Here is a 114,118-nt window from a genome sequence, read left to right as displayed (position 1 = left end):
GAACGACATCGGCCCGCCGATGCCGGGGATGAAGCGGGTCATGTCCACCGCTTCGACCTCGTCCTCGGTGACGGCCTCGTCCCAGGTCATCCACTCCCGGATCTCCCAGCCGCCGCCCGCCCCGAAGCAGTCGTACACGCCCAGCCGCTGCGCCTCCCTGATCCCCCAGGGGGCCAGCCACTCGCCGCGGACCAGGTCCCGGTACTCCTCCTGCTTCTCCAGCAGCACGACGGACAGCCCGCCGGCGGCCAGCTTGCAGGCCGCCGAGGCGCCCGCGATGCCGCCTCCGGCAATGACGACGTCGGCGTAGTCGACGGTCATGCCTCCCACCTCTCCCAGTACGTACGTTCGTTCGCCCCGTGCCGATCCGCCGGCCGGAACTCGGTGCCGAGCGTGTAGGCGACCGGGATCAGGCACACCTGGGTGACCCCGGTCGGGATGCCGAGCAGCTCGCCCACCTGACGCTCATGGGGGACGTGCATGCAGGTGATCGTGCTGCCGAGGCCCCGGCTGCGCAGTGCCAGCTGGAACGACCAGATCGCCGGGAAGATGGAGCCGTAGAAGATGCTCGCCCGCATCGGGCCGTGCTGGACCAGGTGTCCCGGGTCCTCGGAGACCTTGTCGGCCATCCGCCGGTCCCAGGCCGTGTTGATGGCCTCGATGTCCGGCGGGCGGCCCAGGACGCAGGGCATGACCAGGACGGGCACCCGCCCGATGGTCTCGACCAGCGCCTCTGCCGAGTCGTAGTTCTTGCGGGCCTGCCGGTTGTTGCGCCGCCTGCCCGCGTTCGTCCACATGTCGTTGCGGTGGAACGTCCAGGAGGTCGTGATCATCTCGGCGATCCGCTCCTTGACCGCCGGGCCGGTGATCACCAGCCAGCGCCAGTTCTGGTGGTTGTTGGCGGTCGGGGCCTGGACGGCGACCTGGAGGGCTTCCCGCACGATCTCGCGGGGCACGGGCCGATCCAGGTCGAGCCGCCGCCTGACGGACCGGGTGGTGGTCAGCAGCCGGTCCGTCTCGGCCACGTCGAAGGGCGGTCCTTGCGCGGGCTCGCGCTCGGGCTCGATGAAGGGCGGTCCTTGCGCGGGCTCGCGCGCGGTGAAGGGCGGCGAGTCCGCGGGGCCGGTGAGGGGCAGCGTCGCGGTCATATCGCCCCCAGCAGCACGGCTCCGCGCACCGAGCCGGGCGCGGCGGTCAGCACCAGCGCCTGCCTGATCGAGTCGGCCAGATCCGGCTTGGTCACGTACGAGGACGGCTCGCCCGCGTGCGGCTCGACCAGCCCGGTGAGGGCGGGCGCGATCCCGTCGCGGATGGCCAGGGCGGCTAGGGCGATGTTCAACGCACCGGTGGCGGCCTGGCAGTCGCCGGTCAGCCCCGCCGACGCGGTGAGCACCGCACCGGGCAGCGCCGCCAGCACCACGGCCGACTCCTCGGCGTCCCCCGGAACCCCGGTACCCGCACCGACGACCAACTCGGGCCGGGCCTCGGGCAGTCGGGCGAGCGCCCGTACGACCAGGTCCCCACCGCTTGCATGTCCGGTCCCCAGGACCCGCGCGTACGGCCGGCCGTCCCGGCTCGCGCAGTGCTCGGCCGACTCCACCACGAAGGCCACCGCCGCGGACCCGGGAACCGTGCCCGAGTGCCGCCGGTCGTACGGCGACACCACGGCGTCACAAGCGGCCGTGGCGACCGTCTCATCGGCCGCGACCACCAGCACCACGTCCGCCTTGCCCGCCCGGATCATCTCCAGCGCGCAGTCGAGGGCGATCGAGGCCGACGCGCCGCCGTTGCAGATCGTGGTGGTGGGCCCGCGCAGGCCGAGCGTCTGGCAGACCGCGCCGCCGGTGGCGTTCAGCACGACGTTGGAGAAGCTCAGCACGGCCGGTTTGTTTGGGTTGGCGGCGATGCTCTCGTCGAACCCGCCGGTGCTCTCCGCCGACCCGGCGCCCGTGGCGAACACCAGCCCGACGTCGTCGAGCTCCTTCCTGGGCAACTGCAGCCCGGCGTCCTCCCAGGCCAGCCGGGACGCGGCGATCGCCATCCTGGACAGGTGGTTCATGTGCCGCCACAGCGAGCGCGGCGCGAACGTCCGCCCGTCGAGCGACGGCGGCCGCCCGGCGGCCTGGCGGCCGGTGACGATCGCCTCGGTCACCTCGCCGATGCCAGTGCCCAGCCCGGTGACGGGTCCCAGCCCGGTGATGACGGCCGCTCTGTCCGGCAGCTCGTCGTACGCCCGCGCGGGTCGCGGCGTCGTCAGCACGAGCGAGACGTTGTTGCCGCCGAAGGCGTAGTTGTTCGACACGACGGTCTCGATCGGCAGCTCCCGTGCCACGTTGGGCACGAAGTCCAGGTCACCCGGCTCGGCGTCGTCGTCGAAGCCGATGGTGGGCGGTGCGGTGCCGTTCCGCAGGGCCAGCACGCTCGCGACGGCCTCCACCGCGCCCGCGGCGCCCAGCGTGTGGCCGACGAACGACTTGATGCTGCTGGTGGGCACCTGCCCGGCCCGTTCGCCGAACACCACCCGCATGACCTTGGCCTCCATGGCGTCGTTGGCGGGAGTGCCGGTGCCGTGGCCGCTCACGTAACCCACGTCGCCGGAGGTCAGGCCGGCGTCCGCGAGCGCCCGCCGTACCGCGCTCGCCCCTCCCCGCCCCGTGGGGTCGGGTGCGGTGGCGTGGTAGGCGTCGGCCGACAGGCCGTAACCGGCGACCTCCGCCAGCGGCGTGGCGCCCCGCGCGAGCGCCCGGTCCAGTGGTTCGAGCAGCAGGAACGCCGCCCCCTCGCCGAGGTTGAGCCCGTCGGAGTGGCTGTACGGCCGGCACGGGCCGGTGCTGAGCGCCTTGAGCCCGGCGAAGCCCGCGTACGTGCCGAAGAGCAGCGGGTCCACACCACCGGCCAGGACGACGTCGGCCTCACCGGTGAGGATCTTGTCCTTGGCGAGGCCGACGGCGTTGCCGCCCGCCGCGCAGGCGGTGGACACCAGGATGCGCGGCCCGCGCATGCCGAGCCGGTCCGCGACCACGTCCTCGGTACGGTGCATGGGCTGGTAGCGGCCCGCGGCGTCGGGGGTGGCCTGGCACTTGCCGAGGATGATGCCGAACCGGTCAGGGTCTTCACTCGCCAGGCCCGCCTGCTCGATCGCCTGGCGGGCGGCGATCAGCGCGAGCCGGGCGGTACGGTCCAGGCCGGCGTCGGACTCCGGTAGCTGCCCGTCGATCCACTCGTCGGGCACCTGTCCGGCATGCCGCGCCTCGAACACCGCGAAGGACTCGTCCAGGACCGGCGTGAGACCTCCGGTGCCCGAGATGAGCCGCTGCCAGAACTCCGCCGGATCGCGGCCGATCGCGCAGATGATGCCCAGGCCGGTGACGACGACAGGCCGCAGCGCCATGCTTGTCTCCTTCTCAGAGGGCCGGCCGATCAGATGATCGGGATGCTCCAGCTCTTGGGCACGATGTACGGACTGGTCAGCGTGGTCACCTCGACGCCGCCCACGGTGAACTCCAGCCCGGCCGCGGCCAGCTCGGCGTCCACCCTGGCCAGCCCGAGCGTGGCGCCCAGACCGGCGCTGTGCACCGCGTGCACCACCTCGCCGATGTCCTCACCACCGGCCAGCACCCTGGCGCCGGCCTCGGGGACGGCGTCGCCGCCGGTGAACCCGACCGTGCGACGGCCCTGACCCGACTCGAACGCCGCCAGCACCGCCTCCCTGCCGACGAACTCGTCCTTGGTGACGTCGACCAGCCAGTTGGCACCGATCTCGATCACGCTCGCCCCGGCGGTGGCCTCGTGGCGCGGGATCGGCTGGCGTACCTCCAGCATGGCCAGCTCCAGGGCCTCCTGCCCGGCCGCTCCCGCGTGCTCCAGCGCCTGGCTCCACAGCTCGGCCGCGGCCTCGATGGGCACGATCATCTGGTAGCCGTACTCGCCGGTAAAGCCGGTCCGGGCGAAGATGATCTCAGTGCCGTTCCAGTCGGTCTCCACCACCGACTCGAACGGCAGCGAGGCCAGCTCGCCGTCGATCAGCCGCCCGACCACACCCCAGGCGTACGGGCCCTCCAGGGCCAGAACCGTGAGGTCGGCCGACCGGTCGGTGATCACGACGCCCTCGTCGTTGTGCTCCTCCAGGTGCTCCAGCAGGCGCGTACCGGCGCCGCAGGAGCTCTCCAGCAGGATCCCGTTCTCCCGGCCGAAGGCCAGCACCTGGTCGACGACCTGCCCGCTCTCGTCCAGGACCAGGCTCATCATGCAGCGCTCCGAGGTGAGGTACTCCACGTCGCGGGCGAGCAGCCGCTGCGCGAAGTCCACGGCCGCGGGGCCGGTGATCTCGATGAGGCGGTTCCCGCCCAGATCGAGTACGGCGGCGCGCTCCCTGAGCACCCGATACTCGTCGGACGACGCCGAGAAGCGCAGCGGGACCGAGCTGTCACCCACCTCGCCGTAAACGGTGCCCTCCGGATGCAGGTTCGCGAGGACGGTAGCCATGCTTCACACCTTTCGTACGGAACGTTGACCCGCCGGATCGGCGATCGTGAGGTTTCCTTCGGCGGCGATCTGGCCATCCACCCGCGCCGACACCCGGTATTCGGCGAACCCGGCGCCGCCCGCGGTCCGCTCGGCCGACAGGGTCAGCTGGTCACCGGGGACGACGGGGCGACGGAACCGCATCGACCTGACCCCGGCCAGGTAACTGATCTCGCTCGCGCCGGCCAGGGCGAAGACCACCCCGGCCAACTGGGCCAGCGCCTCGATGATCACGATGCCGGGCAGCACGGCCGCGGTCGGGAAGTGGCCCTGGAACCAGAGTTCGGTCCCGGCGACGTTCTTGGTCGCGGTGCCCTTGACCCCCGGCTCCACCTTGCTGACCCGGTCGAGCAGCAGCATCGGCCAGCGGTGCGGCAGCACCTGCCGGATCTGGTCGTGGTTCAGCCCGGTCGCCGTAGCCGCCGACGCAGCCGTGGCCGCCGTCTTGGGCGCCGTCTTGGGCGCTGTCACCGCGGTAGTCACCGCGGTAGTCGCCGCCGCTGTGGCCGCAGCCGTCGCCGAGGCGAGCTGGGTGGCGCCGATCGTCATGTCGTCGCCCGCAGGGCGGGGTTGACCTCGTCCGCCAGCCGCGACACCGAACCGAAGACGGCCATCTCGCTGTCGTACAGCGCCACGCCGAACTCGGCTTCGATGGCGACGTACAGCTCCAGGACGTCCAGGCTGTCGAGTTCGAGGCCGCGCCCGAAGAGCGGCTGGTCGTCGGTGATCCAGTCCGGCTCGATCTCCAGGTCGAGCCGGGACACGATCATCTTCTTGATCTGGGTGCACGTCTGCCGGCGCTCGGCGGCCTTCGCGCGGAGCTGGTCGAGGTTCATCCATCCTCCATGTGCCTCGTGACAGGGGCTTGCGGTCGGGGACTGGTACACGGTTCGTAACGGGGTCTGCTCACAGGGACCGGCTCGCAGAGGTCGGCTCACAGCGGTCGGCTCACAGCCGGGTCAGCTCACAGCGGGTCAGCTCGCAGCAGATCAGCTCGCAATAGGTCAGCCGAGGCCGCCGCCGTGGGCGACCACCACCGCACCGGACATGTACGACGCCTTGTCAGAGGCGAGGAAACTCACGATCGTCGCGATCTCCTCGGGCCGGCCCATGCGGCCCAGCCGGATCCGCGACTCGTAGTCCTTCCTGATCTTTGCGGGCACCTTGCGCGTCATATCCGTGGCGACGAACCCGGGCGCCACCACGTTGGCCCGGACCCCATGCGGAGCCGCCTCGTTCGACAGCGCCTGGGTGAAGGCGATGATCGCCCCCTTGGAGGCCACATAGTTCGTCTGGCCGGGAAAGCCGCCGTCCAGCCCGCTGGTCGAGGACACCGTCACGATGGCGCCCCGCCGCTGGTGCTGCATGATGCGGAGCGCTTCCCGGCAGGTCAGGAAGGTGCCGATGACGTTGGTGTCGATGGGTTCGCGGAACTGGTCCAGGCTCATGGCGACCAGAAAGCGGTCCAGGGTGATCCCGGCGCTGGTCACCAGCACGTCCAGGCGGCCGTGGTCGGCTCGTACGTCCTGGAACATCCGCCGTACCTCGGCCTCGTCCGTGACGTCGGCCCGCGCGGCCGTCGCGCTGCCGCCCTCCTTCCCGATCAGGGCGACGACCTCTTCGGCGTCCGCCTCCGAACGGGCGTAGTTGACCACGACGTGGGCACCCTCCCGGGCCAGGTCGAGCGCGACCGCCCGGCCGATGCCGCGCGACCCGCCCGTAACCAGGGCCACGGAGCCTTCGGCAAAGAGCATCATCGTCTCCAGGGGTTTGACAATGCGCATACCAAACAATCGGTACCTGCACCGATAAAGCTACTAAAGGCGGATATCACGCCTGTATCATCCAGTTATCTCTGCGTTGACGGCGATAAGTAGATATACGACGCTAATAGCATGCACGAGGTCGATGTTGAGGTTCTTATCGTCGGTGGCGGGCCGGTTGGCCTGTCGGCATCCATCGAGCTGTCCCGCCACGGAATATCCTCCCTTCTCATCGAGAAGCACCCAGGGACCGCGATTTTCCCGAAAGCACGCCTCATTTCCACCAGGACCATGGAAATCTTCCGGGCCTGGGGAATCGCCGAAGAGGTGGAGAGCGCGGGAATGCCACGCGAGGACGTGCTGGCCGTCGGCGTCGGCACCTCGCTGGCATCCGACGACTTCGTCCGGGCCGCGGCGGCGATCGACCGTGACGCGCCGCAGAGCCCCACGTACACGTATCTCTGCTCCCAGGACATCCTGGAAGTGATCCTCCGCCGGTTCGCCGAATCCCACCTGGAGTCCGACGTCCACTTCGGAACCACCATGACGGACTTCCACATCACCACCGCCGGCGTAACAGCGATCATCGAACCCACCACCCCCGACCCCACAACGAACCCCCCACCCGGACCAGCCACCGGACCTGCGCACGGACCTGGGGGCGAGACCGCAGCAGGATCTGACGACGGCTGTGTGGCCGCACCCACGACCGGGTCCGCGACTGGGTCCGCGACCACGGCCGCGACCGGATCCGGGGACGGCCGGCTGCTTGTGCGGGCGCGTTATCTGGTGGCGGCCGACGGGAGCCGCAGCGGGATCCGGGACCGGCTCGGGATCGAGGTCGTGGGGCCGCCGCCGCTGGGGCACATGGTCAGCGTCATGTTCGACGCCGACCTCGGTGGCCTGCCCGCCGACCGCCGGGTCGCGCTGTCGTTCCTGCGCAGTGCGCCGCCCTGCGCGGTGGAGGCGGTCGACAACAAGCGGCGGTGGATGATCCAGACCGGGTACGACCCGAGCACCGGCGGCAGCGCGGCCGACTTCACCGATGAGGCGTGCGTGGCCGCGGTACGGTCGGCCGTCGGCATCCCCGACCTGCCCGTCACCGTCGTCGGGGTCATGCCGTGGCTGCAGCAGGCGGTGGTGGCGACGGGGTTCCGCAGTGGCCCGGTCTTCCTGGCCGGCGACGCCGCGCACGCGACCACTCCGCAGGGCGGGTTCGGTATGAACTGCGGCATCCAGGACGCGCACAATCTCGCTTGGAAGCTGGCCGCCGTCCTCACCGGGACGGCCGGCGAGGAGCTGCTGACCACGTACGACGCCGAGCGCCGCCCGATCGCCGCCAGGACGGTGGACGAGAGCCTGACCAACGCCCTGATCACCTTCAACATGATGCAGGGACGCCTGTCGATGGGCCAGGCGATCGACCAGCAGGCCGGACGCCGCAGCTCCGAGGGCCTGATCCTGGGCTTCCACTACGAGTCGGCCGCAGTGGTGCCCGACGGCACCCCGGACCCGGCACCCGAGGACCCCTACCGGACGTACGTCCCCACGGCCCGCCCCGGCCACCGCGCCCCCCACATCTGGCTGACGTCCCAGAACGGCGGGAACGGCGAGACAGACCGACACGTCCATGCAAACCACGCGAACCAAGCAGACCACGTGGGCCATGAAGCAGACCGGACAGACCGGGCAGATCAAGCGGACCGAGCAGATCAAGCGGACCGGGCAGGGCAGACGGACCGGGTGTCGACGCTCGATCTGCTCGGCCCGGTGTTCACCCTCATGACCCCCACAGGCAGCGGCTGGGTTCAGCCCGCCAAGGAGGCGGCGCACCGGCTCGGCCTCACGCTGTCCATCGTCGAGATCTCCCGCGAGCCCGACGGCGGCGCCCCCCTCACCTCGCCGACCTGGGCGGACGAGTACGGCGTCGGCGACACCGGTGCCGTGCTCATCCGCCCCGACGGTCATGTCGGCTGGCGTTCACCGGGCGGGGCGGCGTCGCAGGCCGCGCTGGCCGGCGCGTTGGGCGCCATCCTGGCCAGGTCGTGATGGTAACGGGCCCGCGAACGCATCTGCGCGGCCCCGAGGCGTACGGACAGGGGGTTGCCTGACGACGTCGCGACCAGGTCGGTGACCGCCTGGGCCACGGTCGGGGTGTAGGGCGCGCCGACCAGCATGTCGGCGAGCTCCCGCGCCACCTCGGCCGGGAGCGGGCGGACGAACTCGCGGTGCGCCCCCTGCCTGGCCACCAGGTCGTCGAGCAGGTCGGCGCTGGTGATGATCACCCGGCAGTTCGCACCGCCGGGGAGCAGCGGGAGCACCTGGTCACTGTCCTTGACATCGTCCAGCACCACGAGCAGCCGCCGGCGCGCCGTACAGCTTCGGTAGAGCGCCAGCTTCTCAGCGGGGTCGAGTGGAATGTCCTGGGCGGGCACACCGAGCGCCCGCAGGAACCGATCAACAATCACCTCGGCGGACACGCCGCCCACGCCAGCGGACCCGCCGCTCATGCCAGCGGACACGCCGCCCATGTCGGCGTACAGCTGCCCGTCCGGGAACCAGTCGATCCTGGCGTGCGCCCAGCGCAGCGCCAGCGCCGACTTGCCGACCCCGCGCGGCCCGCTCAGGACCATCGTCCCCGGCACCGCCACCTCGGGCTCGGGCCGCAGCGCCGCGTCCAGCGCGGCGAGTTCGCCCGTGCGCCCGACGTACGGCAGCACCTGCGGCGGCAGTTGCGACGGTACGACCGGACCCGCGCCGGCCGGCCGGTGGGTGGCGGGCCGCATGAGCCCGGACTCGTCGCGGAGGATCTGGTCGTGCAGCCGCCGCAGCGCCGGGCCGGGTTCGAGGCCGATCTGCTCCAGCAGGTAGCGGCGCGTCTCCTGGTACGTACGCAACGCCTCGGCCCGCCGTCCGGCCCGGTACTGCGCCAGCATGAGCTGGGCCCGGACCCGCTCCCGGAACGGGCATTCCGCCACAAGGGCCAGCAGCTCGGGGATCACCCGGTGGTGGTGCCCCAGCTCGATCTCCAGCTCCAGGCACGCCTCCAGCGCCTCGAGGCGCGACTCCTCCATCCGCGCCACGTCGTACCGCAGGCCGCGAATGTCCTCGAAGGGGTTGCCCCGCCACAGCGCGAGCGCCTCGCGCAGCAGCAGGACGGCGTCCTCGCGCGCCCCGCCCGCCGCCTGGCCGCGCGCCCGCGCCACCAGCGCGCCGAACCGGAGCCAGTCGATGTTCTCGGCCGAGACCCGCAGCAGGTAGCCGGGGCTGGACGTCTCGATCGCCGTGGCCCCCAGCGTCCTGCGCAGCCGCGACACGCAGATGGCCACCTGCCGCCAGGCGCTCTGCGGCGCCGAACCGGCCCAGACCGTCTCGATCAGCCGGTCGACGCTGACGACCCGGTTGGCGTTCAGGACCAGGCTGGCCAGGATCGCCAGCTCCCTGTTCGCGCAGATCTGCAGCTCCTCGCCGCCGTCGAACACCCGGAGCGGGCCGAGGACACGGAATTCGAGTGCCATCAGCGGTCCGTCCCGGCCGGCTGCCATTTCGCGGCGTAACGCACGGCCGGCGCCACGTTCGGAATGGCCTGGCGGTGATCGGGATGACACATGAACAGATGATGTCGCGCCATGGGGGAATCTCTCCCGCCGATAACTCGGGATATGAACTACTCACAAAGCTAATAACGGCTCCCCGTCCGCGTCACCCCTAACCCGCCCCTGCCGGCGCGTCACGCCGGACGTACTCGATAGGGGCCCGGCATTTCCCGTCCTCCGCCGCACGCGTTCCAGGGGGCGGCTAGGGGTCGTTGAACCTATTCAGGCGAGCCTAGAATTCAACTCAGACGGATTGACCGGCACTTGTCCGCTCGGGAGGCGATGCAGAGTTCGTTCGCCGTTGCACCCCCAGAATGCGAAAGGCCATCACACCATTTGGGTGTGATGGCCTTTCGCATGGCGCCGGCCAAGGTTCACTGGGCCTCACGGTCATGGATGGTGGCCGACTGCGGGCTCACGACGGCGATGGCGGTCACGATCAGGCCGTTGCCGGTCATCCACCGGCCGGTGAAGCCGCCCAGCCGCCGCCCCTGCCAGCGGGGCCCCAGGATCAGGAGATGCGCGGTGAACGTGTGGCGCACCGGGTCCACGCTGATCCGCGCGTCCTGGAAGTCGAGCCACCGCTTCGCCAGCGGGAACCACGCCTTGTACACCGACTCCTTGGCGCTGAACAGCAGCCGGTCCCAGCACACCGCCGGATGCCCGGCGGCCAGGCGGCGGAGCATCTCGCGCTCCTGCGGCAGCGAGATGGCCTCCACGACGCCTTCGGCGAGCGGCTCGTTGGGCTCGCCGTCGATGCCGATCGTCCCGGCCCCCTGGGCGAGCGCGGCGGCCCGGTAACCGGCGCAGTGGGTGATGCTCCCGATGACGCCCAGCGGCCACAGCGGCTCGCCGCGCAGCCCCGACAGCACGGGCACCGGCGCCACGCCGAGCCCCTCCATCGCCTTGCGCGCGCACAGCCGCGCCGTGGTGAACTCCTTGCGCCGCTTCTCGACGGCCCGTTTGATCAACTGTTCCTCTTCGGGGAAGAGCACCGTCCCGGGCGGGTCGTCGAAGGTGTCGTACGCCTTGACCGCCGAGGGCAGGATCTGCTCGATCATCTTCACTCCGGAGCTGGAAGTACGGTCCTGAGCGGGCCGCCGGTGCGCCCGCGCGGGACCCACTCGCGCGGATAGCCCAGAGAGACCTCTTCGAAGCGCACCCCGTCGTGGAACGTCGTGCGAGGGATGTGCAGGTGCCCGTAGACGACCGCGACCGCGTCGTAGCGCCGGGGCCAGCCGGCGGTCGCCTCGGTCCCGCACCACAGGGCGAACTGCGGGTAGCGCAGGATCAGGGTCGGCTCGCGGACGAGCGGGTAGTGGTTGACCAGGACGGTGGGCAGGCGCGGATCCCGCTCGTCGAGGCGGCGCCGGGTCTCCGCGAGCCGCGCCCGGCACCAGTCGTCGCGTGTCGGGTAGGGGTCCGGGTGCAGCAGATACTCGTCGGTGCAGACGACGCCCGCCTCGTGCGCCCCTTCCAGCGCCAGCCGCTTGCCCGCGCCGTTCGCGCCGAAGGTGTAGTCGTACAGCAGGAACAGCGGGGCGACCGTCACCGGACCGCCGAGCCCCGTCCAGATCGGATAGGGATCCTCCGGCGTCAGCACGCCGAGGCTCCGGCACATCTCCACCAGGGCGAGGTAGCGGTGCTCTCCTCGCAACTGGATCGGATCGTCGCGCGGCGTCCACAGCTCGTGGTTTCCCGGCGCCCAGACAACTGTGGAGAAACGACTCTTGAGGCGCGTCAACGCCCATTCGATGTCGGCGAACCGCTCACCCACATCTCCGGCGATCAGCAGCCAGTCGTCGTCCGAATACGGAAAGACGTTCTCGACGACGGTCCTGTTCTCGGAGAAGGCCACATGGAGGTCGCTGACCGCCAGCAACCTCCCGCCACCCGACCCTCCAACGACCACCTGCACAGCCTATACATCAGCATATTTTTCCGAAAGCACACTTAACAGCTTTATGGGGCGTCAACCCCAGAAAGTAGGGGGTACGCGTAGGGGTCATCGCAGGTCACGGCGTTCTCGGAAGAAGTTCCCAGGTCAGCGGGTACGCCCAAAACTCATGTCATCCAGGAGGCCCCGCAAAACGTAGATATAAGTGGATAAACAGCTATCTTCCGACGCCTAGCAAAGCCCGGCCGTAGCTCCAAGTCAGACTTTGAGCGGACTTTGACCACGCTTTGAGTGATGCTAGGTATCAATAGAAATGCAGCAGTCTGCGATTGGCACACTAAGGCGGTCCAATTGCGTTACACGAGGCTGGGACGGGCCGGGCCGGTCATCTCGAACATCGGACTCGGCTCGCTGGCCCTGAGCGGCGCCTACGGCCCCATCGGCGGAGCCGAGGCGTTCGGCCTTTTGCGCAAGGCCCTGGACGGCGGCGTGACGCTGCTCGACACCGCCGACTTCTACGCCGCCGGAGAGGTGGAGCGCCTCGTGGGCCGGGCCATCACCGGGCGGCGCGACGAGGTGGTGGTCTCGACGCGCGGCGGCGTGCGCCGCGGCGGGCCCGGCGAGCCGATCGAGTTCGACGCGAGCCCCGACTACCTGGCGCGGGCCTGCGAGGCGTCGCTGGAACGCCTCGGCGTCGACTACGTCGATCTGTACTACCTGCACTGCCAGGACGACCGCGTCCCGGTCGAGGAGGCCGTGTCCCGGCTGTCGGAGCTGGTGCGGGCGGGCAAGATCCGCTACCTCGGCCTGTCCAACGGCACCGTCGACCAGGTACGGCGGGCGCACGCCGTCCATCCCGTCACCGCGCTCGCCATCGAGTTCTCGCTCTGGGGGCGCTACGCCCCGCCGGAGCTCCTCGACGAGGCGCGACGGCTCGGCCTCGCCGTGGTCGCCGCCCGCCCGCTCGGCCGCGGCTTCCTCACCGGCCGGATCAGGTCGCCGCTCCTGCTCGGCACCGGCGACTGGCGGCACGCGGACCCGCGCTTCCAGCAGGAGCACCTGCGGCTGAGCGTGCGCCCGCTGCGGCAGATCGAGGCCGCGGCGGCGCAGCTCGACCTGGGCGCCGGCCGGCTGGCGCTGGCCTGGCTGCTCTCCCACGGCGAGCACGTCGTGCCCGTGCCGAGCACCCGCGACCAGGTCCACCTGGAGATGAACCTGGCCGCCTCCGACGTACGCCTCACGCTGGAAACCCGCGACAGACTGGCCGGAATCCTCCCGCCCATCGACGCGAACCAGCCGGGATCCCTCCTGCTCTGACACCAGGTCAGTCGGGGTCGTTCCTGCTCTGCGGTGAGATCAGGGACGCGGCGAGCGCCTTGTTGACGGCGTCGATCCTGGACACGGCGTTGAGCTTGACGAAGATGTTGCGCATGTGCCGCTTCACGGTGGCCTCGGCGAGCCCGAGCCGGCGGGCGATCTGCCCGTTGCTGAGCGCCTGCGCGGCCAGTTGGAGCACTTCCTGCTCCTTCTGCGACAGCACACCGGTCGAGGGCCCCTCCACATGGGCGAGGCTGTGGCGCGACACCGCGAGCACCACTCTGGCCGGATCCTCGTACACGCTCCTGATCGCCGCGATCAGCTCGTGCCGGTGCACGCTCTTGAGCAGGTAGCCGCGGATGCCCGCGGCCAGCAGCCTGGTGAGGAGCTGCGGCCCGTCGTACATGCTCAGGATGATGATCTGCGTCTCCGGGGACAGGCACCGGATCCGGGTGACGGTCTCGGTCACCTCGTCGCCGGGGATCTCCACGTCGAGCAGGACCACGTCGGGCCGGGTCTCGACGACGACGGCCAGCGCGGTCGGGGAGTCGCCGGCCTCGCCGACGATGCTCATGTCACCGGAGGCTTCGAGGATCTCGCGCAGTCCCTCCCGGAAGAGCGCATGGTCGTCCACGATGGCGACGCTGATCTTGGTGTTAGGGTCGGTCCGGTTCATGGGACTGTCTCTTGAGAGGGATGAAGAGCTCGACGAGACAGCCGTTGCCCTGTTCGCTGGAGATGGCCACGTGGCCCCCGAGCAGTTCGGCGCGCTCCCGCATGGAGGTGAGGCCCACGCCGCCGCGGTCGCGGGCGCTCGACAGGTCGAAGCCCTGCCCGTTGTCCTGGACGGTCGCGCTGAGCTCGTGCGGCGCGATGTCCACCCGCATGAGGATCACCGAGGGCCCGGCGTGGCTCAGGGCGTTGCGAGCGGCTTCCCGGATGATGAGGAACGCCTCGTCGAGGACCCTCGGCTCCGCCCATGACTCGTCACCGTTCACATCGAGGCCGACGGACACGACATCGTCCTCGACCGCTTCCAGGAAACCGAGCAGCGCCTTCTCCAGGCTCCTCACGGGCACCTGGGGATGCAGCTCGGAGGTTATCTGCCGCAGGTTCTCCATGGTCTCCTGGATGGCCTGCTGGGCGACCCCGATCTTGACCACCGCCCTGGCCGGGTCGGTGGGCCGGTGCACCTCCGACAGGGCCAGCTGCTGGTGCGCGACGCTGATCCCGTGACCGATGCGATCGTGCAGCTCGCGGGCGATGCGGCGGCGCTCCTCCCCCTGGGCCTCCTGCACCTGGTTGAGCAGGAAGCGGTGATAGCTCTCCGCGGACTCGCGGATTCGCCGGGAGAGGCTCTCCTCCATTCCGGTGGCCACGAGCGTGAATGCTTCGGCCGGCGAGTCCGCCTCGACGGCTATTCGCCGCGCCAGCTGACTCAGAGCCACTCGGAAAAAAAGTGAGCCCGCCTCAAGTGAGGCCTTCGGATGAACTCCGGTCGAGGCGCGAGTAGTGCCGACTTCCCATGCGTGGAACTTATAGAGCTCGTTGACCTGCACTTTTCCGGCACGGAGCGTGGCCGACACATCGTCGAGGACGAACTGGGCGGTCATTAGAGCTTGATGCGTGGCGCGTGGATCCGCGGAGAGTGCGTTGCCCGTGGCTTGAAGCTGAGACTCGAATTCCCTGAGGATTTCTTCTCGACAAGCATCAACGAATCTCGCAGGGTCGTTCTCAGCATCGTATGCCGCATCCAAGGAGCCCCCTTGGCCATGGGACGCGCGTGCCCCAACTATCTCGCAGGTGCCTCACCAAAGCAACATATAAGGTCAGATATTAGAGATCAGCGCGGTAATGTGAACTAGATGCTGCGTCGCCATGAACGCCCTGTAAGGCCGGCGTTGTTGAGCGGGCCCGCCTCTCGCGGCTGAGCGGCCCGCCACGATCACCGCCACCGTGCCCGCGAGCACGGCCAGGCAGACACCGGCGAGCGGCACGCCGAGGAACACGACGACCGCGCCGAGCGCGGCGGCCAGCGTGAGCGCGGCCCCGTACATGAGGTGCCGCGACACCCGCTCGCCGCAGGTCACACCGATGGTGCGCCGGCCCGCCGCGGCGTCTCCCGCGATGTCGGACAGATCCTTGGCGGGTACGCCCACGAAGGTCATCCAGCAGGTGGCGGCGATGGCGAACACGATCAGCCCGGTCGGCGTCGACGCGCTCTCGCCGTCGGTGGCCACGGTCAGCCCGCCCCAGTACGACAGCAGCCCTGACGTGCACAGCACCATGACGGTGCCCGTGGAACCGCTCTTGAGGTGGAACGGCGGGGCCGAGTACAGGTAGCCGAGCACCAGGTTGATCCCGATGATCCAGGTCAGTTTGTGGGGCAGGCCGGCGGTGGCGGCGATCGCGAGGCCGGCCACGACGGCGGCGACGGTCGCCGCGCTCACCGGGTCGAGGTCACCGCGGGCGATCGGCCGGCGGGACTCGTTGACCCGGTCCTCCGTGACGTCGGTGACGCCGTTGAACAGGTAGATGGCGAAGATCGACAGAACCCAGGCAGCGGCTCCCTGCAGCACTTTCGCCGGGTCCGGCGCGGCCGAGACCGGGACGGCGAGCGCCGCTCCGGTCATGAAGCGAAGGGTGGAGACGGCGAGTACGGCAGGGCGAGCCTCGAGGAAGCACAGCCGGAGCATCCGCGCACTGGATCGCAGGGCGGTGGCGCCTGGCGCTTGATTGGACACCGATAAGCTGACCATGACCGGATTGTGACCCGCGGTAAGAGATCCGGTAAGGGCGGTATCCGAAAGTTGTAGTGGGCATTGGTACTTTAGATACCCCCCGTACTACTCTCGGCGATCCACCCCGAACTCCTGGGGATCCGCCTTGTCCGGCCACCACCGCCCCTATAGCTTGAGGTCGTCGGCGGGGGCAAGGAATGAATTTCCCGGCCGCACCGGACTGATAATCCTCACGTTAGGTAATCTGATGCCGGATTTCAAGTTGCTGGGGCCGACGGAGGTGGTCGACGACCGCGGCAACTCCCATATCCCGGCGGGCCCGAAGGTCCGCCAGGTGCTCGCGTTACTCGCGCTCAATGCCGGAAAGATCGTGGACGTCGGTCTCTTCATCCGTGAATTGTGGAGCGAGCACGAGCCGAAAGACGCCGGCAAGACGCTGCAGACGCACATTTACCATCTCCGCCGAATTCTGCTGGGAATGGGCCCGGCCGTGGCCCAGCTCGTCACCACCCGGGCCCCCGGCTACGTGCTGCACGCCGACCCGGAGCGGGTGGACGCGCTCGTCTTCCCCCGGCTCGTCGAGCGGGCCGCCGGTCACCACCGGGCGGGCGACCACGAGGCCGCCGACCTGGTCCTTCGGAAAGCGCTGTCCATGTGGTCCGGTCCCCCGCTGGCGGACGTGCCGCGCGGAGCGGTGCTCGGCCCGCGCGCCATCGCCCTCGACGAGCAGCGGCTGCGGGCGGTGGAGATGCACCTGGAGACCCGGATCCGGCTGGGCCTGCACGGCGAACTCATCGACGAACTCCGCGTCCTCGTGGCCGCCTATCCGCTGAACGAGAACTTCCATACCCAGCTCATCACGGCACTCGGCCGCGCGGGGCGGCGCGCCGATGCCTGGCGCGCCTATGAAGGGCTGCGCGCGCTGCTGGAAGCCGAGCTGGGTGTGGAGCCCGCCTTCGACATCCAAAACCTCCATTTGACCGCTCCCACGGGAAGTCATTCAGGAAAGGAAGTCTGATGATGAAAGGCGTCCAGCGTTACACCGGATTCACCCCCGTAGACCTGACCGACCGCACTTGGCCGAGCAATCGCATAGTGGCGGCACCCCGCTGGTTATCGACCGATCTTCGGGACGGCAACCAGTCGCTAGCCAACCCGATGACTCCGGAGCGGAAGCTCAAGATGTTCGACCTCCTGGTGGATATCGGGTACAAGGAGATCGAGGTCGGCTTTCCCGTCGCCAGCCAGAACGATCACGACTTCGTCCGCCTGCTGATCGAGCGCGACCGGATCCCCGACGACGTGCGGATCACGGTGCTCACGCAGGCCCGCGACGAGCTGATCGAGCGGACCGTGGAGTGTCTCGAAGGGGCGCCCCGGGCCATGATCCACGTCTACAACGCCACGTCGCCGCTGTTCAGGCGGGTGGTCTTCGACATGAGCCGCGCCGAGTGCAAGGACCTTGCCGTCCAGGGCACGCGCCTGATGATGAAGTACGCGGAGCGGACGCTGCGCGACTGCGACCTGGGCTACCAGTACTCCCCCGAGCTGTTCAACGAGACGGAGCTCGACTTCTCCCTCGAGGTGTGCGAGGCCGTCATGGACGTCTGGCAGCCGGAGCGCGGGCGCGGGATCATCCTCAACTTCCCGACCACGGTCGAGCGGTCGCTGCCCAACGTGTTCGCCGACCAGATCGAGTGGCTCGACCGCAACCTGTCGCGCCGCGAGCACGTCTGCCTGTCCGTCCACCCGCACAACGACCGCGGCACCGGGGTGGCCGCCGCCGAGCTGGCCCTGCTGGCGGGCGCCGAGCGGGTCGAGGGCTGCCTGTTCGGCAACGGCGAGCGCGCCGGCAACGTCTGCCTGGTGACACTGGGCATGAACATGTACGCCCACGGGATCGACCCGGGCATCGACTTCTCCGACATCAACGCGATCAGGCGCACGGTCGAGCTCTGCAACGAGCTGCCCGTGCATCCCCGGCATCCCTACGGCGGCGACCTCGTCTACACCGCCTTCTCCGGCTCGCACCAGGACGCCATCAAGAAGGGCTTCGACGACCTGGAGCGGGAGGCCGGCGAGAGCGGCGCCGACGTCGCCGAGCTGCCGTGGCGCATGCCGTACCTGCCCGTCGATCCCAAGGACGTGGGCCGTACGTACGAGGCGGTCGTGCGGGTGAACAGCCAGTCCGGAAAGGGCGGCGTCGCCTACGTGATGAGCGCCTGGCACGGGCTCAACCTGCCGCGCGGGATGCAGGCCGACCTGTCGGCCAAGGTCCAGGCGCGCGCCGACGTGCTGGGCGGCGAGCTGTCGCCGAGCCGGATCGGGGCCATCTTCCGCTCGGAGTACCTGCTCCGCGGCGACCCGTCGGAGCCCCTGTCCGTGGGCCAGGAGCCAGTGACGGCGGCGCTGTACATCGACGGGCGGTTCGACGTCGGCGGCGACCGGGCGGACGCCTGCCGCGCGCTCGGCTCGGTGCTGGCGCCTTGGGGCATCCAGGTCCGCGTCGTGCACCGGACCGGCCGCCCGCTCGACCACGAGCAGCCGGGCGGGCCCGGCGACCGCTCGGGCGACGAGAGCGTGATCTACGCCGAGTGCCGGATGGGCGGCGCCGTCGCCTGGGGCGCCGGCATCGACAAGGACATCGCCACGGCCGCCTACTCGGCCGTCCGCGCGGCCCGCGCCCGCCTCACCAAGGACGAGCCCAACCTGCGTATCACCGAACGACGCACCGAAATGGAGACCCGCGATGCTGAAGAGAATCCACCGGCAGCGCCCGCGCGGACCCCGCACCCGAGGCCGCTTGGACCTGCGCACTCCGTCCGGCCGCAAGCTGCCCTTCTGACACCCAGCCGACTCTGAGCTCCAACCGACACAAGGGAGGCCGATCATGGCCATAGACGAACGACGGGAGGGCCTGACCTCCCTGGAGGACCTGCTGACCGAGACGGTCGCGGGCAAGGGCAGGATCGCCATGGTGACCGGCGCGATCGCGACCGGCAAGAGCGAGCTGCTGTACGCGTTCTCGGAACAGGCCTTCGAGCACGGCGCGTTACCCCTCACCGCCACGGGATCCCTGGCCGAGAGCGGCCTCCCGCTCGGCGTGCTCGCCCAGTTGCTGCACAACGCGCCCCTGACGGAGGAGCAGCGGGCCGCGACCATGAACCTGCTGCACGAGGGCATGAGCTCGCAACTGTCGATCGACCCGCAGGCCGAGGCCATCGGGCACATGGACGTGCAGATCGTCGACGCCCTCTGCTCGGCCCTGCTCGAACTGTCCGAGCGCTGCCCGCTGGTGATCGCCGTCGACGACGTCCACCACGCCGACCGCGCCTCGCAGCTCTGCCTGGCCTACCTGGCGCGGCGGGTCAAGTTCGCGCAGGTCATGCTGGTCTTCAGCGCGCCGGACCACAGCGCGTACGTCCAGACGCTCTTCCACACGGAGGTGCTGCGGCAGCCGCACTGCCGGCCCATCCGGCTCACCCACCTGTCCGCCGAGGACGTGGAGCGCTGGGTGACCGGCCGGGCGGGCGCCGAGGCCGCCGGCCGGTACGCGGCCGACTGCTACGCGCTGAGCGGCGGCAACCGGCTGCTGGTGAGCGCGCTCATGGAGGACTTCCAGGCCACCGGCGCCCCCGGCGCGAGGTACGGCGAAGGCACGGTGGCCTGCCTGCGCCGTGCCGACCGCCGGATGACGGTCGTCGCCAGGGCGCTGGCCGTACTGGGCGAACCCGCCTCGATCGGCCGGTTGCTCGGCGGCGGCGAGGCGGCGGTCATCAAGCTGCTGAGCAGCGGCGACGTGGCGGGCGCCGAGACCACGGCGGGCCGGCTGCTGGGCGAGGGCGAGGCGGCGGTCGCCAAGGCGATCCAGGCGCTGGCCGGCGCCGGCGTGCTGGAGCACGGCCACTTCCGCCACCCGGCGGCCAGGGCGGCCGTGCTCGCCGACCTCGACGCCGCCGAGCGCATCGACCTGCACCGCCGGGCCGCCGAGCTGACCTACGAGAGCGGCGCCCCCGCCTCCGTCGTCGCCGAGCACCTTTTGCAGGCCAGCCACGCGGGCGACCCCTGGGCGATCTCGGTCCTGGAGGAGGCGGCGCGGCAGGCGCTGCGCGACGACGGCGTGGAATCGGCCATCGAGTACCTCAAGCTCGCCTGGCGGGCCTGCGTGGACGAGCGGCGGCGGGCCAGGATCACCACCACGCTCGTACGGGCGGAGTGGCGGATCAACCCGAGCGCCCCCGCCACGCATCTGGCCGAGCTGACCGACGCCCTGCACAAGGGCTACCTGGGCGGCGGCGACACGGTGGTGCTGGCCAAGGCGCTGCTGTGGCACGGGCACGTCGAGGACGCGAAGGACGTCCTGGCCCACCTCAACGAGCTGCCCGAGCTGGACCAGGAGACCGTGGCCGAACTGGCCGCGGCCCGCCCCTGGTTCCGCAGCCTGTACCCGTCGTTCCTGCCGCACCTGCCGAAGGTCAGCGGCGAGCAGGCGAGCAACGCCGCCTCGTCCGCCGGCGTCGGGCGCCGGATGGAGTCGGCGGGCCTGCTGGCCGGTGTCCTGACCCAGGGTCCCCGTGAGGAGACCGTGGCCACGGCCGAGCGGATCCTGCGCGGCTCCCGGCTGGACGAGATGACGATGGACACGGTGGAGACGGCGCTGCTGGCTCTGACGTACACGGACCGGCCGGGCAAGGCGGCGCCGTGGTGCGACGCGTTCATCGACGAGGCGGCCTCGCGGCGCGCCCCGAGCCGGCAGGCCCGGCTGTCCGCCATCCGGGCGGAGATCGGCCTGCGCAGGGGCGACCTGGCGGCGGCGGCCTACGACGCCCAGCGGGCTCTGGAGATCATCCCGGCCACGAGCTGGGGCGTGGCCGTCGGCGGGCCGCTGGGCAGCCTGCTGCTGGCGGGCGCGGCGATGGGGCGGCTGGACGAGCACATGCGGCTGTTCAACCAGCCGGTGCCCGAGGCGATGCTGGAGACCAGGTTCGGCCTGCAGTACCTGCACGGCAAGGGCCGCTTCAACCTCATGGCTGGTCAGCCGCACCAGGCGCTGCGCGACTTCCAGCTCTGTGGCGAGCTCATGAGCAGGTGGGAGCTGGATGTGCCGGGGTTCATCGCCTGGCGCACGGACGTGGCCGAGACGCTGATCCGGCTGGGCGATCACGAGGAGGCGCGCCGGCTGATCGACGAGCAGCTCGCCCGGTGCGGGCAGCAGTCCCGGCGGGTGCAGGGCATCGCGATGCGCCTGCTGGCGGCGGTGAGCGAGACGCGGCACCGCCCGATGCTGCTGCGCAAGTCGGCGGACCTGCTCCAGTCGGGCGGCGACCGGTACGAGCTGGCCAGGGCGCTGTTCGACCTGACGGCGGCCTACCACGCCAACGGCGAGTACCGGCGGGCGGGCATGTTCGGCAGGCGGGCCCGGCTGCTCGCGGCGGAGTGCCAGGCCGAGCCGCTGACCCTGGCGCTCAACCGGGGCGGCAAGGGCGACCAGGGCACGCCCGGCGTGACCGGGATCCTCAGCGACGCCGAGCGGCGCGTGGCGGCGCTGGCGGCCGAGGGTTACACCAACAGGGAGATCTCCACCAAGCTGTTCATCACCGTGAGCACGGTGGAGCAGCACCTGACCCGGATCTACCGCAAGCTCAACGTCACCCGGCGCACCGAGCTACCGGCCAGCCTCACGGGCGAGAACTCCATGCGGGCGCAGGTGTTCAGCTGATGCGAAACCCCCGAAAGGCGCGTCACGCGCCTTTCGGGGGGTCGGTCATTCGGCGACAGCGGTCCGCATGAACCAGTGCAGCACCGGGACTTTCTCGCCATCGAGTTCCGTGCTCTGGCCCCGATGCCTGAAGTGCTCGTACCCGGCGCCGAGCGGCAGCTTGAACGTCTCGGCGACGGTGGGCACCCGCTGGACCCGCCGGTGAACCGGCAGGTAGGGCGGGCCGCCCTCCAGAAAGACTCTGATCAGGGACATGGTGGCTCCTCCTCTAATGGGCTTCACAGGGGGATATTCGAATGTCGTCCTCTCGTGTGCGGTGCGCGGGCGAGTGCCTCGGCGAGCCGGAACCGCGTGGTCGCGGGCGCGATGACCTCGTCGACCACGCCGAGCGACATCGCCCGTTCGACCCCGCCGGAGATCCGCTGGTGCTCCTCGACCAGCCGGGCCAGCAGCGCGGGCCGGTCGGCCTCGGGGGCCGCGGCGAGTGCCTTCCTGTGCAGGATGCCGACCGCCGCCTCGGCTCCCATCACCGCCACCTCGGCGTCGGGCCAGGCGAAGACCGTCGTGGCGCCGAGGGAGCGGGAGTTCATGGCGATGTAGGCACCGCCGTACGACTTGCGGGTGATCAGGGTGACCCTGGGCACGACCGACTCGGCGAAGGCGTGCAGGAGCTTGGCGCCCCGCCTGACGACCCCGCCCCACTCCTGCCCGACTCCCGGCAGGTAGCCGGGCACGTCCACCAGGACGACGAGCGGGATGCCCAGCGAGTCGCACATGCGGACGAAGCGCGAGCTCTTCTCGGCCGACAGCGAGTCGAGGCAGCCGCCCTTGCGCAGGGGGTTGTTCGCCAGCAGGCCGACGGTCCGGCCGCCGAGGCGGCCGAGGCCGACCAGCATGTTCGGCGCCCAGCGGGGCTGGAGCTCCTCGAACACCGGCCCGCGCTCGTCGCGGTCCATGACGCCGTGCACGAGCGGCCGTACGTCGTAGGCGCGGCGCGGCGATTCGGGCAGCAGCGCGCCCAGGTCCTCCCAGTCCTGCAGCAGGCCGAGATCGAAGCTGCCCGGGCGGGCGAAGAATCCGGTGAGGCGCCGGGCCCGCGCGTACGCCTCGTCCTCGTTCCCGACGATGACGTGGGCGACCCCGGATTTACCGCCATGGGCTTCTGGACCGCCGAGCCCGGCCATGTCGATTTTCTCGCCGGTGACGCTCCGCACGATATCCGGACCGGTCACGAAGACCCGCCCGGAATCAGCCATGATCACGATATCGGTGAGCGCCGGACCATAAGCGGCGGCACCCGCGGCAGGCCCGAGAATGACTGAGATCTGCGGTATCACCCCGGATGCCATCGTCATGGCGGCGAACATCCGGCCCACGCCGTCCATCGATTCCACGCCGTCGGCGAGCCGGGCTCCGCCCGAATGCCATAACCCGATCACCGGGCAGTCGAGCCGCACGGCGGCCTCGATGGCGTGGACGATGTGGCGGGCGCCCGCCGCACCCAGAGAGCCGCCCATCCGGGTGGCGTCGGTGCAGTAGGCGACGATGCGCGAGCCGTCGACCAGGCCGGACACAGCCAGGACGCCGCTTTCGTCGGCATCGTGGAGCGGCACGAGAGAGCCGGGGTCCGCCAGCCGCGCGAGGCGGACGGACGGCGATCGGATGTCTGCGGATTGCTCGACCAGAACAGTGGACATAGGCCATTTCCCTGCTGCCATGAATCGACCAGGAGTAACGCCGAATTTGTCAAGGGCGCCGTTATCAGCCAACCCCTAGCTACTCCGTCAGTGGACGCCACGCCACTGGCAACTTGTTGCCGCAACTTCTGCACGTTGACGCACGGTGGCGATTCACGCTGCCATGAAATGATCTCAACCCTGGAGGACGAACCTTGTCTCTTTGGTCTATACCGATGGTCGCCGCCCTCGTGGCCGCGACGGCGATCCCGGCGGGCGCCGGCACTATTGCCGCCTCCCCGAAGAACGCCCCAGAACCGTATCCGGTCGCGTTGGTCAACACTTTCCTCGGTACCAAGGAGGCGGGCCCCGACTTCGGTCACGGCGGTGGCGCCGGCATGAACTTCCCCGGTGCCGTCCTGCCGTTCGGGATGATGCAGTGGAGCCCTGACACGGTGGCGAACGCCGGAGGTGGCTACAAGTGGGAGGACAACCGCTTACGCGGCTTCTCCATGACCCACATCAACGGCCCCGGGTGCACCGGGGCGCAGGACTTCCCCGTGATGCCCATCTCTGGAAAGATCGACAAGTCTCCCGCCACACACGGCATGGACTACGTCCAGACGTACAAGCATGACAACGAGAAGTCCACGCCAGGCTCCTACACCACCACCCTCGACACCGGGGTGAAGGCGGAGCTGGCCGCGACCCAGCGGGCCGGCGTCGGGCGGTTCACCTTCCCCGCGGGCAAGCCGGGCACGCTGCTGCTGAACACCAGCGGCTCGATCAACGGCGTGGACGACGGCGAGACCAAGATCAGCGGCAACACCGTCCAGGGCTGGGTGCAGACCGGCGGCTTCTGCGGCACGCCGATGCGCTACAAGGTCTACTTCCACGCCACCTTCGACCAGCCGATCAACGCCTACGGCACGTGGAAGGACGACGTCGTCCAGCCGAGCGCCCTGTCCGTCAAGAACACCTCGCGGGCCAAGGTCGCCGAGGCGGAGGCCGTGACGGCGGGCGACGTCGTGGTGAACGGCCCGGGCTCGGGCGCCTACCTGGAGTTCGCCGCCGACAAGCCGGTGCAGATGCGGGTCGGCCTGTCCTACGTGAGCGTCGACGGCGCCAGGAAGAACCTCGAAGCCGAGGTCGGCACCAGCTCCTACGACTCCGTGTCGCTGAACGCGGCGTCGGTCTGGAACGACCGGCTCAGCCAGGTGCTGGTCAGCGGCGGGACGTTCGACCAGCGGCGCACCTTCTACAGCAACCTCTACCACGCGCTGCTGCAGCCGCACGTCGCCGAGGACGCCGACGGCACCTACACCGGCTCGGACGGCAAACTCCGCACCGTCGCCGCCGGCCGGCACCACTACGCGACGTTCTCCGGCTGGGACGTCTACCGCAGCGAGGTGCAGCTCCTGGCCCTGCTCGACCCGGCCGTGGGCAGCGACATCGCGCAGACGATGTACGAGAACGCGCACCTGCTCGGCGACGTCTGGGACCGCTGGTCCCTGCAGAACGAGATCACCGGCGTCATGGTCGGCGACCCGTACCACTCGATCGTCTCCAGCCTGTACGCCTTCGGCGCCCGGAACTTCCCGGCCGCCGACGCGATGAAGTCGATGGTCACGGCGGCCCAGCGGGTCGGCGGGATGGACATCGGCCACCCGCAGATCAAGTACGACGAGCGGCCGGGCAACGCCGCCTTCATGAACAAGGGCTATGTCGTCTCCGACCCGTCCATGACGCTGGAGTACGGCATCGCCGACTTCGGCATCGCCCAGCTGGCCTCCCGGCTCGGCTACAAGGACGTCTCCGCCACGTTCATGAAACGCTCGCAGTCCTGGCAGAACACCTACAACCCGGCCAACTCCTGGATCCAGCCCAAGATGGCGGACGGATCGTTCACCTCGCCCTTCGACCCGGCGAGCCCCGACTCCTACATCGAGGGCAACGGCGCCCAGTACCACTGGATGGTGCAGCACAACCCGCGCGGGCTGTTCGACGCGATGGGCGGCAACGCCAAGGCCGTCCCCCGGCTGGACGCCTACTTCAAGGCGCTCAACGCCGGGCCGAACGAGCCCTACGCCTACCTCGGCAACGAGCCCGCGCTGCCGTCGCCGTGGCTGTACGCGTGGGCCGGGCAGCCGTACAAGACCCAGGACCTGGTGCGGCGGGTGCAGCAGGAGCTGTTCAAGCCGGGGCCTGACGGGCTGGTCGGCAACGACGACCTGGGCGCGATGGCGTCCTGGTACGTGTGGTCGGCGATGGGCCTGTTCCCGGCGATCCCCGGCCGGGCCGAGCTGCTGGTCAACACCCCGCTGTTCGACAAGATCAACATCAGGCGGCCGCAGGGGAACATCGACATCTACTCCCCGGGTGCCGCCGCCAACCGCTACATCCAGTCGCTCAAGGTCAACGGGACGGCGTCCGGCAAGGCGTGGCTGCCCGAGTCGTTCGCCCTCCAGGGTGGCAGGCTCGACGCCACGCTCGGGACGTCGCCGAACACGGCGTTCGGCACCGGTACGACGAACGCCCCGCCGAGTTTCAACGAGGGCGCCAAGCCGTACCTCGCCGGGTTCGACCCGGGCAGCGGGCCCGTCGAGCCGGGCGGGACCTTCCCGGCCACGCTGGCGGTCCAGTCCACGGGCGCGGCGGCCACCGTCAAGTGGCAGGCCAAGCCGCCGGCCGGGATCACCGTGACCCCGGCGAGCGGCACGCTGACCGTCCCGGCGCTGGGCAAGGCCACCCGGGCGGTCCAGGTCTCGGTGGCGGCGGGCACGGCGCTCGGCTTCGTCACCGTGCCGATCGCCGTCGGCGACCTCACCGCCAGCGTGCGGCTGAACGTGGCCAAGCGCGGCACGGTCGAGTGGGCGCACAACCTCGCGGGCATCGGCGACGACGCCGAGTCCGGGCTGGCCAACCTCGACGCGGCCGCCTTCAGCTACTCAGGCCAGGGCCTGGCGGCGGCCGGGCTCAAGCCGGGCGGCAAGGTCGCGTGGAACGGCTTCGAGTTCACCTGGCCGAACCGTAAGCCGGGTGAATGGGACAACGTGAAGGTGGGCACCCAGCCGATCGAGGTGGCCGCGCCCGACGGGGCCACGAAGATCGCGTTCCTGGGCTCGACCACCAACGGCTGGTCGGAGGTGACCGCGACGGTGACCTACACCGACGGCTCCACCAGCACCGGCAAGCTCGGGCTCAGCGACTGGATGCTGGACTTCGGCGGCGGCCAGCCCCGATACGGCAACGAGATCGTGGCCTCGATGCCGTACCAGCTCTACAACGGCTCGTGGATGCTACGGCCGCTCGGCTCGTACGTCTTCGCGGCGCAGCCGATCGCGCTCACCGCGGGCAAGAAGGTGAAGAGCGTCACCTTCTCGCCGGTCCAGGAGGGCGCGATGCACATCTTCACCTGGGCTTTCGCCTGATTTTTTGGAGCGGCTCCCCCTGCTCGGACGGGGGGAGCCGCTCTTTTGTGCGACGCCGCGCTTGCGTAAAGTAGGCTCCACCTGCCCTAATTTAGGTAAGCCTTTCCTATCGCGCGGGAGCACCGGTGTTCGCCAGCTATCTCATAGGACTGCGTGAAGGACTGGAGGCGACACTCGTCGTCTCGGTCCTGATCGCCTTCCTGGTCAAGAGTGACCGCAAGGACAAGCTGCCACAGGTGTGGACCGGCGTCGTGGCCGCTCTCGCCCTGTCCATCGGCTTCGGCGCGCTGCTGACGTTCACGGCCGCCCACCTGGACCACACGGGACAGGAGCTCTTCGACGCGATCACCTCGCTGCTGGCCGTGGTGTTCGTCACCTGGATGATCTTCTGGATGCGCCGGATGGCCCGCGCGCTCTCCAAGGAGCTGCGGGGCAAGCTCACGGAGGCACTCGAGATGGGCTCGCTCGCCGTGGTCGTGATGGCCTTCCTGGCCGTGGCCCGCGAGGGGCTGGAGACGGCGCTGCTGTTCTTCGCCTCCGTCCAGGGCTACACCACCACCACGGACCCGCTGATCGGCATCAGCCTGGGCCTGCTCACCTCGGTGGCGATCGGGTGGGGCATCTACCGCAGTGCCCTGAAGATCAACCTTACCAAGTTCTTTACCTGGACGGGCCTGCTGCTGATCCTGGTGGCCGCCGGCATCTTCAAGTACGGCGTGCACGACCTGCAAGAGGCCAACATCCTGCCGGGCCTGGGCACCTACGCCTTCGACATCAGCGCGATCCTGCCCCCCGACTCCTGGTGGGGCGCGCTGCTGGCCGGGATGCTCAACATCACGCCGCAGCCGAGCGTCCTGGAGGCCCTGGCCTGGGTCCTCTACCTCGTGCCCACCCTCTTCCTCTTCCTGCGCCCCCAGCGAACCCCCGCACCGGCATCCACCACCAGCTCGGCTGAACAGGAGCATCATGCTTAACTCCACCACCCGCGGCCTCGCGCTGGTGTTCGGTGCGCTCTCCCTGGCCGCCTGCGGCTCCGGGACACCGGCCGCCACGACCGGCTCCGCCGCGCCGGAGAAGCCGGGGAAGATCAGCGTGGCCGCCTCCGACACCGAGTGCAAGGTCGCCGCCGCCGAGGTACCCGCGGGCACCAGCACGTTCACGATCACCAACGGCGGCACCAAGGTCACCGAGTTCTACGTGTACGCGCCGGGCGACCGCGTCATGGCCGAGGTGGAGAACATCGTGCCGGGCCTGACCCGCGAGGTCATCGCCGAGCTGCCCGCCGGGACGTACGAGACGGCCTGCAAGCCCGGCATGGTGGGCAAGGGCCTGCGCAACGCGCTCAAGGTGACGGGCGAGCACAAGCCGCTCAGCGACGACGCCAAGCTGGCCGAGGCCACCGCCAACTACAAGCGCTACATCAAGACGCAGAGCGACACGCTGCTGGTCAAGACGCAGGAGTTCGTCGACGCGGTCAAGGCGGGCGACATCGCCAAGGCCAAGGAGCTCTTCCCGGTCTCGCGTACGTACTGGGAGCGGATCGAGCCGGTCGCGGAGATCTTCGGCGACCTCGACCCGGCGATCGACGCCCGCGAGGCCGACCTGGCGGCCGGCGAGAAGTGGACCGGCTTCCACAAGATCGAGAAGGATCTCTGGATCACCAAGGACATCAGCAAGGACGGCCCGGTGGCCGACAAGCTGATCGCCGACGTCAAGACCATCGTGGAGAAGTCGAACGCCGCCGAGCTGACCCCGCTCAACCTGGCCAACGGCGCCAAGGAGCTGCTCGACGAGGTCGCCACCGGCAAGATCACCGGCGAGGAGGACACCTGGTCGCACACCGACCTGTGGGACTTCGACGCCAACCTCCAGGGCTCCAAGGCCGCCGTCCAGGCGCTCCGTCCCGTGCTGGAGGAGCGCGCGCCCGACCTGGTCAAGACGCTGGACGAGAAGTTCACCGCGGCCGAGGCCGCGCTGGGCAAGCACCAGAAGGGCGACGGCTGGCAGCTGCACAACGAGCTGTCCAAGGCCGAGCTGAAGGCGCTGTCGGACGCGATCAACGCGCTGGCCGAGCCGATCAGCAAGATCGCCCCGGCCATCACGAAGTAGGGAAGGCAAGTTCATGAGCGATCGCATGAGCCGCAGGAAGCTGTTCGGCCTGGGCGCGGCGGGGGCGGCCGCCGTCGGCGCCGGGGCTGTGGTCACGCGCGCGCTGGTCGAGGAGCCGACGGTCGCGCACGCGGCCTCGATCTCCGACCCCGTCTCCTTCTACGGCGAACACCAGGCGGGCATCGTCACACCCGCCCAGGACCGGCTGCACTTCGTCTCCTTCGACGTGACCACCGACAAGCGGGCCGAGCTGGTCGAGCTGCTGCAGGAGTGGACGGCCGCGGCCGCCAGGCTGGTGCAGGGCAAGGAGGCGGGCACGTTCGGGACCGTCGGCGGGGTCCCCGAGGCCGCGCCCGACGACACGGGCGAGGCGCTCGGCCTGCCGGCCTCCGGGCTGACGCTGACGATCGGCTTCGGGCCGTCGCTCTTCGACGACCGGTTCGGGCTGGCGGGCAAGCGCCCAGCCGCGCTCGCCGATCTCCCGAAATTCCCTGGCGAGCAGCTCATTCCGGAAATATCCGGTGGTGACATCTGCGTGCAGGCGTGCGCGCACGATCCCCAGGTCGCCGTGCACGCCATCCGCAACCTGGCCAGGATCGGCTTCGGCAAGGTGGCGGTCCGCTATTCCCAGCTCGGCTTCGGCCGTACGTCCTCCACCTCGCGCGCCCAGGCGACGCCGCGCAACCTGATGGGCTTCAAGGACGGCACGAACAACCTCAAGCTGGAGGACGCCGAGCTGCTGCGCCAGCACCTGTGGGTGGGCGCCCAGGACGGCCCCGCCTGGATGACCGGCGGCAGCTACATGGTCACCAGGAAGATCCGCATGATGGTCGAGACCTGGGACAGGACCTCGCTGGGCGAGCAGGAGGCCATCTTCGGCCGCGACAAGGGCGCGGGCGCCCCGCTGGGCAAGAAGGCGGAGTTCGACACGCCGGACTTCGCGGCCAAGGGCGGGGACGGGCAGCCGCTCATCAAGGACGACGCCCACGTCAGGCTGGCTCACCCCACCACCAACGGCGGCGCGCGCCTGCTGCGCAGGGGCTACAACTTCGTGGACGGCTCCGACGGGCTCGGCCGCCTCGATGCCGGGCTGTTCTTCATCGCCTACCAGCGGGATCCGCGCAAGCAGTTCGTGCCGGTGCAGATGCGCCTGGCCAAGACCGACACCCTCAACGAGTACATCAAGCACATCTCCAGCGGGCTGTGGGCGTGCCCGCCGGGGATGCGTGACGCGGGCGACTACTGGGGGCGCGCGCTCTTCGCCTGACGTACAGCCGGTTGCAAGCCTGATTTGTTCACATGGAGCATGCTCAGTGACACGTCAGGGGGACCCTTGCGATGATCGTTTTTGGCGGCGTCTTCGCCGTACTCGTCCTGCTGGCCGCCCTCCTCTTCATCTCGATCTACAACGGTTTAGTACACAAGCGCAACGCCGTCGAGAACGCCTGGGCCCAGGTCGACGTGCAGCTCAAGCGCCGCCACGATCTGGTGCCCAACCTGGTCGAGGTCGTCCGCGGCTACGCCGGCCACGAGCGGCAGACGCTCACCGCCGTCACGGCCGCCCGCGCGCAGGCCCTCGGCGCGCACACCCCCGCCGAGATGGCCGGTGCCGAGGACGCGCTGACCGGCGCGCTGAAGACCCTGTTCGCGGTCGCCGAGTCCTATCCCCAGCTCAAGGCCAGCCAGAACTTCGCCGAACTCCAGGAAGAACTGGCCACCACCGAGAACCGGATCGCCTACTCCCGCCAGTACTACAACGACGCCGTCCTCACCTACAGCAACGCGATCCAGACCGTCCCGGCCAACATCGTCGCGGGCATGAGCGGGTTCACCCCCCGTGAGTACTTCCAGGCACCCGGCGAGGAGCGCGGGCCCGTGCAGGTGCGGTTCTGATGACCGTCTGGTTCGCCGCCTCGGTCGCCGCCACGGCGTTGTGGGCGCTGCTCCTGCTGGTGCTGGCGATCGCGACCCGCACCCCGGACATCACCCCCGGCCCGCCCGGCGCCCCGGTCACGGACGAGCCGCCCGCCGTGGTCGACCTCATCACCGGCGGCTGGCGCCTGTGCGACGAGGCCGCCTCCGCCACCCTGCTCGACCTCGCCGCGCGGGGCGCCGTGCGGATCGAGGAGGTCGGCCCGGAACTGTCCCTGGTACGCCTGCGCCCCGCCGAGGGGCTGAACCCCTACGAACAACTGGTCTACGACCACGTGCACTCGCTCGCGCGCGACGGCGTCGTGGCCACCGGCGCGCTGGCCGAAGGCTCACGCCACCTGGGCCGCTGGTGGAAGAGCTTCCGCAAGAAGGTCATCGCCGACGCCCGGCAGCGGGGACTGTCCCGGGCCCGCTGGAGCCGCGCGCACGCGACGCTGCTGTTCGCGACCGCGTCGGTGCCCGCCGCGCTGGTCGCCGTCGCGGTCACCGTGGCCGACCCCGAACACGACGGCGGCATCGGCGCGGGCCTCGTCGCCTACGGTGCGCTGGTCTACCTGGCCGGCCGGCTCAACGGCGAGCGCGGCACCGACCTGGGCGTCCAGGCGGCGGGGCACTGGCTGGGCGTACGAGAGACCCTGTCGAACGCCCGCTACGCCGAGAAGCCCGCGGCGAGCGTGACCATCTGGGGCCGCCCCCTGGCGTACGCGGCCGCTCTCGGGCTCGCGCCGCGCGCGGTCCGCAGCCTGCCGGTGAGCGTGCCCGCCGACGACCGCCGGGCCTGGTCCGACCACGGCGGCATGTGGCACGCGGTGAACGTGCGCTACCCGTCCCGGCTCATCTGGGGCCGGCCGCCGCTGCACACCGTGGGCCGGGGCCTGGCGGCCGGGTTCTTCGCGGGCTTCTGGACGTGGATCGTGCTGGTCGTCCTGTCGGCGTTCGACCTGTGGCCGCGCGCCCTGACCCAGCCGGGCGGCCTCGCCGTGGGCCTGGCGATCGCCGCCGTGCCCGCCGTCCGCGCCCTCCTCGACCTCACCGGCCAGACCTGGATCGAAGGCCAGATCGTACGGCTGCGCTGCCGCCGATCGGGCGGCAACGACAACAACGCGAAGTACGTCTACTGGTGCGCCATCGACGAGGGCCACAGCCGCGACCTCAGGGCGTACGGCATGGCCGAGGACCAGTGGACCCGCCTGTCGGAGGGCGACCTGGTCCGCGCCAGAACCGGACGGCGGGTCGGCTGGATCGGCGAGATCGAGGTGCTCCGGAGCACGACCCACCGTGGCCACTACGCCGACACCCAGGACCACCTGATCGACGCCCCACGCAATCTCGGCGAGGTCCGCCCGGAGTGGGGCTCGTAAGACAAGCAAGCACACCCGCTGCTGCGACGGTGAGGGCGCCCCAAGGCGTCCTCACCGTCGCGGATCAGCCGATGGCGTAGGCGCGGGTGATCGTCTGGGTCACCCCGTCGCCGGCGGAGTCGGTGACCGTCGCGCGGAGGGAGACGAATCCGGCTGCGGGAGGGTTCGTCAGCATGGCGGTCCAGCCGGAGCCGGTGCGGGTGACCGGGACGCCACGCCAGGTGGCGCCGTCGTCGGCGGACATCTCCAGCCGGATCGATTTCACCCCCGCCTTCGGGGAGCCGGGGTTGCGCTCAACCCACACGGGCGTGCGGGTCGTGCTGCCCGGCCTGGCACGGTTGGAGTCGTCCAGGCCCTCGGGACTGTAGCGGACGGCCATCAGGGGCAGCGGCTGTTCCTCGGCGGTGGTGGCGGACGGGAACGTCCAGACCGATTTCACCTCCGTGGAGAGCGTGGCCTGCCGGCGCATCGACGCCGTCAGCGTGTAGGCGCCGGATCCGGCGGGCAGGTCGGCGCGCAGTTCGCAGCTCTGCGGCTGGTAGACGTCGCAGTTGGCGAGGTCGGCGGTGGCCGGCACCTTGCCGTCCTCGGCGAGGGTGGCGGTGCCGGTGGCGGCGGTGTCGGAGCCGGTTCTGCCCGGCTGCCCGTCGGCGAACATCTGCGTCGCGGCGAAGGTCAGGCTGTCGCCGGTACGGTGGCCGGCCGGCAGCAGGAACGACGGCCCGGTGACGGCGGCGTTCCAGACTTCGCTGGTGTGACCTGGCTTCATGAGCTTGCCGTCGTCGGCGGTCAGCGCGGTGCCGACCTGGAGGGCGCTCTCGAAGACCAGACCAGGCGTCCGATAGTGGACGAGCCTGCCGGGCAGCGCGATGCCGCCGACCGACGATACCGGGAAGGCTCCCAGCAAACCGCCGACGTGCAGCCCGCCCGTGAAAGCGCCCGTGGCAGCCGCTCCGGAGGCCCGGTAGGTCGCGGTGACCTTGGCCAGCTCCTTCTGCCTGGCGTGGTAGGTGGGATCGTCCGGAAGACCGCCGCTGCGCCGGTCGACCAGGGCGTAGACGTACGGGCTGGGCGAGACGTCCTTGCTGAGCCACGTGGTCGCCAGGGTGTAGGTCAGACCTGGTGACGCGGCGGGGATGACGAAGACCTGCGAGTTGGCGTCAAGGCCGAACATGTAGGCCCAGAGGCCCCACGCGCCGTGGTCCAGCCCGAGGGAGAGACCGCGCTGGAGTTGGGCGCTCGGATCGTCGATGGTGGTTTTCGTCGGCTTGCCCTGGCGCGTGTCCACGGTGATCCGCTGGTCGCCGCCGTCGACCTTCAGTGGGGAGTCGGCGATCGTCAGCACAGGCTTTCCGTCGATCTTCTCTCTGGTGCTGGTGTAGAGGTTCCAGTCGCCTTTGGTCAGTCGTACCGTAGCCGTCCCCGCCTGGAAGGACAGCGGGTGGAGGGCCCCGGTCTCGGCGTCGTAGACCTGACCATCCTGTGGGCTGACCGGCAGGCCCTGCCTGCCGACGGCGGTGACGGTGACGTCGTAGGACTCCGGCTCGACGTACGCGCCGGCCAGCGTGCGGATCACCGTCTCGCCCGACCTGGCGGTGACCGTTCCCGGGTAGTCACCCGGGGCCTCCCCGGTCGCGTCGATGGTGAGCGTGACCGACGCCTCTCCCTTGGCCGGGACAGTGACCTGGTCGGACGGCAGTTTCAGCACCTCACTGTCCGCCGACAGGTCGAGGGTGACCGGTGCGTCGCCCGCGTTGGCGTAGGTGATCGTCCTGGTCGCCGTCCGGTCGCCGGTGCCTTTCCAGGGGAAGGCCGCCCACACGTTGGCCTGCTTGGGCACGACCTGCTGGCGCAGCGCGCGTACCAGGTCGATCGTCCCGGTGCCCTGCTGATAGAGCGTCGCGTCCTGGACCGGGGCGGCGCTGCCGATCAGCGCGGACTTGAGCTGCGCGCCGGTCCAGTCCGGGTGGCGCTGGGCCAGGATCGCCGCCGCTCCCGCAACGTGCGGGCTGGCCATCGAGGTGCCGCTCATCACGCGGTAGCCGCCCCCGACGGCGGCGGCCGTGATGTCGACCCCGGGCGCGGTCACGTCGGGTTTGATCGCGTGGTCGCTCACGCGCGGCCCCTGGCTGGAGAACTGGGCCATCCGGCCCTGCTTGTCCACCGCGCCCACGGTGAGTGCCGCCTCGGCGCTACCGGGGCTGAGCACACTGGCCTTGACGCGGTCGTTCCCAGCCCCCGCGACGAACAGCGTGCCGGTCTGCTCCGACAGCATGTTGACCGCCTGCTCCATCGGATCCAGCTCGGGGCCGTCGGGACCGCCGAAGCTCATGTTGACGATCTTGGCCTTCACCTCGACGGCGGCCCACTCCATGCCGGCAAGGATGTCAGATTCGGTCAGGCCAGCGGCTCCGCCCACCTTCCCGATGGCCAGGCTCGCCTCCGGGGCCACACCCCGGTACTTCTCGCCTCTGCCGCCCACGATCGAGGCGACGTGGGTGCCGTGGCCGGTGTTGTCGCTCATGTCCGGTTCGTCGGTGAAGTTCGCCTCCTGTACGACCGCGTCCTTCAGGTCCGGATGGTTGGGGTCGTAGCCGGTGTCGAGGACCGCGACCGTGACCCCCTTGCCCGTGAAGCCCTGCTGCCACGCCTGCGGCGCGCCGATCTGCTTGACGCTCTCGTCCAGCGAGAAGCTCCTACGGCCGTCCAGCCACACCTTGCTACGGCCCACGGCGAGGGTGCGGGCTCCGGTGAGAGTCCGCCAGGTCTGCGCGGCGTTCGCCTTGGACACACGTGCCGCGCTCATGCTCAGACTGGACAACCGCCGCACCGGCGCGGAACCCAGTGTCGTGGTCATGCCCTGTTCGATGACGGGGATGTCGGGGGTGTCGGCGTCGCCGTACCGCCAGGCCAGGAGCTGGGTGACGTCGAACAACCGCGGGTCCAGCACGCCCTGGGCGACCAACGGCGCGGCGTCGGACGGGATCACATACAGGTGGCCCCTGCGCACCTGGCTGGAGAAGTCAACCTGCCTGCCGGGCCCTGGCTCGACCCGATGTCCCTGACCGGTGACCACCACCCGGTCACCGGTGATCAGGGTCACCCCGTTCGCCTGCTGGGACGGAGCCGGTGATGCCAGTGCCGGTGTCGGCGTGGCACCGATCGTTCCCGCCAGCAGAGCGGCGAGGAGCGACTTGCCTAAAGTCATGATCTACCTCATGTATGAAGGGAAAAGACGGTCGGGCTGGGTCCTCACCGGGGAAGCTGGTCCGTCCACCCGGTGGTCAGCTTGATGAGGCTGTCGTTCGAACCCGCCATCCCTCCGTCAGCGGTGAGGACCCGATTGGTACGGATCACCCGGGAAGTCGCGGGATCGACGACCAGCCTGATCTCCCGGCCGCGGTCGATGACCATCAGCTCCTCCCCGCCCTCGACCGTGCCCAGCCGCTGCACGCCCGGCAGCTCGGCGAGCGCCCGGAACGCCGCCGAGCGCACGTCCGCGGGCGCGGGCAACTCCGCGATCAGCGAGACCAGCGGCATGAAGGCGACGTCGTAATCGCCGATGGACTCACCCGTCTGCATCCCGGCGACCTTCTGCCGCAACGCCTCGGGGTCTGTCGGCAACTTCTCGAGACCCTCCATGGAGATCTTGGCGTCGCCGTTCGCGAGCCCCAGCCAGAACGTGCCCGAGGGCTCCTTCACCACGCCGGGCCTGTCATCCATGCCCCTGCTCCACCGCTGCCCGTCGCGCGTGGTCCAGCTCTCGCCCCAGAAGCGCCGGCCGTCCTCGCTCTCCCGTTTGATGTGCCAGTACGTCCCGGAACCCTGTGGCGCACGCTCCGCGCTGACGGCGGCCATGAGCAGGATGTTCTTGGCAGAGGTCATCGGCAGGACGTCACCGGCAGAGGGCGGTGGCTTGACGGGCGCGGCGGCCTGACCCATGGCGATCACGACGGCGACGACCGCCGCGGCAGCGACAGCGGCAAGGCCCGTGACACGCACGGTCAGCGGCCGCCGGGACCGCCGAGGAGCCGCCGTGCGGGCCATCACGGCCAGCAGTCGCCCCCGCGCGCCGGTCAAGGCGGCCGGGTCGGTTTCCGCCACCTCCGAGCGCAGCTGCTTGATCAGCTCAAGGTCGTTCATTGTTCGTCCTCTCTCGTCTCGACCGGATTGACGCCGCCCAGGGCGTCCGCGACCTTGCGGCGGGCGCGTGACAGGCGTGATCGGACCGTGCCGATGGGCACCCGCAGCGCCTGGGCCGTCTCCTCGTACGTCAGATCGCCCCAGGCGATCAGCAGCAGCACGTCTCGCTCACCGCGGCCGAGTTTCGCCAGCGCGGCGGCCAGGCGTTGCCGGGTGGCCGATGCGGAGACCCGGGCGGCCACCCGCTCGTCGAACGCGGCGACCACGGGATCCTCACCCGTACGGGCCATGGCCCGGTAACCGCGCACTTCGGCACGCCGGTGCAGGCCGATGACGTTCGTGGCGATGCCGTACAGCCAGGGCAACGCCTCCGTACGGCCGAACTCGTACCGGTGGCGCGTCTCGAAGGCCCTGGTGAACGCCTCGGCCACCACGTCCTCGGCATGGTCGGGCCCAAGACGCCGCTCGGCGTAGCGGTGCAGCACGGCGGCATGCCGGTCGAAGAGCACCGCGAAGCACTCCGGCACGCGCAGGGACGCAGCGATGACGGCGGAGTCGTCCTGGTGATCCACCAGCCCCGCTTGACCGCGTACCGATGGCGGGTGGCCGCCGGGAGATGGAGGATCCGTCAAAACGAGCTCCCGTTCTGAGGTGATTGTCACGACCGTCTTTATCCGTAGGGCCGCTCACAGTTCCCACAGGACGTTCCGAACGGGTCGAGGCCACCCCCCGACCAGGTCACAAAGCCCATCGCCCATCGCCGACCGAGGCGACCGCCGGCCCCCCGATGGTGCCAGCAGCAATCACGGGGATCTCGCCGGGCCTCCCACCAACTCCATGGGGAAGGGACAATCCACAGGCCCCCGGTGTAAGGAAGTCACACCCATCGGCACTGTGCGGTCCCGGTTGTCCCGCGCCCGCCGCAAAATCGCCCACGCACCGGGCGGCAGCAACCCCACCGACATGATCGAGGAGGCCCGATGAACGATCTGGACATAGGGCGGGGCACAGGCCACCCAGCCGCGTACCCCACCTCACAGGACAGAACACCTAGCGGTTTTGTACTCGCCGAAAATCGAATGACGCTCGCCATGTTGCCAGGCCCTCTTTCCCACCCCAAAATAGGGCGCCACACTCTCATCGGATCATCCCAATGGCGGGGGAATAATGCTCATAGAAGTCCTGACGGGTGGGGACACGTTGCGGCAAGAGCGCCTGGCTCGCATGCTTCTCGGTGAACTATCCGAAACAGACCATGTCACCGCAAAATTCCTCCCACCTCAGGAAATATCCGGCGACGGACAAAAAAGCGGCGCAGCGGCACAGCTCACCATCTTGGCGACCGTGGCCGCCACGGCGAGACCCGCCGCGCAGGTGCTGATCACTGTCATCAAGGAATGGTGCGCCACCGAGCGCAACCGAAAGGTACGCGTCACCGACGGCGACCGGTCGATCGAGATCACCGGGCGTCCGGACCCGGGCCAGGAGCGGCTGGTGAGCCGCTTCCTCGACGACCAGCGCGATGGTGAGGAGAGCCCCTCGTGAGACCGGCCCTCACTCGAAGGGCCCTTCTGATCGGCACGGAGACCTACCGTGACGGCCGGTTCGCGGCTCTGGCGTCCTCCCGCGCCGACATTTGGCAACTGCACCAGATATTGGAGCACCGCAGCATTGGCGCTTTCAAGGACGTGGCGGTCGCGGCCGATCTCACCGCCGAAGACATGCGCTACCGCATCGCGGAGTTCCTGGAATCGTGCGAGTACGGTGACCTGGCGCTGCTGTACATCACCGGTCACGGGGTACGGATGTCCCAATCCACCGGTGAGTTCTTCTTCGCCGCTGCCGATACCGACTACGACCGGGTGCCCGACACCGGAGTCAGTGCCGGTTTCGTCAACGAGCAGCTCGAATCATGCGTGGCGCCACAGAAGGTGGTGATACTCGACAGTTGCCGCAGCGGAGGCTTCACCTTGGGCTGGCGCACACGCGACCCGCTCCACGCTTCCACCGCCAAATCGGCCGAGCCCGCCCCGCTCACCAGCCGAGGCGTCTACATCATCGCGTCCTCCGGGGCCGGCGAGGACTCTTTTTCCGGCCCGGATTCCCCGGAAGGGCCGCAGCCCTCGGTCTTCACAGGCCAGCTGGTCGAGGCCCTGCGCACTGGTAAAGCTGGCAGGGATGGCACCGGCAACGTCACTGTCGATGATCTCTTCGACCACGTCAACCAGCGCATGCGCACACTCGGCCTACAGATCCCGGTGAAATCCGCGCTGGCCGTCAACGACCGGATCGTTCTGGCCCGGCGCCCGCATGGAGCCGCTCCGACTCTGAAGCCGGTGTTCCGCGCTCAGCCCGCCCCCAAGGCCGGTCGCGCCTCCTCAGCGGAGACCCCTCCGGAGCCGCCCACATGGCCAGGACTGCTGGCGTACTACAGCGCGTGCGTGCTGTCGGAGCAGGCGCGGCTGCCCCTGCTCGCGGTGGCCGATACCGGTCGCTCGTACGTCTGCCTGCCTGGCACGGAACGCCTCGTCTCCGGCGACCTTGAGGACGACGGCTGTGTCCCGGCCCCGAAGGAGATCGAGCCCTTCTTGGCGGACGATGACGGCGACGAGAGCGAGCTGTGGGCCGGCTATCCAGCCGTCGTGCTGACCGGCTCCCGCGACGGGACCGTATGGCGGGCGCCCAAGTTCGCACCTCTGATCATCCGCCGCGTCGAAGCGGTGACCGACGGCGGCTCGGTACGGCTCAGGCCATACGGCTCAGCGCTCCCCCACCCGGGCCTGGCAGCGGAATGGCTCGGCTCGGAGCAGGCCGAGAATCTTCTCGTGTCGTACGACGAGGGTTGGCAGGGCGGCCAACTCGACGCGATGGCGGATGAGATGGGCGGCCTGCTCCGCAACGACTTCGAACTGCCCAGCGTGCAGGAGCTCAGACCCGATCAGCTCGACGATCACATCGACGTGCGGTCGCCCGGGCGCGGCGCGCGCAACGCCGCCGTCTTGTTCCGGGCGCAGCGGGACCAGGGTGCCACGAAGGGCCTGCTCGATGACTTCGCGCGACTCACCAGCAAACTCGCAAAGATCGGCGATACCGCTCTCGCGGCGCTGATGCCGAGCGAGATCGAGCTGACGCCGTCCGGAACCGGCCTGGCGAGGATGCCACGTCGCACCGAGGCGGACAGGCCCGAGCCGATACTGGTAACCCCGCTATCGGCGAACGAGGCTCAGCGAGCGGTACTACGGTCGGCGATGACCCGCCGACTCACCGCGGCGACCGGACCGCCTGGGACCGGCAAAAGCCAGCTGGTCGTGAACATGATCGCCACCGCTATGGCCGCCGGGCAACGCGTGCTGGTCGCCTCCACCAACAACCAGGCCGTCAACGAGGTGTGGCAGCGGTGCGAGGCTCTGCTGCCCGACAGTCTCGTCCGCACTGGCAGCCGGGACTACCGGCAGAAGGAGGCCGCCACACTCCAGCGGCTCTCGGTCGTGGCCCTCCCCCCAGGCAGTCTGGAGACGGCGGGCGCGGACCTCCGGCTGGCCGCCAAGGCCCGCGGTGCCGTACGCACCGAACTCGCGGCGACCGCCGATGTCGAGCGCGCGCTCGCCGTGGTCGGAGAGGAACGGGAGGAGTACGCCTCAGAGCTCGGTATGACCGTTCCCGCGCTCACTGCCCGTCTGGGAACCGACGCCCACCTCTCCAGGTGGAAGCGCCTGGCGAACCGCGCGGCCCGGGCACGTGTTCTCGGCGGATGGCGACGCGAGCGGTTCCTGCGTCACTTCGGCCTGACCACTGCCCTCGATACAGCGGCCGCCTGCCGGGCTCTGGCGGCCGTCGCAGACACGGAGCGGCAATGGCGGAACCTGCGCGGCCGAGCGGGCGAATTGAAGCCGGATGCCGATCTGGCCGCCGACCTTGACCGGGTCGATCGAGAGCTGCGCCGCTCCTCGGCGGCTCTGTGGAAGTGGGCCGTGTGTGCAGGAGCCGCACAGGGGCGCCAGGCAGTACACAACCTTCTGCAGGCAGCGGGCCAGCGGTCGAGCGACTGGCCCGCCGTCAAAGCCGTACTTCCGTATGTTCGCGCCTGGGCGGTCACCAGCCTCTCAGCACGTCGGTTTCCACCCGAACCGGCGCTCTTCGACCTGGTGATCATTGACGAGGCGAGCCAGTGCTCGATCCCGCACATCGTCCCGCTGCTCTTCAGGGCCCGCCGAGCGCTGATCATCGGCGATGTCATGCAACTGCCGCACATCGCCACGATCCGTCCTGAGCAGGAGGCGGTGATCCGGCGCGAGATGGCGCTGCGCGCCGACTGGCTGGAGACGCACCGGCTCACCTATCGGCGACATTCCGCCTTCCACGCCGCCGAAGCCGCAGCGGGCGGCAGTCTCTTGCTCGACGAGCACTACCGTTGTCACCCGGACATCGCCGCGCTCTCCAATCGGCTCTTCTATGGCGGAGCTCTCACCATCCTCACCGACATCCGCTCGCGGCCCTCGATCGAACGTCCTGCCATCGTGTGGGTGGACGCCCAAGGCCAGGCAAGGCGCTCGTCCAGTGGCGAGTCGTGGATCAATACCGACGAGGCGGACAAGGTCGTCGACTGCGTCGACTATCTGCTCCGGCGCTTGCCCGAGGAGGGCACCGTCGGAGTGGTCACGCCGTTCAAGGCTCATGAGGGTCTGCTGAGCAGCCGACTGAGCAGCAGGCATCGGGTGCGGGTCGGGACGGTGCACACGTTCCAGGGCGGCGAGTGCGACGCGATGGTCATGTCGCTGGTCGCCGGTCAGGGCATCAACCAAGGGGCCATCGACTGGATCGACCGCCAGCCGAACCTGTGGAACGTCGCCATCACACGAGCGCGTTCCCACCTCATCGTGGTGGGTGATCGGGACCGGTGGACAGCACGTGGCGGGGTGGGCGCGAGCCTGATCCAGGCCGCAGCAGACACGGCGCACAGAGGATCCGCAGATGAGCCCGACGAGCTGACGCTGCGCCTCTACGAGCACCTGCGGAGCGTGTCAACCGGGTCCGTGGAGCTCGGCACGGTGGTCCGCGGCCACCGCGCCGACGCGTGCGCCGATGGTAGCGGCGTGACGACGGCGTTCCTTCTCGACCGGGGGAATCCCCACGGCGTCGCTCCCGACCGGCACCTGGAACTGATGCTCCGCAAGCGCGACCTGCTGGACCCGCCTGCTGACAACGGCAGGACCACCAGGCTCGCCGCATGGCGGCTGTACGACTCCGCACCCTGATCGGCTCGGCTCACCGCGAACCGCCTGCCGATCAGTGTCCCTCGGCGGACGTCCGGCGTGCGGAGGGCCAGGGGCGAGGCCGTACCCGATCCCCCGCAGCGGCGAGATCGAGGTGCTCCGGAGCACGTCCACTACGCGGACCTGATCGACGCCCCCACGCAATCTCGGCGAGGTCCGGCCGGAGTGGGGAGCGTTAGAAACTCAGGTCACGCCATCGTGCGGCTCGACCTTAACGACATCGGCGACTTTTCGCTCTCAGCACCCCCTAGATCTGGGGATCCGTCCGCGGCGATGCACAAGGGATTCTGGAGGGGCAGCGCAGGAGAGAGAAATGAGGGCCACCATGAAGTTTCGCTCGATTCGAGGATTCCGCAAGACGGCCACGGTGCTTCTGGGGGCGGCGCTGATCGCCGTCCCGTTCACCGCGGCACCAGCGTCGGCCGCAGGCGACGAGGACTTCAAGGCATTCAGCATGTGGTTCGACGTCGGCGGACTCTCCAACACCAATAAATGCATTCCCGTGTGGGTGACCGCACGGTACCGGGATGCGTCCGGTAGCGACACCTGGACCAAGCTGATCAGGACGAACACCAACGGCTGCGACTCCGACCCAGAGCATCTGCAGAAGTTCGGTGATTTTCAAAACACCCACAGCACGGTCCATCTGCTGGCCGGGCCGAAACCGGCTCATCACTTCCGCTGGAAAGACCTCACGAGCTTGACGCTGACGGTGACCACTCCGAACACGCCACCGGGGCGCCAGAAGAACGTGACGATAATCAAGGAGGTCATTTCGGCGCAGGACCTCGACAACAACTGGCACGAGCTGTTCAACGAACAGTACGTGCACACATTCTCCGACGGCTTCAACGACTTCGAAATGTTCGTCAAGCACCCTGCGTGACCTCGGGGGCTGGGGGATTCCCGGCGCGGAATCCCCCAATGCCGGGTGCGGAGGGCCGGTCAGGTGCGGTGGCGGGCGCGGGAGGCGGCGGCGTGGGCGCGGTTGGCGCACCGGGTCGAGCAGAACTGCCGTAGCCCCGGCCGGCTCCGGTCGATGAAGGCGTCGCGGCACGGAGAGGCCGCGCACAGACGCAGCCGTACCCAATCCCCCGCGGCGGCGACGTCGAGCAGCTCGCGCACCGCACGCACCGCCAGCCGGTCCACCGGCCCCGCGCCGTCCGGCGCCACGAGCCGCAGCACCGGCACCCCGTCCACATCCTCGACCTCCGCCCGCGCCGACAGCCCGGCCGCGAACCCGGCCAGCGCCCGCGTCCGCTCCGCCGGCTCGCAGGCCAGCACGCCCCGCAACCGCCCGCGCATCTCCCGCACAGCGACCAACTCGGACTCCCAGAAATTCGCCTGCCCCCCAGGCTCCCCACCGGCCAACTCTCCCGGCTCCTTGCCCGCCCGCTCCCCCGGGTCCCCTCCAACCCGCTGGCCGGGCGTCCAGCCAAGGGGTTCGCCGAACTCCTCGCAGAACCGCCGCAGCGCCGCAGGGTCCGGTAGCCGCTCCGGATCGTCCAGGTACTCGTCCCACGTGTTGGCCAGATCCAACGCCACCAACCCCGTATCGACGTACTGGCGCATCCCCAACTCCTCCTGCTAGCGTCACGACTATGAGCACTATAACTCCTGACACAAGATTCGCCATCCTCGACGCCCCCTCGAACCTCGGCCTGCGCCCGCCCGCCCCCGACGCGGTCCCCGGCTGCTACAAGGCCCCGTGGGCGCTCCGCGACGCCGGGCTGCGGGAGCGGATCGGCGCGAGTGACGCGGGCGCGGTGGTTCCGCCGCGTTATGTGTCCACCTGGCAGCCGGGCGACGGCGTCCGCAACGGCCCGGCGATCGCCGCGTACGCCAGGAAGCTGGCCGACCGCGTCGCCACCATCCGCGAGTCGGGGGCGTTCCCGATCGTCCTCGGCGGCGACTGCTCGATCCTGCTCGGCCCGGCCATCGCGCTGCGCGAAGCGGGTCGGTACGGCCTGGCGTACCTGGACGCCCATGCCGACTTCCGTCACCTCGGCAACTCCCCGCACGTGAGCTCCGCGGGCGGAGAGGCCCTCGCCCTGGTGACCGGTCGTGGCGACGACTACCTGGTGGACCTCGGCGGCCTGCGCCCGTACGTCGCCGACGAGGACGTGATCGTGCTCGGCGTCCGCGACGAGGAGGACCTGCGGGACGTCAAGGAGTCCGGCTTCGCCCACGTGCCCGCTGCCGAGATCGGCCCCGGCACCCTCGATGCCGCCATGAAGGTGCTGGTCCGCGACGACCTCGACGGCTTCTGGATCCACGTCGACGCCGACGTGCTCGACCCCGCGATGCTGCCCGCCGTCGACTCCCCCACGCCGGGCGGGCTCGACGCGGACGGGCTGGCCGAGCTGCTGCGCGGCCTGCTCCGCCTCCCTGGAGCCGCCGGCCTGGAGATCACGATTTTCGACCCCGACCTCGACCAGGACGGCACGCAGGCCGCCCTGCTCGTGGACATCCTCGCGTCGGCGCTGGTTTGACGATGACCCACCGCACGCCCTTGACGATGCCTGATCCACCCCAGAGGATTATGTACAGATTGTGGACTAAAAGCACCATGGGAGCTGAGGATGACCAAGCCGCTCAGTGTGCAGCTCTACTCCGTAAGAGACCAACTAGCCGCCGACCGTGACGACACGCTGCGCCGGATAGCCGGGATCGGTTACGGGGCCGTCGAGCCCTTCGACCCCACCGGCGATCCCAAGGGCTTCCGGCAGGTGGCCGACGACCTCGGGCTGGCCGTGTCGAGCACGCACGCCTACGCCCTGCTCAGCAGGGAGCCGGCCGAGGTCTTCGACGCCATCGCCACCGTCGGCACCGACCTGGTGATCATTCCGGGCGGCATCGCGCACGAGGAGTTCACCACGCGCGACGGCCTGGCCAGGACCGCCGACCTGCTGAACGGCCTGGCCGAGCAGGCGTCCGCGTACGGCATGCGGATCGGCTACCACAACCACTGGTGGGAGATCGAGCCGCGGATCGACGGCCGCCACGCTCTGGAGGCTCTCGCCGACCTGCTGGCTCCGGAGGTGTTCCTGGAGATCGACACCTATTGGGCGGCCGTGGGCGGCGCGGACGTACCTGCCTTACTCCGTGGACTTTCCTCCAGGATCCTGGCGCTGCACGTCAAGGACGGCCCAGTCGTCAAGGACGAGCCGCACGTGGCCGTGGGCCAGGGCGTCATGCCGGTGCCGGAGATCCTCGCGGCCAGCCCGGACAGCTGGCGGATCGTGGAGCTCGACAGCTGCGCGGGCGACATCTTCGACGCTCTCGCGGGCAGCCACACCTACCTCACGCAGCTGAGCGGTTCGTGAACGCCGGCCCCGTAGGCGTCGCCGTCGTCGGCGCCGGTGTGATCAGCAGCCACTATCTCCGCCACCTGTCCACCTTTCCGGACGTCCGGGTGCTGGGCGTGGCCGACCTCGACACGGCCAGGGCCGCGACCGCCGCGCGCGAGTACGGGGTGCCGGTCTCCGGCACCGTCGACACCGTACTGGCGCTGCCGGAGGTGGAGATCGTCGTCAACCTGACGATCCCGTCAGCGCACGGCGCGGTGGCGCTCGCGGCGCTGCGCGCGGGCAAGCACGTGTACGGCGAGAAGCCGCTGGCCCTGGACATGGACGAGGCGGCCAAGATCACGGCGGAGGCCGCGAACCTGAACCTGCTCGTCGGCAACGCCCCCGACACCTTCCTCGGCGCGGGGCTCCAGTCGGCGGCCAAGGCGCTCGCCGCCGGCCTCATCGGCACCCCGGTCGCCGTCACGGCCGCCCTGCAGAGCCTGGGTCCCGAGTCGTGGCACCCCAATCCCGAGTTCCTGTACCAGCGCGGCGCCGGCCCTCTGTTCGACCTGGGCCCCTACTACCTGACCGCCCTCGTCGCCCTGCTCGGTCCGGCGGCCCGGGTCGCGGCCAGCACCCGGCGGGCTCGTGACCACCGAGTGATCGGCTCGGGGCCGAAGGCGGGCACGGCGTTTCCCGTGGAGGTTCCCACGCACGTCAACGCGCTGATCGACTTCGCGGGCAGCGCCAGTGCGACGACCACGTTCAGCTTCGACTCGCCTGTCGGGCGGAGGATGATCGAGATCATCGGCACCGAGGGGGCGCTGTCACTGCCCGACCCCAACACCTTCGACGGGCCGCTGCTGGCCCGCGGCCTGCATGACGCCGAGTGGCGGGAACTACCCGTCACGGGCACGACCGCCGGGCGCGGGCTGGGCGTCCTGGACATGGCCAGATCACTGCGTACCGAAACCCCGCACCGGGCCTCGGGCGCGCTCGCCCTGCACGTCCTGGAGATCATGACCGCCATCGGCGACGCCGGCGAGGACGGAGAGTCCCGCCACCTCCACACCACCTCGCCGACCCCGCCACCACTCCCCGACGACTGGGATCCGCACGCCGCCACGCTGAAGTGACAGCTCCCGCCTCCGGCCCGAGGTGGCGGCGCCGTCTCGGTGAAGCAGGAGAAGTCTCATAACCCGGTGCTGGACCGCGGCCTGCGAAGGTCGCGGTCGCCGGTGCCGGGCCGCAGACGGCAGGGGTCGCGGTCGCCGGTGCCGGGCCGCGGACGGCAGAGGTCGCGGGCGGCGTCAGGCGGGGATGACGTAGGGGTTGGTGGTGGAGTGGTCGGCGCCGTTCACGGCCGTGATGTACAGCCATGGCCGCCGGGGATCGACGTCCGTCGGAGTGGTGAACGGGATCCAGGCGGCGGTGGATTCGTCCGGTCCTTGAGTGACGGTCACCGTCTTGACCCCGGCCCCGGTCCGGGCGTACTGGACCTTGACCGTACCGCCCGCGAGATCGCTGCCCTTGATCGCGATCCCGGCCGCGTTCCTGGTCGCGCCGAGGATGAGCGGCTCGTTCCAGGAGGCGTGGAGGTCGTCGCTCAGCGACGGGGTCATCCAGCTGAGCTGGCAGGTCAGGAACGGATCCCAGCCATAGGAGATCACCTTGGTCACGGCCGTCCCGGCCGCCATGATCTGGGCGTCGAGCCGTTTCTTGGTCGTACGGCCACGCAGCGGCATCGGGTCGGCCCGCCCGCACTCGCCGGGCACCGGGGCGGGCTCGAAAGCCTCCGCGTTCACCCACAGCTCCACTCCCGGCGGCCGGGACCGCGCCGCCGCCTGGATGTAGTCGTAGGTCGAGCCGTAGTACGCCTGCCGGTTGGTGACGTCGCCCACCACCGGCACCAGCCGGGGATCGACCTTGGCGTCCGCCTCGTCCAGGCCGTAGACGGGCGTCTTGCCCGTCCCGCGCCCGTCCTGTACGGCGACGACCATGGGCGCGCCATGCCGGGTGGCGGCGATGGCGAGCATCCCCGCCCCCACGCGCGCCGGCGCGAACCCTTTGTCCCTGCGCGCGTCGAAATAGGGACTGACCAGGATCTTCTTCCCCGGCAACGTGGCGGCCACCACGGCATGCTGGGCCTGGTAGAGGTCGATGGTCGGATCGACGCTGGGCCGCGACTTCACCGCCAGCTCGAACGCCTGGTACACCCCGGCGAACGCCGCCGACGCCCCGTACTTGCCCCGATAGTCCGTCAGCACCCGCTCGGTGAGCGCGGTGACGGCACCGAGGTGCGCCAGGTTCGGCAGCCAGGGCCGCTTGACGTCCTGCGGCGCGGCGGGCAGCCCGGGGAACACCTTCATCCCGTACGCGGCCGCCTCAGCCATCAGGTTGCCCAGGCCGTCGCCGTCGGTCGCGATCAGCACGAGGTCGTACGGGCCGCTGGAGCAGGACTTTCCCAGCAGCAGCCGGTAGTAGACCCGCCCGCCGCTCTCGATCCGCCGGTCCAGGGCCGGGCATCGCAGCAGGCCGTCGCCGAACAGCTCGTTCGCCGCGTAGCCGTACACCCGGCGGATGCGCGGGACCGCCTCGCGGGCGGCCTGATAGCACGTCTTTTTGCTCTCGACGCAGCCGGCGAAGTCGGGATCGGGCGCGCCCTCCTTGAGCAGCCGCCCCGCCCGGTCGACTCGGCTCGGCACCAGACGCGGGCCGAACGTGATGAGCGTGTCACCACCGACCCCATGGATCGCCTCCACGGTCCGCCGCGTGACGCACGGATCGGAGCGCGGCACCAGCCAGTAACCGGTGATCGCGTACGGCGCGGTGACCCGCAGGTCCCGCGCCTGGCACACCGCGTCATCGGGCGTCGTAGCGGGCGTCGCGGCTTCGACCGGCAGGCCCGAAACAGCGGGCGTCGCGGCCTCGACCGGCACACCGGAAACAGCCTCGACCCGCCCGAGGGGAACGACTGCGGCCGCCATCACCGCCACGGCCGCGACCAAGCGCAGGATCCACCCGGATACCAAATGACCTCCTCGCGCGAGCGTCCCCTCGCGGCAGAACGGTCGTACCCGTCAGATCACTCAATGCACCTTATCGACCCGAGCACCCCGCGCACCTGGGACGGCGTCAAATGACCGCCATCCCAGGTGCCACGCTCAAGCCACCGGATCGTCAGCCGGATCCCGGTACGGAGCGGTGAACGTGTGCATCCCCGCCCCCACCTCAACCGGCTCCCCGGAGGGCAGCGAGACCTCGGCCGTCGTCCCCGGCGGTACGGACACGGTGACCGTGAGGTTGCCGCCCGACCGGGACCAGGCCACCGCCGCCGGACCGTACGGCGTCTCGTGCTCGGCGGAGGCGTGGGTGAGCCCGGCGCCGGGCCGTGGTGCGACGCGGATGCGGCGGTAGCCGGGAGCGGCGGGGGCGAGGCCGGCCAGCGTGCTGTGCAGGAAGTCGGCGACCGCGCCCAGCGCGTAGTGGTTGAACGAGGTCATCTCTCCGGGGTTGACCGAGCCATCGGGCAGGAGGCTGTCCCAGCGCTCCCAGATCGTGGTGGCGCCCATGGTCACCGGGTACAGCCACGAGGGGCATTCGCGCTGGGTCAGCAGCCGGTACGCCGTGTCATGTTCCCCGACCGACGCCAGGGCGGCGCAGACCAGCGGCGTGCCGACGAAGCCGGTGCCGATGCGGTAGTCGTCCTGGTCGACCAGCTCGGCCAGCCGCTTGCCCTGACGCGCCCGCTGCTCCGGCGTCTCCGCCAGGCCGAGGTGCAGGGCCAGCGCGTAGGCGGTCTGGGTGTCGCTGACCAGGCGGCCCGACGGCGAGACGTACTCGCGGCGGAAGGCCGCCCGCACCTCGGCGGCCAGCTCGCCGTACTTCTTCGCGTCGCCGCCCCGGCCGAGCAGCTCCGCGGTGTCGGCCAGGAGCTGCGCGGTCCACGCGTGGTAGGCGGTGGCAATGAGGTACGCGTCGGTCCTGGCCTTGCCGGGCTTGTCCGGCGGCGCGGCGGGGTCGAGCCAGTCGCCGAACTGGAAGCCCTCGTCCCACAGGTGGTCGTCGCCGGCGATGCCCGCGATGTGGTCGACCCACCCCTTCATGCTGTCGTACTGCGCCTCCAGCACCCCGAGGTCCCCGAAACGCTCGTAGAGCACCCAGGGCACGATCACCGCCGCGTCTCCCCACGCCGCCGTCGGCATGGCGGGGAAGTCGAGGCCGACCCACGGAATGTAGTAGGGCACCATGCCCGACTCGTCCTGGTCCGCGGCCAGGTCGGCCAGCCAGGAACCGAGCGTGCCCGCGCAGTCGTACAGGAAGCTGGCGGTGGGGGCGAAGACCTGGATGTCGCCGGTCCAGCCGAGGCGCTCGTCGCGCTGGGGGCAGTCGGTCGGCAGGTCGACGAAGTTGCCGCGCATGCTCCACACGACGTTGTCGTGCAGGCGCTGGAGCTGGGGGTCCGAGCAGGTGAACCAGCCGGTGCGGCGCATGTCGGTGTGGCAGACGACGGCCTGGACGCTGCCGGGGCGGAGCTCGCCCGGCCAGTCGATCAGCTCGGCGTAGCGGAAGCCGTGCATGGTGAAGCGCGGCTCCCACTCCTCCTCCGCGCCGCCCGCGAGGGTGTACTCGTCCTGGGCGGCCGCGTTGCGCAGCGGGCGGCGCGACAGGACGCCGTCCTCCAGGACCTCGGCGTGGCGCAGTGTGACGGTGTGGCCGGCCGGGCCCTGGACGCGGATGCGCAGGCGGCCGGAGATGTTCTGGCCGAAGTCGAGGATCGTCTCGCCGGCGGGGCCCTGGATGACCTCGACGGGACGCAGCGTCTCCACCCGGCGGACCGGCGGCCCGGTGGGGGCGACGAGCAGGCCGGGGTCGTGGTCCACGACGTCGGCGGGCAGCCAGGCGCTGTCGTCGAAGCCGGCCGAGGACCAGCCGGCGGGCATCAGGCGGGCGTCGTACTTCTCGCCGTCGTACAGGCTCGCCGCCAGGATCGGGCCGCGGGCGCAGCGCCAGGAGCCGTCGGTGGTCACCACGTCGGTCGAGCCGTCGGCGTAGCCGACTTCGAGCTGGGCGATGAGCGCGGTACGCGAGCCGTACGTCTCGACCCTGCCGTCCTTGAAGCCGACGCGGCCGCGGTACCACCCGTCGGCGAGCATCGCGCCGATGGCGTTGCCGCCCTCCGACAGCAGCGCGGTGACGTCGTGCGTACGGTAACGCAGCCGGTGGTCGTAGCTCGACCAGCCCGGCGCGAGCACGTCGTCGCCGACGACCTGCCCGTTGATCTCCACCTCGTACAGGCCGTGGCCGGTCACGTACAAGCGCGCCCGCTCGACGGGCCCGCGGACCGCGAAGCCGCGCCTGAGCATGGTCGCGGGCCCGTCCGGCGCGTCGACCAGCTCGGCGGGCGGCGCCGCCGCGTCCGCGCGCCACTGCTCCGCGTCCAGCAACCCCGCCTCGACCGAGTTCCACTCACTCCATTCGCTCGTCCTGCCGTCCTGACCGCGGACCCGCACACGTACGTCCCGGCGCTCACGCGAGCTCAGGTCGTCACCGGGCCACGGGACGAGCACGGATTCGGAGCGCCCGGTCGCCGAGACGACCTTGCCCTCCGCATCGCGGATCTCGACGTCGTAGCCGTGCTGCTGCCAGCCCGGACGGTCGTTGCGGACCGTCCAGGACAGCCGTGGCCTGGGTTCTCCGATGCCGATCGGCTCTCGGTGGTGCTCGAAACGCAGGTCGATGGTCATGCGGCTCCTCTGAGCGGTCAGCCCTTGACGGCGCCGGCTGTCATCCCGGCGACGATCTTGCGGTTGAAGAAGATGAAAGCGATCAGCGGCGGGATCGTGATGAGCACGATGTCCATGAACAGCAGGTTCCACTGCGTGCTGTACTGGCTCTGGAAGTTGTACAGGGTGAGCTGAACGGTGGCGTTCTCGTCGCCCGGCAGGAAGTAGAGCGGGTTGACGAAGTCGTTGAAGACGGCGACCGACGTCGTCAGGATGACGGTGATCGTGACAGGCCGGAGCAGCGGGAAGATCACTCTGAAGAACAGCTTGAACCCGGTGCAGCCGTCGATCATCGCCGCCTCGTCCAGCTCGCGCGGCACCGCCGACACAAAAGCACGATAAAGCAGCACGGAGTAGGACATGTGGAAGGCGACCTCGACCAGGATGAGCCCCGGCAGGGTCTTGAACAGGCCGAGAGTCTGGAGCACCCAGATGGTCGGGACGATCGCGGGCGGGATGATCAGCCCGGACAGCACCAGGAAGTTGACCACCGACCGCATCCGGCCGGCCCTGCGCTGGAGCACGAACCCGGCCATCGAGCAGAAGACCACGAGCAGCGCCACGGCGGCGACCGTGAGCACGGTGCTGTTGAGGAAGGCCCTCAGCAGGACGTAGTCGCGGGCCTCGATCACCTGAATGAAGTTCTGGACCACCGGCCAGCTCGTCGGCCAGCCGAAGTCCAGCTCCGATGACTGGACCTCGTCCTTGACCGCCGTGAGCACCATGAACGAGAACGGCACGACGAAGATGACGACGGCCACGACGACCGCGACGAGTTCGAGTCCGGACCTCCGCAGTGCCCTCATGCGGCGACCTCCCTGGCGTTCAAGAAGCGGGTGAGCGGCACGACCAGCGCGGTGACCACGATGAAGAGGATCACGTTTCCGGCGGTCGAGAGGCCGAAGAACCCCGCCTGATACTGCTTGTAGATGATCGAGGCGATGACGTCGCTGGTGAAGCCGGGCCCGCCGCGGGTCATCGTCCAGATGAGGTCGAAGGAACGCAGCCCGCCGATGAACGACAGGATGATCACCGAGTTGGTGGCGGGCCAGCTCAGCGGCAACGTCACGAACCTGAACCGGTGCCATGCGCTGCCGCCGTCGACCGCGACCGCCTGGTAGTAGTCGCGCGGGATCGACATCATGCCCGCGATGTAGATGACGGTGGCCAGGCCGACGCCCTTCCAGACGTCCACGAGCGCCACCGACAGCAGCGCGGTGTTCGCGTCGCCGAGCCAGTCAGGACCCGAGATGCCCACCACGGCCAGCGCCTTGTTCACCAGGCCGGTGTCGGGCTTGAGCAGCACGCTGAACGTGATGCCGACCGCGACCGTGCTCACCAGCACCGGGAAGAACACCACGGAACGCAGGAAGCCGACCATCTTCAGCCGCGAGGTGAGCACCACGCCGAGCGCCATCCCCAGGACGACCTTCAGCGCGCTGGTGGTCACCGCGTAGATCAGGGTGTTCTGGAAGCCGATCCGCAGGTTCTGCTCGGCGAAGAAGTCGGTGAAGTTCTCCAGCCCCACGAAGGTGCTGTCGAACAGTGTCCACCTGGTCATCGAGAAGTAGAAGGCCATGATCGTCGGGACCAGGAAGACGACCGTGTAGACGACCCCCGCGGGCACGTAGAACAGGTAAGGGTACGGGTTGCCACGTCCGCCCTTGCCTTTCCGCGCGGGGGCACGCCGCCCGGCCGCCGCTGTGGGCGACTCGGACGACGTGACCGTGTCGGGCCTCGAGGAGGTCACCACCCTGCGAGCCCCAGTTGCTTGGCCTGCTTCTCCACGTCCTTGTCGTACTGGGCCGCCCCCTCGGCCGCGGTGGTCAGGCCGGAGCCGACCGCGACGGTGATGTTCTCAAGGGACGGGCCCTTGACCGGGGAGACGAACTCCAGCGCGGGCGCCGATTCCTTCTTGTCGAGGTAGCCCTGCAGGTCCTTGGCCACCTGGACCGCGTCCGCCGGCAGCGTGGCCCCCTTGATCCGGTATGGCCCGGAAGGCGGCGTCCCCTTGCCGAGGGCCGCCGTACCCGCCGGGGAGGCGATGAAGGCCAGGAACTTCTTGGCGGCGTCCAGCTTCTTGGTCGTCTTGGGGATGTAGGCGGCCCCCGGCTCCCAGACCGTGGCGCCGTTCTTCGCGGCATCGTCACCCGGGACGCCGAAGTAGCCGATGTCGGTGGCCATCTGCGGGAACTTCCCGACGAAACCGGGCACCACCCCTGTGAGCAGGGGGTAGTGCACGCCCTGGCCCTCGGCCAGCAGCTTGATCCCCGCGTCCAGGTTGGCCGAGCCGAAGCCCTTGTTGAGGTATCCCTTGGCGTGTACCTCTTCCAGGCGCTTGAAGCCGGTCAGCGCGGCCGGGGTGGTGGCGTACTTCGCCTTGTTGGCCGTGTAGTCCTGCGCGAAGGTCGGCGAGGCGGCCTGGACGTTGAAGAAGTCGGCCAGCACGAACAGCTGTGAGGTCCACGTGTCCTTGAACGTGGAGATCACCGCCGTCAGCCCGGCGGCCTTGATCTTGTCGTTGTTGGCCGTGAACTCGGCCCAGCTCTTCGGGACCTGGAGCCCGAGCTTCTCGTAGACCTTCCTGTTGTAGAGGATGCCGCCTCCCAGAGCGGTGCCCGTGGGCACGCCGTACACCTTCCCGGCCTGGGTGACCACGGGCAGGTACGTCTCCTCGACGTCCTTCATGACCGGGTCACCTGTGAGATCGACGAGGGTCTGGCCGGGATTCAGCGCCTGGAGGAGGGAGCCGGAGTTGTACCAGAAGACGTCGCTCATCTCGCCCGTGGACAGCTTGGTCTTGATGATGTTGTCGCCTTCGGTGCCCGCCGGGCGGGTCTCCGACTCTATCTTGATCTTCGGGTTGGCCGCCTCGAAGGCTTGGACGACGGCTTTGGCCCCGTTGACCGTCGCCTCGTTGTTGTCGTAGAGGAAGGAGATCGTGACGCTGCCGTCTGCGGCGGTCGTCCCGCCGGACGAGCCGCATGCCGCCAATGACAGGAGGGGGAGGGCGGCGAAGAAGGCCACCCCGAGCCTGTGACGCGTGGTCTTCATGAACAACCCCTTGGGGCTCGAAGCTTAAATCGTTTCAATGGCCTCGTTAGGGCGTTAACATAGGCTTTACATTCCGGGGGCGTCAAGCCTTTCCTGCTGTAACGAAACGGAAACGTATGAGTGGACCCGCCGCGCGTCCACCCCTCGAGACCCCCGAACTACCGACCTGAAGCGAAACGATTCAAAGCCTTCAGTGCCGATGATCCGGCCCCTATCCTGGACATCCGACCCTCGGCGCCCAAGGAGCCTCCATGCACGTCGTCGTCACAGGTGCTCATGGAAAGGTCGGACGCGCGGCCACCCAAGCGCTGCTCGAAGCCGGTCACGAGGTGACCGCCGTCGACCTCACCCGCCCGATCTGGGAGCGGCCGGAGCCCGGTGCCCCTCTCTACCAGCAGGCCGACCTGACCGACGCCGGGGCGGCGTACGCGGTGGCCCGGGGCGCCGACGCGATCGTCCACGCCGCCGCCATCCCCGTGCCCACCACCAACCCGCCTCACGTGGTCTTCCAGAACAACCTGATGGCCACCTTCAACATGCTGGAGGCGGCGATCAGGTTCGGCGCGACCCGGTTCGTGAACATCTCCAGCGAGACCGTGCCCGGCTTCTTCTTCCCCGAGCGCCCGTTCCTGCCCGACTACGCGCCCGTGGACGAGGAGCACCCGATCCGGCCGCAGGACCCCTACGCCACCGCCAAGCACTTCGGCGAGCAGCTCATGGACGCCGCCGTACGCCGGTCGGACATCCGATGCATCTCCCTGCGGCCGAGCTGGGTGCAGCACGAGGGCAATTACGAGCGCAATCTCGGCCCGCAGATCCGCGACGCGCAGCCGGGAGCCGGGCTGTGGAGCTACATCGACGCCTACGACCTGGCCGACGCCATCGTGCTGGCCACCGAGTCCGACCTGCCGGGACACGAGGTGTTCTACATCGCCTCGCCCGACAACGTGGGCGGCCGCGACTTCGCGGCGCTCCTGCGGGAGCACTACGGCGACACGATCCCGCTCCGGCCGCTCACCCGCCCCGACGCCTCCGGCATCTCCTGCGCCAAGGCGGTGCGTCTGCTCGGCTGGACGCCCAAGCGCTCGTGGCGCGACTACCTCGACGACGAGGGCCGGGCGCTCAAGAAGTGACCTTGGTGATACGTACGGCGTCGGCGATGACGTACCCCGTCGTGGTGGTCCAGCGGCTCACCCCGACCACGTTGTAGGTGCCCGCGTCGAGGGTGTACGTGCCGAGGGTCCGCCACTGGCCGCCGCCCGTGCGCTGGTCCACGACCACGCTCTGGTTCCCGCCCGAGGCCGCCACGATGTACGGCGTGGCGCTGTTGTAGCCGGCGTTGGCGGCGTACCAGACCTCCACCCGGTAGCTCCCGGCGCTGGGGATGGCCGCCTTGTACCAGGCCGGGTCGCTGGCCGCGACGGGGTCGGCGAAGCGGTAGTCGGCACCGTAGAGCTGCGCGGAGAACGACGAGGTGCCCCAGGAGGAGCTCGCGGCGAACCCGGCGTCGGAGTTGTCGATCACGACGCTGAACGCGCCCGAGCCCGTCACCACCGAGCCCGCGCTCGGCGCGCTCTCCTGGTGGGTCCGGTTCAGCGCGGTCACGTAGTAGGTGTAGGTGCCGGCGGCCGTCGCCGTGGCGTCGGTGAAGGCGGTCTGCCTGGTCGTGCCGAGCAGGTTGCGGGCGTCGGCGTACGCGCACGGATCGGCGGCCGGCTGGGAGCCGTCGACCCGGTAGATCGCGTAGGCCGTGGCTGCGCTCGCCGGCCACGAGAGCGCGACGCCGCCTGAGCCCCTGGTCGCCGCCGTGATCGTCGGGGCCGCGGGTGCGGCGGCGGTGCCGCGGGCGGGCGGCAGGGCGGGCTTGGTGTAGTGGGCGGCGACCAGCGCGGCGATGGCGCCGATCCGGTTGGCCTTGACGTCCTTGGCGCTGAAGTAGACGTCCCCGGCCACCTCGGGGTGCTTCCTGTTGTCGTACAGGTGGTCGCTGAGCTCGGCGGGGTCCTGCCAGGCCGCGTCCTGGCCGCTGGCTCCCGCCCGGTAGGCGGCCTGGCCGACGACCAGCGAGACGCCGGTGCCCCGCACCACGCCCGACCACCAGGCGGTCAGCACCGCGTAGTCCGCCGCGCTGTACCCGATGTTCCAGTAGATCTGCGGCGCGACGTAGTCGACCCAGCCCTGCTTGACCCAGAGCCTGCTGTCGGCGTAGATCGCGTCGTAGGACTGCAGGCCCGAGGTGCTGGATCCGAGCGGGTCGGTGCTCGCGTTGCGCCAGATGCCGAACGGGCTGATGCCGAAGGCGACCCAGGACTTGGCGACGTGGATGCGCTGGTCCAGCTCGCGCACCAGCAGGTTGACGTTCTCGCGCCGCCAGTCGGCGATGCCGGCGAACCCGCCGCCGTACTGGGCGAACGTGGCCGCGTCCGGGAGGGTCTGGCCGCTGACCGGATAGGGGTAGAAGTAGTCGTCGAGGTGCACGCCGTCGAGGTCGTAGCGGGTGACGGCGTCCATGATGGCGTCCTCGATGAAGTCGCGGACCTCCGGGATGCCGGGGTTGTAGACGAGCTTGCCGCCGTAGGCGAACCGCCAGCTCGGATGCTGGCGGGCCGGATGGGTCGCGACCAGCTTGCTCGGGTCGTCGTCGTTGGCGATTCGGTACGGGTTGAACCAGGCGTGGAACTCCAGGTTGCGGGCGTGGGCCTCGGCGACCATGAAGGCCATCGGGTCATAGCCGGGATCCTTGCCCTGAGTGCCGGTCAGCCACTGCGACCACGGCTCGTACGACGAGGGCCAGAACGCGTCCGCCGTCGGCCTGACCTGCACGAACACCGCGTTCATCCGCTTCGACACGGCCAGGTCCAGCCATGCGCGAAACTCCGCCTGCTGGGTCGCCACGCTCAGCCCCGCGCTGCTCGGCCAGTCGATGTTGGCCACCGAGGAGACCCACATCCCCCGTAACTGCCGCTTGGGCGTCGCGGGATCCGTCGTGCACGCCGCGGCCGAGACCGCGGGCGTCGCGGTGGGCACTACGAGAGCGGTGAGCACCAGGGTGATCGTGGCCAGGATGGTGCGCAGGGGGTGCATGGTCACGAAAAGAAGTTTCATCTTCTATCGATCAGTGCGCAATAGTCTTCAGCCGATCGGGGGGCCCAACTTTCGCGCCCCAGCGACCCTGCGCGGGCGGAAAGTTTCTTCTAACTCCTCAGTAATGTCAATTATCGACATCTGTCAAGAACGCGCTTACTGTGCAGCCGTCGACTCGAAATCGAGGAAGCTCCCATGCCACTCTCCCCCAAGCGATTAACCGCTCTCGTCTCCTCGGTCCTCGCCGCCCTCCTGGTCTTCGCCGGCCAGCCCGCCATCGCGGCCAAGGACACACCGCTCTCCGACGCGTTCGCCCGCGCCGCCGCGGCCCAGGACGTTCCCCGTGACCTGCTCGTCGCCCTCGCCTACGCCGAGACCCACCTCGACGGCCACAACGGCGAGCCCAGCGCCAGCGGCGGATACGGCGTGATGCACCTGGTCAGCAACCCCACCACGAAGGCGCTGGAGAAGGCGGCCGGGCTCACCGGGCTGACGGTCAAGAAGCTGCGCGCCGACACCGAGGCCAACATCCTCGGCGGCGCCGCGCTGCTGCGCGCCGACGCCGACGAGCTCGGCCTCGACCAGGCCGCCCGGAAGGACCTGGGCCGCTGGTACGAGGCCGTGGCCAAGTACGGCAACACCGCCTCACCGCAGCTCGCCCGCCTCTACGCCGACGCGGTCTACGAACTGCTCGGTCTCGGCATCCAGACCAAGGATGTCCGCGTGGCGCCGCAAGAGGTGACCGCCGACCGTGGCCAGTACGCCGGCACGCGCTCGCTCAGCGCCGAGGCGGCCAGCCCCGACTACCCGGACGCCACCTGGACGGCCGCCAGCTCCAGCAACTACACCGCCTCCAGCCGCCCGTCGGCCTACGCCATCGACCGCGTGATCATCCACGTGACCCAGGGCTCCTACGCCGGGACCATCTCCTGGTTCCAGAACTCGGCCGCCCAGGTCTCGGCCCACTACGTGGTCAAGTCGTCGAACGGCGCCATCACCCAGATGGTCCGCGACAAGGACATCGCCTGGCACGCCGGCAACTGGTCGTACAACACCAGGTCCATCGGCATCGAGCACGAGGGCTACGTCAGTGAGGCCTCCTGGTTCACCGACGCGATGTACCGCTCCTCGGCCGCGCTGACCAGCTACATCTGCGACAAGTACGGCATCCCGAAGGACCGCAGCCACATCATCGGCCACTCCGAGGTGCCCGGCGCCGACCACACCGACCCGGGGCAGTACTGGAACTGGACCACGTACATGAGCTACGTGACCGGTGGCGGCACCCCGTCGTGGACCACCACGGTCGACAACGCCACCTCCGGCCAGTTCACCGCCAGCGCGAACTGGGGCACCTCCACCTACTCCACCCAGCGCTACGGCGCGGACTACCGGTTCGCCGACCCCGTGGCCGCCAGCGACCCCGCCTGGTACCAGGCGACCATCCCCAGCGCGGGCACCTACCGCGTGGAGGTCTGGTATCCGGATGACGCCGGCTACAACAGCTCCGCGCCGTACATCGTCGCCACCTCCAGCGGCAACCAGACGGTGTACGTGGACCAACGCTCCGGCGGCGGCAGTTGGCACAGCCTGGGCGACTTCTCCCTCAACGCGGGCACCGCCAACGTCGTGGGAGTCAGCCGGTGGACCTCCGGCACCGGCTACGTCATCGCGGACGCCGTCCGCATCAGCAAGGTCTGAGATCTGGTACGGCCCGTGCCCGGTCGTGCGGGCCGTACTGTTCAGCGCGCCCAAATAAACGCCGATAAATATATGCGCATTCGCTAATAAGGTGCCGGATGGAAACTTCCCTCTTTGCACGCTGAAGCGGAGCATGTTAGATGGAGGTGTCTTGACCGACCACGCATCGGGGCGGCGTGGCAGTCGATCCGGACTCCGGCAAGGAGGCTCGTGCACATGGCGCTGGTTCTCGACGGCGTCCGCGTACGGCAGCGCGGGGATACCTGGCTGCACGACATCCACCTCGAATTATCCAGTGGAATGACCACTCTCGTCGGCCCGATGGCGGCGGGGAAGACGACGTTGATGCGTGTCGTCGGGGGGCTGCTTCCACCCGACGCGGGACGGGTCGTGGTGAACGGAAAAGACGTAACGGCTATTTCCGTGCGCAAACGCTCGGTCGCCTTCGTCTATCAGCAATTCATCAATTATCCCTCGCTCTCGGTCTACGAGAACATCGCCTCACCGCTGCGCATGGCGCGCTTTCCCAAGAAAGACATGGACCGGCGGGTGCGCGAGGTCGCCGACATCATGGGCATCGGCGATCTGCTCGACCGCAGGCCCGCCGAGCTGTCGGGCGGCCAGCAGCAGCGCACCGCGATCGCCCGCGCGCTGGCCCGGCCGGTCGACGTGCTGCTGCTCGACGAGCCGCTCGCCAACCTCGACTTCAAGCTCCGCGAGCAGTTGCGGGGCGACCTGAAGGACATGTTCCGCGACTCGCCGAGCGTGGTCCTCTACTCGACGGCCGACCCGGCCGAGGCCCTGACCTTCGCCTCGCCGACGGTGGTCCTGGGTGAGGGCCGGGTGCTGGACGTGGGCGACGCGGCGGACATGTACGCCCAGCCGCCCACGCTGGCCGTCGCCGCGACGCTCAGCGATCCGCCCCTGAACCTGCTTCCCGGCGTGGTGCGCGAGGGCCGGATCGAGTGCCTGGGCAGCTCGTTCCCCGCCCCCGGGGCGCACGCCTCGGGGCACGACGTCGTCCTCGCGGTCCGCCCCCACCAGGTGACGATCGAACGGAGCGGATCCGGCGTGCTGGAGTTCCCGGCGGAGATCAGGCTCGCGGAGGTGACGGGCAGCGAGACCTTCCTGCACCTGATGCTGGCCGACGGGCGGCACCTCGTCGCCCAGCTCGCGGGCACCCAGCTCTTCACCCCCGGCGAGCGGACCGTGGCCTACGTGGACCCGGCGCACATCTTCGTCTTCGACGAGGCCGGCGGGCGCCTGCTCGCCACCTCGGCCGCGGAGGTCGACCTGCATGGCTGACATCCGGCTCGAAGGCGTGGGACACAGCTACGACGGCGGCCGGACCTGGGCGCTGAAGCCGATGACGTGGACGTGGCGGAGCTCCAGGGCGTACGCGCTGCTCGGCCCGAGCGGCTGCGGCAAGACGACGCTGCTGAACATCATCTCCGGGCTGCTCTCCCCGACGGTGGGGCGCATCTGGTTCGACGACCGCGAGGTGACCGCCGTGCCGACGGCGGGCCGCAACATCGCGCAGGTCTTCCAGTTCCCGGTGCTGTACGAGGAGATGTCGGTCTACGACAACCTGGCCTTCCCGCTGCGCAACCGGAAGTATCCCAAGGCGGAGATCGACCAGCGGGTGCGCCGGGTCTCGCAGCTTCTCGGGCTGGACGACCACCTCAAGCGCCGGTCGCGGCGGCTGGACCCGGGCCGGCAGCAGATCGTCAGCCTGGGCCGCGGGCTGGTCCGCTCCGAGGTGGCCGCCGTGCTGCTCGACGAGCCGCTCACCGTCGTGGACCCGGCCTTGAAGTGGACGCTGCGCAGCAAGCTCAAGGAGATCCACCGCGACACGGGGCACACGCTCATCTACGTCACCCACGACCAGACCGAGGCGCTGACCTTCGCCGATGAGGTGGTGGTGCTCAATGAGGGGGCGATCGTGCAGGCGGGCGAGCCGGCGGAGCTGTTCCTGTCGCCCGCGCACGAGTTCGTCGGCCACTTCATCGGCTCGCCCGGCATGAACGTCGTGCCCGCCGAGATCGCCGACGGGGTGGTCATAGTGGCGGAGACGGATGTCGGGCGGGCTGTGGGCGAGCTGGATCCGGGGCCCGTGCACATCGGGGTGCGGCCGGAGTTCGCCCGGCTCGGCGCCGGGGAGACCTCGCCCGGACTGCCCGTACGCGTGACGGCGGTCGACCGGATGGGCGCCTACAACCTGGTCCACGTCCAGGCCGGCGACCACCCGATGATCGCCAAGACGGAGGCGGAGGCCCGGTTCGCGCCGGACACCGTGGAGTTCCTGCACTTCGCGCCGGACCGGGCCTTCCTGTTCAGGGACGCGGTCCGGTGCGGGTCCATCGCACCGCTCGACGCCGGCGAACCGCTCGACTCCAGGGAACCGCTCAACGGAAAGGGCGCACCGTGACCGAGCAGAGCGTCACCGTCGCGGGCAGCCCGGTGGGCGGCGAGATCGTCACCGCCGCCGCCCCGCGGGACGGCACACCCGACACGCGGGTGAGCGTCAAGCCGAAGAACAACCGCGCCTGGTTCCTCGTGCTGCCGGTCGTCGTGTCGGTGGCGTTCACCGCGGTCATCCCGCTGATGACCGTCGTCAACTTCTCCGTCCAGGACATCTTCAGTCCCGACGACCGAATCTTCGTGGGGCTGGAGTGGTTCAGATCCGTCGCCCGCGACCCCGAGATCCGCGCCGCGTTCGTGCGGACCCTGCTGTTCTCGGCCCAGGTGCTGCTGCTGGAGATCCCGCTCGGGGTGGCGCTCGCGGTGGCGATGCCGCGGCGCGGGATCTGGGTGTCGGCGGCCCTGGTCATCGTCGCGCTGCCGCTACTGATCCCGTGGAACGTGGTGGGCACCATCTGGCAGATCTTCGCCCGCGCCGACATCGGGCTGGGCGGCTGGACGATCAACAACGTCCTGGGCATCGACTTCAACTACACCCTGGACTCCACCGACGCCTGGATCACGGTCCTGATCATGGACGTGTGGCACTGGACGCCGCTGGTGGCGCTGCTGGCCTACGCGGGACTGCGGTCGATCCCCGACCCCTACTTCCAGGCCGCGCAGATCGACGGCGCCTCCGCCTGGGCGACCTTCCGCCACATCCAGTTGCCCCGGCTGCGCGGGGTGCTGACGATCGCGATCCTGCTCCGGTTCATGGACAGCTTCATGATCTACACCGAACCGTTCGTGGTGACCGGGGGCGGGCCGGGCAACGCCACCTCGTTCCTGAGCATCCTGCTGTCGAAGATCGCCGTCGGGCAGTTCGACCTGGGGCCGGCGGGCGCCTTCTCGCTGCTGTACTTCCTCGTCGTGCAGATCGTCTCGTACGTCTTCTTCACCGTACTGACCAGGGCAGGGAGGTGACCGCGATGGCCGAGGAGCAGGTCGCCGTGGCGCGGCGGGCCAGGCGGCAACTGCCATGGGCGCGGGCGGTGTTCTGGCTGTACGCCGCCACCCTGATGCTGCCGCTGCTGTGGATGTTCGGCATGTCCATCCGCCCGAACGAGGACATCCTCGGCAGTTTCTCGCTCATTCCGCAGCGGACCACGCTCGACAATTACCGGACGTTCTTCACCGACCCGGTCTGGTATTCGAGCTACCTGAACTCCATCATCTACACGTCCATGAACGCGGTGATGTCGCTCATCGTGGCGCTGCCGGCCGCTTATGCCTTCTCCCGGTTCAGGTTCGCCGGGGACAAGCACCTGTTCTTCTGGCTGCTGACGAATCGCATGGCGCCGCCGGCCGTGTTCCTGCTGCCCTTTTTCCAGATTTATCAGAGCGTGGGGTTGTTCGACACCCATCTCGGCGTGGCCATCGCGCACATGCTGTTCAACGTCCCGCTCGCCGTCTGGATCCTCGAAGGGTTCATGTCCGGAATACCGCGCGAGATAGACGAGACGGCGGCGATCGACGGCTATTCCCTGCCGCGATTCTTCCTGCGCATCTTCCTGCCGATGATCCGCTCCGCCCTGGGCGTGACGCTCTTCTTCTGCTTCATGTTCAGCTGGGTCGAGCTGCTCATCGCCAGGACCATCACCTCGGTCAACGCCAAGCCCATCGCCGCCACGATGACCCGGACGGTGAGCGCGGCGGGAGTGGACTGGGGCCTCCTGGCCACGGCGGGCGTGCTGACCATCATTCCCGGCGCCATCGTCATCTGGTTCGTCCGCAACTACGTGGCTAAGGGCTTCGCGCTAGGGAGGGTCTGACGATGCAGTGGATGGTGTGGACCCTCCCCACGGCCCTGGTCTTCATCGGCCTGGCGCTGCTGCTGTGCGGCATGGCGATCTGGGGCCACTTCTCGCCACCGGTCGCCCGGCGCGGCTTCCTGCGCATCGAGACCGACCGTGGTGACCGCTTGTACATCGGCCTGATCAGCGCGGCCGTCGTACTCGCCGGTTGGATCGCCGTCACCGACCTGTCCATGTGGCTGGCTCTGGCGTGCGCGCTCCTGGTGACGATCGTGATCGGGATTTGGGGCTGACCGAAGGAGGCATTCAGGCGATGAGACGTCTTAGGGGCGCAACCACGGCGGCGGGTCTGGCCGTGCTCGTCCTGCTGGCGAACGGCTGCTCGGGCGGCGAGCAGAAACCCCAGAGCGACTTCACCGAGGCCGAGGGGAAGGCGGCGGCGCAGAAGTGGGTGGCCGGCGAGTTCACGCCGAGCACCCTGTCCAAGGACCAGCAGCTCGCGGAGATGGACTGGTTCACCAAGGCCGCCGCGCCGTACCGCGGCATGGAGATCAACGTCGTCTCCGAGACGATCACCACGCACGAGTACGAGTCGCAGAAACTCGCCAAGGCGTTCACCGACATCACCGGGATCAAGGTCAAGCACGACCTGATCCAGGAAGGTGACGTGATCGAGAAGCTGCAGACGCAGATCCAGGGCAACCAGAACATCTACGACGCCTACGTCAACGACTCCGACCTCATCGGCACCCACTCCCGCGGCGACTACGTCTTCCCGCTGTCCGACTACATGGCGGGCGAGGGCAAGGCGATCACCTCGCCCACGCTCGACCTGAACGACTTCATCGGCACCAGCTTCACCACCGGGCCGGACAAGAAGCTGTACCAGCTCCCCGACCAGCAGTTCGCCAACCTCTACTGGTTCCGCTACGACTGGTTCACCAACCCGGCGATCAAGAAGCAGTTCAAGGACGCCTACGGCTACGACCTGGGCGTGCCCGTCAACTGGGCGGCCTATGAGGACATCGCCGACTTCTTCACCAACAAGGTGAACGGCAACGGGACCGTCGACGGCAAGAAGGTCTACGGCCACATGGACTACGGCCGCAAGGACCCCTCGCTCGGCTGGCGCTTCACCGACGCGTGGCTGTCCATGGCCGGCAACGGCGACCCGGGCATCCCCAACGGCCTGCCGGTGGACGAGTGGGGCATCAGGGTGGAGAACTGCCGCCCGGTCGGCTCCTCGATGACCCGCGGCGGCGACACCAACGGGCCCGCCTCGGTGTACGCGCTGACCAAGTACGTCGACTGGCTGAAGAAGTACGCGCCGAAGGAAGCGGCCGGCATGAACTTCAGCGAGGCGGGACCGGTGCCGGCCCAGGGCAACATCGCCCAGCAGGTCTTCTGGTACACCACGTTCACCGCCGACATGACCAAGCCGGGTCTCCCGGTGGTCAACGCCGACGGGACGCCGAAGTGGCGCATCGCGCCCAGCCCGCACGGCATCTACTGGAAGGACGGCAACAAGCTGGGCTACCAGGACGCCGGCTCCTGGACCCTGCTGAAGAACACCCCCAAGGAGCGCCGGGCGGCGGCCTGGCTGTACGCCCAGTTCGTCACGTCCAAGACGGTCTCGCTGAAGAAGTCGATCACCGGCCTGACCTTCATCCGCGACTCCGACATCAAGAGCGACTACTTCGCCGAGAACGCGGCCAAGTACGGCGGCCTGATCGAGTTCTACAACTCACCCGCCCGCAAGCAGTGGACGCCGACCGGCACCAACGTGCCCGACTACCCGAAGCTGGCCCAGCTCTGGTGGCAGAACGTCGCCACCGCCGTCACCGGTGAGACCACCGCCCAGCAGTCGATGGACAACCTGGCCAAGCAGCAGGACGACATCCTGTCCCGGCTGGAGCGCCGCGGCGGCAACTGCGCGCCCAAGCTGAACCCGGAGCAGCCCGCCCAGTACTGGCTGGACCAGCCCGGCGCCCCGGTGCCGAAGCTGGCCGACGAGCGCGGCAAGCCGGCGACGCTGGACTACGACAAGCTCATCGCCACGTGGAAGACCGGAGGCTGATCAGTCGCGACGGGACCGGCGGGTAATCTGTCGGTCCCCTCACTTAGTGTGCCTAGGCGGCCAGTAAGCGCGAATGATTGGATCAGTGCCGTGGAGGCCTCTGTCGAGCAGCTCGTGTACGTCCGTGAGGACGAATACACGGTTGCCCGGATGAGCGCCGAAGCCACCCCTTCCTTCGTCGCCGCCGGCCGCGCGCTGGCCGGCATTCGGCCGGGAGAGACGCTCGAGCTCACCGGCGAGTGGGGCGAGCACCCCCGCCACGGCCGGCGCTTCACGGTGACGGCGTGCGAGCGGGTCGTGCCGTCCACCACCCGGGCCATCCAGCTCTACCTGGGCTCCGGCCTGATCCGCGGCATCGGCCCGCGGCTCGCCCAGGCCATCGTCGGCCACTTCGGCGAGGCGACGCTGACCATCATCGACACCGAGCCCCAGCGGCTCACGGAGGTCGTCAACATCGGCCCGGCACGGCAGGGCCAGATCCTGGAGGCGTGGCGGGAGCAGAAGGAGATCGCCGCGCTGATGGTGGTCCTCCAGGGCTTCGGGGTCAGCCCGCTGCTCGCCGCCAAGATCTTCCAGGTCTTCGGCCGCGACTCGGCGGCCATCGTCGCCTCCGACCCCTACCAGCTCATCGGCCGGGTGCGGGGCGTCGCGTTCGGCACGGCCGACAAGATCGCCCTCCAGTCGGGGGTGCCGGAGCACAGCCCGCAGCGGATCAAGGCGGCGCTGCTCGACCGGCTGGAGAGCGCCGCCGCCAAGGGCGGCCACTGCTACCTGTCGATGACCGCGCTGCTCACCCAGACCGCCGAGCTCGTCGAGCAGGATCAGGACGTGGTGCGGCCGATGATCGACGCCCTCACGGCCGAGCGGCGGGTGGTCGTCGAGGCGGCCCCCGACCAGATCGTGGTCTACGGCAAGGAACTGCACAGCCGCGAGCTCAAGCTGGCCGAGCACGTGGACCGGTTGTGGCGCGCCCGCTCGACGCTGCCCATGCGGCCCTTCCAGGAGGACCCCACGCTGCACGACGACCAGAAGGCGGCCGTGACCATGGCGCTGACCAGCACCGTCTCGGTCCTCACCGGCGGTCCGGGCTGCGGCAAGAGCCACACGGTGCGGGTGATCGCGGCCACCGCGCGGGCGATGGGCGGCCGGGTGACGCTCGCCGCGCCCACCGGGAAGGCGGCCAAGCGCCTGTCGGAGCTCACCGGCCTGCCCGCCATGACCATCCACCGGATGCTGGCCCAGCAGCCCGACCCCGACAAGCTGTTCGACCAGACGCCCGCGCAGGCCGACCTGATCGTGGTCGACGAGGCGTCCATGCTGGACCTGCACCTGGCCACCCGGCTCACCTCGGCCATCCCGTCGGGCAGCCACCTGCTGCTCGTCGGCGACAGCGACCAGTTGCCGAGCATCGGCCCCGGCAGCGTGCTGGCCGACCTGCTGCGGGTCGAGGAGATCCCGCGCGTACGGCTCACCCACGTCTTCCGCCAGGCCGACGGCAGCGGCATCATCCAGAACGCCCACCGCATCAAGGCCGGGCGGCTGCCCGCGATCCCGGGCGGCGGCGGCTTCTGGTTCGAGGAACTCGACGACCCCGAGGCCGTGGCCGAGCGGGTCGTCCACCTGGCGACGGTGGCGATCCCCCGCAAGCAGGGCGTCGAGCCGGGCCAGGTGCAGGTGCTGTGCCCGATGCGCAAGGGCGTGGCGGGCACCGCCGAGCTCGGCCGCCGGCTCCAGGAGCGGCTCAACCCCGCGCGCGACGACCGGGCCGAGCACTGGTCGGGCGCCTCGGCCTTCCGGGTCGGCGACCGGGTCATGCCGATCCGCAACAACTACGACAAGGGCGTCTTCAACGGCGAGACGGGCACGATCACCGACATCGTCCAGGAGCAGCGGCTCGTGGAGATCGTCATCGACGACGGCGACACGGTGACCTACGGCTTCGACGAGCTCGACGACCTGACCCACGCCTACGCGATCAGCGTGCACCGCTCGCAGGGCAGCGAATATCCGTTCGTGGTCGCACCGCTCGTCGCCGAGTCCGGCGGCATCATGCTGCGCCGCAGGCTCCTCTACACCCTGGTCACGCGGGCCCGGTCGTGGGTGGTGCTGGTCGGCGAGCGCAAGGCCCTGGAGCTGGCGGTCGCCCGGCTCGGCGACCGCCGCAACACCGGCCTCACCCGGCGTCTGGCCCACCTGCTGGCCTGACACCACCCCGGCGTCCGGCCCATCTGCGAGCCTGACATCACCCGGCGTCCGGCTCATCTGCGGGCCTGACATCCCCCCGAAGGAGCACCATGGCCATCGACTTCACCCTCGCCCCCGAGCACGAGGAGATCCGCGACCGGGTCCGGGCCTTCATCCAGGGCACGGTCATCCCGGCCGTCGAGGAGGTGCCGGAGAGCGACCGCGAGGCCTACCTGCGGACCATCTTCCGGCTGCGCGAGAAGGCCAAGGCCGAAGGGCTGTGGCTGCCGCACATGCCCAAGGAGTGGGGCGGCATGGGCCTCGGCCACGTCGAGCTGGCCATGGTGCAGTCGGAGGCGGCCAAGACCCGGCTCGGACCGTGGGTGCTCAACTGCATGGCGCCCGACGAGGGCAACATGCACACGCTGCTGCACTGGGCGAGCGACGAGCAGAAGGAGAAATACCTGCGTCCCCTGCTTGAGGGGAGCAAGATGTCGTGCTTCGCGATGACCGAGCCGGAGGTCGCCGGGTCCGACCCCACGCTCATCCGCACGCGAGCGGTCAAGGACGGCGACGAGTGGGTGATCAACGGCCACAAGTGGTTCATCTCCAACGCCCGCCGGGCCGGCTTCGCCATCCTCATCGCCAAGACGGAGCTCGACCTGCCCGAAGGGGCGCGGGGCGCCAACACGGCCTTCCTCGTCGACCTGCCCTCGCCGGGCTGGAACGACATCCGCGAGGTCGAGACCATGCACGGCTCGACGGGCCACAGCGAGATCGTCATCACCGACCTGCGGGTGCCCGACAGCCAGGTGCTCGGCGGGCGCGGCAACGGTCATCGGCTCGGCCAATACCGCCTGGGCCCGGCCCGGCTGGCGCACTGCATGCGCTGGATCTCGCAGGCGGAGACGGCGCTCGACATGATGGTCGACCGCGCGCTCAACAGATACAGCCACGGCTCCCTGCTCGCCGACAAGCAGGGGGTGCAGTGGCTGATCGCCGACTCGGCCATGGAGCTCTACCAGTGCAAGCTGATGGTGCTGCACGCCGCATACAAGATCGACAAGGGCGAAGACTTCCGTACGGAGGTGTCGATGGCCAAGCACTTCGTGGCCAACAGCCTCAACCGCATCATCGACCGGGCGATCCAGGTGCACGGCGCGCTGGGGTACTCGACCGACACCCCGCTGGCGAACATGTTCCAGCACGCCCGCTGGGCCAGGTTCGCCGACGGGGCCGACGAGATCCACCAGATGCGCATCGCCGAACGGACCATCGCCGCCTACCGCGACACCGGCTCGACCAGTGCGGCCACCGGCGGTCTTCCCCTGTGATCCGCTGTCAGGGCTGAGGGCTCTTGGGGCGATGAGGGTTGCCCGCCTTTCGCCGGGCGACTCCGTGGGCGAGACAGCGAGTGCACTTCCCCCTTCTAGCCAAGCCTCCAGCCCAAGGCGTACGACCCGAAGCTGGACGCCGGCTTCCCCCCTCTTCGCGAGCAGGACGCGGCCGCGGTTGGCTTCGGCCAGGCCGCCGGCAACCTCCCACCAGATCCCCAAGGTCCCCAGGTCAGAAGCCTATCCCGCCATATCCGCCCGACTTTTCCGAGTACTACGGGGACCGCGAGGCGTGCTGCGCGGCGCGGGTGACGGAGACGTCGCCGCTGCGGGCGGCGCTCTGTAGCCGCCCCCATCGGCCTGGGCTATTTGTCCAACCGGACGTCTGGACAATGTTTGGACGGCTATCCGGCGGATGTCCGTTGCCGCCGTTCGAGGCGCCCGGCATAGTCGGAGCTGTTCTCGCCTCCCCACCTATCGGGAAATCTCCCTCCTTCCAGAGATCTTTTCTCGCGGAGAGATAAGGGCGCGAGAAATTGAGTTCGTACCCCGGGTCTCTCACAAAGGAGTCGACCGATATGAAGATCCACGTAGCAGCGGCTGCGGTGTCCGTAGCGACGATTGGGACGCTCTTGCTGACCACGGGCCCAGCGAGCGCCCACACGTACGACGGAAAGGACCCCTACAGAAGCGGGTGCGCCAACAGCAAGGTCTACACCGGGAAGAAGGCCTCGCTGAGCAACGAGATCGATGACACCCTGGGCACGATCCGGCTGTATTACTCCCGTCGCTGCGGCACCAACTGGGGCGAGGTGACGGTGCCCAAGAACGCGACCGGCCATATCACGGTCTTCACCAGCAGCAAGAACATCTCCTTCACCTACCGCGCCGGGAACGGCGGGCACCACTGGGGCGACATGGTCTACGCGCCAAGCGGCGTCTGTGCCCAGGCCACGGGCAGCGTGACGGTCGGGATCGGCCGCGTCAACAAGGGCAGCGGCACCACGGCGAAGGCCTGCGGCTGATTTGTGATCGCCGCGCTACTGCGTCAGGTATCGCTGAGCGAGCAGGTGGGCGACCGCCCAGTCCTGCATGGCGATGCCGACGGTCTTGAGCGGGTTCGATTCCCGTCACCCGCTCCAACATCGAAGGCCCAGCTCAAGAATGTGATCTAGAACTGGGCCTCTCTTCATACCCCTGGTGCCAGCTCTCGAGCAAGCCCCTCGCGGCTGAGGACCGCTCCTACGGAAGGAGCAGCGTACGCCTACGGCCTGAGTCTCGAAGTGGCCGCCTGCGACTTATGTGTTCGCGAGCTGTCGGTGATGCACCGTTAGAGGCTCGATTTCAGTGGTGTCGTCGTCGACGACGAGCTCGACGCGGAACCGAACCCCCATTGCCGCACCGAGGCGCAGCAGTGTCGCTATATCCGGAATGCCGCCACCGCCCTCGATGCGAGACAGGGCGGGTTGGGACATCCCAGAGCGCTCCGCCACGATCTTCTGGGACAAGCCTCGGCGCTTACGGATCTCACGCAGCTGGTCTCCGAGCTCTAGATCACGGCCCGCCTGCTCGTATTCGGAGTGGGGCTGCGCATCCGCTTCCATCTCGCGCAGACGCTTTGCCTTGTAAGTTTCCCAACGGCTGTGACTCATCATGCGCTCCTCTCGAACACGTGCGTGGTGGTTAGATCGTGCTCTGCCTCGCACCGCTTCTTGGCAGTGATCGCTCGGTCGATGTCGGCGGTCTGCGTCCCATCCTGTGTCTTGCGGAAGACCGTCAGGATCACGATCACCTTGTTGGATGGCTTCCAGAAGGTCAACCGCCAGGTCGTGCGGTCGAGAGCAACACGCAGCTCGTGCACACCTTCGGCATCCTTCAGCTTCTTTACGTGATCCCCATCAGGGATGCCACCAGTGACGAGGTAGTCGTCTACGTTTCGCATAACCCGCTGGTAGAGCGGAAAGGAAAGTCCGTCCAGCCAAGACTCCACCTCCGGCTCTAGGTCGATCTCCCACGAGGCATACCATCAATAGTATATGCACTCGATGGTAACTCGTGGCTGTGATGAGTACCAGGCCTGACCCCGCGTCTGCTCCTCGATCGTGGTTGTTATCCCAGATCAGCCGCTAGGCTCTTGCCCGTCTGCTTGGGCTTGGAGTTGGTCCATGTAGGCTCGCCAGCGTTGGCATTCGTGGACGGATCGGAGGAGGCGTACGGCCGTCCCGGACGGCAGCAGCACGGGCCGCCACGCCGACCACCGCGCCCGCCATACCAAGCGAACTCGCCGACCTCAGCGCCACGCCACCGCACGGATACAGCCCTACGATCGCGCGACCAGCTCCACCCGCACCGCGCCACCGCGTGCGCGCGGGGCTTCCTCGACCACCTGGCCGAGGCGCTGCGGCAGCGTGAATGGCTCTACCAGCTCACCACCGACATCACCCAGCCAAGGCCAGCCCCATGACCGAGCCCGACACCCGGCCGCTCTACGAACGCGATCCCGCCGCCTACCGCGCGCACCTGACCGAAGGCAACGCCCGCCAGGCCCGCAAGCGCGTGGGGGTAGACGCCCTCATTTGTGATGATCACGGCCGTGTGCTGCTCGTCGACCCCACCTACAAACCCAATTGGGATCTCCCCGGTGGCATGGCCGAAGCCAACGAACCACCGCTTGATGCGCTCCGCCGAGAACTGACCGAAGAACTCGACCTCCACCTCCCCGAGGACATGGCATTGGTGTGTGTGGACTGGGTGCCACCACACGGCCCATGGGACGACTCGGTGATGTTCATTTTCAACGCCGGAATCCTCACCCCCGACCAAACCGCCGCGCTACGCCTTGCCGATACCGAGTTGGGCGCGTTCGAGTTCTGCACCCCTGACCAAGCACGGAAGCGGCTCCGGCCGTACGTGTGGGCACGCCTACAAGCCGCGATCACCGCCGCTGACGCTGGCACCGTCGCATACCTGCACAACGGCCACCCCGTCAGCTAGCCTGCGCAGCGCGGGGCTCGGGCGTACGCTGCCCCCGTGACAGATGCGATTGTTCCTGCTGTGGCTGAAGATTTTCGGTTGCCCTTTATTGGGTATTTGCCGGGTTATTTGGCGGCGAGTGAGGAGACAGCGCCAGGGCGGCCAGCGCAAGAGGTCTACGACGCCGCCGTGATGGAGCAGTGGCGTTTGCTACTCGATAGCCCAGAGTCGCAGGATGAACGTTTGGTGCATGCCTTTTTGGAGCGTCACCCGTCGCTGTTGCCTGGCGCTTACAGCGTCGATGGGGATTCGGGGCATTCCGCGTTCCCTTCGGCTGTGATCACCCGGCCGAAGTTGCCCGATTTGAGCGATCGGGAACCCGACTTTATGTGGATCGCCTCCGATAGCGGGTCGCTGTATCCGATCTTGATTGAGATTGAAACTCCTCACAAGAAGTGGTTCCATGGCGACCGCGCCGAGATTCACAGCGCTTTCACCCACGCCCAAGGGCAGCTCGCCGAATGGCGCCACTGGTTCAACACCGGACACAATCGGTCAGCGTTCTTGGAGTACTACGAGATACCGCCTGACCTGGCAAGGCGGCGCCTAGAGCCCCGATACGTGCTGATCTATGGGCGACGAGGGAACTACGTAAGCTCTCGACGTCGGCAGGGGAAGCGGGCTGAACTCGCCCGCGACGGCGAACGGCTCATGTCTTTTGACCGGCTCACCCCGGCCAAAAACAGTGTTCTGTTCTCGTGCGTGCGTAAGGAACAGGACGGATATCGGGTTGCGGCGGTCCCGCCCTGCTTGACGATCATCAACAACGGCGAGCGCTACCAACCCGTTTCCGGGTGGGATCAGGCGCTAGATGACTGCCATGACATGCCCCCCGCCCGGCGGCAGTATCTCAAAGAACAACTCCACCTGCTGACCACCAACCCAGATGCCTACGTTCGCATCGATCGTGGGATGCGGGTTCGTAGACCGCAGTGGCTGTAACCCCCAACGTCGACGCTCCTCCAGGATTTCCGGCTCATCGCAGAAGAGGGCGTAGTCGGGGTCTGTCGGTTTTCGAGGTCGCCTGCACGGATTGTCATGCTCGGCTGCACTCCCATCCGGGCGCGACGAGACGTGCGCCGGGGAACGAGCTATGCACCGTCGTTGCCATGGCGCAGGGAATGGATCATGCTCTGCAGGATCCGGAACGCGCCTGACTGCTCGGTCTCGGTCATGCCGGCCAGCATTCTGACCTCGACGGACCGGACCGCTACGGTCGCCTTCTCGAGGCTCCGTCGGCCGCGAGGCGTGAGCCGCGTGGGAAGAACCTTCCCGACGGGTGCCTCCGCGGGCCTGGTCACGTAGCCCTCTCGTTCCAGGGTCTGGAGCAGCACGTTCATCGACTGCCGTGTCACGAACGCGCCCCGCGCGAGCTCGGAGTTCGACAAGCCCGGTCGTTGAGCCAGCAGCTCGAGGCAGGAGTAGTGCGTCACGCTCATCCCGAGCGGCCGCAGCACCTCCTCCATGGCCGCGCGGAGCACGCTCGACGCCTCTTTCAGCAGATAGCCCAGTGACGTCTCCAGGTCGACGCCGACACCGTTTTGACTCATGTCAGCATTCTGACATAGATTGACCTGTGTCAGAAAGCTGACATGAAAAGAAGGAGCATCATCATGCCCGCCACCGGCCCCGACTTCATCTCGCTCCAAGCGCGCGACCTCGACGCTTCGCAGGCGTTCTACGAGCAGTACCTCGGCCTCGTCCGCTCGCAGGCCGGGCCTCCGCACGCCGTCGTCTTCGAGACGAAGCCGATCGCGTTCGCACTCCGCGACGTCGTTCCCGGCACCGATCTCGCATCCGTTGCCCAGCCCGGCATCGGTGCCGCGATCTGGCTCCATGCCACAGACGTCCAGGCCATTCACGATGCTCTCGTCGCCGACGGTCACACCATCGTCTCCGCACCGATCGACGGCCCCTTCGGTCGGACATTCACCTTCGCCGACCCCGACGGCTACCAGGTCACTCTCCACGACCGCGCCTGATAGGCCAAACGCCACCGGACGCGAACACCTACGCGGCTCCGCTCTCCGCTTCCGCAACCTCACCAACCACATCGCCAGGTCCCTGCTCGAGACGACCCGGGCCTGGTCCTTCCCTTCGATGACTTGGCGGTGTTGAAGGGAACCTATGCCCGCCGTCTCACTTGCACCCGTCCCTGGACGCGACCTTGTCGTCAGCTTTGGCGCGGCTTCTTTGATACTGGGCGGTTGCCTGTTGGAGCTGGGTGGGCTCACTCCGGTTAAGGGGCCGCTTGCGTCTGGAAGGCGCCCGAGCAATTAGCGAGGACCACGCTTGTGAAGGTGGGGGCGTGGGGGGGCGCTGCCCCCCACCGGACGCAGCCCGAAGCCGACAGCGCGACAGCGCCCCCAAAGCGAAGGCCCATGCCTTTTCAGCCGATCAGCGGCCCGAACTCCTTGCGGGTGTCGATCACATCGCCGAACAGCTCCCAGCGCTCGCCCTTGAACTTCATGAGCTGCATCGACTCGATCGGGAAGCCGTCACCGGCGGCGGTGCTCATCGTCACCCCGGGCAGCAGCATGCCGACCTGCACGTTGCTCAGGCTGCGCATGGAGTCGCGCAGCCCTTCGCGCGTCGGGCACTTCGCGGCCGACATCGTCTTGTCGAAGGCGTCGGCCACCGCCCAGCCGTAGGCGAAGAACGGCACGTCCGGGTCGACGCCCGGGGCGTACTGCTGCATCTTCGCCCTGTAGAGCTTCATCTCGGCGTCGTCGGTCCAGGCCGGGTCCCTGGGGTCCTTGTAGTAGGAGGAGGACACCACGCCCTGCACGTTCTCGAACCCGACGGGCTTGAGCACGGTGATCGAGGCGGAGACGTTGTTGAGGATGTGCAGGGGGTTCCAGGCGGTGTTCTTGGCGTCGGCGGCCAGCGCCTGGGAGCCGAACTTGGGCGTCGTCACGTTGAGGAACACGTCCGCCTTGGAGCCGGCCAGGTTGCGCATCTGGGGGTCCACGCTCGGGTCGGTGACCTCGTAGCTCTGCTCGCCGACGACCGTGATCCCGCTGCCCTCGATGGCCCGCTTGAACCCGCCGAGCAGGTCCTTGCCGAAGTCGTCGTTCTGGTAGAGCACCGCGACCTTGGCGTTGGGCTTGTCCTGCTTGAGGTACTTGGCGTAGATGCGGGCCTCGGAGACGTAGTTGGGCTGCCAGCCGATGGTCCACGGGTGCTGCGTGTCGGTGCCCCACTTCGAGGCGCCGGTCGCGACGAAGATCTGTGGCACCTTGTGCTGGTTGGTGTAGTCCCAGGTCGCCGTCGTCGAAGGCGTGCCCAGCGTCTGGAACAGCGCGAACACCTGCTCCTGCTCGACGAGCCGGCGGGCCTCCTCGACCGCCTTGGGCGGCTGGTAGCCGTCGTCGCGGACCACGAACTCGACCTTGCGCCCGCCGATGCCGTTCTTCTCGGCGTTGACGTAGTCGAAGTACGCCTTGATGCCCTTGGGGATGTCGCCGTAGGCGGAGGCGGGTCCCGACAGCGGGTAGATGCCGCCGAGTTTGAGGCTCTTGTCGGTGATGCCGGTCGTCTGCTGGCCCTGGCACGGTCCCGACGCCGTCGTGCCCGGCTCGGTCCCGCCCCGCCCTCCGCAGGCCGCCACCGCGACCAGGAGCATCGCCGTACAGCCGATAACAGATACGCGCATGCCTGTTACTCCTTCCGGAGGGTCTTCTTGATCGAGTACGCCGCGCGGCCCGCCAGCCCGGCCAGGCCGGTCGGGGCGACGTACATGACCGCGATGATGAGCAGGCCGAAGACGACGCCGGGCGCGGCGTCGTTGACGCTCTGGGAGATGCTCGGCACGAACATCACGAACAGCCCGCCCAGCAGCGGCCCCCAGAACGAGCCGAGACCGCCCACGACGAGGCCCGCCAGCAGTGTGATCGAGAGCGTTACGCCGAACGAGTCCGGCGAGACGTACCCGATCACCCAGGTGTAGACGCAGCCCGCGATGCCGGCGAGCATCGCGCTCCAGGCGAAGGAGAGCGTCTTGTAGAACGACAGCCGCACGCCCATGACCTCGGCCGCCGCCTGGTTGTCCCGGATGGCGTGCAGCGCCCGGCCGACCCGTGAGCGCAGCAGGCTGCGGGTCACCAGGAACGCCACGACGGCCACCGTCAGCGTGAGGAAGTACAGCCACTGGTCCTCGGCCAGCCCCGTCCACGCGGGCGGCTCCGGCTTGGCGAGCGTCAGCCCCATGGAACCGCCGGTGACCGACTCGAACCGTTTGAGCAGCGGCCCCAGGAAGATCGCGATGGCCATCGTCACCAGGGCCAGATAGAGGCCGCGCAGCCGGACGGCGGGCACGCCGAACGCCAGCCCCAGCATGAACGTCACCGCGGCGGCGACCGGCAGCGTGACCGGGTAGGGCGCGTCCCAGCTGTGCAGCATGATGGCCGCGCTGTAGGCGCCGACCGCGAAGAAGGCGCCGTGACCGAGGGAGATCTGGCCCGCGTGCCCGACGAGCAGGTTCAGCCCGAGCAGCGCCACCGCGTAGATCAGCACCATGGTGAACTGGAAGACCCGGAACGGCACCAGTTGGAAGGGCGCGTAGCAGGCCAGCACGACCAGCGCCGCGATGACGATCCACCGCCAGTTCACCGGGACCCGCCACCGCCGGGCGAGCCGTCCGGTCGCCTCCGCCGACTCGCTCATACCCGCTCCACCACCGCTCGGCCGAACAGGCCCCGGGGTCGCAGCAGCAGGACGACGAGGATGATGACCAACGGCACCCCGATCTTGAGATCCGATCCGATGAAGCCGACGTACGCCCCGGCGAGCGTCTCGGCCACGCCGACGATCAGGCCGCCCACGACCGCGCCCACCGGGCTGTCGAACCCGCCGAGCGTCGCCGCCGCGAACGCGTAGATGAGGACCCCGCCCATCAGGTTGGGGTCCAGGAAGAGCAGCGGCGCCACCAGGACGCCGGACACCGCGCCCACCGTGGCGGCCAGCCCCCAGCCGAGCGCGAGCGTCCAGCCCACCCGGATGCCGACGAGCCGGGCGGACTGCGGGCTGGACGCCACCGCGCGCATGCCCAGCCCGATCTTGGTGTGCTGGAAGAGCAGGTACAGCAGGCCCATGACCACGCCGACCACGCCGAGGATGCCCAGCGTCGAGTACCCCACGCTGACACCCCCGGCCGTGACCGCGCCTTCGGGGAACGGGTTGGGGAAGTCCTTGATGAGGAACGACCAGATCCACCCGGCGGCGGCGTTCACGAAGATGAACAGCCCGACGGTGACGATCACCACGGTCAGCTCCGGAGCGCCTTCGACCGGCCGGATGATCACCCGCTCGATGAGCATGCCGCCCGCGAACGACACCACCAGCGTGATGACCAGCGCCAGCCAGAACGGCAGGCCGGCGGCCGTGAACTGCCAGGCGAGGTAGGTGGAGAACATCGCCAGCTCGCCCTGGGCGAAGTTGACGATGCCGGTGAACTGGTAGATCAGCACCAGGGCCAGAGCCAGGCTGGCGTAGATGGCGCCCGCGCCGAGTCCCTCGACGACCTGCTGCAGGAAGCCGGTCATGGCTAGACCCGGTATCCGAGGTAGGACTGGGCGACCTGCTCGTCCGCCCTGATCTGCTCGGCCGTGCCCGACAGCACGATCCGGCCGGTCTCCAGGACATGCGCCTGCTGGGCGATGCCGAGGGCGAGATGGGCGTTCTGCTCGACGACGACCACGGTGGTCCGCTCCTGTTCGTTTATCGCCCGCACGATGCGGAACAGTTCCCGGGTGATCAGCGGGGCCAGGCCCAGGGACGGCTCGTCCAGCAGGAGCAGCCGGGGGCGCAGCATGAGCGCCCGGCCGATGGCCAGCATCTGCTGCTCGCCGCCGCTGAGGCTGCCCGCCGCCTGCCGCAGCCTGGACTTCAGCGCCGGGAAGTAGGTGTAGATGCGGTCGAGGTCGGCGTCCACGCCGGTCCTGCGCCGCCGTACGTACGCGCCCAGGCGGAGGTTCTCCTCGACGGTGAGCGGCATGAACGTGCCGCGCCCCTCCGGCACGTGGGCGACGCCGCGCCGGGCGATCGCGTCCGGCGACCGGCCGGTCAGCTCGGTCCCGCCGAGCCGGACGCTGCCGCGCCCGCGCACCATGCCGGACAGCGCCCGCAGCAGGGTCGTCTTGCCGGCTCCGTTCGGCCCGAGAATCGCGCAGATCTCCCCAGGGGCCACGGTGAAGCTCAGCTCGTGCAGCACCCGGGCGTCTCCATACCCGGCGACCAGGTCTGTGACCGACAGTTCACTCATGCGCCGTCCCCAGGTACGCCTCGATGACCCCGGGATCGCGCTGGACCTCGGCCGGGGCGCCTTCGGCGATCTTGCGGCCGAAGTCCAGGCAGACGATCCGGTCGCAGATCCCCATGACGAAGCCCATGTGGTGCTCGACCACGACCATCGTCAGGTCGTACTCGTCGCGGACCGCGCGCAGGACGCCGGAGAACTCCTCCACCTCCGCCGAGCTGAGCCCGTTCACCGGCTCGTCGAGCAGCAGCAGCTCCGGGCGGCCGACCAGCGCCCTGGCCAGCTCCACCCGCTTGAGCGTGCCGAACGGCAGCCCGGCGGCCGGGTGGTCGGCGACCTCGGTCAGCGTGAGCCGGTCGAGCACCGCGTCGGCCTCGGCACGCAGTCTGGCCTCCTCGCGGCGCACGCCGGGCAGGCGCAGGCCCGCGGTGACGAAGCCGGCCCGGCCGCGGTGGTGCGCGCCGACCAGCGTGTTGTCGCGGACCGACAGGCGCGGGAACAGGCCGAGGTTCTGGAAGGTCCGCGCGATGCCCAGAGCCGCGATCGCGTGCGGTGGTACGGCGAGCAGGTCCCGCCCCTCGTACGCGACCCGGCCCGCGTCGGCGTCGTGGCGGCGGGTCAGGCAGTTGAACAGCGTGGTCTTGCCCGCGCCGTTCGGCCCGATGAGCCCCACCATCTCGCCGCGCCGCACGGAGAAGCCCACACCGTCGAGCGCCGTGATGCCTCCGAAGCGGACCGTGAGCTCGCTGACCTCCAGCATCCGGCCTCCTGCTGACGGCGAGCGGAGAGCAATGTTCTGAAAGCGTAGGAGCCACCGCTCCGAAACCACATTGGGCACGGTCACCCAAGATGTGTCCTGGCTGTTGTCCGCCGGGCACAGGGTGTGTCTCGGACCGGTTACGACCCGTTGACCGCCCGGCGAAGTACATGGATCATCCCGACATGTCCGGTGGTTTCAGCACGGAAACGCTCACCGGTTCGGAGACGGTCCGCGTCCAGCGCACGCGTATCCTCTCCGAGCTTCTCGATCACCTAGCCGAACTGGCCGACACAGCCGTCCAGACGATGCGGGCCGAGATCCCCGCCTACGCGGCCCAGGACGAGAACTTCCTCGCCGACGTACGCGACCAAGTGGTCCGCCACTACCGCAGCACGCTGGCCGTGATGCTCGAAGACCGCACGGTCACGCTCGACGACATCGCCTTCGCGCGCCGGGCCGCCATGCGGCGGGCCAGGGCCGGGCTCGCCCTGACCGACTACATCAACGCCTTCCGCGTCGGCCAGCAGGTCTTCTGGGGGTCGGTGCTGGAGCGGGCCGGCCACTCGGCCGCCGGCCACGAGGCCGCGCTCTCGCTGGCGGCCCCGATCATGCGCTTCTGCGACTTCGCCAGTACGCACGCGGCCAACGCGTACATGGAGTTCCAGCACTACGCCGCGGCGGACGCCGTACGCGAGAGCCGGGACCTGCTGGAGACCCTGCTGGCCGGCGGCGCCCCCACGCGTAGCAGGCAGCTCGCCGCGGCCCAGGCGTACGGACTGGCGCCCGACACCCGCGCGCCGCTGCTCGTGGTGGTCGCGGTCCTGCTCGGGCCGCGCGCGCTCGGCGCCGTGACCGGCGGGAACCCGGTCACCACGGGCCCCGACCGAGGCGTCGACGCGCGGCACGTGACCTGCGCGGCCATCTCCAGGGCCGGGGCGAACGGCGCGCGGACGCTGTCGGTCGTACGGCAGTCGGAGATCGTCGCCATCCCCGCGCTCGGCCCCGGCGGCGATCCCGAGGAGCTGTGCGACCGGCTGCAGGCCGTGCGCGTGAACCTCATGAGCGAGGGGATCGTGCTGGCCATGGGCATCAGCACGGTCGTCGCCGGGACGGCCGGCATCCCGCGAGCCTACGACGAGGCGCGGAGCGTGCTGGAGTTCCTGCCGGAGGACGGCGGGGTGGCCGCGCTGCCGAGGCTCTCGCCGTTCCAGTACCTGGCGATGAGAGCCGACGACACCGCCCGCCATCTGGTGGATCCACGGATCACCGCGCTCCTGTCGGAGGACCGGGCGCGCGGCGGCGTGCTCACCGCCACCATCCGCGCCTTCGCCGCCGCCGACCTGAACCTGCGCGCCTCCGCCGAGCGGCTGCAGATCCACCCCAACACCGCCCAATACCGCCTGCGCCGCATCCAGGAGCGCACCGGGCGCAGCCTGCGCCGGATCAGCGACCTGCTCGATCTGCTCGTGGCGATCGCCCTGCACGACTCACTGCCGCCCACCACCAATCACGGGCGGCAAAGACTGGCCACCGCGACCGATGAGAGGCGAGGGAGCGCCGACGTACGGTCGTTTCCATGAACCTCGCTGACCGGCTCCACACCGCCGCCGATCGGCTCGGCGGGAGGACGGTTGTCACGCTCGACGAAGAGGCGCTCACCTATGGCGCGCTCGACCTGTTGAGCGCCCGCGTCGCCGCGCTGCTGCGGCGGCGCGGGATCGGCGCGGGCGACCGGGTGGCGGTCATGCTGCCGAACGTCCCCGAGTTCGCCGTCGTCTATTACGGGGTGCTGCGGATCGGGGCGGTGGTCGTCCCGCTCGATCCGCTGCTGCGCAGGCGGGAGATCGCCGCGTACGTCGGTGACTGCGGACCCTGCCTGCTGATCGCCTGGCACGCCTTCGCGGAGACCGCCGAGGCGGGCACCGCGGGGACCCTGACCGACTGCTTCTTCGTCGTCCCCGGCGAGTTCCAGCGGCTGCTGCGCGGCCTGGCGGCCGACCTCGACGTCACCCCGCGCGCGGACGGCGAGACGGCGGTCATCCACTACACCTCCGGCACGACCGGCCGGGCCAAGGGCATCGAACTGACCCACGGCAACCTCGGCGGCAACGCCGCGGCCGTCGCCCGCATGCACGCGCTCGGAGTGGACGACGTCGTGCTCGGGGCGCTGCCGCTCTACCACGCGTTCGGGCAGACCTGCTCGCTCAACGCCACCGTCCAGGCCGGCGCGCGCCTCACGCTGCTGCGGCGCTTCGAGGCGGGCCGGGCGCTGGAGGTCATCCGGCGGGACGGCGTCACGGTCTTCCAGGGCGTGCCGACCATGTACATCGCGCTGCTCGACCATCCGGGCGCCTCCGACTTGTCGCTGCTGCGCATCCTGGTCTCCGGCGGGGCGGCGCTCCCGCTCGACGTGCTGCGGGCCTTTCAGAGGCGGTTCGGCTGCTCGATCATGGAGGGGTACGGGCTCAGCGAGACCTCGCCCGTCGCCTCGTCCAACCGCGGCCGCCACGGCACCAGGCCCGGGTCGATCGGCCGGCCGATCAAGGACGTCGAGATGAAGGTGGTCGACGAGGACGACGGCGACGTGCCGACCGGCCACATCGGCGAGATCGTCATCCGGGGTCCCAACGTGATGAAGGGCTACTGGAACAACCCGGCCGCCACGGCGGAGGCGATCCGCGACGGCTGGTTCCACACCGGCGACCTCGGGCGGGTCGACGACGACGGGTTCTTCTTCCTGGTCGACCGCCGCCGCGACGTGATCATCCGCGGTGGCTACACGGTGTACCCGCGCGAGGTGGAAGAGGTCCTGTACGAGCATCCGGCCGTCCGGCAGGCCGCGGTCATCGGGGTCCCGCACCCGGAGCTCGGGGAGGAGATCGCGGCCGTGGTGGCGTTGCGCGCGCCGGTCGAGGCCGACGAGTTGCGGGCCTTCGTCAAGGAGCGGGTGGCCGCCTACAAGTACCCCCGGCACGTCTCGTTCGCCGACGAGTTGCCCATGAGCCCCACGGGCAAGATCCTCAAACGCGCCATCGGCACGTTGACGCGCCACCGGTAGTAGAACTACGTTCTGGATACCGGCTGGTCGGTTAGGAAGGTGTCTTCATGCGGGTGCGGGACAAAGTCGTCGTCGTCACAGGCGCGGCGAGTGGGATCGGCCGCGCCATGGCGCTCAGGTTCGCCGCGGAGGGCGCGTCCGGAGTGGTCGTCGCCGACCTCGACGAGGCGGGCGCGGCCGGGGTGGCCAAGGAGATCGGCGACCGGGCCGTGGCGGTGCGGGCCGACGTGTCGGTGGAGGCCGAGGTGGCCGCGCTGACCGAGACGCCCTTCGGGCCGCCTGACCTGTTCTGCTCCAACGCGGGCGTCATCGCCGGGCGCGGGCTGGACGCCACCGCCCAGGACTGGAGCAGCCTGTGGGCGGTCAACGTACAGGCGCACGTGTACGCCGCGCGGGCGGTCGTGCCCCTCATGGTCTCGCGGGGCAGCGGCTACCTGCTCAACACCTGCTCGGCGGCTGGGCTGATCAGCTGCCCCGGCGACGCCCCCTACGCCGTGACCAAGGCGGCGGCCATCGCCTTCGCCGAGTGGGTCTCGATCCACTACGCACCCAAGGGCGTCAAGGTCAGCGTGCTGTGCCCGCAGGGCGTACGGACGGCCATGCTGGAGCGCGGCGTCGCTGAGGACCACCTGACGGCCCGCGCGGTCGGCGCGTCCGGGGCGATACTCGACCCGGCCGACGTGGCCACCGCGGTGGTCGAGGGACTGGCGGCGGAGCGCTTCCACATCTTCCCGCACCCCGAGGTGGCCGACTTCGCCCGCCGGAAAGCCGACGACCCCGACCGGTGGCTGGCTGGGATGTCCAGGTTCGTGGAGTCGCTGTCATGAAGGCGGCACGGCAGGCCTGGCGGCGCCTGGAGCCGGTGCACGGCATGATCTACTTCGTCCCCGAGGGCCGGAAGCGGTACGCCGCGCTGGGGCTGGGTGGCCGGGCCGGTTACTTCGCCTCGCGCTCGGCGGCGCTCGGCCGCGCCTCCGCCGAGCTGGTCATCGCGACCTTCTACAACTTCCACCCGTCCCTCGTACGGCGGGCGCTGCCCGCCGCGTGGGACCAGGCGACGCCCGAGCAGCTCCTGGCCGCGCGGTACGAGGCGGCCGGTGAAGCGCTGCGCCGGGCGGGCATCCATGAGCTGCCCGAGCTGGACGCGGTTCTCGCGCTGGCGCGGCGCGCCGCCGAGGCGGCCTGCGAGCACCCGCAGGGGCGCCCGCTGTTCGCCGCCCACGCCGCGCTGGCCTGGCCGGACGATCCGCTGCTCCAGCTGTGGCACGCGCAGACGCTGCTGCGTGAGTTCCGCGGCGACGGGCACATCGGCATGCTGCTCACCGAAGGCGTCGGCCCGCTGGACGCGCTCGTACTGCACGCCGGCACCGGGGAGGTCCCGACTCCCTTCCTCAAGCTGAGCCGGGCCTGGCCGGAGCCGGAGTGGGCGGCCGCCGAGGAGCGTCTGCGCGAACGCGGCCTCCTCGACGGCGACCTGCTCAGCGCCGAGGGCAAGGCGCTGCGCCAGCACATCGAGGACCGCACCGACGCGCTGGCCCTGCCCGCGTACTCGGCGCTGGGCGAGGAGGGCTGCGAACGCCTGGCCGAACTGGCCCGCCCCTTCGGCCGCGCGATCGTCGACGCAGGCCTCCTCAAACCGGGCTGACCTTCGTCGGCGCGCGCCTCTCCAAGCGCGCGCCAGGCGGGGTCAGTCCTTCGTGGTGGGCAGGCCGGTGGACGGGTCGATCGTGGTGGTGAAGACGTCGCCGTTGCCCAGGGCCGCGCCGCCGGTCGGTGTGCCGTAGGTCAGGCCCGAGACGGCGACCTGGCCCGACGGGGTGGCGGCGGCGTACAGGTTGACCTCGGCGAAGGGGTCGACGCCGTCGTCGCGGGCGGTGCCGAGCTGGGCGGCGGCCTGCTGCTTGCCCTTGCCGTCGAGCCGGACCGTCAGGACGTCGGCCGCGCCAGCGACCACGCCCACCCGGCCCCGGGTGTAGCCGGCCAGCGAGACCGCGCCCCCGGGCAGCGGCACCACCGCGGCGCCCTCGTCGGCGGCCGGGGTGGCGACCGTGGCCTGCCAGCGCTGCTTGCCCGTGCCCGTGTACGCCGCCGCGACCAGGTCGCCGCCGACGCGCCCGGTGGCGACCGCGAGGCCCGCCGTGGTGACGGCCACCGCGTTCAGCCGGTCGTCACCGGCGCCGCCCACCGAGGTGGCCCACTGCCGGGCGCCGTTCAGGTCGTAGCCGGCGAGCCAGCCGTCGAGCCCGCCGAGCGCGGTCGTCCCCGGCAGGGCCGCGGTGGCGCTGCCCGTCACGTAGAGGTTCGTCCCGTCCGAGGCCACGCCGTACGCCTTGTCCTCCCCCACCCCGCCGTACTGGCGGACCCAGGAGACCGCGCCGTCGGCGGAGAGGCGGGCGACCAGCGCGTCCTTGTCCCCGCTGTTGGTCCCGTCGAGCGCGCCCTTGGTGTATCCGGCCACGTAGGCGCCGCCGTCAGGGGCGGCGGACAGGCCGTAGAGGCGGTCGGCCACGCCGGGCGCGCCGAACTGGGTGAGCCAGCGCACCTCGCCCTTCGCGTCGAGCCGGACCACGAACGCGTCGTCCGTGGCGTTGCCCGCGTGGCGGCCGTCCAGGTCGCCCTTGGTGTAACCGGCCGCGAGCACGCCGCCGTCGGGCAGCGCCGCGACACCGTACAACCGCTCGTCGGCGGCGGTGCCGAGCTGCCTGGTCCAGCCGTCCGCCCCGCCATGGACCAGCACCGCGTCGAGGCGTCCCGCGTACGGCTGACCGCCGACGGGCCCGCTCGCCGCGAACCCGGTGGTCAGCGAGCCGTCGGCGTGGGCCGCGACGCCACCGGCCCAGTCCTGGGCGGCCGTGCCGGACAGCGGCGCGGGCAGCCCGGCCGGCGGCGTGACACTCAGCGCCGGGCCCAGCTCGGCCATCGCCTGCTCGAACGCGGGCGTCCAGACGGTCCAGTCGTGGCCGCCGTCGAGGACGCGGAGCTGCGCCGAGACCGCGGGCGACCGCCTGGCCGCGTTGTAGAGGGCGGCGGACTCGAAGTCGAGGTCGTGATGGGCGTCGGCCGGGTCGGGGTTGGCGTACTCGTCGTCGCCGACGGCCACGAACAGCCGCACGGGCAGGTCCTGGTCCAGCTTGGGGAGCAGGGCGGGGTAGTTCAGCTCCTGGTACACACTGTCGGCGAACTTCTCGCCGTCCTGGCCGTAGGCGCCGTAGTCGCGGGCGGAGGAGTCGGACGGCGGCAGCGGCGTGTAGACGGCCGGGCTGAGCACGATGGCGCTGCCGAACAGGTCCTGGTGGGCCAGCGCGAAGCGCAGCGCGCCCGAGCCGCCCATGCTGTAGCCGCCGACCATGCGGGCCTGGCGGATGGCCGCCGTACGGTACGTCGCGTCCACGTGGCCGACCAGGTCGCGGGTCAACGCGGTCTCGACCGGCCGTCCGGGCAGGTCGGAGCCGGTGTAGCGGGAATCCACGTACCAGCTCCCGCGCTCGCTCCACGGCGCGTCGGGCATGACCGCGATGAGCGGCGGGATCCGGCGTGTCCTGATCATCGCGTCGAGCGTGTCCTTGACGCGGGTCCACGCCTGCATGGTGTCGCCCCGGCCGTGCAACAGGTACAGCACCGGATAGCGGTCGGCGCCCTTGGCGTACCCGTACGGCAGGTAGAGGTTGTAGGCGATGCTCTCCCCCAGCGCCGCCGAGGGCGCGGACGCCGCGGTGATCGTCCCGGCCCGGCCCGCGTGCACGCGCGCCTCTCCCGGTACGGCCAGCAGGACGACGAGGGCGAGGGACACGAGCGCACCGACGCCGCTCCATCGAGGTAAGGGCATCGGTCTGCTCCCCGTAAACGTTTACAGAATATCTGTCCAGTGGTGCAGGAGAGTGTCCTGGTGCCCGTTGATCGGTGTCAAGTATGACGACAAACGATCACATGTCGTGATTTCTACATCCGGCGCCCCTGATGGGCTTTAGGCTCTGAGCCGACAAGAACTTTCCTCTGCTACGACGATCCGGGGGCGCCTGATGACCGAGGACGCGAACGACGACGTGATGGAACAGCTCAGCCGCATAGACACCTCGGTGGCCCATCCGGCCCGCGTCTTCGACTACTGGCTGGGCGGCAAGGACCACTACGCCGCCGACCGCGAGATGGGCGAGCAGATCCTCGAGGTCATGCCGGAACTGGCCGTCATCGCCCGCGCCGAGCGGGAGTTCCTGGCCCGCGTGGTGCGGCATCTGGTCGCCGAGGCGGGCGTGCGCCAGTTCCTCGACATCGGCACCGGCATCCCGTCGGCCGACAACACCCACGAGGTGGCCCAGGCCGCCGCGCCCGACGCGCGCATCGTGTACGTCGACAACGACCCGATCGTCCTCGCCCACGCCCGCGCCCTGCTGCGCGGCACCCCCGAGGGCTCGACCATGTACATCGACGCCGACCTGCGCGACCCCGGAACGATCCTGCGACAGGCGGCCGAGTCGCTGGACTTCACCCGGCCGGTCGGGCTCATGCTGCTGGGCGTGCTGGAGTTCGTGCCCGACGACGAGCAGGCGTACACGGTCGTCGCCGAGCTGATGGAGGCACTCCCCTCGGGCAGCCACCTGACCGTCGCCTCCAGCGTGAGCACCCCGGACATGGACCGCGCCGCGGCCATCTGGAACGAGAGCGGCGCCACGCCCATCACGATCCGCACCCCCGAACAGCTCATGGGGTTCTACAAAGGGATGGACCTGGTCGAGCCGGGCATGGTGTCGCTGCCGAAGTGGCGCCCCGAACCGACCACCCAGTACGCCGGCCAAGAGGTGTCGCAGTACGGCGCCGTCGGCCGCAAGCCCTGACACACCGTCGGCGAATCGCGGTCTATCCCAGCGGTCCGCTGATGCGTTCCCACTCGCGCATCGCGTCCGGCTCCCCCCTCGCATATTGCCGATGGAAGAGCTTCGCGGCGCGAGCGCCGCTCCACTCCGAAGGCAGCAGTTTCGCCGGCAGTGCGGGATCGATCAGCACGAGCCGACGCCAAGCGTGCACGAGTTGTGTGTTCCCGACCAACGGATCATTGGCCGGCGGCCGCGTGAACTCAGCGAGGAACATCTCATACTGCCGCGCGACATCGTCAAGCTCCCACGCTTGGCGGACGAGGGTCGACACTTCGCCGCCGGCGAGGTACTCGGACAGGAAGACCTGCGCATCCTCGCGTATCCCGGCTTCGTCCAGTACGAACTCGGCCTCGCCGACCCGGTCGGTGTGCGTGCTCACCCACACGCCCGGCGCCGGGTTACCGAACCCGGCCCACCGCAGTCGCGTGCGCAGCAGGTGGCGTCCGGCCCGATTCGTTTCCGCGGCTCGTGCCAGCACCACCAGCCACCGGCCGTCCCACTCCGGCTGAGTCGCGGTGAAGCCGAAGATCCGCTCAGCGCCAAGGTTGAGGAACTGCGTGAACGCCGGGCTGAGGTGCCACCACGTGTACCGTCCTTCACGTTCTGGAATGAGCCAGCCGTCCGCAGAGGCGCGCGCAAGGGCCTGCCGGCAGGCTTCCTCCTTCACGTCGAAGCGGCCCAGCGCATCGACGAAGGCCGCTGTGGGCGCCGGACGTCCGGCCGGACGCACATACTCACCGAGAACCGTGATCAACAGTCCCCGAACACCGCCCGTGCCCGCGGCGTACCGGCGGGACAGGACGAACTTTTCCTCGGAGGCGTCGTCGAACGGGCCTGCCGACGTCGTTTCGTCTCGAGGCTCAGACATGTCGGTGCCGCCGACCGGGTGTGCAGCTGCGGGCGAGGTCAGAGCGCATGTGCGGATTGTATGAGGGCAGGCCATGTGGAGCCTGTACGGGACAGGCGCGACGCCGCCCCCATCAAGGCGTTGTGGTCACAGACGAGGGAGAGGGGCGAAGGTGTGGTGCTGCCAGAGTCGGCGAGCAGTCTCCTCCGGGTAGGTGGTGACCGTCGGTTCGGTGTCCAGGAGCTGTGTGAGGCGGCGCTGGGGGTCGTAGGCGGGCCAGCCGGGGTCGCCGGTCACGGCGAAGGCGGTCCATGTCGCGCGGATGTGCTGGGACAGGGCTCGGCCCTCGGGAGAGACCGGATCGCCCATCAGGCCGGCGCCGAGGCCCGCGCCGAAGACGCCGAACGTGAGCGGGACGTCCAAGCCGTGGCAGGCGCCGAGAACCCCGCCCATGCCAGGCGCGGGCCAGGTCAGCTCGTACAGGTGCGCGCGACCCCCACCGGCTGTCTGCGCCTCGGCGAGGTGGAGCGAGGGCATGCGGAACAGCCAGTCCGACTGGACCAGCTCGTACAGCTCCCCGGCGGCCGCGCCAGGGAGCGCCTCACGGTACGCTCGCTCGCCGGCCGGCGCGAACACGCTCAGTGCCGTGGCCGCCTGCTCGTCGGTGACCTGGCCCAGCAGCCCGCCGAAGGCGACGAAAAGCCGGTACTCATCCCGGTTGTGCCCCACGATCAGCTCGACGGCCCGGCCGGCGCCATCCGCCAAGGCCTGCCACGGAGTGGTGGACAACACCTCGCCGTCCACCACCGGTGAGAACAGCGTCGGCGTATGCGCGACCGCGCCCCATCGGTCCTCGAACGGGCGCATCTTGGCGGTCACCGTGTCACCCGCGGCGACCAGCCGGTCAGGGGCGACACCTGAGAGATCGTCAACGGTCGCGGACAGGCCCAGTTCGCCGGCGATGACAGTGGCGATGTCGCCGGCCAGCTCCGCGGAGAAGAACGTTCCAGGGACGCTCTGGGCGATGGCGCGCCGGAACAGTCCCGCCGCGCACGGCATGGCCATCAGCGCGGCGATCGACCCAGCGCCGGCGGACTCGCCGAACACGGTGACCCGGTCGGGATCCCCGCCGAAAGCGGCAATGTTCTCGCGCACCCATTCCAACGCGGCCACCTGGTCGAGCAGGCCGCGGTTGGCGGGCGCCCCGTCGATCTGGGCGAACCCCTCCATCCCGACCCGATAGTTGAAGGTCACCACGACCACACCCGCCTCCGCCAGCCGGGTCCCGTCGTAGCCGGGATCGCTCGACGTGCCGAACATGTAGGCGCCACCATAGATCCACACCATGACCGGCAGCCCGGCGCCGGGACCGGGTTCGGGAGTCCAGACGTTGAGCGTCAGCCAGTCGTCGCCCATGGCGTCGCCCGCTGAAAGGGGCGCCCCGGTCATCGACGCTTGCGGGGGCGGCGGGCCGTACGCGAACGCCTCACGCACGCCGTCCCACCGGCGCACCGGTTGTGGAGCCGCGAAGCGCGCCGGTCCGACCGGCGGCTGCGCGAAAGGGATGCCGCAGAAGACCGCCAGCCCCGCTTCGCGGCGGCCGCGGACCGTCCCGCTCATGATGTGGGTCTCAGGATCGGCAGACGTGGTCATCGAAGGCCCCTTTCCCGGGAGGCAGCCTGAGGTGCCCTGGCAGAAGAGCTCTGATGCCACCTCTGCCGCACTGACCGCCTGTCGACGCACAATACAACAGAGTGACGGTGGTAAACAGTATTGTAGAACTTCGTGGCAGGGAGGCCGACGTCGGTCGGCTGACCAGGGCGAACCGGTAGAGCCGGCGAGCTTCTTCCACGAAGACCAACGCCCGCCGCGGGGAGATCGTCGCCCCTACCGGCGCGGCCTGCTTCGAGTCAGTCCGACAGGCCCTTGCGCAGGTCGTCGAGCACCTTGCGCAGGATGCGCGAGACGTGCATCTGCGAGATCCCGAACTCGGCGGCGATCTCGGCCTGCGTCATGTTGCCGTAGAAACGCAGCAGCAGGATCTTCTTCTCCCGTACGGGCAGCGCGTCGATGAGCGGCTTGACGGCGTGCTTGTCGACCAGGGAGTCCAGCGATTCGTCGTGCTCGGGGATGACGTCACCGAGGCTCGCGGAGTCGTCGTCGACACCCGTCGGAGCGTCGAGCGACAGCGTGCTGTAGGCCGCCGAGGCGTCCATCGTGAGCAGCACGTCCTCCTGGGAGATCTTCATCTTCTCGGCCAGCTCGGCGACCGTCGGCGCGCGGCCGAGGGTCTGGCTGAGGTCCGACACGAGCTTGTTGAGCTCGGAGCGGCGCTCCTGGTAGACGCGCGGCACTCGGATGGCCCACGTACGGTCTCTGAAGTGGCGCTTGACCTCACCGGTCATGGTGACGACCGCGTAGCCGCGGAAGTCGTGGCCGAGGGAGGCGTCGAACCCGTTGATGGCCTTCATGAGGCCGACGTAGGCGGCTTGGCACAGGTCCTCGACGGGCTCGCCGCGGTAGCGGTAGCGGCGGGTGATGTCGTTCGCCAGCCATTCGTGCATCGCCACGAGCCGCTCGCGGATCCGTACCTTGTCGAGCTCGGAGGTCTCCGGCTTGACCATCTCGACCAGAAGTTGTTCGGGGGTCATCTCGTTGAGCACGAGCGTCTGGGCCTGAGCCTGCTGGACGGTCATTCCTGCTCCTCATATCCGCTGCAGGCGGTCCCGTCCAGAACCAAGAAAAGCCCAGACAGAGACACGCCTCGATAACACGAGACGAAGCCCTCTGCTGGACTTCAGCTTTAATATAACCCGCTTTATGACAATATCACCAGGAGCTAGATCACGAAAGGGTCACGCCTCCCTGGGTGTGGCTCCTCAGCCGCGTACCCAGAAGCTCTCCGGCAGTGCCTCGATCTCGACCACGGCCTGTTCGAGGTTGGCGGCGAACGGCAACAGTGCCTGGTGAACCGGCTCACCGCCCTCGGCGAGCCGCCTGATGACCTGGGCGTTCACCCGCGCCCGGTCGACGACCTCGGGGCCGAACGCCGTACGGTCACCCTCATAGCCGTAGGCGTCGAGCAGCAGGTGCAGCCGCCGGGAGCGATCCTCGAACGCCGTGAACCCCTGCGCCGTGACGACGTGCCGAGCGTGCAACGGAACCCAGGTCAGCGCGCAGTAGGCCAGATCGCGCTCCCGCGACGACGGCCCGGCGGTGTCCCAGTCGACGAACCCCACCAGATCGTCGCCCTGCCACACCGCGTTGTAAGGGGAGGCGTCGTGGTGCCCGATGACGAGCCCCTGCTGCCAGGGCCGCCCGATGAACCAGACCGCGCCGGGCTCGGGCACGAACGTCGCCGTCGCGTCGTGCAACCGCCTCATCCAGGCCCCGACCTGCTTGAGCGCGCTGTCCGACCAGGCCCACGCGGGCCAGGGAGCCTGCTCCCCGATCGTGTCGCCGTGCAGGAAGGTCAGCACCTCGCGCCCCTGCTCGTCGAACCCGAGCACCCGCGGCGCCCCCTCGAACCCGGCCGCCTCCAGATGGGCCAGCACGGTGTGCACGGTGCGCGTCCACGGATTGGCGGGCCGGTGGACGGTCTCGCCGATGCGTACTCCGCCCACATGCCTGCCACCCGGCAGGGGCTGCTCGTCCATGACGCCGTTTCTACTCCCGGGCCGCGGCTCGCCGCACCTGGTTTTCGATCGGTTCGGTCAAGGGCGGATCAGGTACGCGTGCAGCCGGCGGCACTCCGTACGGAACCTGCTGCCGCCCCCACCCCCGGCGACCGCCTCGACCTCGGGAATCGCTCCCCGTGCTGCGGCCTGCTGGGCCACCGTCACAGCGAGCCCGATCACCTTGGCCAGCCCCGCATGAGGCTTCTCTCCGCCTCCGGCCTCACCGACCCCGACTCTCTCCCCGGCATCGGGCAGGAGGGCGGGCAGCAGTGCCCGCAGCACCTCCCACACTTCGCGATGCGCACCGCGGTTGGCGGCGGCCTCGAGGGCGTTCATGACGTGCTGCTGCTTCAGCCGCGTCCACCGGATGAGCACCCCGAGCTGAGCCCCCAGCTCGGCGGCCGGCAGGGCGCCGCGGGCCGCCATCGTCACCAGGACCGACGCCCCGCCGTTCGCGTCCTTCTGCGCCAGGAAGTACGCCAGCACGAGTGCGGTGGCCACACCCGCGGGGCCGTCGGCCAAGGCCAGCATGGCGGGATGGACAGGGTAGGTACTGGCCTGAGCCCACTGGTAGTGCAGACGTGGCACCAGATTGACCGCCACGACCTCCCGGTGCGAGGGCAGGACCGACGGCCACCAGCCCATGCAGTGGCCGTGATCGTTCATGGTCGCGGCCGGCGATTCGGTGATGAACGCGTCGATCAGGTCCAGCCCGGTCGGCTCGGCCTTCAGACGCGGGGTCAGCCAGATCTGGCCGGGCCTGCGAGGTCGGCGCTCGTCGAAGTAGTAGGAGTTGACGTCGTCCATATAGCTCCACCGAACCCCGACCTCCGGGTCGGGCAGGCCGCCGTCGGCCAGCCGCCGCGCCACGGTCCGGCTCGCCTCGGAGGTCAGCCGCGCCGCCCTGGACGCCGCCTCCGGATGGGCACCGCGCGGCAACCGCAACAGCGCCTGCCGCAGGTCCGCGGGAAGGGGTACGGCCCGCGCCGCCTCACACTCCGCCAACCGGGAGACCAGGACCTCGGGATCGAGCATCCCGCTGGAGAGAGTGGGCGTGGCCAGCAGCACCGGCGGCAGCGTGCCGTCCTTGAGCGCGGCGAGCACCTCCGCGAAACGACGCAGCACGAGCATGTCCAACCCCGAAACCCCCCGAGGGTCGGGAAGCCGATCCCGCGGCGCCTCGGCGACCGGCAAGGTCACCCCACTCCCGTACGCCGGCCCTCCACGCCGGCCGCGCCACTCGGCCGGGACCCCAGGGTCGGCCCCCGGCGCGATCAGTTCCCGGGCGATCGCGGCGCGCCAGTGGTCGTCCCCCAGCCAGCGCCGCATCTCGAACAGCTGCGGATAGCTGCTGCCGTACGGCACTTCGAGCGCCGATCGCAACCCGTCCCGGTCACGTGCGGCAAGCCGGACGAATCCGGCCAGCCAGCGCTCACCGTCCTGCCATCCCCAGGAGGTCCAGCCGAGCGTCTCCATCTCCGCCGGGTTCTCCGGAGCGGCCGGGAACGGCGGGACCGGGACCGGCTCGGGAAGCGGCGGCGGGGTGAAGGCGGGTCCGGGCTCCTCGACGGCGGCCTGCCCGCCGTAGACCGCGACCAGCCGGGCCCCCAGCGCGGACGGCAGCGCCGGGAGGGCGTCCCTGATCTGCTCGGCGCCGAGCGGGCCGAAGCGGGCGGCGTGCTTGAGCGCGAGCTGGGCGGCCCGGCCCTGGATCTCGTACGCCTCGTGGTGGAAGGCGGTGACCAGGGCGGCGACCAGGTCGTCTGCTCGATCCGGCGCCTGACGCACGGTCTGGTCCAACCAGGTCAGACCTGGACGTACGAGCTTGGCCTCAGCCCGGAACAGCAGCCCTTCCAGCGCCTCGGCCACGTCTGCGGGATCGTGCGCGTCGAGCCGCCGCAGGTGACGCAGGGACAGCTCGGCGACCGGCCCCGGTGCGGCGGGCAGCAGGCGCAGGTAGTCGCGACGGCGCGCGTCGATCTCGGCCGTGGTGGGTTCGAGGAGTTCGTGGAGGCGGGCGAAGAAGCGCAGGTCCTGCACTGTCCCACCGCGCAGGAACCGGCGGACGCAGCCGTCGAGCAGCGCTGCCCGCTCGCCCGCCGCGCGGATGGCACTGAACCACGGCGAGATCGGATCGGCCCTCTCGTACTGCAACGCCCGGCCGACTCCCTCGGCCTCGAAGAGCCGTGGCAGCAGCGCGGGAAGCAGCGGGTCGGACTCGGCCACGCTCTCGGCAGCCGCCTCCGCCACATCCAGTGGGTCCTGCCCGGCCACGGTCCTGGAGACCGCCCAGGCCACGACCAGCGGGTCGTGCTCGGGCGGCGGAGCCCCGGTGTGCCGCAGCATCGCCAGCGCGAGGGCCGCACCGGGGTCGCCGGGACCGCGAACCTTGTCGGCGAGCCGTACCGCCAGCTCGGCCTGCCACTCGGCAGGACGGTGGTCGAGGAGCCGGACGACCGGCGCGGGATCGCCGAACTCGGTACGGCCGGAGAACGGTCGCCACATCGCGAGGTCCCGGCGGGTCACCCAGGAGGCCACCGCGGTGACCGCGCTGAGAGTGCTGGCCCCTGCCAGCCGTAACAGGTCGGCCCAGTCCTGCCACGGCTCGTGCTCGGGCTCGCGCCAGTGCCGCCAGTAGTCCGGGTCCTCCTCCCGGCGCCGGGTCTCCGCCACCCAGCGTTCCTCCTGCTTGGTCGCGGCGTGCCTGCTCAGCACGGGGATGTGGCCGCGCAGCTCGCCCGCGACGAGCTTGCGTTCGGCGTCGTCCAGGGTGATCAGCCGCTCGATCAGCTTGTCCGCGTCACCTGCGCTGATGAGGTCGCGGATCTCGTCCCAGCTCGTCATGGCAGGGACCATAGAGATCACTACCGACAGAAACTCCGCCTCGCTCCGGCCCTTCCCCGGGGCGCACGCTCATCGCTCAATCGCGGAAACAGGCCACGCGCGGCCGCCTATCACGATCATGGTAAAAAGATCATGTGTCGACCGATGAACTCTTATCCACGGCCAGTCAACCGCCCGGTAATGTTTCGCCGGCTGCCTCGCCGTCGCTGGTGAGCCCGTGCCCGCACACCCCCGCGTGCCCGCCGCCTACGTGCCTTCCGTCGCGTCTGCGCGCGCAGCCGGTGCAGGCCTCACTGGCCAAGCCCGCGTCACTGCTTGAGGACACCGACGGCTCCACGGAAGGTTACGAGACCCACGCGGAGCACGTGCGGAAGTTCGCCGGCACCATGGACGACTCGGCCACCGGCGTGGACACCATCAAGCAGTCGACTCCCCGCTTCGATGGCTGGAATCTGATCCCCATGGCCGGAGTGCCCATTGTCGGGCTGATGTTCGTCAACCGGCTGAACACCGTCGCCGACACCTGGCGGGACAGCGCCGGCATCCTCTCCGAAGTGCTGCACACCGACAGCGGCAAGATCTACAAAGCGGCAGACAACTACGTCGCCGCTGAGCGGGCGAACACCGTCCAGTGAGGAGAAATCCACGTTGTCGACTCCGACCGGCGAATCGCCGAAGCTGATCCTTCCGGGCCAGACCACCCCTGCGGCCAACCAGCAGCTCTATGTCACCAACGCCAACGGCACCGTACAGCGGACCATCACGGTCGCTCCCAAGCCGCGCATCGACCCCGGCTTCTACAAGCGGCTGATCACGGAACTGAACCCGCTCCGCCAGACCAACAGGGCCGCGATGGCCGTTTCGGGGCTCGGCATGGCCGCGCTCGCGCTGGACGTGGCGGCCACCCTCAACCTGGGCAACCCGTTCCTGTTCTACGATCGGCGTGAGCAGTGGAAGGACATGGCCAGGCTGCTGGAAGGCAGCCGGTCCGATCTGTGGCGTGCCCTTTTTGATGACATCTCCCCCAACTGGAAGGGCCAGGCGAAGGACGCGCTCCAGCTGCACGTCCGGTTCAACATCAATGTCTTGTACGGCCAGCTCGGCAAGATCACCGACGAGATGAGCACCGCCATGCACGGCCAGTACAAGGAGGTGCTGGCGTACGACCTGTCGGTGTTCGGGCTCTACGCCGCCTCGGCCCCCATCCTGCGCACCGTCGCCGCCATGAGCACACACCCGGTCGGGAGGGTCGCCCTGATGACCCAGGTCGGCCTGTTCATGAGCGCGGCGGGAAATCTGGTGAAGCAGTTCGCCGACGTGTACAACTCCTACGAGAGCGCTCTCAACAAGCTGGAACTCAAGCTCAACGATCTGAGGGGCGCCTTCTACCGGTCCGGCAACCCGGCGCAGGGGGCACGCGATCTCCACCTCACTCCGGCGATCGCGGACCCCGCCCAGCTGGACGACTATTGGGTTCCCATGACGAAGGACGGCTCGTGAAGCGCGTCGAGGCCTTCGCCGGAGGTGGGCAGGACGACGTCGACGGGCTGCTGCGCGAGACGGACGGCTGGGCGCGCACCCTGGCCGGGGCACTGGGCGAGTTGGAGCAGGAACGGCTGGCAGGTGCCGAACCGTCCGAGGTCGTCCGCGCCGAGGTGTCCGGCACCGGCCGCCTGCGCGGTTTGTCCATCGACCCGCGCGGCCTGCGCGACCTGGACCACGTCCAGCTCGCCCAGGCCGTCTGTGCGGCGATCGCCGCGGCCCACCTCGCGATGGGGGAACGGCTGACAGAGGTCGTCCAGGATCTGACGGGACGAGCGCCTGAGGTCGCGGGCACAGAGGACGCCGCCGACCCGCTCGACGGCCACATCCGCAACGTGCTGCGAGGAGAGTGAGCGATGGAGGGCATGGAGGACGCGCAGGCGCGGCTGGAGGCGTTGATCGCCGCCGCCGAGCAGGCGGAGGCGAGGGTGGAGGAGTGGAGCGCCGCCGAGTTCACCGGCGAGGCCGATCAGAGTGGGATCGTGGCCGTCACCGACGCGCTCGGCATCATCACCCGGCTGGAGATCTCCCCGCGGAGCAGGAGACGACTGGACGCGACAGGCTTGGCCGCCGCCATCCTCGCGGCGATCACGACAGCCGAGGAGGCCGCGGCGGCCTCCAGGGACGCGCTGCTCGGCGACCTGCACCCCGCTTCTGGCAAGATCGCGTAGCTGTGCGACCGCGGGTCCGCACTGAAGGGGTCCGCCTGGCCACCCGGACCGCCGCGCGTCCGCACTGAGGCGGTCCGCCTGGACACCCGGACCTGCCTGGCGCATCACCGGGACTCAGCGGTCGCACATCGTGGCGACGAAGGCGTCGATCAGGTGCTGCCGATTGCCGGGCACTCCGGTGACGTAGACGGTGGCGGCGCGCCCGGCCCGGTCCCGGCCGCTGAACACCGCGGCCCCCGGCATGTCGCCGGCGGCGAAGTAGGTGTATCCGCAGCTCGACTTCATCCGGGCCACGCCGTAGCCGTAGCGGGCGCCCGCGGGCCAGCCTTCCTGCTCGACCTTCACTGACCGGGTCATCATCTTGCCCAGCGGGGCCTTACGCCAGAACCGGTTGAGGTCGTCAGGAGTGGAGACCAGACCGCCGCTGGGACCGAACTCATAGGTGGGCAACTGGTCGGTCAGATCCACCTCGCCGCCCTTCGGACGACGAGGGTCCACCCCGTAGCTGTGGGCGTGCGGGCCGCGGATGCCGTAGTCGCCCTTGGCCGGCCAGTACGTGTCCCGCATCCCGTACGGCTTGAGGATCAGGTCCCGGCTCGCCTGGCGGAAGTCCTTGCCCGTCACCTCGGTCACGATCATGCCGAGGACCAGGTAGTTGGTGTTGGCGTAGGCGAAGGAGCCGCGGGGCGTGGGCTTGAGCGCCAGCGCCACCCGCAGGAAATCCGGGAAGGGCTCCTTCCACTCGATCGCGTTGACGAACTCGGGCAGGCCGCTGGTCTGCTGCAGCAGCATCCGAACGGTGATCTCTCGACCGTCGATCTCGGCGCCGTCGCCGGTGCCGCGCAGCACCCCGGGCAGGTAACGCTCCACCCTGGCGTCCAGGTCGACCTTCTTCTGATCGACCAGCCGCAGCACGGTGGCGGCAATGATCGGCTTGCTCCCACTGGCGATCCTGAACCGGCCCCGGGGGCCGATCATCGGCTCCCCGGTGCCCCGCTCCGCGGTGCCGGAGCGCCGGGTCACGGTCGCGCCGCCCGGGCTCCGCACCTGGCTCAACGCGCCCGCCATACCGTCCTCGGTGGTGAGCAGGTCAAGGCGGGACTGCGGCGAGGGCGTCGCGGCAGCGGCGAAGGCGGGGGCGACAGGGGCGAGGACCAGGGAACCGGCGACAGCAGCAGCGAGCAATTTCATCATGCCTCCAATGTCGCGGGAAGATCACTCAGGATCAGTCACGCCTGCTTGCCTGTTGGGGTGGGGTCTTCCCTACCGTCGAGGTGATCGCCAAACGACAGCCAGCCGAGATCACCTTCTTCGCCCCGACGCCCCTCTGCCGACGGATCGTGCCGCCTGCGCCTTGATAGCCCTTGTCGGCGAAGACCGAGATAAACCCGGTGACGTCGATGGTCATCCCCGCGATAATCGCCGACGTGGAGAAGGTTGAGGTCGTCGTCGCCCATTCCGAGCGCGCGACCCTGCGCGTCGGCGACGTGTTCCTGAAGGTGGACGCCGATCAGGCGCGCATCGACGTCGAGGTCGAGGCAATGGCGATGGCGCCGATCCCGACTCCGGAGGTCCTGTGGCGGAAGCCGCCCGTACTCGCGCTCGCCGCCCTCCCAGGCACGGCACTCGGCCGCCTCGGCGAGCCGTCGACCGCGTCGCCGGCGGCGTGGGCCGCGGCGGGTGCCGCCGTACGGATGTTGCACGACGCGCCACTGCCGCCATGGCCCGGTCGGAGCCTCGACGAGATCGCATCGGACCTCGACGGCGAATGCGAGTGGCTCATCACCAACGGCGTCCTTCCTGCCGAGCTGGTCACACGCAACCGCCAGGTCGCCGAGGCTGCGCTCCGGCCGTGGACACCGGTGTTCACGCACGGCGACCTGCAGATCAGCCACGTGTTCATCGACGGTGACGAGATCACCGGCGTGATCGACTGGTCCGAGGCGAGCCAGGGCGATGCCCTGCACGACCTCGCCATCTTGACGCTCGGACACGAGGAGCACCTTGGCGACGTCGTCGCCGGCTACGGCACCGACGTCGACCTCGACGTGATCCGCGCGTGGTGGTCGCTGCGAAGCCTGCTGGCGGTCCGCTGGCTGGTCGAGCACGGCTTCGACCCGTCCTCGCCAGGCTGTGAGATCGACGTGCTGAGATCCCGGCTGTGAGGCTGCCCCCACAAGTGCCGCTCTGCCGCATCGAGCGGGCCATCTCCTGAAGCGCGTCGTCTTCCGGACCGACGAGGTCATGGTCCTCGAAGATCCCGGGCAGCCGATCGGCGACATCGGAAACCGACGCACGACTCGAGTCGAAGATGCGCCTCAGCTGAGGACCAGCAACTGCCTCGAATAGACCCAGGATGAAAAAGCCACTCAGCACGGGGCCCACCCAGTCGGGCAGGCCCATGCTGGTCCGGCTAGAAGTCGAACTCTCCCTTGGACATCCCATCCCGGAAGGCATCCCATTCGGCCTGCGTGTATATGAGAACGGGCCCATCCGGATGCCGACTGTGCCTCACTCCTACACGTCCACCGCTGAGCGGGGCAACCTCCACGCAGTTGCCCCCATTTCCGCTGCTGGCCGTAGCCGTCCGCCAGGCAGCGGTGGCGAGCTCCTTGTCGGTCATGACTCCATCACCCTCCGAATGATCTCTTTGGTTTCGTAGGTGGGCTGGGCAAGGGCGGACAGAAGTTCCCACCGCTCTCCTAGCTTCTGGACCATGTCTGTGTCGTGCGTGATCTCTCCGGTGTCGGCACTTTCTATATAGCCGACCTGCGCGCCCTCGCCAGCGTCGGCTATCGCGAATGCGCCACCCAATCCAGCCGTAGCCCCGGATGACAAGGGGACAACCCGAACGGTAATGCATGGACGGGCCATCAGAGCAAGGAGATTTGCTAGCTGCGCCCGCATCACCTCGCGTCCGCCGATCTCCCGCCATAGGGCGCTTTCGTCCAGGATGACGGACAGCGTGGGCGGAGTGCGCCGAGACAGGATGGTCTGACGCTGGAGCCGGATCTTGACGTCTTCGTCTGCTCCGCCCGCGAGCGCGCCCGGCTCGCCTTGGAAGATCGCTCTAGCATAGTCAGCGGTTTGGAGCAGACCGGGGATCAGCGCCACCTCGTAGAGCCGGATGAATCGCGCCGCTTGCTCGGCCGCCGGCCACTTTCTGAACCACTTCGGGCCCAAGCCCCTGATCGGGGGCAGCAGCTCCAACAGCTCGCCATGCAGCCCCAATGCCTTTTCGAGCTGGCGGGTGAACGGCTCCGTAGGCAGCCGGGTGCCTCGCTCGACCGAACCTATCAGGCTCTCACTACAAGGGAGCAGAGAGGCGAGACGGGCGTGAGTGAGGCCCTTTACCCTTCGGTACTTCTGCATTCGTGCCCGATATTCCCTGTTGGCGTTTCTTGCAGCGTCATTCCCACTTTCTGCCATATCACTCCCTTTCTCTTCACCTACACATCCGCACGCACAAATATAGCCATGGGTTGTGAAGATTTTGGAGGGGGATTCCGGAAGACATCCGCATTGACCATGGCCATGCTTGGGACCTGTAACCGCACAATCGCAAGAGAGCTGTACGTTTCGAGGTGGTCATGCGAGCAGCCGTGTCAGACCTCCCATACGCAGGCGTCAAGGTATGGACGACGGGCGAGGCGGAATCCCACCGGATTCCCTCGCTGGCCCGCCGAGAACTCGCGGAATGGATGGGACCGGATCATCCGGCCCTTCCCGACCTTCAGGAAATAGCCTCAGAACTGGTCACGAACGCGATCATTCACGCAAACGCCATATGGGTACGGATGCACCTGATCTCCGAATCGGGGTTTTGGCGGTTGACCATCACCGACCCCGGAAACTCCGGCGAAACTCCACGCGTACGTCAGCCCCGACCGAACGAGGCAGGAGGACACGGACTCCTGGTCGTGGACGCCCTCACCAACGGCCAATGGGACACCCACCGCAGCCTGGCAGGCGAACGCGTCGTGCGGGCGCTACTGCCTCGCTAGACATCCCCACGGTAGGTACGAAGGTGCCTCTGCCTGCCGTGGGGTGCAGACCTCCCTGGCCCCCGGGGGAGGAGAAGGCCCCCAGACGCGCGTCCGCCGCAGCGTTCACGTCTGGGGGCCTTTCCGGCCGATGGCGGTGAGCGGGATGGCGGCACGAGCGTCCCTCCCCACCCGATCTGAACCATGACCTACGACACGATCAACGTGGAACCCTCGGCCCGTGCGCGGTCGTCGTCGCCTTGGCCGCAGTGACGGCACTGGCCTCGGCGGCGCAGGTGGTAGGCGAGGGCGGCCGTGGCCAGCGCTCCTCCCCAGACCGGCCAGAGGGTCTCCGGGAGCCAGGCGCCCCACTCCGACATGAGGAAGCGGCCCGCGATCCACCCGCGGATGTACGTCATACCGGCCACCGTGATGATGATCGCGACCAGCGTCGCCGGGATGACGGCGAGCAGCGGGGGCACCCGCTTGCCCCTCAGACCGAGGATCCAGCGGGGGAAGACCTCGCCCCAGCGCTGCACCAGCCCGAGGGTGAGCAGCCCGCCGCCTGCGCCGAAGGTGGCCAGGTAGGCACCGGCCAGCCAGATGCCGGGAGCGTCGCGCGCGCCCTCGTCGAGAAACTCCTTGCTCACTCCGAGCGGCACACCAAGTGCCCAGCACCATCGGGTCGCGCAGTAGACCAGCGGCACGGTGACGGCGATGTAGACGGCCCGGCGTCCCCACCGGGCCGCCGCGGCGGGTTTGGTCCAGCCGTCCCAGCCGGTACGCCCGCACGAATGGCAGGCGTCACGGCGACGTCGCTGATAGGCGAGCGCTGCGGCGGCCAGCAGCAAACCGCCGAACACGCACACGAGCTGGTTGACCACCGGCCACGGCCAGGCATCGGCCAGGGTGGTGCCGCCCAGGTTCAGGTCGAAGAGTGGTGCGACGGCCAGCAACGGCGAGTAGGCCACGCCCATCATGAGCCGGGAGTCGGGGATCACGATGATCAGTAAGACCGCCATGGGCCAGGCCAGAAGCAGGGGCGTGAGAAGGAGCTTGAAGGAGGCCAGGCCGCGTCCACTGCCACGGGTCGTCGTCGGCGCATGGAGGATCGGATCGCTTCCACCGCCACGGGAGAGCGTCGGCGCGTGGCGGATCGGTTCGCTTCCGCCGGTGCGGGAGAGCGTCAGGGCGACGACTGCGCCGAGCAGGCCGAAGGCGGCGATCCACCAGCCGCCGGGGCTCGGGGCGGCGTCGGCGAGGATGGACAGTGCCCCGTCCAGGTCGGGGTCGGAAGCGCCCCAGGGGAAGCCGGGCGCGCCGAGGGCCCAGGCCGCGCCGAGCAGGCCGTAGCCCAGAGACCACAGCGCCGCCGCGTAGCCCGCCCACTCGGGCCAACGCGAGATCAGAGATCGTGGGGTTGTTGTTGGCATGCGACCAGCGTGCTGGCCGGGCGTACGGGGGACTATCGGCCGTTTGGCAGATCTCCGCGCTGTTCAGGCGCTCCCGGTATGCCATTCGGCAGAGGCGGGGCGGTCGTCGTTCCAGGGGCGGGGCCGTCGTCGTTCAGCGGCGGTCCCGGCGCATCGCGTGGCGTTGCCGTAAGTAGAGGCCGAGCGACGCCACCACTCCGGTCACCACTATGGCCGCAGTCAACCAGTAGATCCCCCAGTACCGCCCGTCGAACATCGAAACCCGCACATCCACCTCCTGCGCGTTCACCCCGAAAAATGTCAGCACCAAGGTCACCGGCACTGCGACTGCCGAGACGAACCCGATAGCCACCGACCATCGCAGTTGCCGATCCTCGTCCGCCCGCCGCTCCAGACTCTCGATCGTGGTCAGTTCCGCCCTGATGGCCCTTTCGAGGCGTTCGAGCATGCGTGCCACGTTCTCCGCCTTGCCCACCAGCCCCATCGTCTCGTACAGGGCGTCGTGGTAGCCCGCCACCCGTAACGACGGCACCAGCATCCCGAGATCCGCCGTCGCCTCGACGCTGTAGCTGAGGTCCAGCTCCAGGTCGCCGAGCCGGCTGGTCAGAGACGACAGGCTCCGGCGGCGGTCCCGCGTGGTCTGCGGGGCCCGGTCACGGCCGCGGAACGCCTCCACCGCCTGGTAGGCCACTGACCGGATCTCGCGCAGCCGCGCCGCGCTCGCCACTCCCTGCACGGCCGACAGGAAGATGCCGTCCTCCACGTAGTCCGGCTGGCCGCAGAGCACGCTGACGTACGGGCTCACGGCGGCGGTCGTCTCCGGACGCCTGTTCAGCTCGCTCGGGTAGGTGATCGTACTGAACTCGTCGCGGTTCGGGAGATCGCCTCGGTAGATCACTCGCTGGACGATCTCGTCGGAGGCGGTGGGCGGGAGTTGGGGGGCGAAGGCCAACTGGTGGCGTTCGGGGAAGAAGCCGCCGGTCCCGCCCGCCAGCTCCGCGGCCACCGCCTCCAGCGGGCGGCCGTCGATCTTCAGGTCCCCGTAGAAGCAGTCCTCCAGCACGTCGACCGTATCGGCCAGCGCGCAGCCGACGTCCAGGCTCAGCACGGCCACGATCTGCGTGGACGGAACCGCGAACAACCACAACCGGGCACCCGCGAGCAGCCGGTCCCAGCCGGTGAACTCGATCTCCCGCGGGTCGAGCGCCAGCCGGTGCAGCACCCGAGGGGTGGCCGAGCCTGTGAAGTAGGTTTCCGGCCGCCCGAGCCGTGGACGGTCGCCCGGCTGCGCCGCCTCCGCGCCGTTCGTCACGTGCCAGGGTGTGGCGAAGATATTGGTGAGCCGTACACCCTGCGCTGGACGAATGCCGAACAACGTCACGATCTCGAGGGTATCCGTACGGTCACCACAAGTCCCCCACCTTCCCGCGGTACGGCCTCCGCGGTGCCGCCGTGGGCACGGGCGACGGCCCGCACGATGGACAGCCCGAGCCCCGCACCAGACGCCGACCCCGTACGGTCGTCGTTCAGCCGGCGGAACGGCTCGAACAGGCGGGACACCTGCGCCGGGGCGATCTTCGGGCCGGTGTTCTCCACCACGATAAAGGACCCGTCCGCCCCCGAACCGGTGCGTACGAACACGGAGCCTCGCGAGTCGTTGTACTTGACCGCGTTGTCGGCGAGATTCACCACCACCTGCTCCAAGAGCACGGCATCACCCGTGGCGGGAGCAGCGCCCAGATCGGCTTCGACCCCCGGACAACGGTCGAGCGCGGACCGGGCCAGTTCGGCCAGGTCCACCGGCTCACGGACGGTCAGCTCACGCTCGGTCTGGGCGAGCATGAGCAGCCCTTCGATGAGGTCCGCCTGGCGGCCGTTGGAGGCGAGCAGCTCGTCGCGGACCCGCCACAGATCCGCGGGGAGCGCCGAATCGGCGAACGCCACCTGCAGCAGCGCCCGGTCGATCGCGAGAGGCGTCTTGAGCTCGTGCGAAGCGTTGGCGACGAACCGTCGCTGCCCGTCGAACGCCCGGTCGAGCCGTTCGAGCATGGAGTCGAAGGTGTCGGCCAGCTCCTTGATCTCGTCACGCGGGCCTTCCATGCTGATCCGGTTGTGCAGCGTACTGTCGGAAAGGCGGCGCGCGGTGTCGGTGACCTGCTGCAGGGGACCGAGCGCGCGCCTGGCGACACTCCAGCCGACCGCGAGCCCGCCCAGCCCGACGAGGATGGTGGCCAGCAGCGACCACACCACGATCGAGTCGATCACCTGGTCCTTGTAGGCGTCTATCTCGACCCTCACTTGCTGGACGAGCACCCGATCCATGGGCTCCTGCATGCCGTGACCGGGCTCGACCGGCTGGCTGACGATCCGGGTGACCACGAAGTAGTTGACGGCCACCAGGATGATCGCGGCCAAGAAGAACAGGCTCCCGTACACCACCGTCAACCGCCACCTGACCGGCAGGCGACGCCGGCTCACAGGCGGTACCCGGCGCCGGTGACCGTCTCGATCACCGGCGGCCGGCCCAGCTTCTTGCGCAACGTGCCCAGGGTCACGCGCACGGAGTTCGTGAAGTAGTTGATGTTCTCGTCCCACGCCTTCTCCAGCAGGTCCTCGGCGCTGACCACGACGCCCTCGGCACGCAGGAGCACCTCCAGCACAGCGAACTCCTTCGGGCTGAGCGCGACGTACCGGCCGTCCCTGAACACCTCGTGCCGCGCCGGGTCGAGCGTGATGCCGGAGCGGGACAGGACAGGCGGGACGCTCGCCCGCGCCCGGCGAGCCAGCGCCCGCAGCCGGGCGACCAGCTCGGGGAAGTCGAAGGGCTTGGGCAGGTAGTCGTCCGCGCCGATCGACAGCCCCTCCACCTTCGAGCGCAGGTCGCCGGCGGCGGTGAGCATGATGATCCGGGCCGGGACACGCTCGGCGGTGAGCCTGCGGCACACCTCGTCGCCGTGGAGCCTGGGCAGGTCCCGGTCGAGCACGATCACGTCGTAGTCGTTGGTCATCGCCCGCTCCAGCGCGGCGTCGCCGTCGTAGACGACGTCCACGGCCATCGCCTCCTTGCGCAGCCCGACCGCCACGACGTCGGCCAGGACCCGCTCGTCTTCCGCGATCAGTACTCGCATGTCTTGATGATCCCCATCATCCAGTGGCCAGCGCCAGTGTGGGTGACATCCTGGCCGCGCGCATCGCCGGGTAGATCCCGGCGACGGTGCCGACCAGCATGGTCGCCGCCAGCCCGCCGCCCAGCGCCCAGGCGGGCACGACCGCGGGCATGTCCTGCCACAGCGCGTACCCGTACGTGACGGCGACCCCGAGCACCGCGCCACTCGCCCCGCCGAACCCGGCCAGCAGCAGCGACTCCGTCAGGAACTGGATGCGCACCTGCCCTCGCGTCGCGCCGAGCGAGCGGCGCAGGCCGATCTCGCCGCGCCGTTCCAGCACCGAGATGACCATGGTGTTGGCCACTCCGACCGCGCCGACGAGCAGCGCGACCCCGCCGACGCCCAGCAGCAGGTTGGTGAACGCCCCCGCCACAGCGGCCCGCGCGGCTAGCGCGTCCGAGGGGCGGCTGACCGCGACCTCCTCCGGGTGTTCCGGGTTGGCGGTACGGGCCAATACCGCGCGCACGTCCGTGACGTACTCATCGCTGGACCTGGTGTAGATCGTGGTGGGATAGCCGTCGAAATGCAGAAACGTGCTGGCGGCGGGGAAGCCGATCAGCGCCGAGGCGTCGATCTCCTCGGCCAGCGGCGACTCTGCGAGCACACCGGTGACCGTCCACCACTGGCCGTCGATCCACATCTGGTCTCCGGCCGTCGCGCCCAGGCGTTCCGCGGCCGATGCGCCGAGCACGACCGCGCGTTGCGCCGCGGTGGCCGCGTTCAGCCAGGCGCCGTGCCGTACCGGCGTCTGCAGGATCCGCAGGAGTTCCAGAGAGGCCGCGCGGACCTGCAGGCCGCCCGTCTGGGTGACCGGTATGCGGTCATTGCGGAAGATCGGCAGCCCGGTGTCGCCGGTCTGGCCGGCCAGTCGCACGGGACCGATCGCCTGGATCATGCTCAGCGCCCGCTTGGGGAGCTTCGCCTGCCCGCCGAAGAGCTGCTGACCGGGGGCGACCGTCAGCAGGTTCGTGCCGAGGCTGTCCAACTGGCGCAGCAGCCTGGCCTGGCTCGACGACGAGATGCCGAGCACCGAGATCATGGTGGCGATGCCGATCGCGATCCCCAGCGCCGACAGGACCACGCGCGTGGGACGGGTCCGCAGTCCCGCCGTGGCCACGCGCACCACATCACCGACCCTCAACCGCGCCGCCGACAGGTCTTCGTGCTGGTACGCGGTCATGCGCGCACCGCCACGTTCGAGATCTCGTCGGCGACCACCCGGCCGTCGCGCAACCGGATCCGGCGGGGCGCGGCCTCGGCGACGTCGTGGTCATGGGTGATGATCGCCACGGTCGTGCCCGCGGCGTTCAGTTCCCGGAGGATCGAGAGGACCTCGGCTCCGGACCCGGTGTCCAGGTTGCCGGTCGGCTCGTCGGCCAGGAGCAGGGCCGGCTCGCCGACCACGGCGCGGGCCACGGCCACCCGCTGGCGTTCGCCGCCGGACAGCCGGCTCGGCCGGTGGGTCACCCGGTGTCCCAGGCCGACGCGTTTGAGCGCCTCGGCGGCCCGCTCGCGACGTTCGCGCCTCGGCACTCCGGCGTACAGCAGCCCATCGGCCACGTTGTCCAGCGCCGACACCCCGTCGGCCAGGTGGAACTGCTGGAACACGAACCCGATCCGGCGGGCACGCAGCGCCGACAGCTCGCGGTCGGTCAGCGCCGCGACGTCGTGGCCCGCGATCCGCACCGTGCCGGCGGTCGGCCGGTCCAGGGTGCCGATCAGATGCAGGAGGGTCGACTTGCCCGACCCGGACGGGCCGGCGATCGCGACCAGCTCTCCGGCCTCGACCCGCAGATCCACTGCCCGCAGCGCGTGCACGCCGCCCGGGTACTCCATGGTCACGCCGAGCAGCTCGATCACGACGTCCGGGTTCATGTCCGCGGCACCTCAACCTTCATGCCCTGGGTGAGGCCCTGGCCGGAGATCTCGACGCGGCTCACCGCGTACAGGCTGGTCTTCACCGGGACGAGGCGGCGCGCTGAGCCGTCCACGACGCGCACGCCGTAACCGCCTTCGCGTAGCGCGAGCAGGGCCTCGACCGGCACGGACAGGACGTCGGCGTGCTTCTCGGTCCGCAGGCTGACGGTCACCGGCGCCTGGTCCAGGCGGCCGAGCCGGCCGGTCACGGTGGCCTCGACGTCGATCGTCGCCTGGCTGTCCTTGTCCGCGCCCGCCGTGGCGGTGGCGCCGACCGAGTGGATCTCGCCCTTGACCGTACGGCCGTCGGGCAGCTCCACACCGGCCTTCGCATCCACCCGGGCGAACTGCTGGTAGGAGGCCGGCAGATCAATGTGGACGGTCCGCCGGGTGCTCGTGGTGGTGACCACGGAGGCCCGTGCGGCGTCGCCCTCCACCGCGGTGTTCTCAGCGATCCTGAGCGGCCCGGAGGACACGATGACCTGGGTGGAGTCGATCGTGCCGGTCCTGGTCAGGTGGTGGTCGCGCTGCCAGTCGCGTACGGCCTGGTAGGTCCACCGGGAGTAGTGGTCGTCGACGGTGCCAGGGGCGTAGCCGAGCTTCTTGAGGTTGCGTTCGAGCTGCTTGACGTCCGCTCCGCTGGAGCCGGTGACGAGCTCGCGGTACATGGGAATCGACCCGTACATGAGGACGACCGGATGCCGGTCCACCTGGTAGAGCCACTTGCCGCGGCGCACGACCGTCCCCTCGGCGTGGGTCCTGGTCACGGTGCCCATCGCCTTGTTCGGCTGGGCCCGGCGGCCCGAGTAGCCGAGCGTGCCGCCGACCGCTTTGGTGTCCACCAGGTCCGAGCGAGTGATCTCCGCGGTGGCTCCCACGGCGGAGGCGGCCATCGCAGGCGTGCCTGGCCTCTTGGAGAGCGCCGCCGTCGCCGCCCCGGCAACCAGCACCGCGATCCCGGCAACCGCCGCCTTACGGCTCACCGCTTTACGGCTCACCGCGAGCCCTGGTCCATCAGCGGCCGGCACGCCTTCTGCGCGGACTGCGCCGCCGGCGAGTCCGCGTCGATTCCCTGCGGCGGGTCCAGCCTGATGCCGCCCTTCTCATCCTGGCGCGGGTCGGGGACGTTGACGCCCTTCTGTCGCATGCAGGCGGTGAACTTGAGCGCCCGATCCATGGCCTTCTTCCGCTCCTCGGCCGACATGGGGGGAAACACCGGCGCATATTGCTTGCAGGCCTGCTCCGCCGCCGCGCCCTTCTGCGGGTCGGAGCCGCGGATGTTCATCCCATCGTCGTTCAGGGTCACGGTCAGACCGTGCTCGCGCAGGCAGGCGGCGTACTTCGCCGGGTCGCCCGAGGACGCGGGCGCCGCGGTGCCGTCGCCGGCCGAGACCACTCCGGGGCCGCCGTTCTGACCGGCGCACGCGGTCAGGACCAGGGGGATCGCGACCAGAGCGGCGATCAGGATTCGCTTTCTCAACATGCCCGCATATTGCGAGAGAGCCGTTAAAAGTGCGTTAAGCGAATTTGTTTAACCGGTCTTTATCCGGCGGGCGTCCCGAGGAGGTCGTTCATGGTGCCGTACGGGATCCCGTCGGCGGTCGAGTCGTACGTGCCGTGTTCCAGGAGCTCCGTCGTGGCGCGGGCGGCGACGGCGTACGCGGCCTGGGCGATCGCGGAGCCGAGGCTGATGCGGACCGCGCCGGCCGCGGCCAGCTCGGACACCGTCGGGGCGCCGGCCCACACCATCACCGCGATCGGCAGCGGCCCGGCCGCCAGCTCGGCGATCGCCTCCAGGTCGATCAGGCCGGGCACGAACAGGCTGTCCGCACCGGCCGCGGCGTAGGCGACGGCTCGCTCCTGCACTGCCTGGAGCTTCTTGACCGGACCGTCAGCGGCCAGGAACACGTCCGTCCGCGCGTTGATCCACACGGGTACGGCCAGCCGGTCGGCGGCGGCGCGGGCCGCGGCCAGCCGGTCGGCCTGTTCGGCGGGCTCGAACAGGCCGGGTCCGCGGCGGTCTTCGAGGTTCACCCCGACGGCGCCGGCCTGGACGACGGCCGTGATCGTGGCGGCCACGGCCTCGGGCTCAGGTCCGTACCCGGCTTCGATGTCGGCCGAGACCGGCACGCCGACCGCCGCCGCGATGCGTTCGATGGCCGCCGCGGCTCGGTCCACGCCCAGGTCGGCGGCGTCGGGCACGCCGAGGGACCAGGCGACGCCGGCGCTGGTGGTGGCCACGGCCTTGGCGCCGGCGTGGACGACGGTGCGCGCCGAGGCGGCGTCCCAGGCGTTGGCCAGCAGCAGCGGGTCGCCGGACCGGTGCAGGCCGGCGAAGATCTCCGCCTGGCGGATCTGTCGTTGCGGGTCGATGGGCTCGTGTCGGGTCATGGCACCGACCGTACGAGACGGACGATCGACTTGGCTGGCCGTATTCGGACAGCACCCACCGATCGGACAGAACCGCGTTCGCGGACCGCCCGATCGGACAGGACCGCGTTCCGGACGGCCCAGACCGGCTTGGCCGGACCGCGAGCCGCACGGACCGGCTTGGCCGGACACGACAGCGGCGCGAAAGGGCCGCGAAAGGGCCTGCTTGCTATTGTCGATGAGCCACGCTCCACTCACCCCTCGCCTTTCAGGAGCACACCCATGGACGCGTTGCGCATCGTCTCCCTCATGGCCGCCACGATGACGATGGGGCTCGTGGCCGGCGTCTTCGGCCTCTACTCGCACACCGTCATGCCCGGCCTCGGGAAAACCGACGACCGCACCTTCGTCGGCGCGTTCCAGTCCATGGACCGAGCCATCATCAACCCGTGGTTCATGGGCGGCGGCTTTCTGGGGGCGCTGATATTCACCATCCTCGCCGCGGTCACCCATATCGGCCGGCCCGAACTGCCGTGGATCGCGGTCGCGCTCGTCCTCTACATCGTCACGTTCGTCATCACGATGGCGATCAACGTGCCGCGGAACGACGCGCTCAAGGCGGCCGGGGACCCGGACGGCATCGCCGACCTCGCCGCGGTCCGGGCGGAGTTCGACGAGGCCCGGTGGGCGAGCTGGAACCTCGTCCGCACCCTCGCCTCCACGACCGCCTTCGGCCTGCTGGCCTGGGCGCTCACCGTGCACGGCATGTCGAGCTAGCGCCTTTCCGCCCTGAGTCGCGGTACGCGAGAGTAATCTTCCCGCAACAGCCAGTTGCCAGGAGGTCACCGTGTCCCCCTCCTCCCCCGCCCGGCAGCCGTTGAGCGACGACTCCGTCGATCAGCTCCTTCAGAGCGTGGCCGACGCCGCCGAGCAGGCCGTGACCGACCACGCGGCGGCGGCGCGGCACTACCGCGACCTTTCCACCGCCGCCGAGCGGGTGCGCGAGCAGGACCCCGCGTCCGGCCGGCCGGTCGGGGGGCTGAGGCTCGATCCGCTGGCGTCGCTCAGCGTCCAGCGGGTGCTGCTCGCCGAGAGCCTGGCCGACGAGTATGAGGAAACGGCCCAGAAGTTCATCGCCTGGTGGGTCGACCTCGCGGTCTGCGCGGTGCTGGCGCTGCTCACCGATGTTCCGCTGACCAGGGGACGCGCGGCGGCCGGCGATCCGAGCTCGTGCATGGAGCAGGACGAGCTCGGCTGCCTGCCCCCCGTACCCGCAGACGAACGTCAGCTCGCCGAGCTCGCCGCCGACATGGACCAGTGCTGGACCCCGGAAGGGATCCCGGTGGGCGGCAAGGCGTTCGCGGCCGAGCTCGGGCTGACCCTGCGGCGTGACTCGGAGGGGAACCCGCTGCTCGTCGAGGACGGGACTCCGGAGGCGCGGCGGCAGCGCCTGTGGGGCCAGATGTGGCGGGGGCACCGGATGCCGCTCCTGCCGGAGACCGCCGACCTCGTCCAGGCCCTGACCGCGGCCGGCGCCGCCCCGCCCATGGTGGACAACGTCCACTACGCCTCCAGCGCCGTGGAGGCCGCCCTGGCGGCCAAGGAACACGCGTGGGAACTGTCCGATCAATGGGACGGCACCCGGACGGCGGAGGAGACCGCTCTGGTCGACTCCCTGTGGCGGCAGGCGGATGAGCTGCCCCATCTGCTCACCGCCTACGCCCGCGTCCTGACCGCGCACCTGCCCACGCTCCGCATGCTCAAAAGGGTGCCGTAGGCGTGCCGACAGCCGTCGTGGGCGGGCCGGCGGTCAGGGAGCGCTACGCGTGAAAGACGGCGGCCAGCTCCGGGATGCGCGCCCGGTAGCCGTCGAGCAGCCTGCGGGCCGTGCCCACCGAGTCGACCAGCGGGTGCAGGGCGAACGCCTCGACGGCCAGGCGGGACGAGCCCGACATGGCGGCCTCGATGGCCGTCTGCTCGACCGCCTTGACCTGCTGCACGAGCCCGAGGAACCGGCCGGGAAGCGGGCGGGTGGCCAGCGGCCGGATCCCGGAGCCGTCCACCGCGCAGGGGATCTCGACGACCGCCTCCGCGGGCAGACCGGGCACCGCGCTGCCGTTGCGGACATTGAGGATCATGGTGGAGGGCTCACCGCGGCCGATGGCGGCCATGAGGGCGAGCGCGATGCCCTCGTAGCCGCCCGCCTCCAGGTCGGCGGCGTCGCGCTCGCCGGCGTCGGTGATCTCGCGGGTGTCGGCCATGTACGAGGCGTCGCGCTCGCTGCGTGCCCGGCCCCACTCGGCGAGGGCCTGCTCGGGCCGCTCGCGTACCGCCGCGTAGAACCGGTCCTGCTGCCCGAGCAGGGACTCGCCACGGGTCTGCCCGGAGATGGCGGCGACGGACTCGCGGGTGAAGTAGTAGTAGTACAGATACTCGTTGGGCAGCGCCCCCAGGGTCCGCACCCAGTCGCCGCCGAAGATCCGGGCCTCCTCGACCTGCCGCAGCGCCACGTCGTCGGCGAGCAGGTCGGGCAGCACGTCGCGGCCCTGGTAGGAGAGCCCGCGCAGCCAGCCGAGATGGTTCAGCCCCACGTAGTCGGGCGCCACGCGCGCCGGGTCGAGGCCGAGGGCGGCGGCGGCGCGGCGGATCAGCCCGATCGGCGAGTCGCAGATGCCGACCACCCGATCGCCGAGCACGCTCCGCATGGCCTCGGTGATCATGCCGGCCGGGTTGGTGAAGTTGATCACCCACGCCTGGGGCGCGACGGCGGCCACCCGCTCGGCCACCCGGACGGCGACCGGGATCGTGCGCAGGCCGTAGGCGATGCCGCCGGGCCCGGTCGTCTCCTGACCGAGCAGGCCCAGCTCCAGCGCGACCCGCTCATCGGCGGTGCGGCCCGCCAGGCCGCCGACGCGGATCGCCGAGAAGACGAAGGTGGCCTCGCGCAGCGCGGTGTCCAGGTCGGTGGTGGTCAGCACCTTGGGCGGGTCGTCGTGCCCGGCGGCGAGTTGCTGGAGCACGTGCTGAATGGCTGCCAGCCGGTCCGCCGACACGTCGTACAGCATCACCTCCTCCACGCGCGGCTTCGCGGTGTCGCGCAGCAGCGCGCCGTAGACCAGCGGGACCCGGAAGCCGCCGCCGCCGAGAACGGTCAGTCTCATCGCCACCCCTTCACACGACCTGCACCTCGGCACCCGCGGCGGCGCAGTTGCGCAGCGTCGTCGCGTCGGCGCCCTCGTTCGTGACGATCACATCGATGTCCTCGGGACCGCACACCCGCAGCGCGCCGGTGCCGGGGAACTTCTGCCGGTCGGCGAGTAACACCACCTGGCCCGCCGCCGCGATCATGGCCCGCTTCAGCGGCACCTCGGCGAGCGTGGTGTCGACGAGCTGGCCGTCCGGCCGGACGCCGCTCACGCCCAGGAACACGCGGTCGGCGCACACCTGGCGCAGCGCCTCCTCGGTCAGCACCCCGACCAGCGAGTGGTATGTCCGGCGGACCATGCCGCCGAGCAGCAGCAGCTCCACCGCCGGGTCGGCGCGGAGCACGTCGAGGACGGCGAGGCTGGAGGTGACCACGGTGATGCGGCGGCCGCGGAGCCGGCGGGCCAGGCGCATCGTCGTCGTTCCGATGTCGAGCAGGACCACGTCGCCGTCGCGGACGATCTGCGCGGCGCGGCCGGCCACGGCCTCCTTGTCCTGCTCGTCGACCCCCGCCACCTCGGCGAAGGGCCGGTTGGTGTCGGCGTCGACCTCGGCGAGGGCACCGCCGCGCACGCGCCTCAGCGTGCCATCGCGGTCGAGCACCTCGAGATCGCGGCGGATGGTCGACGGGCTCACGCCGAGCTGGCTGGCCAGATCGTGAACGCTGGTGGCGCCTGAGAGGCGGACCCGGCGCATGATCTCGGCATGCCTGAGGCGCTGAAGCACGGGGGCATCGTATCAGTCATATCAGCGCATGAGTGAGCATCATTGACCAAAAGCACGCGCAAAACACTTGAAGTGCGCGGCCAAACATGCAAGATTGCGCACATCTCGCTCTGTCGAGGAGGACTTCCCGTGTCTGCCCAGGCGTACGACCCTCTAACCGATCAGCGAACCCCGGAGGGGCCACAGTTCGACGTCTTCTTAGCGGGCACGGTCTTCCTCGACATCGTGTTCACCGGGCTGCCCGCGATGCCCGCCGCCGGGACCGAGATCTGGGCCGACGGCATGGGCTCTTGCCCGGGCGGCATCGCCAACCTGGCCATCGCGACCAGCCGGCTGGGCCTGCGCACCTCACTGGCCGCCGCGTTCGGGGACGACGACTACGCCGACTTCTGCTGGCGTACGCTCGAGGAGCAGGAATCGGTTGACCTGTCCAGGTCGCGGCGCTTCGCGCAGTGGCACTCGCCGGTGACGGTCTCCATGGCCGTTGACCGCGACCGCAGCATGGTGACCCACGGCCACGCCGCGCCCATGTCGGCCTCGGACATGATCGGCGCTCCGCCCCGGTCCAGAGCGGCGATCGTGACGCTGTCCGCCGAGGAGCCGCTCGGCCGGCCCGGCAAGTGCAACTGGGCCGAGAAGGCGCAGCGCGACGGCGCTCTCATCTTCGCCGACGTGGGCTGGGATCCGTCCGGCGCCTGGTCGCCCGACCTGCTGGAGCAGCTCTCGGTCTGCCACGCGTTCATGCCCAACGCGGTCGAGGCCATGGCGTACACCAGCACCGAGACCCCTCGTGACGCGCTGTACGCGATCGCCGACCGGGTTCCCCTCGCGGTGGTCACCGACGGGGCCAACGGCGCCATGGCCATCGACTCCATGACGGGTGAGGAGGCGTTCGTCCCGGCTCCGCGGGTGACGGCACTGGACCCGACCGGCGCGGGGGACGTCTTCGGCGCGGGACTCGTGCTCGGCACCCTGTGCGGCTGGCCGCTCAACGACCGGCTCGCGTTCGCCGGGGTCTGCTCGGCGCTGGCCGTGCAGCAGTTCGGCGGCTCGCTGGCCGCGCCCGGCTGGGGGGACATCGCCGACTGGTGGCACGAGGTGCGGGCGGCGGCCGGCCACAGCGGCGCCTACGGCGACTCGCTGGCCCGCCGGTACGCCTTCCTCGACAAGCTGGTGCCCACCGACCCGGTGGGCGCGGTACGCCGGGCGGCCGCCACCATCGCCCGCCACGCCGACGTGGGGATGGCTCCGCAGACGCCGGGTAAGCCACCGGCCAGGCCCGAAGGCGCCGCGGCAGATGCCGGGGCCGGGGCCGACGGCCCACCCGACGAGCCCGAGGACCCGAACACGCCTCGCGTGCCTGCTCAAAAGGAGTAACACCATGATCGCCTCGACGCCTCGCACGCGTGCCGTGCTCGCCGCCACCGTCGTGGCCCTCGCCGCGACGGCGTGCGCGCCCGGCTCCTCGGCTCCGCCGACGACGGCCTCGTCGGCAGCGCCCAGCGAGGTGCGCACCGACGCCGCGCACCTCGGCAACGTGACCCTCACCATCT

General features: G+C 69.7%; 101 protein-coding genes (2 of these 101 only partly in view). 47 read left to right on the top strand and 54 right to left on the bottom strand.

What is annotated here, in order from left to right:
• The 7 genes from AB0F17_RS21230 to AB0F17_RS21200 form a co-directional block, all read right to left on the bottom strand.
• A protein-coding gene (locus AB0F17_RS21230) for an FAD-dependent oxidoreductase (RefSeq protein ID WP_358025357.1) crosses the window boundary here: on the bottom strand, window positions 1-321 show its start. 921 nt of this gene lie to the left of the window's left edge; the window shows 321 of its 1,242 coding nt (coding positions 1-321); it begins with the start codon at window positions 319-321; the stop codon falls past the left edge of the window.
• Window positions 318-1,148 carry a nitroreductase family protein gene (locus AB0F17_RS21225; protein WP_358025355.1) on the bottom strand — a complete coding sequence of 277 codons (831 nt, stop codon included), beginning with the start codon at window positions 1,146-1,148 and terminating at the stop codon, window positions 318-320. Before AB0F17_RS21225 ends, AB0F17_RS21230 begins: the two co-directional genes overlap by 4 nt.
• Window positions 1,145-3,391, bottom strand: a complete 2,247-nt coding sequence (locus AB0F17_RS21220; RefSeq protein WP_358025353.1) for a beta-ketoacyl-[acyl-carrier-protein] synthase family protein — start codon at window positions 3,389-3,391, stop codon at window positions 1,145-1,147. The genes AB0F17_RS21225 and AB0F17_RS21220 overlap by 4 nt, the downstream gene beginning before the upstream one ends.
• Window positions 3,392-3,420: 29 nt before the next feature.
• Window positions 3,421-4,485: a glycine cleavage T C-terminal barrel domain-containing protein gene (locus AB0F17_RS21215; RefSeq protein ID WP_358025351.1), complete on the bottom strand. Its 1,065-nt coding sequence runs from the start codon at window positions 4,483-4,485 to the stop codon at window positions 3,421-3,423.
• A 3-nt stretch (window positions 4,486-4,488) separates the two neighbouring features.
• Window positions 4,489-5,073, bottom strand: coding sequence for a 3-hydroxyacyl-ACP dehydratase FabZ (gene fabZ / locus AB0F17_RS21210; RefSeq protein WP_358025349.1), 585 nt, complete (start codon window positions 5,071-5,073; stop codon window positions 4,489-4,491).
• Complete coding sequence (locus AB0F17_RS21205; RefSeq protein ID WP_358025347.1) at window positions 5,070-5,360, bottom strand: phosphopantetheine-binding protein; 291 nt, start codon at window positions 5,358-5,360, stop codon at window positions 5,070-5,072. Before AB0F17_RS21205 ends, fabZ begins: the two co-directional genes overlap by 4 nt.
• A 168-nt stretch (window positions 5,361-5,528) precedes the next feature.
• Entirely contained in the window at window positions 5,529-6,308 is a 780-nt protein-coding gene (locus tag AB0F17_RS21200; RefSeq protein WP_250906283.1) for a 3-oxoacyl-ACP reductase family protein, read from the bottom strand.
• Window positions 6,309-6,419: 111 nt separating this feature from the next.
• Here AB0F17_RS21200 and AB0F17_RS21195 point away from each other — a divergent pair, with 111 nt between their 5' ends.
• On the top strand, window positions 6,420-8,336 hold the full coding sequence (locus tag AB0F17_RS21195; protein ID WP_358025345.1) for an FAD-dependent monooxygenase: 1,917 nt from the start codon (window positions 6,420-6,422) through the stop codon (window positions 8,334-8,336).
• Here AB0F17_RS21195 and AB0F17_RS21190 read toward each other — a convergent pair.
• The 3 genes from AB0F17_RS21190 to AB0F17_RS21180 all read right to left on the bottom strand — a co-directional run bounded on the left by AB0F17_RS21190 (window position 8,252) and on the right by AB0F17_RS21180 (window position 11,795).
• Complete coding sequence (locus AB0F17_RS21190) at window positions 8,252-9,805, bottom strand: AfsR/SARP family transcriptional regulator (RefSeq protein WP_358025343.1); 1,554 nt, start codon at window positions 9,803-9,805, stop codon at window positions 8,252-8,254. The genes AB0F17_RS21195 and AB0F17_RS21190 overlap by 85 nt on opposite strands.
• Window positions 9,806-10,257: 452 nt before the next feature.
• Entirely contained in the window at window positions 10,258-10,944 is a 687-nt protein-coding gene (locus AB0F17_RS21185) for a 4'-phosphopantetheinyl transferase superfamily protein (protein WP_358025341.1), read from the bottom strand.
• A gap of 2 nt (window positions 10,945-10,946) precedes the next feature.
• A complete protein-coding gene (locus tag AB0F17_RS21180) occupies window positions 10,947-11,795 on the bottom strand; it encodes a metallophosphoesterase (protein WP_358025339.1) in 849 nt (282 codons plus the stop codon).
• A gap of 336 nt (window positions 11,796-12,131) precedes the next feature.
• On the opposite strand from AB0F17_RS21180, the gene AB0F17_RS21175 reads away from it, so the two are divergent.
• Window positions 12,132-13,097, top strand: a complete 966-nt coding sequence (locus AB0F17_RS21175) for an aldo/keto reductase (RefSeq protein WP_358025337.1) — start codon at window positions 12,132-12,134, stop codon at window positions 13,095-13,097.
• Between the two features lie 7 nt (window positions 13,098-13,104).
• On the opposite strand, the gene AB0F17_RS21170 is transcribed toward AB0F17_RS21175, so the two are convergent.
• The 3 genes from AB0F17_RS21170 to AB0F17_RS21160 all read right to left on the bottom strand — a co-directional run bounded on the left by AB0F17_RS21170 (window position 13,105) and on the right by AB0F17_RS21160 (window position 15,856).
• Complete coding sequence (locus tag AB0F17_RS21170; protein ID WP_358025335.1) at window positions 13,105-13,773, bottom strand: response regulator transcription factor; 669 nt, start codon at window positions 13,771-13,773, stop codon at window positions 13,105-13,107.
• Window positions 13,754-14,545, bottom strand: a complete 792-nt coding sequence (locus AB0F17_RS21165) for a histidine kinase (RefSeq protein WP_358025333.1) — start codon at window positions 14,543-14,545, stop codon at window positions 13,754-13,756. Before AB0F17_RS21165 ends, AB0F17_RS21170 begins: the two co-directional genes overlap by 20 nt.
• Before the next feature lie 381 nt (window positions 14,546-14,926).
• Window positions 14,927-15,856: a UbiA family prenyltransferase gene (locus AB0F17_RS21160; protein ID WP_358025331.1), complete on the bottom strand. Its 930-nt coding sequence runs from the start codon at window positions 15,854-15,856 to the stop codon at window positions 14,927-14,929.
• A gap of 229 nt (window positions 15,857-16,085) precedes the next feature.
• On the opposite strand from AB0F17_RS21160, the gene AB0F17_RS21155 reads away from it, so the two are divergent.
• The 3 genes from AB0F17_RS21155 to AB0F17_RS21145 are packed head-to-tail and all read left to right on the top strand — an operon-like array spanning window position 16,086 to window position 21,557.
• A complete protein-coding gene (locus AB0F17_RS21155) occupies window positions 16,086-16,856 on the top strand; it encodes an AfsR/SARP family transcriptional regulator (RefSeq protein WP_358025329.1) in 771 nt (256 codons plus the stop codon).
• A gap of 2 nt (window positions 16,857-16,858) precedes the next feature.
• A complete protein-coding gene (locus tag AB0F17_RS21150) occupies window positions 16,859-18,700 on the top strand; it encodes a 2-isopropylmalate synthase (protein ID WP_358025630.1) in 1,842 nt (613 codons plus the stop codon).
• Window positions 18,701-18,728: 28 nt separating this feature from the next.
• Window positions 18,729-21,557: an AAA family ATPase gene (locus tag AB0F17_RS21145; protein WP_358025327.1), complete on the top strand. Its 2,829-nt coding sequence runs from the start codon at window positions 18,729-18,731 to the stop codon at window positions 21,555-21,557.
• A 45-nt stretch (window positions 21,558-21,602) separates the two neighbouring features.
• Here AB0F17_RS21145 and AB0F17_RS21140 read toward each other — a convergent pair whose 3' ends face one another.
• Complete coding sequence (locus AB0F17_RS21140; RefSeq protein WP_358025325.1) at window positions 21,603-21,812, bottom strand: DUF5988 family protein; 210 nt, start codon at window positions 21,810-21,812, stop codon at window positions 21,603-21,605.
• 23 nt (window positions 21,813-21,835) lie between these two features.
• The gene (locus AB0F17_RS21135) at window positions 21,836-23,254 is read right to left on the bottom strand and encodes a carboxyl transferase domain-containing protein (RefSeq protein WP_358025323.1); all 1,419 of its coding nucleotides are present in this window, start codon (window positions 23,252-23,254) and stop codon (window positions 21,836-21,838) included.
• Window positions 23,255-23,469: 215 nt separating this feature from the next.
• On the opposite strand from AB0F17_RS21135, the gene AB0F17_RS21130 reads away from it, so the two are divergent.
• The 6 genes from AB0F17_RS21130 (at window position 23,470) to AB0F17_RS21105 (ending at window position 32,066) form a co-directional block, all read left to right on the top strand.
• Window positions 23,470-26,664 (top strand): GH92 family glycosyl hydrolase, encoded by a 3,195-nt coding sequence (locus tag AB0F17_RS21130; RefSeq protein WP_358025321.1) that lies wholly within the window; start codon window positions 23,470-23,472, stop codon window positions 26,662-26,664.
• A gap of 125 nt (window positions 26,665-26,789) precedes the next feature.
• A complete protein-coding gene (gene efeU, locus AB0F17_RS21125) occupies window positions 26,790-27,638 on the top strand; it encodes an iron uptake transporter permease EfeU (protein ID WP_358025319.1) in 849 nt (282 codons plus the stop codon).
• On the top strand, window positions 27,631-28,773 hold the full coding sequence (gene efeO, locus AB0F17_RS21120) for an iron uptake system protein EfeO (protein WP_358025317.1): 1,143 nt from the start codon (window positions 27,631-27,633) through the stop codon (window positions 28,771-28,773). The genes efeU and efeO overlap by 8 nt, the downstream gene beginning before the upstream one ends.
• A 13-nt stretch (window positions 28,774-28,786) precedes the next feature.
• Entirely contained in the window at window positions 28,787-30,040 is a 1,254-nt protein-coding gene (gene efeB / locus AB0F17_RS21115; RefSeq protein ID WP_358025315.1) for an iron uptake transporter deferrochelatase/peroxidase subunit, read from the top strand.
• A 71-nt stretch (window positions 30,041-30,111) separates the two neighbouring features.
• Window positions 30,112-30,666 (top strand): LemA family protein, encoded by a 555-nt coding sequence (locus AB0F17_RS21110; protein WP_358025313.1) that lies wholly within the window; start codon window positions 30,112-30,114, stop codon window positions 30,664-30,666.
• A complete protein-coding gene (locus AB0F17_RS21105) occupies window positions 30,666-32,066 on the top strand; it encodes a hypothetical protein (RefSeq protein WP_358025311.1) in 1,401 nt (466 codons plus the stop codon). Before AB0F17_RS21110 ends, AB0F17_RS21105 begins: the two co-directional genes overlap by 1 nt.
• Window positions 32,067-32,130: 64 nt before the next feature.
• Here the strand turns inward: AB0F17_RS21105 and AB0F17_RS21100 are convergent, their stop codons facing one another.
• The 3 genes from AB0F17_RS21100 to AB0F17_RS21090 are packed head-to-tail and all read right to left on the bottom strand — an operon-like array spanning window position 32,131 to window position 36,841.
• Window positions 32,131-35,274, bottom strand: coding sequence for a S8 family serine peptidase (locus tag AB0F17_RS21100; RefSeq protein ID WP_358025309.1), 3,144 nt, complete (start codon window positions 35,272-35,274; stop codon window positions 32,131-32,133).
• 44 nt (window positions 35,275-35,318) lie between these two features.
• Window positions 35,319-36,209 carry a CU044_5270 family protein gene (locus AB0F17_RS21095; protein ID WP_358025307.1) on the bottom strand — a complete coding sequence of 297 codons (891 nt, stop codon included), beginning with the start codon at window positions 36,207-36,209 and terminating at the stop codon, window positions 35,319-35,321.
• Window positions 36,206-36,841, bottom strand: a complete 636-nt coding sequence (locus tag AB0F17_RS21090; protein WP_358025305.1) for an RNA polymerase sigma factor — start codon at window positions 36,839-36,841, stop codon at window positions 36,206-36,208. The genes AB0F17_RS21095 and AB0F17_RS21090 overlap by 4 nt, the downstream gene beginning before the upstream one ends.
• A 535-nt stretch (window positions 36,842-37,376) precedes the next feature.
• On the opposite strand from AB0F17_RS21090, the gene AB0F17_RS21085 reads away from it, so the two are divergent.
• The 3 genes from AB0F17_RS21085 (at window position 37,377) to AB0F17_RS21075 (ending at window position 42,368) form a co-directional block, all read left to right on the top strand.
• A complete protein-coding gene (locus AB0F17_RS21085; RefSeq protein ID WP_358025303.1) occupies window positions 37,377-37,754 on the top strand; it encodes a hypothetical protein in 378 nt (125 codons plus the stop codon).
• Window positions 37,751-41,464, top strand: a complete 3,714-nt coding sequence (locus tag AB0F17_RS21080; RefSeq protein ID WP_358025301.1) for an AAA domain-containing protein — start codon at window positions 37,751-37,753, stop codon at window positions 41,462-41,464. Before AB0F17_RS21085 ends, AB0F17_RS21080 begins: the two co-directional genes overlap by 4 nt.
• Before the next feature lie 331 nt (window positions 41,465-41,795).
• Window positions 41,796-42,368 carry a hypothetical protein gene (locus tag AB0F17_RS21075; protein ID WP_358025299.1) on the top strand — a complete coding sequence of 191 codons (573 nt, stop codon included), beginning with the start codon at window positions 41,796-41,798 and terminating at the stop codon, window positions 42,366-42,368.
• A 59-nt stretch (window positions 42,369-42,427) separates the two neighbouring features.
• Here AB0F17_RS21075 and AB0F17_RS21070 read toward each other — a convergent pair whose 3' ends face one another.
• Window positions 42,428-43,054, bottom strand: a complete 627-nt coding sequence (locus AB0F17_RS21070) for a CGNR zinc finger domain-containing protein (RefSeq protein WP_358025297.1) — start codon at window positions 43,052-43,054, stop codon at window positions 42,428-42,430.
• Window positions 43,055-43,083: 29 nt separating this feature from the next.
• Between AB0F17_RS21070 and AB0F17_RS21065 the strand changes: the two genes are divergently transcribed.
• The 3 genes from AB0F17_RS21065 (at window position 43,084) to AB0F17_RS21055 (ending at window position 45,908) form a co-directional block, all read left to right on the top strand.
• Window positions 43,084-43,974, top strand: coding sequence for an arginase family protein (locus tag AB0F17_RS21065; RefSeq protein WP_358025295.1), 891 nt, complete (start codon window positions 43,084-43,086; stop codon window positions 43,972-43,974).
• 90 nt (window positions 43,975-44,064) lie between these two features.
• Complete coding sequence (locus tag AB0F17_RS21060; protein WP_358025293.1) at window positions 44,065-44,808, top strand: sugar phosphate isomerase/epimerase; 744 nt, start codon at window positions 44,065-44,067, stop codon at window positions 44,806-44,808.
• A complete protein-coding gene (locus AB0F17_RS21055) occupies window positions 44,805-45,908 on the top strand; it encodes a Gfo/Idh/MocA family oxidoreductase (RefSeq protein WP_358025291.1) in 1,104 nt (367 codons plus the stop codon). Before AB0F17_RS21060 ends, AB0F17_RS21055 begins: the two co-directional genes overlap by 4 nt.
• Before the next feature lie 174 nt (window positions 45,909-46,082).
• Here the strand turns inward: AB0F17_RS21055 and AB0F17_RS21050 are convergent, their stop codons facing one another.
• The 5 genes from AB0F17_RS21050 to AB0F17_RS21030 all read right to left on the bottom strand — a co-directional run bounded on the left by AB0F17_RS21050 (window position 46,083) and on the right by AB0F17_RS21030 (window position 53,612).
• The gene (locus AB0F17_RS21050; RefSeq protein WP_358025289.1) at window positions 46,083-47,804 is read right to left on the bottom strand and encodes a DUF4434 domain-containing protein; all 1,722 of its coding nucleotides are present in this window, start codon (window positions 47,802-47,804) and stop codon (window positions 46,083-46,085) included.
• Window positions 47,805-47,936: 132 nt separating this feature from the next.
• Window positions 47,937-50,519: a glycoside hydrolase family 78 protein gene (locus AB0F17_RS21045; protein ID WP_358025287.1), complete on the bottom strand. Its 2,583-nt coding sequence runs from the start codon at window positions 50,517-50,519 to the stop codon at window positions 47,937-47,939.
• A gap of 17 nt (window positions 50,520-50,536) precedes the next feature.
• On the bottom strand, window positions 50,537-51,364 hold the full coding sequence (locus AB0F17_RS21040; RefSeq protein ID WP_358025285.1) for a carbohydrate ABC transporter permease: 828 nt from the start codon (window positions 51,362-51,364) through the stop codon (window positions 50,537-50,539).
• Complete coding sequence (locus tag AB0F17_RS21035; RefSeq protein WP_358025283.1) at window positions 51,361-52,308, bottom strand: sugar ABC transporter permease; 948 nt, start codon at window positions 52,306-52,308, stop codon at window positions 51,361-51,363. Before AB0F17_RS21035 ends, AB0F17_RS21040 begins: the two co-directional genes overlap by 4 nt.
• A complete protein-coding gene (locus tag AB0F17_RS21030; RefSeq protein ID WP_358025281.1) occupies window positions 52,305-53,612 on the bottom strand; it encodes an ABC transporter substrate-binding protein in 1,308 nt (435 codons plus the stop codon). Before AB0F17_RS21030 ends, AB0F17_RS21035 begins: the two co-directional genes overlap by 4 nt.
• Before the next feature lie 251 nt (window positions 53,613-53,863).
• On the opposite strand from AB0F17_RS21030, the gene AB0F17_RS21025 reads away from it, so the two are divergent.
• Entirely contained in the window at window positions 53,864-54,745 is an 882-nt protein-coding gene (locus tag AB0F17_RS21025) for an NAD(P)-dependent oxidoreductase (protein WP_358025279.1), read from the top strand.
• Here AB0F17_RS21025 and AB0F17_RS21020 read toward each other — a convergent pair.
• Window positions 54,735-56,696, bottom strand: a complete 1,962-nt coding sequence (locus tag AB0F17_RS21020; RefSeq protein ID WP_358025628.1) for a family 10 glycosylhydrolase — start codon at window positions 56,694-56,696, stop codon at window positions 54,735-54,737. The genes AB0F17_RS21025 and AB0F17_RS21020 overlap by 11 nt on opposite strands.
• A gap of 195 nt (window positions 56,697-56,891) precedes the next feature.
• Here AB0F17_RS21020 and AB0F17_RS21015 point away from each other — a divergent pair, with 195 nt between their 5' ends.
• The 10 genes from AB0F17_RS21015 (at window position 56,892) to AB0F17_RS20970 (ending at window position 69,231) form a co-directional block, all read left to right on the top strand.
• Entirely contained in the window at window positions 56,892-58,397 is a 1,506-nt protein-coding gene (locus AB0F17_RS21015; RefSeq protein ID WP_358025277.1) for an N-acetylmuramoyl-L-alanine amidase, read from the top strand.
• Window positions 58,398-58,613: 216 nt separating this feature from the next.
• Window positions 58,614-59,702 (top strand): ABC transporter ATP-binding protein, encoded by a 1,089-nt coding sequence (locus AB0F17_RS21010; protein WP_358025275.1) that lies wholly within the window; start codon window positions 58,614-58,616, stop codon window positions 59,700-59,702.
• Window positions 59,695-60,825, top strand: a complete 1,131-nt coding sequence (locus tag AB0F17_RS21005) for an ABC transporter ATP-binding protein (RefSeq protein WP_358025273.1) — start codon at window positions 59,695-59,697, stop codon at window positions 60,823-60,825. Before AB0F17_RS21010 ends, AB0F17_RS21005 begins: the two co-directional genes overlap by 8 nt.
• Window positions 60,822-61,781: a sugar ABC transporter permease gene (locus AB0F17_RS21000; protein ID WP_358025271.1), complete on the top strand. Its 960-nt coding sequence runs from the start codon at window positions 60,822-60,824 to the stop codon at window positions 61,779-61,781. The genes AB0F17_RS21005 and AB0F17_RS21000 overlap by 4 nt, the downstream gene beginning before the upstream one ends.
• 95 nt (window positions 61,782-61,876) lie before the next feature.
• A complete protein-coding gene (locus tag AB0F17_RS20995) occupies window positions 61,877-62,629 on the top strand; it encodes a carbohydrate ABC transporter permease (RefSeq protein ID WP_358025626.1) in 753 nt (250 codons plus the stop codon).
• Between the two features lie 2 nt (window positions 62,630-62,631).
• Window positions 62,632-62,904, top strand: coding sequence for a DUF2160 family membrane protein (locus AB0F17_RS20990; protein WP_214639318.1), 273 nt, complete (start codon window positions 62,632-62,634; stop codon window positions 62,902-62,904).
• A gap of 20 nt (window positions 62,905-62,924) precedes the next feature.
• On the top strand, window positions 62,925-64,688 hold the full coding sequence (locus AB0F17_RS20985) for an ABC transporter substrate-binding protein (protein WP_358025269.1): 1,764 nt from the start codon (window positions 62,925-62,927) through the stop codon (window positions 64,686-64,688).
• Window positions 64,689-64,778: 90 nt separating this feature from the next.
• On the top strand, window positions 64,779-66,893 hold the full coding sequence (locus AB0F17_RS20980; RefSeq protein ID WP_358025267.1) for an ATP-dependent RecD-like DNA helicase: 2,115 nt from the start codon (window positions 64,779-64,781) through the stop codon (window positions 66,891-66,893).
• A gap of 89 nt (window positions 66,894-66,982) precedes the next feature.
• On the top strand, window positions 66,983-68,206 hold the full coding sequence (locus AB0F17_RS20975; RefSeq protein WP_358025265.1) for an acyl-CoA dehydrogenase family protein: 1,224 nt from the start codon (window positions 66,983-66,985) through the stop codon (window positions 68,204-68,206).
• 578 nt (window positions 68,207-68,784) lie between these two features.
• Window positions 68,785-69,231, top strand: coding sequence for a DUF2690 domain-containing protein (locus tag AB0F17_RS20970; protein ID WP_358025263.1), 447 nt, complete (start codon window positions 68,785-68,787; stop codon window positions 69,229-69,231).
• 273 nt (window positions 69,232-69,504) lie between these two features.
• Here the strand turns inward: AB0F17_RS20970 and AB0F17_RS20965 are convergent, their stop codons facing one another.
• Both AB0F17_RS20965 and AB0F17_RS20960 read right to left on the bottom strand, forming a co-directional pair.
• On the bottom strand, window positions 69,505-69,858 hold the full coding sequence (locus tag AB0F17_RS20965; RefSeq protein WP_358025261.1) for a helix-turn-helix transcriptional regulator: 354 nt from the start codon (window positions 69,856-69,858) through the stop codon (window positions 69,505-69,507).
• Complete coding sequence (locus tag AB0F17_RS20960; RefSeq protein ID WP_358025260.1) at window positions 69,858-70,196, bottom strand: type II toxin-antitoxin system RelE/ParE family toxin; 339 nt, start codon at window positions 70,194-70,196, stop codon at window positions 69,858-69,860. The genes AB0F17_RS20965 and AB0F17_RS20960 overlap by 1 nt, the downstream gene beginning before the upstream one ends.
• Window positions 70,197-70,397: 201 nt before the next feature.
• Here AB0F17_RS20960 and AB0F17_RS20955 point away from each other — a divergent pair, with 201 nt between their 5' ends.
• From AB0F17_RS20955 to AB0F17_RS20945, 3 genes are read left to right on the top strand one after another with little or no spacing between them, the layout of a single operon-like run.
• Complete coding sequence (locus AB0F17_RS20955; RefSeq protein ID WP_358025258.1) at window positions 70,398-70,670, top strand: hypothetical protein; 273 nt, start codon at window positions 70,398-70,400, stop codon at window positions 70,668-70,670.
• The gene (locus AB0F17_RS20950) at window positions 70,667-71,200 is read left to right on the top strand and encodes an NUDIX hydrolase (RefSeq protein ID WP_358025257.1); all 534 of its coding nucleotides are present in this window, start codon (window positions 70,667-70,669) and stop codon (window positions 71,198-71,200) included. Before AB0F17_RS20955 ends, AB0F17_RS20950 begins: the two co-directional genes overlap by 4 nt.
• Before the next feature lie 36 nt (window positions 71,201-71,236).
• Window positions 71,237-72,181, top strand: coding sequence for a Shedu anti-phage system protein SduA domain-containing protein (locus tag AB0F17_RS20945; RefSeq protein WP_358025256.1), 945 nt, complete (start codon window positions 71,237-71,239; stop codon window positions 72,179-72,181).
• Window positions 72,182-72,330: 149 nt separating this feature from the next.
• Here the strand turns inward: AB0F17_RS20945 and AB0F17_RS20940 are convergent, their stop codons facing one another.
• Entirely contained in the window at window positions 72,331-72,789 is a 459-nt protein-coding gene (locus AB0F17_RS20940; protein ID WP_358025254.1) for a MarR family transcriptional regulator, read from the bottom strand.
• Between the two features lie 63 nt (window positions 72,790-72,852).
• On the opposite strand from AB0F17_RS20940, the gene AB0F17_RS20935 reads away from it, so the two are divergent.
• A complete protein-coding gene (locus AB0F17_RS20935; RefSeq protein ID WP_020549970.1) occupies window positions 72,853-73,221 on the top strand; it encodes a VOC family protein in 369 nt (122 codons plus the stop codon).
• A 407-nt stretch (window positions 73,222-73,628) separates the two neighbouring features.
• Here the strand turns inward: AB0F17_RS20935 and AB0F17_RS20930 are convergent, their stop codons facing one another.
• Genes AB0F17_RS20930 through AB0F17_RS20910 form a run of 5 tightly spaced genes read right to left on the bottom strand, consistent with a single transcriptional unit; the run spans window position 73,629 to window position 78,255 of the window.
• Window positions 73,629-74,894 carry an ABC transporter substrate-binding protein gene (locus AB0F17_RS20930; protein WP_358025251.1) on the bottom strand — a complete coding sequence of 422 codons (1,266 nt, stop codon included), beginning with the start codon at window positions 74,892-74,894 and terminating at the stop codon, window positions 73,629-73,631.
• Window positions 74,895-74,899: 5 nt separating this feature from the next.
• A complete protein-coding gene (locus AB0F17_RS20925; protein ID WP_358025249.1) occupies window positions 74,900-75,904 on the bottom strand; it encodes a branched-chain amino acid ABC transporter permease in 1,005 nt (334 codons plus the stop codon).
• Window positions 75,901-76,782, bottom strand: coding sequence for a branched-chain amino acid ABC transporter permease (locus AB0F17_RS20920; protein WP_358025247.1), 882 nt, complete (start codon window positions 76,780-76,782; stop codon window positions 75,901-75,903). The genes AB0F17_RS20925 and AB0F17_RS20920 overlap by 4 nt, the downstream gene beginning before the upstream one ends.
• A gap of 2 nt (window positions 76,783-76,784) precedes the next feature.
• Entirely contained in the window at window positions 76,785-77,501 is a 717-nt protein-coding gene (locus AB0F17_RS20915) for an ABC transporter ATP-binding protein (protein ID WP_358025245.1), read from the bottom strand.
• Window positions 77,494-78,255, bottom strand: a complete 762-nt coding sequence (locus tag AB0F17_RS20910; RefSeq protein WP_358025243.1) for an ABC transporter ATP-binding protein — start codon at window positions 78,253-78,255, stop codon at window positions 77,494-77,496. The genes AB0F17_RS20915 and AB0F17_RS20910 overlap by 8 nt, the downstream gene beginning before the upstream one ends.
• Window positions 78,256-78,437: 182 nt before the next feature.
• Between AB0F17_RS20910 and AB0F17_RS20905 the strand changes: the two genes are divergently transcribed.
• From AB0F17_RS20905 to AB0F17_RS20890, 4 genes are read left to right on the top strand one after another with little or no spacing between them, the layout of a single operon-like run.
• The gene (locus tag AB0F17_RS20905; protein WP_358025241.1) at window positions 78,438-79,835 is read left to right on the top strand and encodes a helix-turn-helix domain-containing protein; all 1,398 of its coding nucleotides are present in this window, start codon (window positions 78,438-78,440) and stop codon (window positions 79,833-79,835) included.
• Window positions 79,832-81,313, top strand: a complete 1,482-nt coding sequence (locus AB0F17_RS20900; protein ID WP_358025239.1) for a long-chain fatty acid--CoA ligase — start codon at window positions 79,832-79,834, stop codon at window positions 81,311-81,313. Before AB0F17_RS20905 ends, AB0F17_RS20900 begins: the two co-directional genes overlap by 4 nt.
• A gap of 47 nt (window positions 81,314-81,360) precedes the next feature.
• Window positions 81,361-82,140: an SDR family oxidoreductase gene (locus AB0F17_RS20895; RefSeq protein WP_358025237.1), complete on the top strand. Its 780-nt coding sequence runs from the start codon at window positions 81,361-81,363 to the stop codon at window positions 82,138-82,140.
• Window positions 82,137-82,958 (top strand): hypothetical protein, encoded by an 822-nt coding sequence (locus AB0F17_RS20890; RefSeq protein ID WP_358025235.1) that lies wholly within the window; start codon window positions 82,137-82,139, stop codon window positions 82,956-82,958. The genes AB0F17_RS20895 and AB0F17_RS20890 overlap by 4 nt, the downstream gene beginning before the upstream one ends.
• Before the next feature lie 42 nt (window positions 82,959-83,000).
• Here AB0F17_RS20890 and AB0F17_RS20885 read toward each other — a convergent pair whose 3' ends face one another.
• Window positions 83,001-85,139 (bottom strand): alpha/beta hydrolase-fold protein, encoded by a 2,139-nt coding sequence (locus AB0F17_RS20885; protein ID WP_358025233.1) that lies wholly within the window; start codon window positions 85,137-85,139, stop codon window positions 83,001-83,003.
• Window positions 85,140-85,332: 193 nt separating this feature from the next.
• Here AB0F17_RS20885 and AB0F17_RS20880 point away from each other — a divergent pair, with 193 nt between their 5' ends.
• On the top strand, window positions 85,333-86,145 hold the full coding sequence (locus tag AB0F17_RS20880) for an SAM-dependent methyltransferase (RefSeq protein WP_358025231.1): 813 nt from the start codon (window positions 85,333-85,335) through the stop codon (window positions 86,143-86,145).
• A 22-nt stretch (window positions 86,146-86,167) separates the two neighbouring features.
• Here the strand turns inward: AB0F17_RS20880 and AB0F17_RS20875 are convergent, their stop codons facing one another.
• From AB0F17_RS20875 to AB0F17_RS20855, 5 genes are all read right to left on the bottom strand, one after another.
• On the bottom strand, window positions 86,168-87,052 hold the full coding sequence (locus AB0F17_RS20875) for a PaaX family transcriptional regulator C-terminal domain-containing protein (protein WP_358025229.1): 885 nt from the start codon (window positions 87,050-87,052) through the stop codon (window positions 86,168-86,170).
• A 126-nt stretch (window positions 87,053-87,178) separates the two neighbouring features.
• Complete coding sequence (locus AB0F17_RS20870) at window positions 87,179-88,684, bottom strand: carboxylesterase family protein (protein ID WP_358025227.1); 1,506 nt, start codon at window positions 88,682-88,684, stop codon at window positions 87,179-87,181.
• A gap of 257 nt (window positions 88,685-88,941) precedes the next feature.
• Window positions 88,942-89,727: a SigB/SigF/SigG family RNA polymerase sigma factor gene (locus tag AB0F17_RS20865; protein WP_358025225.1), complete on the bottom strand. Its 786-nt coding sequence runs from the start codon at window positions 89,725-89,727 to the stop codon at window positions 88,942-88,944.
• A gap of 183 nt (window positions 89,728-89,910) precedes the next feature.
• Window positions 89,911-90,687, bottom strand: coding sequence for a phosphotransferase (locus AB0F17_RS20860; protein WP_358025223.1), 777 nt, complete (start codon window positions 90,685-90,687; stop codon window positions 89,911-89,913).
• Between the two features lie 57 nt (window positions 90,688-90,744).
• The gene (locus tag AB0F17_RS20855) at window positions 90,745-93,552 is read right to left on the bottom strand and encodes a DUF6493 family protein (RefSeq protein WP_358025221.1); all 2,808 of its coding nucleotides are present in this window, start codon (window positions 93,550-93,552) and stop codon (window positions 90,745-90,747) included.
• A 281-nt stretch (window positions 93,553-93,833) separates the two neighbouring features.
• Between AB0F17_RS20855 and AB0F17_RS20850 the strand changes: the two genes are divergently transcribed.
• From AB0F17_RS20850 to AB0F17_RS20835, 4 genes are read left to right on the top strand one after another with little or no spacing between them, the layout of a single operon-like run.
• Window positions 93,834-94,187, top strand: coding sequence for a hypothetical protein (locus AB0F17_RS20850; protein ID WP_358025219.1), 354 nt, complete (start codon window positions 93,834-93,836; stop codon window positions 94,185-94,187).
• 13 nt (window positions 94,188-94,200) lie between these two features.
• The gene (locus tag AB0F17_RS20845; protein ID WP_358025217.1) at window positions 94,201-95,052 is read left to right on the top strand and encodes a hypothetical protein; all 852 of its coding nucleotides are present in this window, start codon (window positions 94,201-94,203) and stop codon (window positions 95,050-95,052) included.
• Window positions 95,049-95,447, top strand: a complete 399-nt coding sequence (locus tag AB0F17_RS20840) for a YbaB/EbfC family nucleoid-associated protein (protein ID WP_358025215.1) — start codon at window positions 95,049-95,051, stop codon at window positions 95,445-95,447. The genes AB0F17_RS20845 and AB0F17_RS20840 overlap by 4 nt, the downstream gene beginning before the upstream one ends.
• Before the next feature lie 3 nt (window positions 95,448-95,450).
• Complete coding sequence (locus AB0F17_RS20835) at window positions 95,451-95,765, top strand: YbaB/EbfC family nucleoid-associated protein (RefSeq protein WP_358025213.1); 315 nt, start codon at window positions 95,451-95,453, stop codon at window positions 95,763-95,765.
• Between the two features lie 114 nt (window positions 95,766-95,879).
• Here AB0F17_RS20835 and AB0F17_RS20830 read toward each other — a convergent pair whose 3' ends face one another.
• Both AB0F17_RS20830 and AB0F17_RS20825 read right to left on the bottom strand, forming a co-directional pair.
• Entirely contained in the window at window positions 95,880-96,959 is a 1,080-nt protein-coding gene (locus AB0F17_RS20830; RefSeq protein WP_358025211.1) for a serine hydrolase domain-containing protein, read from the bottom strand.
• Between the two features lie 31 nt (window positions 96,960-96,990).
• Window positions 96,991-97,173 carry a hypothetical protein gene (locus AB0F17_RS20825; RefSeq protein ID WP_358025209.1) on the bottom strand — a complete coding sequence of 61 codons (183 nt, stop codon included), beginning with the start codon at window positions 97,171-97,173 and terminating at the stop codon, window positions 96,991-96,993.
• A 19-nt stretch (window positions 97,174-97,192) separates the two neighbouring features.
• On the opposite strand from AB0F17_RS20825, the gene AB0F17_RS20820 reads away from it, so the two are divergent.
• Entirely contained in the window at window positions 97,193-97,930 is a 738-nt protein-coding gene (locus AB0F17_RS20820) for a phosphotransferase (protein WP_358025207.1), read from the top strand.
• Window positions 97,931-98,178: 248 nt separating this feature from the next.
• Here AB0F17_RS20820 and AB0F17_RS20815 read toward each other — a convergent pair whose 3' ends face one another.
• Both AB0F17_RS20815 and AB0F17_RS20810 read right to left on the bottom strand, forming a co-directional pair.
• The gene (locus tag AB0F17_RS20815) at window positions 98,179-98,388 is read right to left on the bottom strand and encodes a DUF397 domain-containing protein (protein WP_358025205.1); all 210 of its coding nucleotides are present in this window, start codon (window positions 98,386-98,388) and stop codon (window positions 98,179-98,181) included.
• Entirely contained in the window at window positions 98,385-99,137 is a 753-nt protein-coding gene (locus tag AB0F17_RS20810) for a helix-turn-helix transcriptional regulator (RefSeq protein ID WP_358025203.1), read from the bottom strand. Before AB0F17_RS20810 ends, AB0F17_RS20815 begins: the two co-directional genes overlap by 4 nt.
• Before the next feature lie 218 nt (window positions 99,138-99,355).
• Here AB0F17_RS20810 and AB0F17_RS20805 point away from each other — a divergent pair, with 218 nt between their 5' ends.
• The gene (locus tag AB0F17_RS20805) at window positions 99,356-99,769 is read left to right on the top strand and encodes an ATP-binding protein (protein ID WP_358025201.1); all 414 of its coding nucleotides are present in this window, start codon (window positions 99,356-99,358) and stop codon (window positions 99,767-99,769) included.
• A 188-nt stretch (window positions 99,770-99,957) separates the two neighbouring features.
• On the opposite strand, the gene AB0F17_RS20800 is transcribed toward AB0F17_RS20805, so the two are convergent.
• From AB0F17_RS20800 to AB0F17_RS20760, 9 genes are all read right to left on the bottom strand, one after another.
• On the bottom strand, window positions 99,958-101,181 hold the full coding sequence (locus AB0F17_RS20800) for a hypothetical protein (RefSeq protein WP_358025199.1): 1,224 nt from the start codon (window positions 101,179-101,181) through the stop codon (window positions 99,958-99,960).
• 133 nt (window positions 101,182-101,314) lie between these two features.
• Window positions 101,315-102,562, bottom strand: a complete 1,248-nt coding sequence (locus tag AB0F17_RS20795; RefSeq protein ID WP_358025197.1) for a hypothetical protein — start codon at window positions 102,560-102,562, stop codon at window positions 101,315-101,317.
• Window positions 102,559-103,659: a HAMP domain-containing sensor histidine kinase gene (locus AB0F17_RS20790; RefSeq protein WP_358025195.1), complete on the bottom strand. Its 1,101-nt coding sequence runs from the start codon at window positions 103,657-103,659 to the stop codon at window positions 102,559-102,561. The genes AB0F17_RS20795 and AB0F17_RS20790 overlap by 4 nt, the downstream gene beginning before the upstream one ends.
• Entirely contained in the window at window positions 103,656-104,309 is a 654-nt protein-coding gene (locus AB0F17_RS20785) for a response regulator transcription factor (RefSeq protein ID WP_358025193.1), read from the bottom strand. The genes AB0F17_RS20790 and AB0F17_RS20785 overlap by 4 nt, the downstream gene beginning before the upstream one ends.
• Window positions 104,310-104,325: 16 nt before the next feature.
• The gene (locus AB0F17_RS20780) at window positions 104,326-105,528 is read right to left on the bottom strand and encodes an ABC transporter permease (RefSeq protein WP_358025191.1); all 1,203 of its coding nucleotides are present in this window, start codon (window positions 105,526-105,528) and stop codon (window positions 104,326-104,328) included.
• Window positions 105,525-106,223 carry an ABC transporter ATP-binding protein gene (locus AB0F17_RS20775; protein WP_358025189.1) on the bottom strand — a complete coding sequence of 233 codons (699 nt, stop codon included), beginning with the start codon at window positions 106,221-106,223 and terminating at the stop codon, window positions 105,525-105,527. The genes AB0F17_RS20780 and AB0F17_RS20775 overlap by 4 nt, the downstream gene beginning before the upstream one ends.
• On the bottom strand, window positions 106,220-107,263 hold the full coding sequence (locus tag AB0F17_RS20770) for a peptidoglycan-binding protein (RefSeq protein WP_358025187.1): 1,044 nt from the start codon (window positions 107,261-107,263) through the stop codon (window positions 106,220-106,222). Before AB0F17_RS20770 ends, AB0F17_RS20775 begins: the two co-directional genes overlap by 4 nt.
• Window positions 107,260-107,748, bottom strand: a complete 489-nt coding sequence (locus tag AB0F17_RS20765; RefSeq protein WP_358025185.1) for a hypothetical protein — start codon at window positions 107,746-107,748, stop codon at window positions 107,260-107,262. Before AB0F17_RS20765 ends, AB0F17_RS20770 begins: the two co-directional genes overlap by 4 nt.
• A 59-nt stretch (window positions 107,749-107,807) precedes the next feature.
• Window positions 107,808-108,656 carry an isocitrate lyase/phosphoenolpyruvate mutase family protein gene (locus AB0F17_RS20760; protein ID WP_358025183.1) on the bottom strand — a complete coding sequence of 283 codons (849 nt, stop codon included), beginning with the start codon at window positions 108,654-108,656 and terminating at the stop codon, window positions 107,808-107,810.
• 261 nt (window positions 108,657-108,917) lie between these two features.
• Between AB0F17_RS20760 and AB0F17_RS20755 the strand changes: the two genes are divergently transcribed.
• Together AB0F17_RS20755 and AB0F17_RS20750 are read left to right on the top strand one after the other, a co-directional pair.
• A complete protein-coding gene (locus tag AB0F17_RS20755; protein WP_358025181.1) occupies window positions 108,918-109,412 on the top strand; it encodes an anthrone oxygenase family protein in 495 nt (164 codons plus the stop codon).
• A 70-nt stretch (window positions 109,413-109,482) separates the two neighbouring features.
• Complete coding sequence (locus AB0F17_RS20750; protein ID WP_358025179.1) at window positions 109,483-110,412, top strand: hypothetical protein; 930 nt, start codon at window positions 109,483-109,485, stop codon at window positions 110,410-110,412.
• Between the two features lie 43 nt (window positions 110,413-110,455).
• Here AB0F17_RS20750 and AB0F17_RS20745 read toward each other — a convergent pair whose 3' ends face one another.
• Together AB0F17_RS20745 and AB0F17_RS20740 are read right to left on the bottom strand one after the other, a co-directional pair.
• Window positions 110,456-111,796: a 6-phospho-beta-glucosidase gene (locus AB0F17_RS20745; RefSeq protein ID WP_358025177.1), complete on the bottom strand. Its 1,341-nt coding sequence runs from the start codon at window positions 111,794-111,796 to the stop codon at window positions 110,456-110,458.
• 10 nt (window positions 111,797-111,806) lie between these two features.
• Window positions 111,807-112,565, bottom strand: coding sequence for a DeoR/GlpR family DNA-binding transcription regulator (locus AB0F17_RS20740; protein WP_358025175.1), 759 nt, complete (start codon window positions 112,563-112,565; stop codon window positions 111,807-111,809).
• 129 nt (window positions 112,566-112,694) lie between these two features.
• Between AB0F17_RS20740 and AB0F17_RS20735 the strand changes: the two genes are divergently transcribed.
• Window positions 112,695-113,942 carry a PfkB family carbohydrate kinase gene (locus AB0F17_RS20735; RefSeq protein WP_358025173.1) on the top strand — a complete coding sequence of 416 codons (1,248 nt, stop codon included), beginning with the start codon at window positions 112,695-112,697 and terminating at the stop codon, window positions 113,940-113,942.
• A 4-nt stretch (window positions 113,943-113,946) separates the two neighbouring features.
• A protein-coding gene (locus AB0F17_RS20730; RefSeq protein WP_358025171.1) for an extracellular solute-binding protein crosses the window boundary here: on the top strand, window positions 113,947-114,118 show its start. It continues 1,199 nt past the right edge of the window; the window shows 172 of its 1,371 coding nt (coding positions 1-172); its start codon is at window positions 113,947-113,949; its stop codon lies off the right edge, out of view.

Origin of the sequence: Nonomuraea sp. NPDC026600, from assembly GCF_040638335.1 — a bacterium.
GTDB lineage: Bacteria > Actinomycetota > Actinomycetes > Streptosporangiales > Streptosporangiaceae > Nonomuraea.
Note: the sequence above shows the minus strand (reverse complement) of the source record. Positions and strands in the feature narration are given on the sequence as shown.

Bases quoted from the DNA above. Each gene is read 5' to 3' on its own strand.
- AB0F17_RS21225 (WP_358025355.1), bottom strand. From the start codon at position 1,148: ATGACCGCGACGCTGCCCCTCACCGGCCCCGCGGACTCGCCGCCCTTC.
- AB0F17_RS21220 (WP_358025353.1), bottom strand. From the start codon at position 3,391: ATGGCGCTGCGGCCTGTCGTCGTCACCGGCCTGGGCATCATCTGCGCG.
- AB0F17_RS21215 (WP_358025351.1), bottom strand. From the start codon at position 4,485: ATGGCTACCGTCCTCGCGAACCTGCATCCGGAGGGCACCGTTTACGGC.
- fabZ (WP_358025349.1), bottom strand. From the start codon at position 5,073: ATGACGATCGGCGCCACCCAGCTCGCCTCGGCGACGGCTGCGGCCACA.
- AB0F17_RS21205 (WP_358025347.1), bottom strand. From the start codon at position 5,360: ATGAACCTCGACCAGCTCCGCGCGAAGGCCGCCGAGCGCCGGCAGACG.
- AB0F17_RS21200 (WP_250906283.1), bottom strand. From the start codon at position 6,308: ATGCGCATTGTCAAACCCCTGGAGACGATGATGCTCTTTGCCGAAGGC.
- AB0F17_RS21195 (WP_358025345.1), top strand. From the start codon at position 6,420: ATGCACGAGGTCGATGTTGAGGTTCTTATCGTCGGTGGCGGGCCGGTT.
- AB0F17_RS21190 (WP_358025343.1), bottom strand. From the start codon at position 9,805: ATGGCACTCGAATTCCGTGTCCTCGGCCCGCTCCGGGTGTTCGACGGC.
- AB0F17_RS21185 (WP_358025341.1), bottom strand. From the start codon at position 10,944: ATGATCGAGCAGATCCTGCCCTCGGCGGTCAAGGCGTACGACACCTTC.
- AB0F17_RS21170 (WP_358025335.1), bottom strand. From the start codon at position 13,773: ATGAACCGGACCGACCCTAACACCAAGATCAGCGTCGCCATCGTGGAC.
- AB0F17_RS21160 (WP_358025331.1), bottom strand. From the start codon at position 15,856: ATGGTCAGCTTATCGGTGTCCAATCAAGCGCCAGGCGCCACCGCCCTG.
- AB0F17_RS21155 (WP_358025329.1), top strand. From the start codon at position 16,086: ATGCCGGATTTCAAGTTGCTGGGGCCGACGGAGGTGGTCGACGACCGC.
- AB0F17_RS21150 (WP_358025630.1), top strand. From the start codon at position 16,859: ATGAAAGGCGTCCAGCGTTACACCGGATTCACCCCCGTAGACCTGACC.
- AB0F17_RS21145 (WP_358025327.1), top strand. From the start codon at position 18,729: ATGGCCATAGACGAACGACGGGAGGGCCTGACCTCCCTGGAGGACCTG.
- AB0F17_RS21140 (WP_358025325.1), bottom strand. From the start codon at position 21,812: ATGTCCCTGATCAGAGTCTTTCTGGAGGGCGGCCCGCCCTACCTGCCG.
- AB0F17_RS21135 (WP_358025323.1), bottom strand. From the start codon at position 23,254: ATGTCCACTGTTCTGGTCGAGCAATCCGCAGACATCCGATCGCCGTCC.
- AB0F17_RS21130 (WP_358025321.1), top strand. From the start codon at position 23,470: ATGGTCGCCGCCCTCGTGGCCGCGACGGCGATCCCGGCGGGCGCCGGC.
- efeO (WP_358025317.1), top strand. From the start codon at position 27,631: ATGCTTAACTCCACCACCCGCGGCCTCGCGCTGGTGTTCGGTGCGCTC.
- efeB (WP_358025315.1), top strand. From the start codon at position 28,787: ATGAGCGATCGCATGAGCCGCAGGAAGCTGTTCGGCCTGGGCGCGGCG.
- AB0F17_RS21110 (WP_358025313.1), top strand. From the start codon at position 30,112: ATGATCGTTTTTGGCGGCGTCTTCGCCGTACTCGTCCTGCTGGCCGCC.
- AB0F17_RS21105 (WP_358025311.1), top strand. From the start codon at position 30,666: ATGACCGTCTGGTTCGCCGCCTCGGTCGCCGCCACGGCGTTGTGGGCG.
- AB0F17_RS21100 (WP_358025309.1), bottom strand. From the start codon at position 35,274: ATGACTTTAGGCAAGTCGCTCCTCGCCGCTCTGCTGGCGGGAACGATC.
- AB0F17_RS21095 (WP_358025307.1), bottom strand. From the start codon at position 36,209: ATGAACGACCTTGAGCTGATCAAGCAGCTGCGCTCGGAGGTGGCGGAA.
- AB0F17_RS21085 (WP_358025303.1), top strand. From the start codon at position 37,377: ATGCTCATAGAAGTCCTGACGGGTGGGGACACGTTGCGGCAAGAGCGC.
- AB0F17_RS21075 (WP_358025299.1), top strand. From the start codon at position 41,796: ATGAGGGCCACCATGAAGTTTCGCTCGATTCGAGGATTCCGCAAGACG.
- AB0F17_RS21070 (WP_358025297.1), bottom strand. From the start codon at position 43,054: ATGCGCCAGTACGTCGATACGGGGTTGGTGGCGTTGGATCTGGCCAAC.
- AB0F17_RS21065 (WP_358025295.1), top strand. From the start codon at position 43,084: ATGAGCACTATAACTCCTGACACAAGATTCGCCATCCTCGACGCCCCC.
- AB0F17_RS21060 (WP_358025293.1), top strand. From the start codon at position 44,065: ATGACCAAGCCGCTCAGTGTGCAGCTCTACTCCGTAAGAGACCAACTA.
- AB0F17_RS21045 (WP_358025287.1), bottom strand. From the start codon at position 50,519: ATGACCATCGACCTGCGTTTCGAGCACCACCGAGAGCCGATCGGCATC.
- AB0F17_RS21040 (WP_358025285.1), bottom strand. From the start codon at position 51,364: ATGAGGGCACTGCGGAGGTCCGGACTCGAACTCGTCGCGGTCGTCGTG.
- AB0F17_RS21030 (WP_358025281.1), bottom strand. From the start codon at position 53,612: ATGAAGACCACGCGTCACAGGCTCGGGGTGGCCTTCTTCGCCGCCCTC.
- AB0F17_RS21025 (WP_358025279.1), top strand. From the start codon at position 53,864: ATGCACGTCGTCGTCACAGGTGCTCATGGAAAGGTCGGACGCGCGGCC.
- AB0F17_RS21020 (WP_358025628.1), bottom strand. From the start codon at position 56,696: ATGCACCCCCTGCGCACCATCCTGGCCACGATCACCCTGGTGCTCACC.
- AB0F17_RS21015 (WP_358025277.1), top strand. From the start codon at position 56,892: ATGCCACTCTCCCCCAAGCGATTAACCGCTCTCGTCTCCTCGGTCCTC.
- AB0F17_RS21010 (WP_358025275.1), top strand. From the start codon at position 58,614: ATGGCGCTGGTTCTCGACGGCGTCCGCGTACGGCAGCGCGGGGATACC.
- AB0F17_RS21005 (WP_358025273.1), top strand. From the start codon at position 59,695: ATGGCTGACATCCGGCTCGAAGGCGTGGGACACAGCTACGACGGCGGC.
- AB0F17_RS20995 (WP_358025626.1), top strand. From the start codon at position 61,877: ATGCTGCCGCTGCTGTGGATGTTCGGCATGTCCATCCGCCCGAACGAG.
- AB0F17_RS20990 (WP_214639318.1), top strand. From the start codon at position 62,632: ATGCAGTGGATGGTGTGGACCCTCCCCACGGCCCTGGTCTTCATCGGC.
- AB0F17_RS20985 (WP_358025269.1), top strand. From the start codon at position 62,925: ATGAGACGTCTTAGGGGCGCAACCACGGCGGCGGGTCTGGCCGTGCTC.
- AB0F17_RS20975 (WP_358025265.1), top strand. From the start codon at position 66,983: ATGGCCATCGACTTCACCCTCGCCCCCGAGCACGAGGAGATCCGCGAC.
- AB0F17_RS20970 (WP_358025263.1), top strand. From the start codon at position 68,785: ATGAAGATCCACGTAGCAGCGGCTGCGGTGTCCGTAGCGACGATTGGG.
- AB0F17_RS20965 (WP_358025261.1), bottom strand. From the start codon at position 69,858: ATGAGTCACAGCCGTTGGGAAACTTACAAGGCAAAGCGTCTGCGCGAG.
- AB0F17_RS20950 (WP_358025257.1), top strand. From the start codon at position 70,667: ATGACCGAGCCCGACACCCGGCCGCTCTACGAACGCGATCCCGCCGCC.
- AB0F17_RS20940 (WP_358025254.1), bottom strand. From the start codon at position 72,789: ATGAGTCAAAACGGTGTCGGCGTCGACCTGGAGACGTCACTGGGCTAT.
- AB0F17_RS20935 (WP_020549970.1), top strand. From the start codon at position 72,853: ATGCCCGCCACCGGCCCCGACTTCATCTCGCTCCAAGCGCGCGACCTC.
- AB0F17_RS20930 (WP_358025251.1), bottom strand. From the start codon at position 74,894: ATGCGCGTATCTGTTATCGGCTGTACGGCGATGCTCCTGGTCGCGGTG.
- AB0F17_RS20925 (WP_358025249.1), bottom strand. From the start codon at position 75,904: ATGAGCGAGTCGGCGGAGGCGACCGGACGGCTCGCCCGGCGGTGGCGG.
- AB0F17_RS20920 (WP_358025247.1), bottom strand. From the start codon at position 76,782: ATGACCGGCTTCCTGCAGCAGGTCGTCGAGGGACTCGGCGCGGGCGCC.
- AB0F17_RS20915 (WP_358025245.1), bottom strand. From the start codon at position 77,501: ATGAGTGAACTGTCGGTCACAGACCTGGTCGCCGGGTATGGAGACGCC.
- AB0F17_RS20910 (WP_358025243.1), bottom strand. From the start codon at position 78,255: ATGCTGGAGGTCAGCGAGCTCACGGTCCGCTTCGGAGGCATCACGGCG.
- AB0F17_RS20905 (WP_358025241.1), top strand. From the start codon at position 78,438: ATGTCCGGTGGTTTCAGCACGGAAACGCTCACCGGTTCGGAGACGGTC.
- AB0F17_RS20900 (WP_358025239.1), top strand. From the start codon at position 79,832: ATGAACCTCGCTGACCGGCTCCACACCGCCGCCGATCGGCTCGGCGGG.
- AB0F17_RS20895 (WP_358025237.1), top strand. From the start codon at position 81,361: ATGCGGGTGCGGGACAAAGTCGTCGTCGTCACAGGCGCGGCGAGTGGG.
- AB0F17_RS20890 (WP_358025235.1), top strand. From the start codon at position 82,137: ATGAAGGCGGCACGGCAGGCCTGGCGGCGCCTGGAGCCGGTGCACGGC.
- AB0F17_RS20885 (WP_358025233.1), bottom strand. From the start codon at position 85,139: ATGCCCTTACCTCGATGGAGCGGCGTCGGTGCGCTCGTGTCCCTCGCC.
- AB0F17_RS20880 (WP_358025231.1), top strand. From the start codon at position 85,333: ATGACCGAGGACGCGAACGACGACGTGATGGAACAGCTCAGCCGCATA.
- AB0F17_RS20875 (WP_358025229.1), bottom strand. From the start codon at position 87,052: ATGTCTGAGCCTCGAGACGAAACGACGTCGGCAGGCCCGTTCGACGAC.
- AB0F17_RS20870 (WP_358025227.1), bottom strand. From the start codon at position 88,684: ATGACCACGTCTGCCGATCCTGAGACCCACATCATGAGCGGGACGGTC.
- AB0F17_RS20865 (WP_358025225.1), bottom strand. From the start codon at position 89,727: ATGACCGTCCAGCAGGCTCAGGCCCAGACGCTCGTGCTCAACGAGATG.
- AB0F17_RS20860 (WP_358025223.1), bottom strand. From the start codon at position 90,687: ATGGACGAGCAGCCCCTGCCGGGTGGCAGGCATGTGGGCGGAGTACGC.
- AB0F17_RS20855 (WP_358025221.1), bottom strand. From the start codon at position 93,552: ATGACGAGCTGGGACGAGATCCGCGACCTCATCAGCGCAGGTGACGCG.
- AB0F17_RS20835 (WP_358025213.1), top strand. From the start codon at position 95,451: ATGGAGGGCATGGAGGACGCGCAGGCGCGGCTGGAGGCGTTGATCGCC.
- AB0F17_RS20830 (WP_358025211.1), bottom strand. From the start codon at position 96,959: ATGATGAAATTGCTCGCTGCTGCTGTCGCCGGTTCCCTGGTCCTCGCC.
- AB0F17_RS20825 (WP_358025209.1), bottom strand. From the start codon at position 97,173: ATGACCATCGACGTCACCGGGTTTATCTCGGTCTTCGCCGACAAGGGC.
- AB0F17_RS20815 (WP_358025205.1), bottom strand. From the start codon at position 98,388: ATGACCGACAAGGAGCTCGCCACCGCTGCCTGGCGGACGGCTACGGCC.
- AB0F17_RS20810 (WP_358025203.1), bottom strand. From the start codon at position 99,137: ATGCAGAAGTACCGAAGGGTAAAGGGCCTCACTCACGCCCGTCTCGCC.
- AB0F17_RS20805 (WP_358025201.1), top strand. From the start codon at position 99,356: ATGCGAGCAGCCGTGTCAGACCTCCCATACGCAGGCGTCAAGGTATGG.
- AB0F17_RS20800 (WP_358025199.1), bottom strand. From the start codon at position 101,181: ATGCCAACAACAACCCCACGATCTCTGATCTCGCGTTGGCCCGAGTGG.
- AB0F17_RS20785 (WP_358025193.1), bottom strand. From the start codon at position 104,309: ATGCGAGTACTGATCGCGGAAGACGAGCGGGTCCTGGCCGACGTCGTG.
- AB0F17_RS20780 (WP_358025191.1), bottom strand. From the start codon at position 105,528: ATGACCGCGTACCAGCACGAAGACCTGTCGGCGGCGCGGTTGAGGGTC.
- AB0F17_RS20775 (WP_358025189.1), bottom strand. From the start codon at position 106,223: ATGAACCCGGACGTCGTGATCGAGCTGCTCGGCGTGACCATGGAGTAC.
- AB0F17_RS20765 (WP_358025185.1), bottom strand. From the start codon at position 107,748: ATGTTGAGAAAGCGAATCCTGATCGCCGCTCTGGTCGCGATCCCCCTG.
- AB0F17_RS20760 (WP_358025183.1), bottom strand. From the start codon at position 108,656: ATGACCCGACACGAGCCCATCGACCCGCAACGACAGATCCGCCAGGCG.
- AB0F17_RS20755 (WP_358025181.1), top strand. From the start codon at position 108,918: ATGGACGCGTTGCGCATCGTCTCCCTCATGGCCGCCACGATGACGATG.
- AB0F17_RS20745 (WP_358025177.1), bottom strand. From the start codon at position 111,796: ATGAGACTGACCGTTCTCGGCGGCGGCGGCTTCCGGGTCCCGCTGGTC.